Source organism: Kosakonia arachidis (genome assembly GCF_900116535.1).
Lineage (GTDB): Bacteria > Pseudomonadota > Gammaproteobacteria > Enterobacterales > Enterobacteriaceae > Kosakonia > Kosakonia arachidis.
The window spans coordinates 228,286-343,311 of the sequence record NZ_FPAU01000001.1 but is presented as its reverse complement, the minus strand read 5'-3'; the positions used below and the strand labels follow the sequence as shown (position 1 = coordinate 343,311).

Genomic DNA, 115,026 nt, shown 5'->3' with positions numbered 1-115,026 from the left:
CTCACCGGCTCGCGCCGCCTCCACCGCCGCATTGAGCGCCAGGATATTGGTCTGGAAAGTGATACCGTCGATAACGGTAATGATCTCGCCGATTTTGCGCGCGCTCTGGCTGATCTCGTCCATAGTGCGCACAATGTTGTCGATCGCTTCTCCGCCTTTGGCGGCAATGTCGCTGGCGGCGGTGGCCTGCTGGTTAGTGACGCGAACCGTGTCAGCATTCTGGCGAATGGTCTGGCCGATTTGCTCCATTGACGCTGCGGTCTGTTGCAGGCTCGCCGCCTGCTGCTCCGTGCGCTGGCTGAGATCCATACTACCCGCAGCCACGCCGCTGGCACCTGCAGAGATCGATTCGCTACTCTCACGCACCTGCGCCACAATGCGGTTGAGACTTTGACGCATCGCCTCCATCCCGGCCAACAAGCTGTGACGATCGCCTGCCGCCAGCGTCACCGGTATTGCCAGATTGCCCTCGGCGATATCGTGTACCACACGCAGTGCATAGGCCGGTTCCCCCCCCAGTTGCCGCTTAATAAACCGCGTGGCAAACCAGGCGATCAACACACCAAGCAGCATTGCCGCTGCAGCCAGCATCAGCAGCAGATCGCCGGATGTGCGCGCACTGCCGGTGGTCTCCGCCGCTGCCGTGGTCGTGCTTGCCTGCTGGCGCTGGATCATCAAGGTGATTTCATTAAAGAGTTGTGCCTGAACCGGTTGCAGTTTATCCACCGCCATCGACTGGGAGTCGAGCATCTGACCATTTTTCGCCATGCTCACCGTCTGGCGCACAACCGCGACGTATTGCGCCTGCGTCTGTTTAAAGCGCTCCAGCATCTGCTGGATATCGCTGCCCTGAATATTCTGCTGTAACTGTTTAACCAGCGTGTCGATACGCTGGATTGCTGCTTCGGTGGCCCTCTCTTCGGCCTCCTGTTTATCGGCGTCATCCTGAAACACCATAATAAAGGTCGCTTTAGTGGCGTTATTTAACGTGTCCTTTAGCTCCTGCATCACCAGCAGGTTAGTCAGATGATATTTCTCGTAATATTCAATGTGTTTGCTGGTGCTGAGTAATTCTGTCCGCCCAAAAATCGCTACCAGGAAGCTGATCACAATAATGGTGGCAAATCCGGTGCCTAAAAGCGCACCAAGAGAGAAGGGTTTGATGACTCGCATAGTATCCCTCGTAGTGTTTCAACGAATTCCGCAATCTGTGCAATGCGTACAATTGCACTATACGAAGGCAATAACCTTACGGAAAATATGAAATTACGATGGGATCGCCGGATGGCGGTAGCCCCTCATCATGCCTGCAGGCGAGGTTTATTGCCGGTTTAATCGCAGGGCTTATAAGCGCCAGCATGACGTGCTGGCAATAAAAGGCAGAAATCGCTATACACCCAGTAATAAAGAAGAAGCCGGATGCATCGCCGCTGCCCACACGCGATTCGAGCATTTGTTGCTGAAATGCCGGATTACTTATTATGGGTTCACATCCCCCGAGGGATTCGCTGCGTTGCCAGGCTGTAAGCCCGGAGCAATCAAAGATAATTTTGCAAGTAAAAGCCTTCTACTGACGGCCTTATCATGCGGAATAACGCAGTGCAATCGGCCGCCATGGAACATTATCAGCATAAAGGTCTGCTTTTCATGGGTACCAGACAGACAGGCCAAACTAAAGCACTGGGCGATGTTATCCGTTATGCCCGGAAGCAGGGAGTCATCCTGGCTCCCTTTTTTTCAGGCAACAACATAGGGTCTTAATTCACCTCACTTCGACGGCGTGGTGGTGGTAGTGGTGGTGGTCGACGTGTTACTACCGTTATCTCCGCCCCCCATGGCCAGCAATGCCAGCCCGGTGACGGCAGCAACGCCAGCAACACCAACCCAGGTCGAATTTCCAATAGCGCTGTCTGAAGCATTACTGCCAGCGGCAGCACCTTCGGCAACAGGGGCTGCGTGTGCCAATCCAGAAATAATAAAACTAACGACCAAAATAATGCGATGTAAATGCGTCATGATCCAACCCTCATATTTTATTGGGAGCTTTCGCACTTTAAATCGCCATCACAAAATAAGATCGCAAATTAAGACATTCCTCGACAATATGGAAACAATTGGGAGATTCCTCAGCTCAAATTAATTATCTAAGCGAAGCGGCAATGTCTTGCATAAAACAAAAATAAGAATATCCTCAGTTAACAACTTTTTGACAGTATGATACAGATCAAACTAGAAACAAAAGATAAGAAGGATCAAAAGCAGCAACCATTTTTTACTCGTCAATTTTTACACACAGTTTCATACGATCCGGGAGGATTTTAATATGGGAAGAAATATCGACATCGTATTATTCAAAATTAATTGCTCTTATACCAAAAAAGGTATAATTCAATTGGTAAAAGAAATTAGAAATTGCAGTGAAATACAGATTGCCATTAACTTTAGCGCGCCTTTTTCCAACCGTGGGATGTTGGTTGTAACTAAAGGCCATTTTTCTCCCTTTACCCTGGTACATACACCTATAATTGTGATACCCGATAAAATACAAGTACATATCTTATTGGATATTTTAACTGAATTTATAAACGGGCGTGTCAGTAGCCATGTAAAAACCATTCGACTAGGCCGTCGAGAAATCGCAATACTGAAGGGTATGATCTTCGAAAAGAGCGACGATGAGATATCTAACCTATTGAGCATTAACAAAAAAACAGTTTCATCCCACAAAGACAACATCAAGAAAAAAATCTCAGCAAACTCCAGGATTGATATTTTTTACGCTTTCAGTATTTTTCCATTCAAAGATTTTGGACTGGCAGAAAATGAAGAGGAAATAATACCTTTCCCCCAGCCAAAAACACCAAATCGTAGAGTGGTGGCCTACAGCTGATTACAATCTATGAGATGAAATTAAAATTTAATACTCACAACGCAACCCATAATAATTCCGTATAAAAAAAATACTCTACACCTGTTTGCGTTCGAGATACACAGCAGAAGGAAATAATAAAATTGAGGCTATCGTCGGTGGTATTTTTTGATATTACCGACGTTCCTGGACTGGACCGCTTTAAAATGCTTATAGAATGAAAATGCGATTATAACCAGCAGCACAGCAATCATAGTTAGTTCAAGAATGATCATTTTGTGCACTCTCCAGAGGGAGGAGGCTTTATTAACTACTGAACAGCGTAGCGCGTCAACAGCTGATACAGAAAATAAGAATGACCTCACTGCAACATTATTTTTAAAACACTTGTTCATTTAAAAAATGAGAAAATAACCATGCCTACTAACATTTGTAGTATGACAGTTCGGCGCAACCATTATCTGCGTATTTTACGCCGCTATTCCTCGCTCAATGCAGTTGAAGAAATTTATGAGGTTAGACGCCAAAAGCTAACCGGAATAGAACTGGAAGCGCTGATCAGCGCCAGCGATCATCGCCGCGCAGAACTCATTCACCACTGCCGCTGGCTGAAAGTTCCGGCCAGCGCATGGCGCAATGTGTAGGTTACTGAGCGTCATTTATTCACCTTAGTTATGCAAAAAAATCTTATATCAGTGGTAAATCTTTTTAGTCGCCTGCCGATAGCTTAAGAGTCTTTTGTGACATTGACGTTGACAGGACAAAAAAATGAAAAGACATCCCCTCTCTTGCAGGGCGCTAAAGGCGGCAGGTTATGACCCAAACTCCTGCGTGTTGGAGCTTGAGCACAGTAATGGACGCCTTGAACAGTATCTCGGCGTACCACCGAAGATCTGGCAGGGTTTTTTGATGAGCCAGCAGCAAGAGACATACTTCCGCGAAAATATTGCCAGCAGCTACTTAAAAATCACCGTTGAACCAGCGAATCGCAGCCGCTTTTAGACTGTAACACGGTCATTTTTATTGTTTTTGTGTTAACGTTGTCTTCCCACGCAGAGGACGCGGTTTCCTGTAAACTAAGAGCCTATCCCTGTAGGCGTATAGTGTTACAGCCAGTTTGGACACGGACAGCGCGCAACAACCGGAGCGTACATGCAGTACGTGAGGATGACTCGCTTCGCTCGCCCTAAAGGGCCGCCGCAAGCGGCGTTCAAAATGCCGACACATTTTGTGTGAGTACTGCCCAGGACCAAAGTGGCAAAAAAATAGCCTAATGGGATAGGCTCTAAGGTTTTTGACAACATAAGAGGGTATATGAGAATTGGTATTGCCTTTCCGGTGCTGGTTTTTATTGTCGCGGTCGCTTTCCTTGCCTGGTTTATCCTCGGCGGCTACGCCAACCCAGGTTCCTGATGTCTTTCCCCGTACTCCGTTTTATGCAGATAACGCATTCGTTAATGCCGTATCCGCTTACAGAAAATAAGTAAAACCAATGGAATGAATGAGCCTGCCGTTCCGTGAGCGGGTGTAAACTACCGGACAAGTACGTTTACCGGAGTGGTTCATGAATATCATTGAAATCATCATGTCGGCGGGCAAGGTTTCCGTGGATGTTGCGCTGTATACCTTGCTTCCGATCATGGTGGTCATGCTCATCATAATGAAGTATCTGGAGGAAAAGGGGGTTCTGGATGGCATCGTTCGTCTTACCTCACCAGTATTAAAGCCTTTTGGTATCAGCGGAATGGGGATTTTCGCCCTGATTCAGCTTAACTTCGTCAGCTTTGCCGCCCCGCTCGCCGCGCTGGCTATTATGGAGCGCCGCGGAACCTCCGACCGCCATCTTGCAGCCACGCTCGCCATGTTGTTCGCCATGGGTCAAGCGAATGTGTTTTACCCTCTTACGCCATTCGGCCTGCACTGGGGCATGGCGATTATGATTTCGCTGATTGGCGGCCTTGCCGCTTCAACGCTGACCTGGTACGTCACGGGACGCAAACTCTCTGCCGCCAGCCTGCGCGACGAAGAGGGAGAACTGAATAAAGATAAGCCGCGTGCCGGATTGATTTCGGTGATTAACGGCGCTGGTGCAGATGCGATTCGCCTGTCGCTTGGCTCACTGCCGATGCTACTGTTATCGCTAACGGTGGTGGGCTTACTGAAAGCGGCAGGCGTGGTGGAAGCGCTGACGTCGCTGCTAACACCGATGCTGGAATTCTTTCATATTTCAACAGTCTATGTGCTGCTGGCGCTGACCAAATGCCTGGCGGGCGGTACGGCCTATTTTGGCGTGGCCTCAGAGATGGTGCAGCACGGTCAACTGACGGCGCAGCAGATCAACGCCTCGGCGGGCTTCCTGGTACAAACCCTCGATTTACCGGGGATCGGGATTTTTCTCGGTATCGCCAGTCGCTTTGTTCGTCTGTTCCGCTTTGTACTGCCTGGCGCGATTGTCGGCATTCTGATCCGTACACTGTTACATGTGATGGTGTTTTAACGCAGAAAAAGCATAAGGGCACGATTTGTGCCCTGTTTAATCTGTGCTATTTCCCCAGTGCGGCGGCCATTGCGGCGCTGCATTTCATTGGCTCGAATTCAATAACCTCGTAATCGGCCACACCTTCACGGTAAAAGGGATCTTCTTGCAACAGCGCATCCAGCGCCGGGCGGGCGAGTGCGTGGGCTAAAATCACGCCGCCGCTGCGCGGGTTTGTTGGCCCGGCCGCCAGAAAATGGCCCTCTTTAAAGCACGCATCGAGATACGTGCGATGCACCTCAACAAAGCGATCGACCTCGCTTAACGGTTTTTTATATTTCAGCGTTACGATAAACATACACAAACTCCTCTCTATGAACAGTGAGTTATCAACACGTTACGGTGCAGTATTCATGAGGGTTATATTGCGGTTAAATACCCGTCCAGGCTATTGCCATTTTTAACCCAGTTGAGACCGGATTTGTTGTGGACATCAAACTGCTGCGATCGTTTACCGTTGTTGCCCGGCTTGAACATATCGGCCAGGCAGCTGAAAAGCTGAATATCTCATCATCCCCGCTGAGCCGACAAATTCAGATACTGGAAGATGAATTGGGCGTCACGCTGTTTCATCGCGAGAAAAAACGCCTCCATCTGACCACCGAAGGGGAAAAATTTCTCGACGACGTGGTGCCTTTTCTCCAGCACTATGATCGGCTGAAAGATCACGCCAGACATCTGGGTCAGGCCAACGCCGGACGCATCGATATCGGCTATGTCGAAGCGGCCATTCACTCACGCCTCCTGCCCGATGCGCTGGCAAAATTAGCACTACCGCCAGAAATCGATATCAAACTGCATTCGATGCGTTCAAAACAGCAGCTTGAGCAGCTACAGACGCGGTTAATTGATGTGGCGTTCTTATACACGTTGCCGCCATCAAGCGACGCACAGTTTTGCCAGAAAATCGTCCTTACCGAGCCGGTTCTGCTGGCGATGCCGAAAGCGATGGCTCTCCCCGCGCCCACGTCCGCTCAGCTTGCGCATTATCCCTGGATCGCCGAGCAGGAAAACCTGAACCCGGCAGCACGCGTGCAGTTAGTTCGGGCCTGTCAGGAAAAAGGCTTCACCCCGCGCATCAGCCTGGAAGTTTCCGGCCCGTTGGCCGCGCTCTCGTGTGTCGAAGCGGGGCTGGGATTCACCTTTATTCAGCAAAGCCTGGCGCGCATTGCGTCGGAGAATGTGGCATTAGTGGCTCTGCCATGGCTACCGCTGGAGATCGCGCTACACCTGGTGTGGAGAAAAAATGAAACAAAGCCGCTCGTGCGACGTCTCCTTGCGGCTTTCGATTAGCGCACCTCACCGGGCCTGGTACGGATTCATTCCTCCAGGCCCGGTGAGCGCAGCGCCCCACCAAGCAATAGGTTATTTCTTCACCGTATCTTCGAGGAAGAAGCGACCGAGTGGGTTCTGGTAGAAACCATCAATATTTTTCCGACTCACATTGCGGTACGGGCTGTAGTAGAGGTCGATCCAGTTCACATCGGCTTTGGCCATTTTTTGCAGATCGATATACATCTGTTCGCGTTTTTTCGGATCCATTTCCACGCGAGCCGCGGCGACCAGCGCTTTCACCTTGTCATTCTTATAACGCGTCATGTAGTTCATGTTGGTGTCATGGCCCAGCACAAAGGTGGTTTTCTGATCCGGGTCGAGAATATCGTTGGTCCAGTACATCACTGAAATATCGTATTCGCCCGCCACCAGCATGTCCCAGCTCTGGCTGGGATCGACTTTTTGCAGGTTCACCTTCACACCTGCTTTCGCCAGTTGCTGTTGCAGCAGGATAGCAATCTGCTCATCCACTTCATCTCCGGCATTAACCACATAATTCAGCGTTAAATCGGAGGCGCCGGCGTCTTTCAGCATCTGTTTGGCTTTTTCCGGATCGTAGGCACGGCGCAGGTTATCGCTGTAGTGATACAGTGCACCAGCCGGGATATAGGAGTTCGCCACCTGGCCATAGCCAAAGGTCACGGTTTTCACGATCGCATCTTTATCGATGGCGAAGTCCAGCGCCTGGCGCACTTCCACTTTACCGAGTGCACCGTGCGAGTGGTTGATCAGCAGATGATCTTCACGGGTTGATGGATCCAGCTCTACCTTCAAATTGTTGTCTTTTTGCAGTGATGCAATACGCGAGAACGGCACGGTCAGCGCAGCATCCAGCTCGCCGGCCTGTACTTTCAGCATGCGGGTGTTGTCATCGGGGATGGTCAGCCAGTCCACTTCATCGAGACTGACATTCTTCGCCTGCCAGAAGTTCGGGTTCTTCACCAACACGATTTTCTCGCCGCGCACCCACTCTTTCACGCTAAACGCGCCGGAACCGACCGGTTTTTCGGCAAACGTCTCTGCCCCTTCTGCCTCCAGCGCTTTTTGCGAGATCACCGACGCATTCGGCAATGCCAGTTGTGACAGGAACGGCGCAGACGGCGATTTCAGCGTGACGACCAGCGTGCGCGCATCCGGCGCTTCGGCTTTGTCGATAATGCGGTACGAATCGCGCCACAATGAACCCGCATCGTCACGAATACGTAGCAGGCTGAACGCAGCATCGCTGGCACTCACCGGCGTACCATCGGAGAATTTAGTGTCGCGAATTTTAAAGGTATAGACCTTGCCGTCCGGCGAAATACTCCAGCTTTCTGCCACGCCCGGCTCCAGTTTGGTGCCCGTTTTATCCACCCGCACCAGCGGATCAAAGACGTTGGAAAACACCCAGTTGTCGGCATTTTGCGCCGATTTAATCGGATCGAACGTGGTGCTGTCTTCGCGACGTCCAATGGTTAATACACCTGCCGCCTGCGCCATTTCACTGACCACACTGAGCGCCAGAAAAACGCTGGCCGCCAACAACCTAACATGCCTGTGCTTCATCAAAAGATCTCCTGCTCAAAGGAAAAACCGTCTCATCGCCTGTGTGGGTCAACACACAGGAATATGCGTGATCGGCAATTTGCCGGGTTGGAGGTAACGCGCCGGTGCGACATTGCACCTGCGCATAGGGACAGCGCGGATGGAAAGCGCAACCCTGTGGAATCGATAACGGACTGGGCGGTTCGCCGCCGAGCGGCTCCGCAGGCAACGGTTTATCGGGATCGATTTCCGGGATCGCCGCCACCAGCGCTGCGGTATAGGGGTGGCGTGGCTGGGGGAATACCGCTTCGGACGGACCTTCTTCGACAATGCGCCCGAGGTACATGACCGCCACGCGATCGCACAGGCGGCGCACAATCGCCAGATCGTGAGCGATAAACAAAATCGCCAGCCCCATCTTTTCGCGCAGCTCCATCAGCAGGTTAACGATCTGCCCCTGAATGGAGACATCCAGCGCCGCCACACACTCATCTGCCACAATCAACCGTGGTTCGATCGCCAGCGCGCGCGCAATCCCGGCACGCTGGCACTGCCCGCCGCTAAGCTGGCCGGGTCGGGACTTCGCTTGCTCCGGGCGCAACCCAACTAACGTCAGCAGTTCGGCCACCCGCGCATTCACGCCGCTACGCGACACTTTCTTATGCACGCGCAGTACTTCCGCAATGCTGTCGCCTATGGTCTGGCGAGGATTAAGCGAGGCGAAAGGATCCTGGAAAATCATCGCCGTTTGCAGGCGCAACCGCGTCACGTCACTCTTCAGACCATGAGTAATGCGGTGTCCATCGAAGCGAACCTCGCCCGCCGTCACCCGCTCAAGCTGCAATAGTGCCCGCCCCAGCGTGCTTTTGCCGCTACCGGATTCGCCCACCAGACCGAGGGTTTCCCCGGCGTGAATTTTCAGTGTGACGCCGTTAACTGCGTGCACCACCCGCCCGGTGCCAGGCAGGCCAGCGGAAACCGGAAAGGTCACGCTGACGTTGTCCGCCTCTAACAGGGGCCAGTTTGCTGATGTCGTCATGCGCCCTCCCGCAGGATAAGGGGTTGTAATGCGTGATGGCAGGCCGCCGCATGGGCCAGCGTGTCACGCCCCTGGCGTAGCACGGGCTGTTGCTGACACGCCGCACTGGCATACTGGCAGCGGGGATGAAAGCGGCAACCGACCGGGAAGTTATCCGCCACCGGCGGCTGGCCGCTAATCGTCACCAGACGCCCCTGCCCGCCTTCGCTGGCTGGCTGGCAATCAATTAATCCACGGGTGTAGGGATGCAGGGGGTGCGCCAGGACCTCGCGCTTACCCCCCACTTCGCACAGCCGCCCGCCGTACATGACGGCAATGCGATCGCAGGTTTGCGCCACCACGCCGAGATCATGAGTGATCATGATCACTGCCAGCCCCAGTTGCTGCCGCAAATCGCTGAGTAGACGCAGGATCTGCATCTGCACGGTGACATCCAGCGCGGTGGTTGGCTCGTCAGCAATCAGCAACGACGGCTCAGGTGCCAGCGCTACGGCGATCATCGCGCGCTGGCGCATGCCGCCGGAGAATTCATGCGGATAGTTATGGATGCGGTTTTGTGGATCGGGAATACCGACCTGGCGCAGCAGTTCTTTGGCATCTTCCCGTGCCTGTGCACGGCTGGCACCGAAATGACGGCGGCGGCTTTCGGCAATTTGCTCGCCGATAGTCATCACCGGGTTGAGGTGGCTGGCCGGGTTCTGGAAAATCATCCCCATTTCGCGCCCGCGCACCGCCGACATTTGCGCTTCGCTTAACGACAGTAAGTCGCGGCCGCCCAGCCGCACTTCGCCGCCGGTAATGTTCAGCCCCTGGCCGGGCAACAGACGCATCAATGCCCGACAGGTCACGGTTTTCCCGGAGCCACTCTCACCGACCAGGCCGAGTATCTCTCCGGCATTCAACGTAAATGAGACCTTATCTACCAGCGCAATATCTGGCTCACGGGTAATGGTCAACTCTGAGACAGTCAGCAGTGTCATACACGCGCTCCCAGTTTATCGCCCAGGCCATCGGCCAGCAGGCTGAAGCCCATCGCCAGCAGTACAATCGCCAGCCCAGGGAAGGTGGTTATCCACCACGCAGTGGTGATAAAGCTCTGCCCCTCTGCCACCATCACGCCCCACTCCGCCGTGGGGGGCTGCACGCCCAGCCCAAGGTAGCTGACAGCCGCGCCGTTCAGCAGTACCAGCACGCAGTCAGACATAGAGAACACCAACGCACCGGTGATGGCGTTTGGCAACAGATGGCGGAAAAGAATGCGCGCATGACCATAGCCAAGGCTGCGCGCCGCAATAATGAAATCCCGCTGTTTTAACGTCAGCACCTGCGCTCGCACCAGCCGGGCGTAAGAGACCCAGCCGACCATCGCCATCGCAATATAGAAACTGCCCAGCCCCGGCCCAAGAATGGCGATGATCGCCAGCATCAGTACCAGAAAAGGAAACGCCAGCACGATGTCGATCAACCGCATAATGACCGCATCCACCACGCCGCCGAGATAACCGGACAGCGCACCGAGCGTAGTACCAAGCAGAAATGGGAAGATAACCCCCAGCAGGCAGATTTGCAGATCCACCCGTGCGCCCCATAGCACGCGCGAGAAGATATCGCGGCCAAAGTTATCGGTACCGAACAGGTGTGCGCCACCGGGGGTAAGCAGGCTTGATGTTGCATCCTGCGTGATGGGATCAAACGGCGCCAGCCACGGAGCAAACAGGGCGATAAACAACCACAGCCCGACAATCGCTATCCCGGCGCGCAGCGCGTGCTGGCGTGGGATAGCCCGGCGGCGTAACCCGGAAATCACGCTGAGAGCATTCATAATTTCACCCTCGGATCCAGCGCTACGGTCAGCACATCGGCCAACAGATTGACGGCCACGGTCGCCAGCGCAAATACCATCACCACGCCCTGCACCACCATGTAGTCGCGGCTAAAAATCGCTTTCACCAGCAACTGGCCCAGCCCCGGAATAGCGAACACGCTCTCAATCACTACCGTGCTGCCAATCAGCCAGCCAATATTCACCGCCAGCAGGTTGAGTGTCGGTACCAGTGAATTGGGTAACACATGACGCCAGAAGATACGGTTTTCGCGCTGGCCCCGTGCCCTGGCCGCCACCACATAATCACTGCTCATTTCCATCAGCAGGCTGGCGCGCAGGTTGCGGATCAATACTGCCGCCAGTGCCAGCGCTACCGTCAGGCACGGCAGCACCATATGGTGCAGTTGGTCGGCAAAATCGCTGCCGTAACCGGAGACCGGGAACCAGCCAAGCACCACGCTAAAAATGATGATCATCATGATGCCGAGCCAGAACGCCGGAAACCCTAACCCGGCGGTGGTGAACAGACGGATCAGTTGATCCGCCGCCCGTCCACGCTGTCGCGCCGCCAGCGAAGCCAGCGGAACCGTCAGGATCACCGCCAGCAGTACGCTGCCCAATACCAGCCACAATGTCGGTTCAAGCCGTGAGTTAATCAGCTTCAGGGTATCGACGCGGTAGACAATCGATTTGCCCAGTTCCCCCTGCAACAAATTGCGCAGAAAGTAGCCATACTGCACCCATAACGGTTCATCGAGACCAAACTGTGCACGGATACGCGCCAGCGCTTCCGGCGTACTACGTACGCCGAGCAGAATGCGCGCCGGATCACCGGGGATCGCCCGTACCATCGCGAATGTGATGATGCTTATTCCTAGCAGTACGGGCAGCAGTTGCAAGGGTCGAAATAACAGGAAACGGTAACGATGCATCAGTGAACTCCCATGGTGCATATGGTGGTGGAGGGTTAAAAAATCGCTCCGCCGTAGTGCAACCCTGTGTCATAAATTTGCGCCCGGTCAGCTTTTGCGGGCGTTTTCTTTACGCTAACGACATCGTTCAGGGCTGGGTAGTTAGCAAAAATACTAGTTTTACTTTTCCCTCAGGACGGCACCGGAATTGCATGTTTTGGCGAAGCCACGGGGAAAGTGCACAAACTGTGCCCGTGGCATGGCACCGTTTACCCTGAGGGAGTTCATTATGCGCATTGATATCGAAAGCCCTGGTGCAACCAACGCCACCAGGCTTGAAGAGGCTTTTGCCGGGCTGTTTGCCAGAACGCAGGCGTTGGGGTTTGATGCGGTGATTTACGACTACACGCCGGTGCCGCGTTCGCTGGAAGGCACGCTGATTACGCCATCGCTGCTGGAGATGCGCAATGTGCCGGATGATATGCGCAGGCTATGGTGCGAGCGTGGCTACTATCAGGTCGATCCGGTTCAGCACTTTGCGCTGGAGAGTTGCGCGCCGTTCGTCTGGTCTTATCAACGCCCGGATCGCAGTGCATTGCAGGGACGGCTGGATGAGAACGCGCAAGAAGTGACACACTACATGCGCGATAACAACATGCCCTGCGGCGCTACCGTGCCGCTGCATCTGCCGAATGGCGGTTTTGTCACGCTGACCGGAATTGTGACCGACCAGCGGGAAGAGCGTGATATCAGCGAAACACTGGCGCAACTGACCTTTCTGGCGCACCGCTTTCAGGAGTCGGCGTTTCCGTTATTTGACGCTTCAATGCTCACCTGCCGCCATGTCAAACTGAGCAACCGGGAGCGCGAATGTCTGGCGTGGTCCGCCGAAGGGCTGACAGCGAAAGAGATTGCCCGCAAGCTGCACCGCTCGGTCGCCACTGTCACGCTGCATCTCAACACGGCAGCGAAAAAGCTCGGCGCGACCAACCGCGTGCAGGCTGTTGTCCGGGCGTTGCATTACCGTTTGCTGGACAGTTAAGAACTAGCATTTTTGCTAGTGTTCAGCGCAAGCAGTGACGTTCTAACCTGAAAACTACTTCACTTAACAGGGTAAACGTCACTCATGTACACCATTCGAGAAGGCTATATTCCCTTCCGGGGATATCAGACCTGGTTTCGCATCTGCGGCGATCTGCACAACGGTCAGACGCCGTTGGTGGTCGCGCACGGTGGCCCCGGCTGCACTCACGATTATGTTGATGCGTTCAAAGATATCGCCGAAACCGGGCGCGCCGTGATCCACTATGATCAACTGGGTAACGGACGTTCCACCCATCTGCCGGAGAAAAGCCCCGATTTCTGGCAGCCCTCACTGTTTCTCGACGAACTGAATCATCTGCTGCAGGCGCTGGAGATTGCCGACAACTACGCGTTGCTGGGGCAATCCTGGGGCGGAATGCTGGCGGCAGAACATGCGGTCACCCAGCCGCAAGGGTTAAAAGCGATGATTATCGCCAACTCACCGGCATCCATGGCACTGTGGCTGGAAGGCGCGGCGAAACTGCGCGCACAGCTTCCGCCTGACGTGCAACAGACGCTGCTGGCGCACGAAGCAGCGGGCACACTGGACAGTGCTGAATACAAAGCGGCCAGTCAGGTGTTTTACCAGCGCCATGTCTGCCGTCTCTCCCCCTGGCCGCCAGAAGTGCAGCGCACATTTGATGCTATGGACGCCGATCCGACGGTATATCACGCGATGAATGGCCCGACGGAATTCCACGTTATCGGCAGCATGAAAGAATGGACAATTATCGACCGTTTGCCACAAGTACGCGTGCCGACATTACTGATTTCCGGGCGCTATGACGAAGCCACGCCAGAAGTGGTGCAGCCGTTTATGGACCATATTACCGGGGCGCAATGGGTGATTTTCGAATCCTCCAGCCATATGCCCCATGTTGAAGAGCGGTCACTGTGCATGCAGACCGTCAGTGATTTTTTGGCGAAAACCTGTTGATTCTCCGCCCACACCAGGTGGATTGTGTTTGTTGTTGTTAAGCGCCGGCAAGGCGCTTTTTTTGTGCCAGCATGCCGGTCAGCAACCCCGGGCATTAACGGCACATCGCGGGTTCGCCCCCAGTGCGCATTGCTGAATAGAGCGAACAGAGCGCCTGCAGGCTTTTGGTGCCGGTACGTTTCATCAGGCTGTTGCGCTGCACACTGACAGTGGTCGGGCTGACGCCGCGGATCCGCGCGATATCCTCCACCGAATGCCCGCGCAGCAACAAGCGCATAATTTGCTGCTCGGCGCTGGTGAACTTAAAGGTGCCGTGAATATAGCCGGGCTGCTGGTTCTGCTGACAAAGCAGGATCATCACTTCCAGCGCCTGGCGCAGCTCGTGCACATGAACATTTTCTGCGAGGCAGAGTTTCACCAGCCCAGGGAAAAGTAGCGTCAGTGAATCGAAATGGCGTTCAGAGGAGATGAAAATAGAGTAATGCGGCGGCGGCCTGGAGAAAAAAAGGGAATACATTTCCACAATATCCATTCCCGCGGTGACATATATTGCGGCACCATCGCCGCGAAAACGGTTGCCTTTTTCCCTGCCCAGTTGCCTGAGTATTTTCTCAATACCATAGATGAAAAGGCGATCCTTTCCATAGATTGTCATAGCGGCTCCAGAGGATAATTTTTATATTTCTCGCTCCGTTAACGGAGACATTTTTTCCTGAGTGTTAGGGATGGGCAGATCAAGTCTGGCTCACTGTCTTTTTTAGCTTTCATTGAATTTGTTGATGACATCCCGTCTGGCTCAGCATTTCGTTCTCTTCCTGTTGCACTCAGTGTATTGCATTTTTCGCCTAATGCTCGCAATTTATTCCAGGAATAAATTTATGCAGCTATTTAGTTACGACAGTGAATCAAGCCTATCACTCTTTCTTCCTTACCTCACTAATAAAACATATCTTGTTGTTTTAAAAGGATTTAATGTGACCAGGATTATCTTTAATTCTGCCATTTCAATAATTTTTCATCTCTATTTAAATGTTCGATCTTTGTCTCAAAACACTATTTCAAATTGTGTAAAAGTTCGTTCCAATTTGTTTTGATGGATGTAAAAGCAGCATGGTTAAGGTATCCAATTAACCCTGAAAATTGGGTTGATAACGTATTCTGTGTGGTGAATCCCCCTCAGCGGCGGGGTCATGCTGATATGAGGTTATCCTCAATTATGTTTCATTTTTATGGGCAAACTGGTGAGATCGGCCGTCAGTTCACCGGGAGGCACCCGGCGCCACACACCACATTACCGACATAGTGATTATATTCGTCATAATTATTATGCCTGCTAATTATACCAATTTTTATCAGAAGGGAGTGTCACATTCCCACTGAATTAAAACCATCTGCAATTTTTTGCGGAGAACCTTCTGTACCTTTGGAATAAAATAATAGGGGATATTATGTTGCGCACATTGTTATTAACTACCATACCGTTGTTCAGTATTGCGGCCCATGCGGTGACGTTTGATTATCGTCATGAAACAAATGACAGTGGAGGTAATAACCACAAAGATCGTTTATTAATGTCGCACCGCTTTGCAAATGGTTTTGGTTTATCGCTGGAAGGGAAATGGAAAGGCTCACAGAATAAAGACAAGGCATACCACGAAACCATCAGTAATGGTACGGAAGTGGTCGCCAGTTATGTTTATAAAATTAATCCGACCTTCCAGATTGAACCAGGTTTTTCACTGGACAGCAGTTCGACCTCGAACAACTATCGCCCGTATTTGCGTGGCAAGGTCAACTTCTCCAGCGATGTCGGAGCAACGCTGCGTTACCGCCCTTACTTCAAACGCAACTCTAACAACATCGGCACCAAAAAAGACACCAGTGAGAATGGCTACAACCTGACGGCTGTCATTTCGTGGAAACTGTTTAATGATTATCAGCTCGACTACGAACTGGATTATAAACACGCAACGTCTGCTGGCGTATTGATTGCCGATAATGAAAATTACGACTGGACGCATGATGTGAAATTAACCTACAAATTTGATAAAAACTGGTCACCGTATATTGCAATTGGTAATGTATCCGGCAGCAAATATACGGACGAACGTCAAACTCGTTATCGCGTCGGTGTGAAATATAATTTCTGATAATCCGAATATAAATAAGGATTTCGGCAGAAATCCTTATTGTTAAAGAGGCAAATAATGAAACTGTCGAAAATGACTCTGGCATTAACGATGTTGAGTACCTTCTCCTGCGCGGCCATTGCGCAGGAGAGCGCGCGCCTGAGCAGCGTCAAAACCTTTGCCGATACAGTGATGGCGAAAGCAAGCGCACAAAATCAACCCAACGTGTCCTTACTGGCCGATGGTGTTGATCCACGCACCGGCAAGCAGATGGAATGGATCTTCCCGGATGGGAAAACCGCAGTGTTGTCGAATTTTTCTGCGCAACAGAATCTGATGCGTGTGCTGGTTGGGTTAAGTAACCTGAGCGGCGAGGCAAAATACAAAAAGCTGGCCGAAGATAACATTCGCTACTATTTTCGCCATTACCAGGACAAGAGCGGGCTGCTACTGTGGGGCGGACACCGTTTTATCGATCTCAACACATTGCAACCGGAAGGACCAAGCGAGAAAGAGAAAGTCCACGAACTGAAGAATGCCTACCCCTACTATGATTTGATGTTTGCTGTCGATAAACCGGCGACCGAACGCTTTATCCGCGCTTTCTGGAATGCGCATGTTTACGACTGGAAGATCCTGGAAACTAGCCGTCACGGCGAATACGGCAAGGCAATGGGCAAACTGTGGAACAGCGAGTTTGAACAACAACCGCCGTTCTTTGCCACCAAAGGCCTGAGCTTCCTCAATGCCGGGAACGATCTGATCTACTCCGCCTCGCTGCTCTATCAACACGATGGTGACAAAGGCGCACTCATCTGGGCAAAACGGTTGGCGGAACAGTATGTCCTGCCGCGCGATAAAAAGACCGGGTTGGGCGTTTATCAGTTTACCCAGGCGTTAAAACGCGCAGAAACCAACGACGACAGTGATACCAACTCAAAATATGGCGATCGCGCGCAGCGCCAATTTGGCCCGGAGTTTGGCGCGGATGCGCTGGAAGGCAATATGATGCTGAAAGGCCGCACCAGCACGCTCTATTCAGAAAACGCGCTGATGCAACTGGCGCTGGCAAAATCCCTCGGACGCGACGGGGATGACATCAAAAAATGGACGCTGGATGGCCTGAAAGCTTTCGCTAAATATGCCTATGATGTGAACAACAACACCTTCCGTCCAATGCTGGCAAACGGCAGCGATTTGTCGGGTTATACACTGAAACGTGACGGCTACTACGGCAAAAAAGGCACCGTGCTGGAGCCCTATCCGGCAGGCAATGAATTCCTGCTCTCTTACGCCCGCGCCTGGACACTGGAACCGGATACAGAGATATGGAAAGTGGCGCGCGGGATTGCCCGTAGCCAGGGGCTGGGTGATATCGGCGAACCCGGCGGCAAAAACCACAAACTGGATCTCAACACACAAAACAGCGAGCCGTACGCCATCTTTGCGCTAATCGATCTGGCGCAAGCAACTGGCGATAAAAGCTACCTCACGCTGGCGGATAAAGTCGCGGACAATGTTATTGCCTACAAACGTCTCAATGGCTTTTTCGTCGATGATCAGCGGTATATCTACGCCAATATCGACAATATTGCTCCTTATGCCCTGCTGGCGCTGGAAGCAGCGATGCGCGGTCAACCGGACGCGCTGGCACCCTTCCTCAATGGCGCAGGCTTTACCGAAGGTGCATACCGGCTGGATGATGGTACGGTGCGCTACTCCACCCGCGACGACGAGTTGTTCAGGCTCAAGCCGGGCGAACAGTTAAAACCTAACGGTAAGAAGTGATTGTTCGGCCTCTCTCTGCCAGCCAGTGAGAGGCCATCTCGTTGATTTCCCCCTGAACAGCGCGGTAATCACCTGCACAATCCTGCCACAATTATTTGTAAAACTTAACAAATAGCTGTCCTATCCCGCTGATCGCATGGCACTTTGGGAAAATGACGAAAATACCCCCCTGTGCTAGATTTTTCCTGTACCAACAATCAGGAGGAGTGGAGCATGAAATTCAATGATGAGCACACGGGACTCATTGGATTAGCCATTGGCGCAGCAGTAATTGGGCTGGTTTCAGAAAGGAAAGCAATTAACCGCGACAGCATTGTGCAGGAGATCGAACGGCAAGGCAGAAGCCGGGGTGATGGGGTTGAAGATGAGGTTTTTTTGAAAGCAGCGGAGCTGGTACGCAAAGGTATTTAGCTCCGCTTAGTGCTTTCAGGCAGGCGAGCCAGCTGGGGTCAGGCTCGCCTGAATTGACTATTTTACCGTGCCCTTTACACCGTGCGGCTCCGCACGACGATACTGCGGCGCAATATGCACCGCGCCATGCAAGGCTGCGGCAGCATGCCACGGCCAGCGTGGATCATAGAGCGCACCGCGCGCCAGCGCAATCAGGTCCGCCTCCCCCTGTTGCAGAATATCTTCCGCATGCTGAGGTTCCGTAATCAGCCCAACGGCGATCACCGGCATACTGGTCTGTTGACGCAGCGCTTTGGCGAACGGCACCTGATACCCGGCGCTTACTTTAATGCTCTGCAACGGCGACAGCCCGCCGCTGGAGACGTGAACATAATCGCCGCCCGCCGCTTCGATTCTCTTCGTCAGTTCGACAGACTGCTCCAGATCCCAGCCCCCTTCTACCCAGTCGGTGGCGGAAATACGAATGCCAACTGCCACGGATGACGGTACGGCTTCACGCACCGCGCTGAAGACTTCCAGTGTGAAACGCAGACGGTTTTCGAGGCTACCGCCGTACTCGTCGGTACGCTGGTTGGAAAGCGGCGACAGGAACTGATGCAGCAGATAACCGTGAGCGGCATGAATTTCGATCACATCAATACCCAGCGCCACGGCGCGACGCGCGCTGTCGACAAAGCTCTGTTTGACGCGTTGCAGATCCTGCTGGCTCATTTCGCGCGGCGGGTGTTCACCCGGATCGTACGGCACGGGGGAAGCGGAGATCGTTTGCCAGCCACCCTCTTCCGGGCTGAGCTGTTTGCCGCCCAGCCACGGTGCGCTGACGGAGGCTTTACGTCCCGCATGGCCCAACTGGATGCCCACTTTTATCGGTGAATACTGGCGAATATCATCCAGTACCGCGCGCAGCGCCTGTTGTGTCTCATCATTCCACAAGCCCAGATCCTGCGGCGAGATACGCCCTTGTGCCTCTACGGCTGTGGCTTCAATAATCAGTAACCCGGCACCGGAAAGCGCCAGGTTACCTAAGTGTATGCGGTGCCAGGCGGTCGCTTTCCCCGCCTCGGCGGAATACTGACACATCGGAGCGATAACAATGCGGTTATCCAGCGCAACACTGCCCACATATGCTTGCGTAAATAATTGGCTCATTTCTTCTCCTTAAGTCCGGCTAAGACTCATGACTTTCTGCCTGCCGTGCGCGATTGTCTTTGGCGGAACGTGCCGTTTGTGGCTTTTGGTTTTCACAACATGATGAAATATTTCAATATTTATAAATCAACCACGCCGGACGCTGCCGCCTCATCCCGCCACTCCAGCAGTAAAGCGTAATCCTCGCGTGTGACAGCAGCAAAACCGCCAATTAATGCCGCCGCACAAACCTGCTGGTACTGCGCATCGCTGACCAGTTGCTGTAATGATTCCCGCAGCAGCGCAAGATGGGTGGCGGAAGTTGAGGCGGAGGTGATGAGCGGTAGCCCGGGCGTCAACGGGCTTTGCCCGATAATCGTCAGCCCTTCAAGTAAATCCGGCTGGTGGCGCTGCAGCAGCGCCCAGGTGACACAGTCGATGGCGGCGATATCTGCCCGATCTTGCCGCAGCGCCACCAGAGATTGTCGGTGGCTACCGCTAAACTCCACCGCGGCAAAAAAACGTCCCCCACCGGAGAGCGCAGCGACCATTTTCCGCAGGGCGTTATAGCCAGATTGTGATTCGATAGCATTGCAGACCGCGCGCTGACCGCGAAAATCCCCCAGCGTTTTCCCGCTCTCTTCTTCACGCGTCACCAGGAAGCTGCGGTAGCCTATGCCTTCGCAACCCGGTGCCTGATAGTGAAAACAGCCCACGGTTTGTACTTTATCAAGCTGCGTGACCAGCGGATAACCGCAGGTCTGGCTTAACAGCAGCGCATCTTCCTGCCAATGCATCAACAGATCCGGCGGCGGCCAGACATGCGTTGCGATTATGCCACGGGCGGAGAACAGCGCTTTAAGCACACTGCCCAGCGCCACGGTATCTGCGCGGTGCAGATCGTACATGGGCAAAGAGAACAGGTTAGTCGTTGTGTTGCTTGCAGCCAGGGTGTGCATTCACGTCCACCGATGTAAACAAAAAGCGTCGTAACCATTCACTATAGCCCCGAACAAGAAATCCGCGATTACGTTGGCGGTAAGCCTGCCGGTCACGCAGGTAGAGCGTGCGCAATCCATACCAGGGCACGCCGGGCAGATCGTGGTGGATAGCATGATAGTTGAGGTTCAGAAACAGAATGCGCCACGGCAGCGCCGCTTCATTGATCACCGATCGCGCTTGCGGATCGTCCGCCGCCTGGTGTTCGAGAAAAGAGCGTATTTTGGTCACCGCCAGCGCCGGATAACTGACCACCAGCACAAACCACAGCGGTGAAAAATCGCAATGCGCCATCCACGCAAACAGCAACGCGAGTAATACACCGTGCACCAGCCATACGGCGATAGTTTTCGTCTTCCACTGATAAAATGCGGCGATCATGCCTGCCAGCAGTTGCCCGATATCGAGCAGCGGCGCCAGCAGCAACCGTCCGGGAAATGTGTTGCGCAGACGAATGATCTTACGCTGCAGGTGCGAGAAACGCTGCCAGTGCTGAGGTGCAAAATAATAAGATTCAGGATCGGCATGCGGCAGCGTCAGCTCCGGCGTGCTGTGGTGAGCGAGATGAGAATCACGGTAAAGGCCGTATGGATACCAGACCGCCAGCGGCAGCAGGCCCAGCAGTTGATTAAACCACGGCCAGCGTGTTGGATGACCGTGGATTAATTCATGCTGCACAGAGAGATACCAACAGGTAAAGACAATCAGCAGTAACGTTGCTGGCCACAAGCCTAAGGTTTGCCAGTTCTCCAGCGTGGCGAACCAGCCGCCATACACGGCAATAATCACCGTCCAGGTAGGAAGCTCATAACGCCACACCCAGCTTCGGGCACGCCGTTGTATAAAATCACGTTGCTCTTCATGTAAATAAACCGCACGACGTTTTGCCATTCACTTATACACTCTCTGCGCTTATTCGCGTCACGATGTGAGGGAATGGCAGAAATCACAACCAACTTAAATGGTGTAACTATTGCTGAAAATGGCAAAGCGCCGGGCGGCGCGGCTCAGGCCACTTTACCACGCGGATCGTCGAAATGTTGCTGCGCCACGTCGTAACGCACGCCTTCGCGATGAAGGATGCGTACCTTTTTCACTACCGTCGCCAGCGCCCGGAGGAAAGTGGCAGCGTTTTCGTGGTTCTCATACGCGGCTTCATCGGCCCAACCCTCCACCAGATGAAAGGCGTTGGCATCAGCCAAATCCTGAGCAAAGGCGTAGTAAATACAGCCGGGCAGTTTACGCGCGGCGGCCATTTCCGGCACCACCGCATCAATAAAGGTCTGCCGATCGTCGAGATGCACGCGATAGTAAGCGCTAACCACAATGTCAGTAGCAGGAGATTTTTCGTGATCGGCACTCGAAATCGTACAGTTCATATTTCTCGCTCCAGTAGAGGATTAACGGCTCGGCTTCCACAGTTTGACAGAGGCATGTTTTTCATATGCCTTGCCATTCGGGTAACTGACCAGTTCCATGTCCGCGCCCCATGGCGAGCGGAAATGCACCCAGGTTTCGCCTGCCGTGTCGCCGCTGGTCATCGTCATCGGCTCACCACTAATGGCAATGCCTTTCGACTTGAGCCAGGCCACGCCGCCCTGAATATCATCGGTGTAAAACGCAATGTGTGAAGCGCCGATATCCTGCATCGCTGGCATCTGCGAGCTACCATTGGCATCCTGATAAGCGAACAATTCAATGTTCGCGCCGTTGCCGCAGCGGATCATGGCAATTGTCACGCTGCCGCTCAGCGGTTTGCCATCTGGTGAGGGCAGTTTTTCTAGCGCGAACGGGCCGATTTGCGTAGCGGGCACGCAGCCGAAAGTGTCATGGAAAAAAGTTTCCGCCTGCTTCAGGTCCGGCACGTTAATGCCGACGTGATCGATTCCGGCTGTTTTGATCCCGGCGGCCTGCGTCAGACCGCTCAATCCCAGCAGCATGCTGAGCAGTAATAAAGGGCGTTTCATGATGCTTTTCCGCTTAGGGTTGGTTGATAAACACATGGGCGCTGGCGATACGGCCATTGCGGACGGTAAAAATGTCTTCCCCCTGTACCAGGCCTGGGTTGTCCTGTGGGCCATAGCTCCAGGTCACGCGGCCCAACCCATGATTCCAGGTCAACGGGGCCGGATGGAAGACAAAGCCCGGATGCTCACGCTGGACGCGAGCAATCAACGCCACAACCTGCTGATAGCCGGTGGCGATGTCGGCGTAATCGGCGACATAAATGTCCTCGGTATAAACCTCGCCAAAGCTGCTGATACGCGGTTGCGGATCGTTCCAGATGGCAAAGTGTTTATCGATCAGTTGCTGGGCGATTTGCAGTTCAGGTGATTTCATCTCTTTATGCTCCGTTGTCTGTGCGTGGGCCAGCGGCAGCGCCATCAACGCTGCCAGCGCCAGCCCTCGAAAAGTGAGGGCGTTGACCATCAGATTTGCGCCATGCCGCCATCGACAAACAGCTCTGCGCCATTGATAAAGCTGGAGGCATCTGACGCCAGGAAAGCCACCACTTTGCCGACTTCTTCCGGTTCGCCAAGACGGCCCAGCGGTACTTGTGCAGCCAGTGCGTCAAATAGCCCCTGGCGGTGTTCATCGGGGACTAAATCGCCAAGGCCCGGTGTGCGGATGGGGCCTGGACTTACCACGTTGACGCGGATACCGCGGCCTTGCAGATCCAGCGACCACGAGCGGGCAAAATTACGCACTGCGGCTTTACTGGCGCTGTAGACGCTGAAGTTAGCCGTCCCTTTGATCGACACGGTGGAGCCGGTCAACACAATCGATGCGCCATTCACCAGTAGCGGCAGCGCTTTCTGTACGGTAAACAGTACGCCGCGTACGTTGGTGGCAAAAATACGGTCGAAATGCTCTTCGGTAATCGACCCCAGCGGCAACATATCGCCGCCCCCGGCGTTGGCGTGGAGGATGTCCAGCCGCCCGGCGTTTTTGGCGATTTTCGCATACACCGCGTCGAGATCCGCCGGAACTGATGCATCCGCACGGATGCCGGTTGCATTAGCGCCAACTTCAGCGATTGCAGCATCCAGCTCTTTCTGCCGACGACCGGTAATAAAGACACGTGCACCCTGGACCACCAGTTCTTTCGCTGTAGCCAGACCAATACCGGTGGTACCGCCAGTGATAAGGGCAATTTTTCCGCTCAGTTGTTTCGTCATTTTTCTGTTCCTCAATTTGGGTTTTAAGGTTTACCGGTGGTCAGTCAGGCTGACGTCTTCGGTATGGCTGTACTGTAGCGCTGTCGTTTTTATTGAAAAATACCGAAAAATGAAAATGACTATTCACTGTGGTGTATAATTGATTCTCATCCGTAAAGGGGGGACGTATGGATCAGTTGCAGGCAATACAGGCTTTTGCCCGCGTGGTGGAGGCCGGGAATTTTACCCGGGCAGCAGATTCACTGGAGATGCCGAACGCCACGCTGAGCAAACTGGTGCAGGAGCTGGAAGCACACCTCGGTGTGCGGTTGTTGCAGCGTACCACCCGCCGGGTGACGGTGACGCAGGAAGGACGCGACTATTACGACAAGACCGCACGCATTCTGCGCGATCTGGAAGATATTGATACCTCTTTTAACAGCGTGCGCAGCCACCCGCGGGGTCAGTTACGGATTGACGTGGGAGGTTCCACCGCGAGCGATGTGCTGATCCCTGCGCTGCCGGAGTTTCTGGCGCGCTACCCGGATATCCGTATCGATCTCGGCGTTTCTGACCGTACGGTGGATCTGATCAGCGACAATGTGGACTGCGTGATCCGCGGTGGCCCGCTGGATAACTCCTCGCTGATCGCCCGCCAGATTGGTGCCGCAACGCTGCTGACCTGCGCCACACCTGCGTATCTGAAAGCGTTTGGCACACCCGCCTACCCGGATGAACTGAAAAATGGCCACCGGCTGGTGAGCTATCTCTCACCACAAACCGGCAGATCCTTCCCCTTACGTTTTGAGCGTGACGGTGAAAAGTGTGAAATCAAGGTGGATCACCGCATCGGCGTAAACGAGAGTAACGCTCATCTGGCCGCCGCTCTGGCCGGGCTGGGGATTATTCAGACCTTCAGTTATGCGCTGGAAAGCGCGCTGAAGAGCGGCGAGCTGGTGGAAATTTTGCGCCCCTGGCGTCCCGCGCCCTACCCTTTCCATGTGGTCTATCCGCAAAACCGCCATGTCACGCATCGCCTGCGGGTTTTTATTGACTGGCTACTGGAGAGTTTCCCGAAAAATGTGGGTCGCTAGTGCAACATATTATTTTCGTGCCTCAAGGAATAACAACGTTAATAACGAAAAAATGTGAAAGCATCATAAATTAAGTACGGCAAGGATGGTTATGCCTGGCCACAGGTCAATACTGAGCCAAGAGTGACGACAAAAACCGTAGCGCCCATTACGGATTAATGTCAATACCGGACGTCATTACTCGGTACGCCAGATCCATTTTTCCGGCCAGGATACCTCGCCCGATTCAGTACTGCAGCGGGAAATACACCCGCGGGAAGGCACATGGCTGAACGCTGGAAAAGTGCGACAGGGAAAAACGCACTGACTATTTCGAAATCGCGGAGCGCCATATCACACACATCGGTTTCCGGCCAACCGGATCCGGTAGATAGCGAATATAAAGTGAAAGTGCGTATACCGGCTCTTGTGCTGAACAGCAAATTTATCGCCCCGAGGCCATTTGTCGGCGATAAATATGCCGCCCGTTTACGCACCGCATTATTCGTCAATGCAGGAACGGTGTAGAATATCTCCGGGCATAACACCGCACAAACGCTGGCTGCGGGCCGACCTGATTACAGTGATCCTTGTGCGCAGGTATCGCCTTACACTGGACGCCACTACCGGGCCGCGGCTCTGCTCTTATGCCCAGCCCTTCAAAGAATATGCAAACGGTAAAGATGAACAGTTCCAGTTCAATATTGGCAGGACAGGGTAACGCCGCTTACGCTATTACCCGGCAGAATAAAAAAGGATGAGATGAAGAAAAAACCCCATATGATCGTCAACAAAGTGGATTTCTTTGATTTCCGTTATGAGCAGGGGTGCCCCATACTGGAGACGGTTCGAGATTATTCTCAACAATGTCTGACGCGAGCGATATTCTTTAGCGACTTATTGTGTCTGAATCTGAAGCATCAATATGTGGTAATGTTTAACGAAACGTTCAGCAGTGCTGAAATCGCAGTTGGCAAAACGAGCAACAAGAAAGAGAAAACGTGTCTCCTCAGAGACAATCTTTATCGAATGAAACAGGCGCTAAACATGGAGTGAGGGGATTTTGGGAGCAATCTTACCTTTGTATGGATGAAAAAAAGGGTGAGTTGCGCATTATTTCCTCAACAAGCCTGGCGGCATTTACTACGGCTCAACATTAAAATAACCCTTAAAGGATATGGCCTTTTCTCGTATATCGCTGGCTACATTTCGCTTTATGCGCATGTAGCAGGTAGAGAATGTTTACAAAAGTGAATTTATATTTGCTAAAAAATATAATTCAGTATTGATTTTTATCTCATGATCACTAAAAATTAATTCCGATAGAATTTACATTTCTCTGCACACGGAGTGACGCTATGTCAGAAGCATTAAAATCATTAAATAACATTCGCACCCTGAGAGTTCAGGCTCGCGAAGTTACGCTCGAAGCACTGGAAGAGATGCTTGAGAAACTGTCTGTTGTCGTTGAAGAACGCCGCGAGGAAGAATCTTCAATTCGCAAAGAACAAGAAGAGAAAGAAGCCAAGTTGGCGGCATTCCGTCAAAAACTGTTGGATGAAGGGATCGATCCAACTGAGCTTTTATCCTCCCTGAAAGGGCAAACCACGAAGTCTAAATCTATTCGCGCGCCTCGCCCTGCTAAATATAAGTATATTGACGAAGACGGCAGCGAAAAGACCTGGACCGGCCAGGGCCGTACACCGAAAGCGATTGCAAAAGCCATTGAAGGCGGCAAAAAGCTGGAAGACTTCGAGCTCTAAAATGTATCAGGGGCAGCACAGCTGCCCTTTTTTATTTCTGCCTTTTCTCTCAGCTTTCTTTATCTGACCTTTCCCTATTACCACTTCCGTTTATCTTTTGAGTAACCTCTTCTGGTGTTTCTCTGAGCATGTCTCATCTCTGCTGACGACAAAGTTCATTATCCGGCACACACTTAAATACCCATCATCCGGCGATGAAAAGGTTAACAAACCAGGCTACATAATGTAGCACCATGAAAATTAAAGAAATAATGCAACTTATTTATCCGATGTGTCGCTCTGCATATGAGGAATACTTAACTGACAGCAACGATGTTTGCAGTCGTTTTTTTCCCGTATTTGTGTGGCTAATTCTGTTGGTGCCGGCAAATATTGCTGAAAAACAGAGTCTGTGCAATGCAATGTCCCGCATTCATCAAAACCACGCAACGTCATACATCCTTCACGATGCGACAGGCAGGTTTCGATCAAATCCCAGCACTGGACAAGATTAAGCAGCGGCATCGACTGGCCATCAATCAGGCAGTCGTTACAGTAATCGCGCCAGGCCTCGATAACCTGCTGATATTCACTCGTGCGGGTATGTGTTTTCAACAACTGCATTTTGTTGAAAAAATGTCGCACATGCAGCCGGGTATGCGGATCCTCTACATCGATCTCCTGGGCGGGTTTATTAACTGCTGAACTATTAACAGGTTGGTTATCATCATCGATAAATAATCTCGCTGCTGAACCCTTCGTCGCTAAAAATAGTGCTAAAGATAATTTTTGCAGCTCGAAATAAATGTTTTTATCTACCATGATGCAACTATAAGACTCATTTTAATGATGATCCGATCATTTATTTTAAATGAAAAATCATCACAGGAAATTTAGTTACCAATGAACCGATTATGTTACCCATCTCACCATAAAAATCATCAATAAAATAAAAATTAATTCTTTCTTAATGTTTCAAAGAAATTAAATACAGAGATGAATCTCATTCTCATTTTAATGAGAAACGATACTAACAATGTACATTAAAGAATAAAACCGCCGCAGCTTCTTTTAATACTGTAACAGTGGCCGAAGAGGTAATCAGGCAAACGCAACAGATGCAGTACGGCGTTTCTCCCGGCTCTGACGGATTCCAGCCGTTTCCACAGATCACAATCTGTAGCCCCCGTAAGTCGTGATATCAAAGGCCATCGTCCCCTTTACCCGGCAATAAGATCACAGCGATAAAAGGCGTTCGGTTCTCTTGCCGTTGAAAAACCAATCGTCCAGAATTGAGCGGTATACCTGTTGCGCGGTCGCGCGTAAAAAGCGGCAGTGATCGGGCAATATCCCGTTCGTCGAGATCCTCGTGGGTATATAAAGGTTCAACGGCGATCCCTCCTGGCGTCGGTTTTATCAGCGAATCAATCGTCTTCCCTTTCCGACTGAGCTCTTTATTCACTATTTTTTGCCATTCCAGTTTATTTGACATAGACCGTTCCATAATTCCATGTCAATAAATTAACTGGCGGAAATAATAGTGTTTCTCATTGTGGTAGTTACCAGCTCCTGATTAGGTGATGAGGTAACCATTAAGAGAGCATTTTTCTTTATTTACTACACCAGAGATCGGGTGCATAGAAAAACCACAATATAACTAAGCTTTTATTATCTCCTGCCGCCAGTTTGCTTTTATCTCCAGGCAACTGTCTTAACAAAAGTGCTACGACAACCTGCTGACCGGCTATAACGCCGGCGGTAGGGTACCACAGCTCCGGTGCCGATCTGCACTTTGGCACCGGCAAGCTCACCGTGGATGATGAATTCCAGATGGGCACGCACAGCGATCAGGGCGCCGCGCTGAAAGTTGATTCCAGCCATACACCGTCGGTGCGCAGTTCACTGGGCGCGAAACTGGAGCATAGCTGGAACACATGAATCGGCGATGCGCTGGGTGAAACGCGTTTCACCCGCTTGGGTGCCACTCCGGTGTCCGATACCGCAGATATCGGTGCCGAAGTGGCGCTGGTACAGAATGACGACCTGAGTCTCAGCGCGCGTTATGACCCTTCTACTGCGCCACACTTCGACGCCCAGACAGTCAGCCTGCGTCTGCGTAAATCGTTCTAAGGTGAGGTAAACCCGGCGGGAGAACAATGATCTCCCAACGAAAAAGGTCTGTCGGGGATCGGCATGACACGGAATAAAGCATTCCTCTTCAGACTTCTTTTCTGTCATCCCACTTGCAAACGCTTACCCAAAATACCCCTCAGGGGGTATTTACACTATCCAGCGCAAGAAAATGCTTACTATTAATAAAAAACATATTGATTTTACATGTAATAAATACATCAGCACAAAAATAAGAATATAAAATATATTTAAAACCAGCGTTTCATATTATTGCCACCGGCACCAAAAAAGTGTCAATCTTCATAAAAAACACATTTTTAACATTTTAGACCACTAACTTAAGGAAAAATTAATACTTATGTGCACACAAAAATCAAAAACAGAATGAAGTTTGATAAATATCACAAAAAACTATAAACAGCGATATTTGCATTAAATAAAACGCAACACAGGCCGTTAATGTAAAAAAGAGCCGCGTATTTTATTCATCACAAGAAAAAGGTGAAGCATGCATGTTCTCGATGATAAAAACCTGCCTTCACTGGCAGGCAATACGCATGGGATACTCAAGCAGACAGCGACATTGATGCTGGCGCTGATGATATTCATCTTTTTTACCATCCTTTTCACTCTCATCCAGACAAAAAGCGACCTTCAGAAAACTGAACATCAGCAAAAAATGCATTTACTGACTAAAGCGCTTGAAAACAGTCAGGAAAACTTACGCTTACACCTTGCTGATTACGCCAACTGGGATGAAGCTTTTCAAAATCTGACACGCACTGTCAATGTGCACTGGGCATGGGACAAGCAGAACCTGGGAAAATCGCTTTTTAATAATTATCAATATGAAGGCGTTTTTGTCCTGTCGCAGGATGGCGTAACCCGCTATAGCGTACTGGAGGGACAGCCCGGGCAGGTTTCCTTTGAAACCTGGTTAGGCGTAAATCTGACTAACACGTTAATGACAACATTAGCCACTCACCAGGGAGCCGCGTTCACCCGGCTGATCACTATCCATAACCAGCCCATACTCATCGCCGCATCATGGATCACACCGGAGGATTACACGGCCATCGGAATAACACCTTCAGAGCATGCGGTGATGATCTTTGTCGATAAGTTGACGCCACAAAAGTTTCAGCAACTTGGCAACGAGTACGAAATCCAAGGGTTACGCACTTTGCCGCCTGAAGTGGCATCAAGGCGCAAAGATGCGATGTTTCTCACAGCCGGAAATGATCGCATTTATGTCGACTGGCAGAGCAAAAATCCCGTCGAAACACTGTTAAGCAAAGTGCTGCCTTTACTGGTGCTGTTGATGGTGGTTTCCGTTCTGTTCGCCATAAGTTTGATGCGCAAAGCATTAGCGAAAGCGCGCATGAATGATGAAAAAACCTTTCTACTGGAACAAAGTCGCGCAGCGTTATCCGCCAGCGAACAGCGTTTCAGGGATATTGTTGAAACCACGACGGACTGGATCTGGGAAGCTAATGAAGCCTTTGAGCTTACCTGGATTTCTGCCCGTTTTCCGGCGATCACAGGTCATCGAATTGAACAGTGGCTGGGGCGCCGCTTTACCGATTTTTTAGTCGACAACCAGCAAACCATCAGCCACTGGTTAACGTTGCCGCATCCGGGCGATTATTTAACGTTGTCGCATTGTCGTTATGTTTCCGCACTCGGCAGCCAGCGTTACTGCAATATCACATTAAAAAGAATCACCCTGCCGGATAACGCGATCGGCTTTCGTGGTTCGGCTTCGGACGTGACGCTGGAGGTGGAGTCCAATGAACGTATTCGCTTCCTCTCCTATCACGATGAGTTAACGGGCCTGCCGAACCGCCTCATGATGCAAGAGTTCCTCGACGGAAAACTGCACTCACGCAGCGAAGCAAATAGCGCGCTGGTGATGCTCAGTCTCGATCTGACCGATTTTAAACTGGTCAATGATATCTACGGCCATGGCGCTGGCGATAAGGTGCTGTGCGAGGTGGCACAGAGATTGCACAACTGCTTACGCGCAACCGATCTGGTCGCACGCCAGGGCGGTGATGAATTTATTATTATCTCTCCCGCGATTCATAAAAAAGAGGACATACGCACACTCTGTCAGCTTATTATTGCTGTCATCAGCGAGCCGTTTATCGTGTCCGGCAATGAAGTCTCTCTCGGCGTCAATATCGGTGCGGCGCAATCACCACAAGATGCCCTGACGGCCAGCGATTTATTACGCTACTCAGATATTGCTCTGTATGAAGCCAGAAATCTCGGCAATAACAGTTTTGTTTTATATCAGGCTGACATGGCGAAACAGATCGTACAACGACGCGAACTGGAAAATGAGTTACGTGAAGCGATTAAAGAAGATCAATTATTTCTCGTATACCAGCCTCGCTTCGACATTCATGCAGGCCGCATTAACTCAGTTGAAGCACTGGTGCGCTGGCTACACCCGCGTCACGGTTTACTGATGCCGGATCAGTTTATTCCGCTGGCTGAGGAGTCAGGAATTATTACCGACCTGACGGATTGGGTGCTGGTCAATGCTTGTCGGGATATCGGCAGGGAATTTACCCATATGTCTGTATCAATCAATATTTCCCCGATGGAATTCAAAGACAGCGATGTTATCACCCGTATTAAAAACGTACTGGCGACAACCCATTTTCCAGCAACACGTCTTGAACTTGAAGTTACTGAAAATGTGACATTATGTAGCCCCGAAAACGCCAAGGCCATAATGCAGGAATTAAAAACCTTAGGTATCCGGCTGCTGATTGATGATTTCGGTACTGGCTATGCATCGCTTTATTACCTGCACAGCTTTCCTTTTCATGGCATTAAAATTGACAAGTCATTTATCTTCGCGATGAACGATTCACAATCGGCAAAGAGTATTGTGGAAAAGATCATTGGGCTCGGCAAAGATTACAACCTTGAGGTAACCGCTGAAGGCGTTGAAACACACGAGCAATTGCAGCAATTAATAAAATACAAATGTGACATTGCACAAGGATATTACATAGGTCGCCCAGTCTCATTAGAGGCTGTCAAGGATAACCTGCACATTATTGAATGTAATATCGAAGCGAGGTGTGATGCGGCCCTATAACAACCAACAATAATTGCAGTTTGAGACGTGAACTCTTTTTCTTGCAGCATACCACAGTGGTGCAGAAAAGCTTACCCAATACGCAGTAGGGAAAATACGATGAAAATACTTCGTGATATAACAATCAGAAAAATGGTTTTACTCATCCTGGTGCTGTTCAGTTGCATCTGGGGCATCGCCACGGCGATGACATTATTTAACTTCGCCAATATCGAAAATTTATTAACGCAGAACGCCACGCAAAAAAACGCATACTCTTATTTGGTTAAAGGCAACGACCAATATTTCCGTACTATGACACGCATGCTGCGCGCCATGGATTATCGCCTGACCGGTGATGATGCCAATGCAGATAAGACGTTGATTTCCGCAGGCAAAGCACTGGAGATCAGCCAGGATATGCTGGCGAAGTTCCGCCAGAGCAGCCATCCTGGCGTCAGCGATGAGGTTGTTCAGAGCATGACTCAGGACTGGGAAAAACTGCTGAACAACGGCATTATTCCTATGTATAAAGCCGCACAGGATAAGCAGGCCGATCAGTTCCGCGAACTGTTTCGCAAAACCTATCCGCCGCTGAGTGTGCAATTTGGCGTGACCGCCGAAAAATATACCCAAGCGATTCAAAATGATGACTTTTTAAACCAGACCACAGCGAAAGTGAATTTTAACGAACTAGTACTGATCAGCGCGTTAATCGCCGGCATTGTGACACTGTTCTTAACCGATCGTTATCTGGTCAATTATCTGGTTAAACCACTTGATACCATTGCGCGGCACCTTGAAACCATTGCCAGCGGTAAGCTTCACACCAGGCTTGAAGAGTTTGGGCGTAACTGCGCCGGTCGTTTGATCCCTTTTATTCAGGGGATGCAGGAAAATCTTTATAGAACGGTGCAGGCGATTCAGGGTAGCTCAACCACCATCTTTACCAGCACCAACCAAATCCGCTCAGGGAACGAAGAGCTTTCTGGTCGTACCGATCAACAGGCCGCGGCACTTCAGCAAACTGCAGCCAGTATGGAAGAGTTGACATCGACTGTCAGAAACAACGCGCAAAACGTACGCGAAGCACAAAAACTTGCCGGAAACGCCCGGCAAGTGGCGAAACAAGGCGGTGATATTACGTCAACGGTTGTCGCCACGATGCACGGTATTTCGGAAAGCTCGCAGAAAATTGCAGATATCACCAGCGTAATAAACAGCATCTCTTTTCAGACCAACCTGCTGGCGCTAAATGCGGCAGTGGAAGCGGCACGCGCGGGTGAACAGGGACGAGGCTTTGCCGTCGTTGCCAGCGAAGTACGCTTACTTGCACAGCGTAGCGCCCAGGCGGCTAAAGAGATCGAAGCGCTGATTAGTGAATCCGTTAACAGAGTGCAAACGGGCGCAGAGCAGGTACAAGAGGCCGGCGAGGCAATGTCGACAATTATCAATACCGTGGGTCAGGTCAATGCATTGATGGGTGAAATCACCATTGCTTCCGACGAGCAGAGCAAGGGCATCGATCAGATTGGCCAGGCGATGACAGAAATGGATCGTGCGACGCAGCAGAACGCAGCGCTGGTTCAGGAGGCCAAAGCAAATGCCATCGCACTTGAAGAAGAAGCCGGGCGATTAAACGACGCCATTGCGCTCTTTGATTTAGGAGATAACCCCGTGACCGGCCGTCCAGGACAGGCAGCCAAAACCGCCACGAAGGCAAATCCTCCTTCGCGCAAAGTAACCCGTAACGCGACGGCCAACGAAAACTGGCAATCATTTTAACCTGACGTGCTGCGGCGTTGATTGTATGACGCCGCTAGCCTGTCTGACGCTTTAGCTTGGGGGAACAACATGAATTTCCAGATCCGATATGCAAGTAGTGAATTGACTGACCCCGTGCTGGCGGTTGCTGAATTTGCCAGGCAGATGCTTCCCGCTGAGCCAGAAACGATCCTTTTCTTCTGTTCCCCAGACTATGACCTGAATATTCTGGGCCGCGAGATGCAAAAAACATTTCGCTGCCCCTGTATTGGATGTACCTCATCCGGGCAGATCGGCACCCATGGCTTTCAGCACTCCGGGCTGTTAGGGCTTGGTCTGAGTGCCAATTTTCGCACCCGCTCTTTTGTGATTCACCCCCTGACCGATTACTCCGCAACCATTGCAGAAATTGCCGAGGAGATCCGTCGCGGCAGCGCGGCTAGTCCTAATTTGCAACGATTTGGTTTGTTACTGATTGATGGCTTGTCGATGGCGGAGGAACGGCTTATCGCTAACCTCTATCAGCAGACGGGAAACATTCCTGTGATCGGCGGTTCTGCGGGTGACGATCTGCGATTCGAAAAGAGCTACGTCTATAATGGTGAAGGTGAGTTTCTTTCCGATGCGGCGGTGTTCGCGGTCATAGAAACCTCCTCGCCGGTGGAGATTTTTAAAGTTCAGCACTTCGAACCCGGCGAAGTGGAATTAATCATTACCGAGGCCGATCCCGAAAAACGGCTGATCCGGGAAATCAACGGCGAACCTGCCGGGCAAGTGTATGCCGAATCGCTGGGCATCACTGTGGCAGAATTAACGCCAACCGTTTTTTCCCGCAATCCGCTGGTGCTTTCTTTGGGCGACGAACCTTATGTTCGCTCGATACAGAAATTGAACGACGATCTCTCGCTGACCTGCTACTGCGCGATTGAGGAAGGGTTAATTGTCTCGATTGGCATTGCGGAAGATCCGCTCGAAACCTTTAACCAGGCGCTGGCAAAAGTTCATGAAACCATACCGGAGCCGGCTGTGATTATTGGCTGTGATTGTATCCTGCGGCGTTTGCAGTTTGAGCAGGAGGAACTTGACCAGCAGATCGGCAATTTTATGGTGCAAAACCGAATCGTGGGTTTCTCAACCTACGGCGAGCAGTACAACGGGCTGCACGTCAACCAGACATTCACGGGCGTGGCAATAGGAGGTAAATGATGTCTCCGTCATCTGAAGCAACAGTTGCAACACTCTCCCTTACCGATTATCAGCGCAAACTTGTCGCGCGGGATAAAACCATCGAGGTGTTAAAGCGACGCATCGCGCAAGAGAGCCGACACAGCCACATGACCCCGTTCGCTATTCTTGAGCAGAATGTGGGTCTGGAGAAAGTAGTCGCCCGTAAAACCATAGAACTGGAAAACGAGCGCCATGAGTTAGAAAAGGCGCTTGCTGAGCTGCGTCTCACGCAGGCACAGCTTCTTCAGGCGCAAAAGCTGGAGTCTATCGGCCAGCTTGCCGCCGGGATCGCCCATGAAATTAATACGCCCACGCAGTATGTTTCTGACAATGTCGGGTTCGTGAAGACGGCCAACCGTTCGCTGCTCAGCCTGCTCGATGCGGCGATCGCTATGGCCGCCGTGATGCGGGAAAAAATGGCCGATGAGCCAACACTTGCTGCATTCGATACCCTGCTCAAGAGCAGCAAAATTGAGTTTCTGCGCCGTCAGATCCCCCAGTCTTTAGATGAATCACTCGACGGGCTTGGACATATCTCCCGGATTGTCGCCGCCATGAAAGAATTCTCCCATCCCTCGCAAAATAAAAAGGAGTATGTGGATATACGCGACATCATCAATACCACCGTGACCGTCGCCCGCAACGAATGGAAATACGTGGCAGAACTGGAAACCCGTTTCGCCAATGATTTGCCGCTTCTACCCTGTCTGCGCGATATGGTTGGCCAGGCGATGCTTAACCTGATCGTCAATGCGGCACACGCTATTGCTGACAGCCTTCAGGCCCGCGGGCTGGAAAAAGGGCACATCCTCGTCTCTGCGGAGCAGGTCGGCGATATGATGGAGATCCGCGTCGTCGACGATGGTACTGGCATCCCTGAGGCGGTTCGCGATCGTATTTTCGATCCCTTCTTCACTACCAAAGCGGTGGGTAAAGGCACCGGCCAGGGGCTGGCAATTGCCTACTCGACCGTCGTGGACAAGCATGGTGGACAGATTCGCTGCGAGTCGAAACCCGGTTCGGGTGCAACGTTCATCATGAGGTTCCCCCTCCACGTTCAACAGGAGGCGTAGGTATGCAGGCGATATTCGTCGATGACGAAGCACGCATCCTCTCGGGGATTGAACGCGCCCTAATGATGCAGGATAGCGGGTGGGAATGCCGCTTCGCGACCAGCGGTCACGAAGCTCTGAGCCTGCTGGAAGACACCCCGGCCGACGTTGTAGTGTCAGATATGCGCATGCCGCTGATGGATGGCGCGGAGTTCCTGGCGCAGGTTCGTAACCGCTGGCCCGGAACGATTCGGATCATTTTGTCCGGTTACTCCGAACCCGAGGCTACGGTTCGTATGCTGGGCGTTGCGCACCGGTTCGTCTCCAAACCCTGCGACAGTACGCAATTACTGGAGATGGTGGCAAACGCGCTGGCGCTGCGGAGGCTTTTCAAAGACCCTGTCGTCGTCACACTGGTCGGGAAAATTAACCAACTTCCTCCCGCCCCGAAAGTATTTGCGGAAATTAACCGCCTTCTTGCCAACTCTGGGGCGAATCCCCTGGAGATTGCCGGGCTGCTGGCGAGCGACCCGGCACTGAGTGCCCGGATTATGCAACTGGCGAATTCCGACTGGTTCAACCGGGGAGAACCTATTCATGACATTGCTAATGCAATCATTCATTTGGGGCAGGAACAAGTGAAACTACTGGTACTGGCGTCCCAGGTTTATGCCGATGCCAGTACCGATCCCTATGTGGATAAGCTACAGCAGACCGCCCTTCGCGCCTCAACGCTTGCGGCGCGTATCTCCAGGCGCCGGGAACGGGAAGCCACTGCGGCACTGCTGGCCAATATTGCGCTGCTCATTCCTGAATTAAGAACGACGTGTGACGAAGCGACGATCGAGCAGGATGATATCCCACTGCGCGCCGCCATCAGCGCCTATTTACTGGCGCTGTGGGGGTTGCCGATGGACATCGTTGAAGCCGTCGCAGGCCATGAACAACCTTCACGCTCCGCGGAAAAAACCTTTGGCATGCTCGGTGTCGTACATGTTGCGGTCACCCTTGCCAATCATGGCGTTCCCGATAAACGTTATCTCGAACAAACCGGCATGCTGGACCAACTGCCTGCATGGCAGGAGATGCTCAATGACTGAAACTTCCTTACCTCGCGTGTTATGTGTCGACGATGAACCCAATGTGCTCGCGGCCATCGCGCGAAATCTGTTTGAAGTATTTGATGTGGTGACAGCACCCAGCGGTGATGCCGGTCTGGATGCGATTCGCAGCGGAGAACCTTTTGCAGTGATCCTCTCCGACATGCGCATGCCGGGAATGGATGGCGCGACTTTTTTATCCAGAGCACGGGAAGCTTCGCCAGACAGCGTGCGGATCCTGCTTACCGGACAGGCCGATGTGGAGTCCTCGATCGCAGCAATCAATAAAGGCGCTATTTTCCGCTATCTCTGTAAACCATGCCCAAAAGAAGATCTAATATCGACGTTGAATGACGCGGTTCGTCAGTACCGGCTCGTTTGCGCAGAAAAAGAGCTGCTGGCGACCACCCTTTCGGCTTCGGTAAAAACGCTCACAGAAATACTGGCAATGGTCGCCCCCTGGGCTTTTCAGCGAGCGGCTTTCGCGCAGTCCTGCGTTCGCCACGCATTGCCGAAACTGGGATGGCACGATGAGTGGCTCTACACCCTCGCCGCGTCATTGAGTCAGATCGGCTGTGTTGGCATTCCTGCTGACATCGTTCAGGCTGATGCCGCGCAGCGTAAATTGACGGCGGCGGAGGAAAAACTGCTGCATGAACATCCGGAGGTTGCTGGCCGACTGGTGGCGCAAATCCCGCGTCTTGAACTGGTTGCGGCGATCATTCGTCACCAGGCAAAAGAGGCGCCTGCTGACGCGCCGTTAGAAGTGGTACGCGGCGCTCAGCTACTGCGCGCTGCACTGGAGCTGGAACGGCACGCCGCGCGAGGCTGGAGCCTGGAGCGCCCGTGGGACATCCTGCGTGCGGCACGTCCGGCGTTGCCTGAATATCTCATCAAAGCGCTGTCAGATTTTCGCTCGAATGTGGAGGGGGTTCGCTCCGCACGTATCCGTGAATTGATGCCGGGTTGGGTCGTCGATGAAGATATTCGCACCACAAATGGATTAATGGTGCTGACCAAGGGACATGAACTGACCGATACCGCGATCTCCGCCCTTCAGCGGTTGCTTGCCGCGAACGCCGTCGAAGAGCCCATCCGGGTGCGTGGCCTGCCGGGTAAAAGCACGTCCTGAAGATGTTTCCCGCCGGGGAGAGCACTTTCTAACCGGCGGCTATTCGCCCAAATCCCATGTTCAACGGCCGTTAGACGTGACTCGACGGCCCGGCCGCTGTCGGATTACCGCTGGGCAAGGCCTGACAGCATAAAAATCCCGCACGGGACGATAAGCGGGCTTGAAGTCGCGGTACGCATTAGTACCCCGATCATTAAATTTCTGAATCAGAACACGGAAATTTGCGATTAGTAAATTATATGAAGGTGAGTTATAACATGCATAAGGGATATGACTTCTGACAAGCACTAACTTCTTTCACTGGCAGAAACGATGTCGCGTCTGCCAGTTTTTATTTTCCACTTCGTTTGTTACAGCCAAATGAAACGGAAAATAAAAAAGGCCCGCCTGAGCGGGCCCTGAAAAATTATGCACAACGTCAATTATCAAGCCTGATGTTCAATGGCTTTTTGTGTATTTTCAATTGCAATTTTACGTGGTTTCTCGTTCTCAGGGATTTCCTGATAAATGGAAACCTGCAAAATCCCGCTTTCCAGTTTTGCATTACTGACTTTGGTGTGCTCCGGCAAAGTAAAACTCAAACGAAAATCAGCACGGCGGATGCCTTTATATATCCAGCCCTGCTCATCCTGAGATTCATTTTCAGAGCGTTTACCAGAAACATTCAGCGTTCCGCCGACCGTCTCGATTTCGAGTTCGTCTTCCTTCCAGCCGGGGACGCTTACATTTAACAGATAATTGCTTGCATCGATTTTTTTCAGGTCATAAGCGGGTAATGAAGTGACCGGAGCGTCGCCCGTTAACTGACTGAACAGCCTGTCGATACGATTAAAACGGTCAGCAAAAATAGAATCAGAAAAGCCCGGAAGAGCTGACAAGGTTCTGAGTGCCATAATTAACCTCCTGAATCATCAATTCAAAAGTTCAAGGTAAAGGCAAGCTTTGCTTGTCCGATCCAATAAATAATTCCTTCCGTCCGATTTTCAAGGCCACAAAATAAATTTTTTTTTGTGTATACGTTCCGGGCAACCGCGCTGGCAGATACAAACCCGCAGGGATGTAAATCGGACGAAAACAACGTGCCGATCAGATCTTAGCAATCCACCAGCGCAATATTTACCTGGTTAGTGCTTGCCTGCAAACCAGGGTAAGAGACCGGCACCATTTTGCTGACTGTGCACGCTACGCCTCCGAACTTCTTGGATCTCTTCCTGATTACCCCTTCAGTTTCGATAGCCCCCACCCAGTTTGGTGATGGCTTCCGCTGGTTTTATTTGTCTAACTGAACGATATTAAATATGTACATAGTAGAGGTACTCACGACAGAACGTTTCTTGTCTGCCGATGAGCGCCATAGAATTTCTTAAGGAGAGATTATGAAGCCAGTAGAAGAAGTGATTAATGATTTGCAGAGTCGTGCTTTAGCGTATGAAATCATTTTTCAGTCCATTTGTTCAGAACTGCCTCAAATGTTCATCGATAAAGCCAAAGCGAACATTGAGCTTAACTTCAAAGCATTTGAATCTGGCACACATTCTGAAGCCGGGAAAGCAAAGCTTGAAGCGGCGAAAGCCGTTGCCTCCAGAATTATAGGCTCGAAGATTTAACTCTCCTCCTACACTGATCCTGGGGTGGAGAGGAATCAACAATAATGTCTTCTCCGCTTTGTTCCTTCGCTGATGCGAAGTGTAACTGCCCATGCGCTCCGGGCGGCAGTAACTTGACCTGCTTGCTCCCCGTTGCTTAAGAAGTCGAGTTGAGGACGGACCATGGCTCGTGTCCACGGAATACGAGACGGAATGCCGGCTGGGTGAACACCGCCCACAGCCACATGCGGTTCGCCCTGACCTGCAGACGCTCCGGCCGGAGCGTCACATTGCATGCCCATATCAGCACGAACAGCGGAAATTTTTTCGGAATGTAGTTTAAGAACTTTAATCCGCAGTGATAATTTCAAACCACATTACTTGCCATTAAAATATATGTATCTGATTACATATAAAAACGGATTTAAAAAGCTGCCGGGTTTAAAAGACAAAAAACTGAATATAAGACCTGCGGTTGAGCACTTTTTTATCAGACAATTGTCCTGATTTGGAACTGCTTTTTTTGTCTTAAAAACACAGTTGTGAAAATGAATTTTTACGACAAGGGGAATACGAAGCGGACATTAACGGAAAGGGTAAATGGCGGACACCAGATATAAAGAAAGCCGACTCCACAGAGTCGGCTATTTTGTGTGTCAGAGCTTGAAACTACCCACGACGTTTTCAAGTTGTACGGTTTGTTCTTCCATGGACTGCGCGGCGGCCGCGACCTCTTCGACCAGCGCCGCATTCTGCTGCGTTGCGCTATCGAGCTGGTTGATGGCGATGTTGATCTGGGCAATCCCGCGACTTTGTTCATCGCTGGAAGAGCTGATTTCTGAAATCAGCACACCTACGCCTTCGACTTTTTCCATCAGACCGTCCATGGTCGTACCCGCCTGACGAACCAGCCCGCTACCCTGCTCAATGTTGCTCACCGACTCTTCAATCAGTTTCTTGATCTCCTGAGCCGAGCGGGCACTGCGCTGCGCCAGTGAACGGACTTCACCGGCCACCACGGCGAAACCACGCCCGTGTTCACCCGCCCTCGCCGCCTCCACTGCTGCGTTAAGCGCCAGTATGTTGGTCTGGAAGGCAATGCCGTCAATCACACTGATGATTTCTACCACCTTAGAGGAGGACTCATTGATGTTATTCATCGTGGAGACGACTTTTTTAACCACATTGGCCCCTTGTTTCGCCGCTGCCGAAACCTCTTCCGCCAGCTTGTTCGCCTGCAAGGCGTTCTCCGCGTTAAGGCGGACGGTGCTGGTCAGTTCTTCCATGGAAGCAGCCGTTTCCACGATCGAGGCCGATTGATCTTCGGTGCGTGAGGAGAGGTTCAGGTTACCGCTGGCAATCTGGCGCGAAGCCGAAGATATCGCCATCGAGCTATTTCCTACCTGTTGCATCAGCTCATTAAGGAACGAAATAAACTTATTGAAGTTATTGATAATGGCATTAAATTCCGGGCTCTTACTTTGCGCAAGACGCTGCGTTAAATCCGCACCGCCGCTGGACAGCGCTTCAATATTACGATTGAGCAGCGTCACATTATGGAAAATATTGCGCACAATAATCATCATGATAAAGACGATAAGTATTCCGATAATCGCCTGTACGATGGTGAGCTTGGTCATAATTGCGTCAGACATACTCACCAGGTGGCTGCTCGGAATATCAACCGCCATGAACCACGGGCTGCCGCTAATGGGCAGAACGAACAGGGAATGCGCGCCATCGTCACCTTCATAGCTTCCACGCACTTCCGTTGTTTTACCCTGGCCTAACAGGCTAACTAACGGTGCCGCCGCTGGAATACCCAGATCGCGGACGTTTGAGAGTGCTGGTTTATCCTGTACGGAAGATCCGTTACCGACGATTTTTCCATCTGCCTCGACAATCAGTACGCTGCCGTTTACCGCTTTGCCCATATCGACAGCCAACTGGTTAAAGAAACCCAGCGTCACATCGATGGTCGCCACGCCCCAGGCTTTGCCGTCTTTCCAGATCGCCATTGCACAGTTAGTTCGCGGCTGCGGGCTGGCCGCATCCTGATAGGCTTTCGCCCACGCACACTCGCCTTTCGGGGCGTTCATGCCGTCTTTATACCAGGGTTGTTCCCAGTATTTTGCCGATTCCGGCTGGTTCCATACGGTGTTGACCTGCAGATTACCGCCTCCGTCACGGGCAAAGAAGGTACTGAATTTGTCCCGAGCCGGATCACGCTGACCAGGCAGAGGCCAAATCCCACCGCCGAATACGTTTAAATCGCCATATTGGTTAACCAGACGCGGTAATAATTCATCGATTTGCTCACTTTGCAACCCGGCAACCAGTTCTGTGATTGATCGTTGCTGAGCCTTAACACGGTTCATCTGCTCTTTAATCGCGTTACTTTGTAATTGAACCGTTGCCTGAATATTTTTCGTCTCAGTTTCAATAATCTGTGGAGAAACGAATTGCTTGATAACAATATAGGTGACTATCAATAAGATAACGAAAAAGCTTATAAGCAATAGGCCTATTCGGCCCTGGGTATTTTTCCATGTCATAATGGCAGCACTCGTTCTGGTTGACGTAGATGTAATAACGACATTTATTTGAAATTCTTTAATTTAAATCATGCTGCAGTTTCATATAAAAGCGCATTCCATAAGACAAAATGACGTTTTAAAAAAATGCCCTATCGCTCCGATCGAAAAAAGTGAATGTTCATACCGATCGCGGCGGGCAGTCCTGCTCAGCGGATTATCAGGCATTGTTGAAGCGGGCATAACCTGCATGGCAGCATGAGCGCAAAAGGTTGTTGCTACGATAATGTATGTGTGGAAAGCGTTTCCACTCACTGAAAGTGAAATGTATCCACGGGAGTGTTTTACCGGCAGTGAAATAATGAGGGGGACGGTATTGAATTATATCGGGTGTGATAACAATCGGTAGCGGCGTCACAGTGCCTGGGGCGCTCTCAGTCCGGACAATTTGAAAACGAAAACCTCGCTTAGGCTGTGTTTACATTACGCGGGTAGGATCAGTGCTCTTCTGCGACCACGACGGGTATTTTATAATCCCTATCTCGCAGATAATTAATATGTATTTTTAATAAATAAACCCGAAATAAATCGGGTTTTGATTATTTCACGATTAACAGGTTACTGTGTCCAGGAAAATATTTATATCACCCTGAACTTTTATCATTCTCAATATTTATTTATGATTATCGACCCATTTATTCATCTGGTCGATTTCGCCTTTCTGCGCTTTTATGATGTTCTGCGCAAGTTTTCTCATTTCGGGGTCTTTTCCATATTTAAGCTCGGTTTCTGCCATTTTTATCGCACCTTCATGATGCGCAATCATACCTTTAGCAAACGCCTTATCAGGATCTGGTTCTTTAACAGCAGCCATCATTTTTTCATGCATATCTGTCATGCCAGCCATATATTCCTGAGACGATGCCGATGATGTCATATCATCCATTTTCATCCCTGAGTGTTCGGCGGATAGCGCTGGCAGGGATAGTATTAATATAACGAAAAGAGAGTTTTTGATTTTCATAAAATAAATCCTTTGTTAGTTGCGTACCCGGTAATTGTAGCTGAGAGAGATAAAAAGCCCCCAGGCGGGGGCAAAATATAGCCACATATTCGATCAAGGAAACATCTATCAAGGAAAGGGTAACAACATGCACATTACAGTTGAATTCAGCTGGCTTTGATCATACGACGGTGAGCCTCGGCCATAGCCTGATGCGCTCCGGACTGACCGTTATTCATGGTTTCATGGGCAACAGCAGCCCTTTCATGTTCATCCATAGCAGAGAAAGGGACTGACGGGCGGGTAACGTTAATGGAGTGAACTCCCATCATCTTCTGGTGATTTTCCATCATTTTCTGGTGTGTATCAGCCGAGCCATTATTCATGGTCTCATGAGCAATAATGGCCTGTTCATGCGGATTCATACCGTCTATCTGTGGCGTTGAGCCCTGGATCGCGGAAGGAACCGAAGCCGACTGCATCTGGTGAGCCGGAGCCTGCGCATTATTGACACTCTCATGAATATTAACGGTGTCAGTGGCCCACGCCGTTGAAATTACGCCAAGACCTAAAACAGATACTAATACGATATTTTTCATGATAACTCTCCATTACTGAATTAATAATGCCCGGTAATTGTGTTCAAGGCTTTCACTTTCAAACTCTAATGATACTGCCCAGACCTTATTTTTCCGGACGACAGACTGTATATTCATCTCATAGAGCACTGTTAATGACCTGTATTGATGAAGTAATGCAGCCTTGCTGATAAGTTGTATGAATTATATCGGATGGTCTCTGTTTACCGCGTGACAACCTAATGACATGTTTGTCATTTTTATTGCTGGAAATCAGTGCTGACTTGCTTTATTTACAATATCCTGTCTTGGTACTGATAATATGAAACGTGTCGAATGAGCATCGGATTCTACATGGACTTTTCCATGATGTGCGGCCACGATTGATTTCACAATAGCAAGGCCTATACCACTGCCCTCTCCTTTTCTTTGCCTGGAGGGATCCACCCGATAAAAGCGGTCAAACAGTCTTGGCAAATGTTCTTCAGGGATCGGTTTTCCCGGATTTTCGACTATGAGATCAAAATAGTTTTCCTGTTCTCTCATCGAAACGGTCACCGTTTGTCCTTCCGGTGTATAGCGTAATGCATTAGATAACAGGTTATTGATTGCTCTTCTGAACATCTGTGGATCCCCTTCGATCAGGCAGGGTATACCGTTGAACTTCAATATGATGTTGCGTTCTTCCGCCCAGGCTTCGAAGAAATCAAAGACTTTAATAACCTCTGTACTCAAATCAAACATTACCCGATCAGAGATCAACTGATTATTGTCAGCCTGTGCAAGGAAAAGCATATCGCTGACCATCTTTGTCATCCGGTTGTACTCTTCAAGGCTGGAGTACAGAACATCCTCGAGCTCCTTCTGTGTCCGGTCCTGACTCAGCGCAATTTCAGTTTGCGTCACCAGATTAGTGATCGGGGTTCTGATTTCGTGCGCGATATCTGCAGAGAAATTGGCCTGGCGGGTAAATACATCCTCAATTTTTTCAATCATATGATTGAAAGAGATGACCAGCTGTTCCAGCTCAATGGGAACGCGTGACGGTTCAAGCCTGGCATCAAGATTCTCTGAGGTGATATTTTTAATGGCATTGCTGACGTTGCGCAGGGGGAGATGCCCCTGACGAACGGCAATCCGAATAATAAGAATAATGAGCAGGCTGATGACAGTGGCAATTGCAACCAAGTTCTTTTTCAGCGCATCAAGATAGTGAAGATGAAAATTAATGGAGAGCCCGATTAGCATGACGTAGTTCTGGTTTTTCCCTTGAAATGCCGTTACCCCTGATGAGGCAATTATCCTGTACGTTTCCATTTTCATATCATGGGAGGAGAGCATCGCCCGGGCAGGAGCCGCCACAGTCCAGAGAAAAACATCGCGCGCGCGGCTGTGCTCGCGAAAGTCTGCCGTATTCACGGCCGGGTGTAATGCTGCCCCTTGTGCCGAACTGAACAATACCTCTCCCTGGGCATCAAGAAGCAGAACGGCAACGTTGCGGTAACTGGCTATCGATTCCTTGATTTTACTTATTTTTTTCTCATCGGGATCTGCCGGAGATTGCAATAAACGCTGCATCGTGGTGCTAATTTGTTGCAGATCGCTGACATCCTGCTCGGCAAAATGATTTTCAACGGAATGCAGCATAAACCAGGTAAACGCGATAAAAGCCATTATTGTGGACAGGCTGATAAAGAATGTAAGCCTCAGCGCAAGGGAGAACGGACGTCTGGTGAGCTGGTTAGGCATCCGGAATCTCCAGCATGTAACCCACACCGCGGACCGTCTGGATCAGTTTCGGTTCATAATCATTGTCTATTTTAGCCCGAAGCCGCTTTACCGCGACGTCAATCGCGTTAGTGTCGCTATCAAAATTCATGTCCCAGACCTGAGATGCTATCAGAGAGCGGGGCAACACTTCTCCCTGATGGCGAATAAAAAATTCCAGCAAACTGAACTCTTTACTGGTCAACAGAATACGGTTTCCGGCCCTGTTAACCTTTCTCGATACAAGATCAAGCGTCAGATCGGCAACCTTAAACTGGCTTTCAGATATCACTGTATTGCCACGACGCAGGAGGGTTCTGACACGAGCCAGAAGTTCGGCGAATGCAAAGGGTTTAACCAGATAATCATCTGCACCAAGCTCAAGCCCCTTGACTCGATGCTCGATAGTTCCCAGGGCAGACAGTAATAACACCGGCATCCCCTTACCCGCAGTACGAAGCATACGTATAATATCCCAGCCATTCACATCCGGGAGCATGATATCCAGAATCAGCAAATCATATTCTGCCGTCATGGCGAGATGATATCCGGTCAGACCATTATCGGCGTGATCAACCACGAACCCGGCCTCGGTAAGCCCCTTGCTGAGATACTCACCTGTTTTGATTTCATCTTCAACGATCAGTATTTTCATCTTATCCCCTGTAAGCCCTCCCCTGCCATTCTAGTGGGCGCAAGTCCGTTATCAACGGCTTAAATTAAAAATGACAACATTGTCATTATCTTGTCACCGACCAAACAGAGTGCCGTCGTTAAAGTAGCCTTATCATTTTCACGGATATCATTTGAACCCTTTATCAGGGCTGCCTGGACGAGAAACGACATGTTCAAAGTAAAACTACTCAGCATCAGCATGATATTCATTCTGGCAGGTTGCGTCTCACTGGCGCCAGAGTATCAGCGTCCGGCAGCACCGGTACCACAGCAGTTTTCCCTTTCCCACAACAGCATGACACCCGCGGTAAATGGCTATCAGGACTCCGGATGGCGTAACTTTTTTGTCGACCCCCAGGTTACCCGCTTGATCGCTGAAGCACTGAATAATAACCGTGATTTGAGAATGGCTGCCCTGAAAGTGGAAGAGGCCCGGGCTCAGTTCAACGTGACGAATGCGGATCGTTATCCGCAACTGAATGCACCGTCAGATATCACTTACAGCGGCGGTCTGAAAAGTGACAAGCCGACAACTCGACAGTACGAAGCTGGATTAGCGCTCAGCTATGACCTTGATTTTTTCGGCAAACTCAGAAATATGAGCGAGTCTGACAGACAGAACTATTTTGCCAGCGAAGAAGCCCGTCGTGCCGTACACATCCTGCTTGTATCTAACGTTTCACAGAGCTATTTCAGTCAGCAGCTTGCTTATGAGCAACTTCGTATCGCGCGGGAAACGCTGAAAAATTATGAACAGTCCCTGGCTTTCGTCGAGCAACAACTGGTAACCGGGAGTACGAATGTTCTGGCGCTTGAACAGGCTCGGGGGCAAATTGAAAGCACCCGCGCCGAGATTGCCAAAAGAGAAGGTGATCTGGCACAGGCAAATAATGCACTGCAGCTTGTTCTGGGAACGTATCGTGCGCTTCCGTCAGAAAAAGGGATGAATGACAATGATATTAAGCCAGTAACACTGCCACCCAATCTTTCGTCACAAATTCTGCTTCAGCGCCCCGATATTATGGAGGCGGAATATCAACTGAGAGCGGCCGATGCCAATATTGGCGCTGCGCGTGCAGCCTTTTTCCCGTCCATTACTCTGACAAGTGCTCTTTCAGCAAGCAGTACGGAGTTGTCCAGCCTCTTCAGCTCTGCTGGCGGGATGTGGAATTTTATTCCTAATATTGAAATTCCTATATTTAATGCCGGCAGGAACAAAGCCAATCTGAAACTGGCTGAAATTCGCCAGCAACAATCGGTTGTCAATTACGAGCAAAAAATTCAGTCAGCATTTAAAGCAGTTGCCGACACGCTCGCGCTGCGAGATAGCATCAGTCAACAACTTGCCGCTCAACAGCGTTATCTCGGCTCGCTACAGATAACCCTCCAGCGTGCCAGAGGATTATATTCCAGTGGTGCCGTTAGTTATATTGAAGTGCTTGATGCGGAACGCTCACTGTTCGCAACACAGCAAGCCATTCTCGACCTTATCTATTCCAGACAGGTCAATGAAATTAATCTATTCACTGCATTGGGTGGTGGTTGGGTAGAGTAAATTTATTTAATTAATGAGGAAATTTTAAAATGCGTAATTCACTTAAAGCGATTTTATTCGGTGCTCTCTCCATGATCTTTTCTTCTGGTCTTTATGCAGAAGAACATCAGCACGGTGAAATGAATATGGCCGGTGACGCCTCGTCGCAGCAAGTTATCAACGGAACGGGCATTGTAAAAGATATTGATTTTAATAGTAAAAAAATCACCATTTCGCATGAAGCCATCCCGGCAATCGGCTGGCCTGCAATGACCATGCGTTTCACCTTTATTAATGCTGACGAAACTATTACTTCCCTGAAAACGGGCAGCCATGTTGATTTTTCTTTTATTCAGCAAGGAAATATCTCTTTGCTCAAAAGCATTAAAGATACGCAATCCTGATTACAGTCTGGAGCAAGTACATCCTGTGTGTCTGAATATTCATAAAGTCATCTCTGTGAGTTAATAATCGGGTACATATGCCAGAGGTTTTGATTTTTTAGCGGGAAATTGTATGGCTTCTTTAAAGATAAAATATGCTGCAATGATTATCAGCAGCCTCATAGCAGGAGGGTTGATATCAGTTACTGCTTATCATTATGTAAACTCTTCTGAAAAAGCAGTGAACACCGAAAAAACAGAAAAGACGGCATCGGAGCGCAAGGTTCTTTTCTGGTATGACCCAATGAAACCAGATACCAAATTTGATAAACCCGGTAAATCTCCCTTTATGGATATGGATCTGATTCCAAAATATGCTGATGAAAACGGCGAGAAAAGCAGTGACGGTATTCGTATTGATCCGACACAGGTCCAGAACCTTGGATTAAAGACGCAAAAAGTGACTCGCGGGACGCTGAATTATTCCCAGACGATCCCAGCTAACGTGAGTTATAACGAATATCAGTTTGTCATTGTGCAGGCGCGTTCTGACGGCTTCGTTGAAAAAGTCTATCCCCTGACGATTGGGGATCATGTGAAAAAAGGTACTCCGCTTATCGATATCACCATTCCGGATTGGGTGGAGGCACAAAGTGAGTTTCTCCTGTTATCGGGTACCGGAGGGACGTCCACGCAAATTAAAGGGGTACTGGAACGACTTCGTCTTGCAGGCATGCCGGAAGAGGATATCCAGAGGCTGCGTTCAACCCGGAGTATCCAGACCCGCTTTACCATCAAAGCTCCTATAGATGGCGTCATTACTGGGTTTGACCTGCGTACCGGAATGAATATTTCGAAGGATAAAGTGGTGGCGCAGATACAGGGGATGGATCCGGTCTGGATAAGCGCAGCAGTCCCTGAATCCATCGCGTATCTGCTAAAAGACACGTCGCAGTTTGAAATTTCGGTACCGGCTTATCCGGATAAAACGTTCCATGTCGAAAAATGGAACATTCTGCCCAGCATGGACCAGACAACCCGTACGCTGCAGGTACGTCTGCAGGTCACTAACAAGGACGAACTTCTTAAGCCGGGTATGAATGCCTGGTTGAAACTGAATACCCAGAGTCAGGAAATGCTGCTGATACCGAGCCAGGCCGTGATAGATACCGGTAAAGAACAGCGCGTGATTACTGTCGATGATGCAGGTCGGTTTGTGCCCAAAAGGATCCAGGTTCTGCACGAATCAGAGCAACAGTCGGGTATCGGTACTGGGCTGAATGAAGGGGATACCGTGGTGGTCAGTGGTCTGTTCCTGATTGACTCCGAAGCCAATATTACCGGTGCGCTGGAGCGTATGCGCCATCCTGAAACGATGCCGAATATGTCTACCCAGCCTGCAAACGCACATTCCGGTCATTGAGGAGACGACAATGATTGAATGGATTATCCGGCGGTCAGTCGCCAACCGTTTCCTGGTCATGATGGGAGCCCTGTTTCTGAGTATCTGGGGAACCTGGACTATCATCAATACCCCCGTGGATGCGTTACCCGATCTGTCTGATGTGCAGGTGATTATTAAAACAAGCTATCCGGGTCAGGCCCCGCAAATTGTTGAAAACCAGGTCACGTATCCGCTTACCACCACCATGCTCTCGGTACCGGGCGCAAAGACCGTGCGCGGTTTTTCCCAGTTTGGTGATTCCTATGTGTATGTCATTTTTGAAGACGGGACTGATCTTTACTGGGCACGCTCCCGCGTACTGGAATACCTTAATCAGGTACAGGGGAAATTGCCTGCTGGCGTGAGCTCTGAAATTGGCCCGGATGCCACGGGGGTGGGTTGGATATTTGAATATGCCCTGGTCGATCACAGCGGAAAACACGACCTTGCGGAACTGCGCTCCCTGCAGGACTGGTTCTTGAAATTTGAGCTGAAAACCATTCCGAACGTCGCAGAAGTTGCGTCGGTTGGCGGCGTGGTGAAGCAGTATCAGATCCAGGTGAATCCGCTGAAACTGGCCCAGTATGGTATCAGTCTGCCTGAAGTCAAACAGGCACTTGAATCTTCCAACCAGGAAGCCGGTGGCTCATCCGTTGAAATCGCGGAAGCCGAGTACATGGTTCGTGCCAGCGGTTATCTCCAGACCATTGATGATTTCAATAATATCGTTCTGAAAACCGGAGAAAACGGAGTACCCATTTATCTGCGCGATGTTGCCCGCGTACAGATAGGGCCGGAAATGCGACGCGGTATCGCAGAGCTTAACGGGCAAGGTGAAGTTGCCGGTGGAGTTGTGATCCTGAGATCGGGCAAAAATGCGCGGGAAGTTATCACGGCCGTAAAAGATAAACTGGAGACGCTGAAGGCCAGCTTGCCTGAAGGTGTAGAGATTGTGACCACCTATGATCGCAGCCAGTTGATCGATCGCGCCATTGATAATCTGAGCCATAAGCTCCTTGAAGAATTTATTGTGGTTGCCATCGTCTGTGCACTGTTCCTCTGGCATGTGCGTTCAGCGTTGGTGGCGATTATTTCTCTGCCACTAGGCCTTTGTATCGCCTTTATCGTCATGCACTTCCAGGGCCTGAACGCCAATATTATGTCGCTGGGAGGGATAGCCATTGCTGTGGGGGCGATGGTGGATGCGGCCATTGTCATGATTGAAAATGCGCATAAACGGCTGGAAGAGTGGGATCATCAGCATCCGGGTGAGCAGATTGACAACGCCAGCCGCTGGAAGGTCATTACCGACGCCTCTGTAGAAGTTGGCCCCGCGCTGTTCATCAGTCTGCTGATCATCACCCTGTCGTTCATTCCTATCTTTACCCTGGAAGGGCAGGAAGGGCGTCTGTTTGGTCCACTGGCGTTCACGAAAACGTATTCCATGGCAGGTGCAGCCGCGCTGGCAATCATCGTCATTCCGATCCTGATGGGATTCTGGATCCGGGGAAAAATTCCTGCGGAGACCAGCAACCCCCTGAATCGGCTACTGATTAAAGCCTATCATCCGTTGCTGCTGCGGGTACTCCACTGGCCAAAAACAACCCTGCTGGTTGCGGCTTTATCCATCCTCACGGTTATCTGGCCACTGAGTAAGGTGGGTGGTGAGTTTCTGCCGAAAATCAATGAAGGTGATCTGCTTTACATGCCGTCAACGTTGCCAGGCGTCTCTCCAGCAGAGGCCGCAACGCTCCTGCAGACCACGGATAAATTAATCAAAACTGTTCCTGAAGTGGCCTCTGTTTTTGGCAAGACCGGTAAAGCGGAGACAGCAACAGATTCCGCACCGCTCGAAATGGTGGAAACCACGATTCAGCTTAAACCTGAAGATCAGTGGCGACCAGGTATGACGATTGACAAAATTATTGACGAACTCGACAGGACAGTCCGTTTACCCGGTCTGGCAAATCTCTGGGTACCGCCAATTCGTAACCGTATCGATATGCTCTCTACGGGGATCAAAAGCCCGATAGGTATCAAGGTGTCAGGGACCGTTCTGTCGGATATTGATGTGACAGCTCAGAGTATCGAAGCGGTAGCCAAAACCGTGCCCGGTGTGGTTTCTGTTTTGGCTGAACGTCTGGAGGGAGGGCGCTACATTGATGTGGATATCAACCGTGAAAAAGCGTCCCGGTATGGTATGACAGTGGGCGATGTCCAGCTATTCGTCTCCTCAGCCATCGGTGGTGCGACGATAGGTGAAACGGTTGAAGGTGTGGCCCGGTACCCGATCAATATCCGCTATCCACAGGATTACCGAAACAGCCCAAATGCGTTGAAACAGATGCCCATCCTGACGCCGCTGAAGCAACAAATCACGCTGGGTGATGTTGCTGACGTTAACGTTGTTTCCGGGCCAACCATGCTGAAAACTGAAAATGCCCGGCCAGCCAGCTGGATTTACATTGATGCCCGCGGCAGGGACATGGTGTCGGTGGTAAACGACATTAAGATGGCTATCAGCCAGAAAGTAAAACTGAGACCGGGAACGAGTGTGTCATTCTCCGGACAGTTTGAATTACTGGAGCACGCCAACAAGAAACTGAAACTGATGGTACCGATGACAGTGATGATCATTTTCATTCTGTTGTACCTTGCGTTCCGTCGTGTTGATGAGGCCTTACTTATTCTGATGAGTTTGCCGTTCGCACTGGTTGGTGGGATATGGTTTCTGTACTGGCAGGGCTTCCATATGTCTGTGGCGACCGGAACCGGATTTATCGCCCTGGCTGGGGTGGCGGCAGAGTTTGGCGTGGTTATGCTGATGTATCTGCGTCATGCCGTTGAAGCGCATCCGGAGTTGTCCCGCAAGGAGGCGTTCACCCCGGAAGGCCTTGATGAAGCCCTGTATCATGGTGCCGTGTTGCGTGTCCGGCCAAAAGCCATGACCGTGGCGGTAATTATTGCCGGTCTGCTGCCCATACTCTGGGGAACCGGTGCAGGCTCAGAAGTCATGAGTCGTATTGCGGCACCGATGATTGGTGGAATGATCACGGCTCCACTCCTCTCGCTGTTCATTATCCCCGCTGCCTACAAATTAATCTGGCTGCGCAGACATAAAAAAAGCGCGTCATAACACGGTAAGGACACCCCCGGGGGTGTCCTTACGCATACATTCGCCCGAACATCAGGGGTTGTATCGAAATATACAGAAGTAACGATAAAAAAAGCGATTTTAATGGTCCTCGCTTTCGGCCTTTCACTGCCAGCAATGGCGAGTGAAAAGGTGATTGAAATGTACAACTTTGAAAAAGGAAGCCATGGGCGTTGAGCATTATCTACAGGCTCGTCCCATGGCTTATATCGAAATATCACTGATAATCTGTGTCATTTTTGACGACAGAATGTGCTATCCGTGCAAGTTTTGTGGCAACAGAGACAATAGCCTTACACCGCTGATTAAGTGTATCGCCATATACTCCTTACAAAAGTACATCAAGCTGTAACATGTTCCCCGTCTGCTCCTCCCCAGGTCGTCATTTTATAACACCCCAAGTTGTTTCATCAGGGTCAGGTTATCTTCAAGGTGCCAGTTGGCGATGATTTTATTGTTCCTGACCTGATAGATATCCGTCGCGATAAAATCAACCTGCTGGCCCTTTCCTTTCAGCTTGCCGAAAGTTCCCGTGAAATGTCCGTAGAAATGAAGGTGCGATACCACTCGATCGCCTGCAACGATCATCTGCTCAACCTCGCAACTCAGATCCGGGACGGCGGTACGGAAGGCACGGGAAGCCAAAAGCGCGCCTTCCGGTCCCTGTTTGCGGCCTTCCGGCGGTGTCTTATCAACAAAATTATCGGCCAGCGCTTCACGGGCCAGAGCTTCATCGCCCGTATTCCAGAATGTTGCGTAACGTCTCGCGACAGTTTCAAGCGCGGCCACGCGGGCTGAAGATAAGTGGCTTTCCGTAATCAATTCATGGGGTTTCACCAGCTCAGTCGGTGCAGAAAATACAGTACTGGCCACGGGAAGCAGCATTAGCGCCGCCAGCCGGGGAGGATAAAGCGTTAACTTTTTCATCGAAGGGTCCTTTGTGTTGCCTCAGAGAAACAGGTGACCCGGGCGCATTTCAGACGCCCGCGGATAAAACGTGAGGATTAGTTAATCAGTGCGCCGCCTTCGATATCCAGCAAGGTTCCGGTGACAAAGGGATTGTCCATCACGAACAGATAGCCTTTTGCTATGTCCTCTGCCCGCCCGAAGGCTTTTGCTGGCAGATTTTCAGCGGCAGAGGTAAGCATTTTTTCGCGAGCAGCCGGGTCCATGCCTGCGTAAGCCTCGGTATCTGTCAGCCCCGGACTCACCGCGTTGACCCGCAGCGGAGAAAGCTCCTTCGCCAGTACCTTAACGGCTGACTCCAGGGCCGCGTTCATGGTGGTCTTGACGATAGCACCCGCGACAGTGCGGCGAGAAACAAAGCCGCTGGTCAGCGTCAGAGTGCCCCGGGCATGAATATTTTTACTCAGATGCCTGGCGACATGGATGCTGCCCCAGAATTTGGTATCGAAAGCTAGCCGGGCCTCGTTCAGATTCAGGGAAGCGAGCGCCCCGCCTGGTGCATGCGATCCCGCCGTCACGATAATGTTATCTACCTCTCCGAGTGTCTGGCTAAGCTGGATCACCTCCTCCTCTTTGCTGATATCAAGGACGACAGTGTCTACAGATGCGCTTTTCTGGCTCAGAAACTGTCTGGCCCGCGCCAGCTTTTCACTGTCCCGTCCGGCAAGGATCAGGCTCTCTCCCTGTTCAGCCAGCGCACGGGCCACGGCAAAACCAATGCCGGAAGCCCCGCCGATGATTAATGTTTTTTTCGCCATAACTTTACGCCTCGTCGGTTTTGTAGAACGGATAATCGGTATAGCCTGCGCTGCTTCCGCCAAAGAGCGTGGTGGGATTGCTTACGGTCGCTAATGGAAGGTTATTCCTGAGCCGATACGGCAGGTCGGGGTTGGCAATGAACGAGCGGCCAAAGGCAAACAGGTCGGCCAGCCCCGCCTTAAGGAGTTTGTCCACTTTGTCCTGGGTATAATTTCCGGCGACAATAAGGGTGCCACTGAAGGTGGCGCGTAATGTTTCACGAAAATCAGCAGGTACCTGCGGGGCATCGTCCCAGTCAGCCTCTGCCAGGTGGATATAGGCGATACCTTTCTTTTCACACCATGCAGCCAGTGCAAGGATTGCTTCAGTCACCTGCGGGTCGTTCATTCCGCGCTGGGTGATGAACGGGGAAAGGCGTATACCTGTGCGCGTATTACCGATGGCGTCGCTGATGGCTTCCAGTACCTCCTGCGCAAAACGGATCCGGTTAGCCACGCTGCCGCCATACTCATCGGTACGTTTATTTGATGTCCGACGAAGGAACTGATCGATCAGATAACCATTACCGCCATGCACCTCAATACCATCAAAACCGGCATGAATGGCGTTTAATGCGGCCTGCCGGTAATCCGCAATAATCTGCTGAATATCGGCATGCTCAAGTGCCCGCGGCTCCGGACAGTCGACCATATGTCCTTCCCCCCGCTCATCAACAACCCATACCTGGGCATCAGGCGCGAGCGCAGACGGCGCGACAGGTTTGCCATCTTTATGGAAACCCGCATATGACATGCGGCCAACGTGCCAGAGTTGGGAAAAGATAATCCCTCCTGCACGGTGAACGGCTTCTGTGGTCAGCCGCCATCCTTCAACCTGTTCAGCGGAGTGCAGTCCGGGTGTCCAGGAGTACCCCTGCCCCTGAGGCGAAATCTGCGTAGCTTCTGTAATGATCAAACCCGCGCTGGCGCGCTGTTGGTAGTATGCCGCCATGAGTGCGGAAGGAACGTTTCCCGGCTGTAATGCCCGCGCCCGGGTCATTGGTGCCATCACGATCCGGTTTTTCAGGCTGAGAGCCTTCAGGTGGTAACTATCAAAAAGTGTACGATTTCCCATTTTCTGTCCCCGTAATGAATCGTTGAAAGTACTTTACGTGGCGTAAGATATTTTGATAATGGCAGTGAAATATGATTCTCTTTTCAGGATTACTGAATAATGGGAAAGCTTGAAGATATGGCACTGCTGGTTGCCGTGGTGGAGGCCGGGGGGCTTTCAGCTGCTGGTCGCCGTATGGGGCTCTCGCCGGCCACCATGACTGCCAGGCTGAAGGCGATTGAAGAGCGTTATCAGACCCGGCTATTCCACCGTTCCACCCGCGCCATTACCCTGACGCGTGCCGGTGAAGAGTTCTATCATGCTGCGCTACGCGTACTGGATGAAATGAACCACGCTGAGTCGCTGCTTGCGCAAAAAGAAGGGGTGCTCAGCGGTAATATCCGCATTTCGGCCCCCTCCGATTTTGGCCGACAGTATCTCAGCCCGGCTTTGCTCGATTTTTCCCGGCAGTATCCGGCAGTGAAAAGCTCGGTTTACCTGGGCGAAAATGTCGAAGATCTGGTAGCCAATCGTCTGGACATGAGCATTCGCTTCGGCAACTTGCCAGACAGCAGCCTGGTCGTCAGAAATATCCGCCCGAATCATCGGGTTCTGGTCGCTTCAGCCAATTATCTCCGCGCGGCAGGCACACCAGATACCATTGAGGATTTGCACAACCACCGATGCCTGGCGCTGGAATTGCGCGGAATGGTCATGAATGAATGGCGTTTTGAGCACAACGGTAAACAGAGCGCACTACGCTTTACCCCAGCCATGGTGTGCGACGATGGCGCACTACTCCGCCAATGGGTACTGGCTGATGCGGGTATTGCCAGTAAGTCATGGTGGGATGTAAAGCGTGATGTTGAACAAGGGAGGTTGCACATGTTATTTGCTGAAAGTTTTATTGGGTTTAGCCGCTTTGATAAAAAAAATGTCGGGCTACAATTTGTCTATCCGCAGCGACGGCTGCAGCCGCTGGCGGTTACCGCCTTCACCCAGTTCTTCATTGACTGGCTGGAAAATGAATAGAAGTCTATGACCTGCTCCCCGCCTAATAACACAGAGTAACGTTAGCAATGTCCCTTCCCGGCACAAGGCCGACAGATCTGTCTCGCTGAAAGTCTGCTCTGCGCTGTGAGTTCAACGGGTTGATGCAACGCTATCCTTAATCAAAGGAGACATTGCCATGAAACGAAGAACGGACGTTCACATATCTGCCCGAAGAAAAATGGCGTCGCCCAACAGCGTCAGGACATAAACATAAATACAGTTTAACTTTACAGTTTAGCTGTATACATTTAAGATAATTTCATGACCATCAAAAAATACACCGACAGCAATGCTGTCAATTCAGCCATTGCCGCTGAGCTGCGGCAGTTTTTCAGCATGCTAAAGCGACGCTTGCGTGAAGAAGGGCATACCAGTGATCTGACCCCAGGTCAGTCATCAGCCCTGCTGAGGCTGGAAAAAGAAGGTCCAATGACGATCTCCTCTCTGGCACGGTCGGAGGGTGTCCGTCATCAATCGATGAGAACGCTTGTTGCAGCCCTGCAGTCAAAGGGGCTTGTTAGGGGAACGGCGGATCCAGAGGATGGCCGCCAGATCATTATATCGTTAACGGATAAATGCCTCTCCATGCTTCTGGAAGGACGATCTGCACGCCAGGACTGGCTAAGCCGTGCAGTTGCTCAGCATCTGACGGAAGAAGAGCAGCGGCAGGTTCTGGCTGCTATCAGCTTGCTGCAAAAGCTGGTGGAGAAATAACGGTTTAATACTACGAATTTTCCGGAGCAGATATGGCCCTGACTGAACTCGATCCTATCCCGGCATTAATTGTTATTGATTTACAGAAAGGCATTATTGGCACGCCTTATAACGCCTCAGTCTCCGCCGTTGTTGAACACTGCGCAGCTCTGATAAAGGCATTTCGTCAGCGCCATTTACCTGTTGTGCTGGTCAGTGTCGCGGGGATGCCTCCGGGAAGACGGGATGATCGCCGCACTCTTCCCGATACGTTGCCGGAGGCGTTCACCGACTTCATTAAAGAAATTGATCCACAACCTTCAGATATTGTCGTGACCAAATACAGTTGGGGAGCCTTCTCCACAACCGCGCTGGAGTCCCGTCTGAAATCGCTCGGAGTGACCCAGGTTATCATCACTGGTGTGGCAACCGGTACAGGGGTGGAAGCCACTGCGCGGCAGGCCTGGGATTGCGGTTTCAATGTGGTATTGCCCGTTGATGCGATGGCCGACAACCGACCGGAAGCGCATAACTGGAGTGTACAGAATATCTTTCCCCGGCTTGGCGAAACTGCCCTGTCAGCCGATATCCTCAGCGAACTGGAAAGCAGGAAGAATAAATGAACCTGTTACATTATCTGTCCCTGCTGGCTGGGGGGATGTTTCTTATGAACGCCGTGCCCCATGTTATCAGTGGCGTTCAGGGCAGAGCGTTTCAGTCACCCTTTGCCACACCAGCAGGAAAAGGGCTTTCATCATCGATGGTCAATGTCCTGTGGGGATTGACCAACCTGTTACTGGCCTGGTTGCTGCTTATCCATTTAGGTCGAGTTGATATCGCCCGCTGGCCGGACGCGATAGCTCTTTTTGTTGGTATAGCGGCTATTGCCCTTTTTTCTGCCCATCATTTCGGTCAGTTTCATGGTGGAAATCATCCCCGCAAAAAATGAAACCTCTCAACCCTGTTGTTTTCCGATCGTTGCGTAATTTTAACTACCGGCTTTGGGCTGCCGGGGCGTTTGTGTCTAATATCGGAACCTGGATGCAGCGTACCGCACAGGACTGGCTGGTTTTTGTCGTTCTGACGCCGCATAACGGCTCAGTGCTGGGAACGGTGATGGCGCTGCAGTTCGCTCCGCATTTTCTTTTCCTTCCATGGACTGGCATTGCTGCTGACCGGTTTAACCAGCGGAAATTACTGATGTTCACGCAGGGATCAATGGGCGTGCTGGGGATCATGCTTGGCCTGATGACAGTGGGAGGGATTATTCAACTGTGGCATCTGTATGTGTTCGCCTTTCTTTTCGGCAGTATTACGGCGGTTGATGCTCCGGTTCGCCAGACATTTGTGTCAGAACTTGTCGGCGAAAGCGATCTCTCCAATGCCGTTGCGCTGAACTCGATGTCCTTTAATGCGGGGCGTTTTATCGGTCCTGCGGTTTCAGGCCTTCTTATCGCGTCTGCGGGAACCGGATGGTGCTTTCTGATCAATGGTTTCTCATTTCTGGGTATCCTGGCTTCACTTTTGTTCCTGAGAAAAAACGAGCTGAATCTTTCCGGCAGGGCGTCGCGGCGCAGAGGCGCATTTACCGAAGGCCTCCGTTATGTCCGTGGGCGTCCGGATCTGGTGGCGATCCTGTTGATGCTTTTTTTTATCGGAACATTTGGTCTGAATTTTCCAATATTCCTGTCTTCTATGGGGATAAGGGTCTTCCATGCTGATGCTACCAGATATGGTTTTCTGTCATCCGTTATTGCCACAGGAACCATCGTGGGAGCATTAGTGAATGCGGGCTATGACCGCATTCAATTCCGTCATCTGGTTGTCAGCGCCGGAGTGTTCGCATGTGGTTGTGCCGCCGCTGCATTATCTCCTGATTACGTTTTTTTTGCGGCGTCACTTGTCGTCACCGGGGCTGCAGCCATGTTTTTCACCAATGCCACGAACAGCCTGATGCAGCTTTCAACCACGCCGGTAATGCGAGGGAGGGTGATGGCGTTGAGGGTTGCTGTTGCCATGGGAACCACGCCGATCGGCGCCCCCATCACGGGCTGGGTGGCGGATAATATCGGTCCTCGATGGGCCATGGGTATTGCCGCGTTATCCGGACTGGCAGCGGCCGTGGCAGGATTAATGGCGTCGTCCTTTAACAGAAAACAGGGTAAGTATCAGGACGATACCTGAACTCAGGAAAACCGCCTTAACAAACTCTTGCCATGCTTCCTATGGAAAAACGTAGCATGAGATGAATGTCCCCTTCTTTAAGGACTACGTGCCGGTGAGCCAGAGGGCTTCCGGCAAATGTTTACCGTAGCGCGATGTCAGCTTGTGGAGCGTTAAGCGCAGCGCTAAAAAGTGGTTTACCCGGGCCTGTAAGCCATTGTTTCAGTTTCATCATCTCACCAAACGCCTTCTCCAGTGCCGGTATGTCAGCCACGCCAGCGACAATGCCATTATCAACCAGTTCCGTAAGCCGACGGAGGAAGCTGTTTTGTTCTAGCAGTGCGTCAGGAAAGCGTTGATAGTGTATGGGAAAACCTGCGGCGTTCGAGAAAGCCTGCTCCAGATCCTCCCCGGTCAGCGCCTGGCCGGAGATTTCCAGCACTTTTCCTGCGAAATGTTGAGGGTTACACAGAATGTGGGCATTAATACGCCCGAGATCTTCCAGCGCGATCATTTGCATCTGCTGATCACGTTGCATAAAGAAGAAAAAATTCCCGGTGTTCAGGCCCATTCCGGGTAACATCATCATCTCCATGAAGCTTGCCGGGCGCGTGATCGTCGAGGAAATAGGTAAAGCGCGGACATAATTTTCTATCTCCGACTTGCTGTCGAAATGCCCCATACCGGTAGGCCCTTTTCCGGCCGCTCCGGACGAAGAGTAAACAAGATGGCTGACACCGGCGGCAAGGGCACTGTCAGCGATATCTTTTCCCTGCTTTATCTCCTGCTCATCGCTTATCTCTCCTTGCGGAGAGCTGGCCTGAACGCTGAAAACACCCCGGATACCCTCCATTGCCCGATCAATGGAAGCCCGGTCAAAAAGGTTACCGACGGCAAGCGTGATACCTACCGCCATCAGAGCCTGAGCCTTTTTGCTATAGGGATCCCGCACAAAGGCCCTGACTTCACGACCATCTGCCCGTAGAGCGCGAGCCACCGCTCCTCCCTGTTGTCCGGTAGCACCGAAAACAAGAAATTCTGCTGTTTTGTTCATTGAGGTTCTCCATAGTAACTATTGAAGGTCACAGTATGGAACTATTATTATTTCCTCCACAAGACGGCACATTTTTGGTTGCTGGTTACATACAGATAACTAACAGCAGCCTTCAGCGGAGAAAAAGTATGGCGCGTGAAATTAATGGCAGACCGATTATTGAAACACCGGACGGACCGAAACTGACACCTTGTGCTCCAGGGAGTGTGCTGGAAAGGCTGGGTGATAAATGGACCATACTGGTTATCTCACTGCTGTCGCTTTCGCCTGATATCCCCATGCGCTTTAGCGCCATTCGCCGCGGAATTCCCGATATCTCACAGCGTATGTTGACGTTGACGCTACGCAACCTGGAACGAGATGGTCTCGTTAATCGTTATTATTATCCGGAGCTTCCTCCACGAGTGGAGTATCAGCTAACTGAGCGTGGCCATTCGATGCTGAAACCCCTCGCCGGATTCACCGACTGGATCAGGGATACATGGCAGGATATTGAGACTTCTCGCAAAGCCTTTGATGAGGCAGCAGAAAAAAAGACGACATTGTCCCGTTAAACCGACAGCGAAAAACGAACCGTGTTTTTATGAATCACGGAAACCGGCGGGCGTGAGTGTAGTGGCACACTAAATTTGGCCACCTGAACAGAGGTGACCTACTCCTCGTTGATTAACACACAACAATGTTATTAATGCCCCTTAGGCAAGTAATAAATCTCCTCACTCATGGCAGACTTCGCGACGCTCCAGGCGGTCCGCTTCGTGCCAGGAGCGGACATTGCCAACATCAATCGGCCTCAATCTATGGGGAGCAGATCACCCCTCAAAGGCCCCCAGATACCACTTGATTTGGGTATAACTGAGTTGACTTCGATAGAACTCGTAACAGAAAAATCCAGTAATTTCAGGGAGTATAAAGGAGGAAAAAAGAATTCAGTAGAGGTGTGTTGACTTGAACCCTACAGGATTCGAACCTGTGACCTACGGCTTAGAAGAACGTAGAGCGTTATTTATGGCATTGTAATATCACTGTTTTCACCCTGCTCGCGCCCGGAATGTGTCATTACGTGTCATATCGATACTTCTACATCCTTCAGGTTACGACAGAGCATGACACAATTACGACACAGAGAATGCAAAGCCTTGCAAACCGATGCAAAGCTTTGTGCCACTTTTCGCATTGCGTCTCCTGTTAACCTCACACGCTACATACTGAAACGATAAGCACTCCAGCGGTCCTATCCCGCTTTCTCGATCAATGTCGTATTTAATGCTATTATCTGAGACCCATTATCGAATGAAAAATAGACGCAATATGGATTCAAAAATCAATTCTTCCTTTAAGATAAATACGTTTGCAGGGAGAGATAAAAGTTTAGATGTCGCCAAAGGTATAATGATGGCTTCTGTTGTGGCTGGTCATATATCATCATTTCCTTTTGGAGAGATTTTTTATTATTACCATGTAGCTGGCTTCTTTTTACTTTCTGGTTTTTTCTTTAATTACGTTAAGTATTCTAATAGTTTTATTTCATTTTTATTAAGCAGGAAAAAAATAATACTTCAATATTGCGGATATTCTTTATTTTTCATTCTCATGCATAATGTTTTCATTTCTTATGGAATCCAGCCAGAATACGCAATCAATTATTCATATCAAAATTACATCATCAGCATAATTAATTCCATAACAGTACCATCAGAGACTATGCTTGGTGCCATGTGGTTTATACCAGTATTAATAATTATGCAGATTATTTTTTATTCCATAAATAAAATTACAAATATAATTACAAAAAATAGAACTATTCTTCCATCAATAATTGTAACGCTATTCTTTTTTGGTTGGTGGATTTTAAAAAATAAATATATAGTTAATGACAAATTATTACAGAATAACGTGCCAAACGTACAGTATTTCACTTACTTACCATTCTTTTATGTAGGGTATTTGCTAAAAGATTATGGGCTATCTTTTCTAAAGAATACAAGAATAATGATTACAAGTCTTGTTGTAATAGTGTTAACATATATAACCATGAGGCCACCAATTTACATTTATGGCGATGTGGATCCATTTCTTTTCATTACGCTCACTTTTATAAGTATTGCTTTTGTGATTGGGTTTTCTCACCATGTAAAAGTTAAGCTTTTAGTAAACTTATTTAAGTATATAGGTGAGAATACTATTCATATACTTGCCTTGCATTTTCTTTTTTTCAAATTAGCAACATTTATTCTTTTGAAGATTAACGTTGTGCCAGAAGGATCGATGCATGTGATAGGAACGATGCCAGATAATGGATTTCTTGCCACCTTGCTATATCTGACATGCGGTATATTTGGGCCGTTACTTCTAGTTGAATTGTATACAATTATTAAGTACAGGATCAGCGCATTTAGATTGCATAAGGTGTGAATATAAATGCCGCTACATTTCAATAAGCGGCATTATCTTTTAATGAATTAATTCATAAAATAATCGATATTAAATTCAATACATTATACGACCTCATGTCTCGGTGCGCACTGTCAAATGGGCTCGTCAAAATCACACTCTGGACAAATCCAGCAAAGAAATCCGTATCGCATCCCTTGATACATCTGCGCTCCGCAGATCGGACAAAATTTTACTTTTTGCTGCGACTGCGAATTGCTTTCTTCAGTTGTAGTGGATGTTGTAGATGTGGTTGTGTTATCTGCCATAATTAGATCCTTATTTATATAGGGTATTGAGCGATAATTTCGTCGCGATCTGACGCATACTGAGCTTTCCTTGCAGAAATCTGTGCAATAACAGCATTTTTCTTTGTTCCTTCACTTGTTCCATCATTTACTGCGGCGGCAAGCCATGCGCGGTTAAGCGACTCCATATCCCCCTGATATTCTGCACTCAAAGAAATTAGTGCTGCTTTAAGCAACTCTGAGTTGGGAGTGGCAGGAATATCGATCCATGCGGGCATTCCGGAACTGTCAGTCCCTCGTTGTTTCCCTTCTGGCTGATTAGAGATAAATTCATGAAATACATCTTCATTAACTTCAACGTAAGAAGTTGGCCATGTTCCTGCTGACTCATAATCCGCTTGCATGGAAAGTGGATAAAAAACACCGTTAGAATATGCGTACATATTAATATCCTATTGCATACCAACTAATATAAGAATCAACTCGAGTGGCAGATGTGTTCCATGCCTGAACGGTAAAACCGACATTATTACACCAGAAAAATTTATTACTACAGGAGATACGGCATTATTTCTTTCATTGCCACATATTGCTGTACAAGACGTCGTAAGCGCGATTGGGAACGTGACATTAGAGCCGCTAGTTGTTGTGTTTCCTGACCCCCATTACAAAATGACACCACCAGGCAGAACCTGGTAACCGGTAAGCGATTTTGATGAAGTAAAATATCCCATATCAGGTATCTGCCCTGATGATGATCCCACATCTCTTTGTGATGCGCTCCCCAGCGCTAACACAGTGCGCATATCCGCAGTAGTGGATTTTGATAAGAGGGTAAGAGACAAAGCAGATAACGTACCGCCCTGCAAAACTCCACTACCATTGCGAAACGGAAACGTGAAGTTAGGTAAAGATAAAGCTGAGAACTCAGTTAGTTGTGTGCTCTTTGGCTGGTATCCATTAAAAACAAATGCTGTCGTAGCGATCGAGGTGTCATTGTCGCCCGCTGCCGGTGTCGGTGCTTTTGGATCACCTGTGAATGTCGGATTATCGATAGGCGCAGCCGTTAATAAGGCCAGCATATCCGCGACTGTAGACTTTGACAGAAAATTTAGAGACAGAGTTGACAAGGCGCCGGCCTGTAATGCCGCACTTCCATTTCTAAAAGGAAATGTAAGATTTGGCAGACTTACATTGGCAAACTCTGTTAATTGTGTGCTCTTTTGCTGATATCCATTAAAAACAAACGCTGTCGTAGCTAATTGGTTAGTATTGGTTCCTGCGGGAGCTGTTGGCGCGGTTGGTGTACCTGTTAATGCAGGGTTATTAACCGGCGCGGCTGTAAGCGAATTTAGCATATCCACCGCAGTGGATTTTGACAGCAACTCCAGCGACAGGTTTGTCACCGTGCCGAGGGTTATGCTTTTTTGGCCCGTTGAATACCGGAAACTGCAGGTTAACCGTGTTGAGGCTGGCAAGTGCCGTCAGCATCGCATCCAGTGGCTGAAAATCCGCTCCAAAAGCAGAATGCATCTTGGCTACAAATCCAGAGATATCACCATCATCAAGCACATTCTGCCCGCTTTTATCTGCGGTATATTGAGCCAGAGCCGCCGCAATAAAAGTTGCCTGGCGCAGTGCTTTATTTACCTGTGCTGAACTGGCTTTTCCTGACTGGAATCCCGTAAGCAAAGCTGCCAGCGCTTCCCAGTCTGCCTGCGACGTGACATTTGCACCTGTTCCGGTTGCAAACGGTTTAAAATTATTGGTAGCCATTACAGTAATTTCTCCCACGATCCGGCATCAAATCCGGTGATATATTCGTTATCCATGTCAAACCCGAAAAACCTATTTCCTTCTGAGGGTGTTTCCACCGCCGGTATTTCAATACTTCCTCCCCAGACGCCAGCCGCTTTCACAGTTAAATAACCCTGCTTAATCGCGGCAATTAACTCCAGCGAAACCAGTGAAATATCAACTTCCGGGAATACCCAAATACCAATAGTCATGTCCTGGTTGTCGACGATCTGCATGCGTAGGCCAGAACCGGCAAGAGCGGAGTCAAGGATAGGTGGCAGTGTGTCGTTGGTACCGTCCCAGTTGTTGATTGCGATTTTGGCTTTCAGGATCACCCGGTAAGTTTCATCACTCAGCCTCGTATAACCGGAATCCGGGTCGTATGGCCCTTGCCATACCCCCGGGTCATATCCCAGTCCGTCCGTATCCCACGAAAAATAAATGCCGCTGATGGGCACACTGACGATGCGTGATCGGCCTATCCACTCGCCAAGTATGTCGAGTTGCACACCGACAGCGGTATCGATATCAAATGCGGTGATCAGACTATTAAGCGACGTGGAAATGTCAGTGAGTGGCCTGGTGGATAAATCCACATGCTGGATCCCGGCGTGGTAGTTGGTGATCAGGTCGGTGTATTTACTCATGGTGCCACCGTGATCGAGATATTTTCCGTCGAGCAGCTTGCAGCCTCGTCGTAAGCAATGTTGATATTTGCCGCTGCTACGCTTCCCACAGATTTACCGATCAGCAGATCTGTGATGTCGTAAAAACGCGCGTTGCCACCGCTCACGACGCCAAGATTTGCCGGGGAGTAAATGCGGCTCAACAGCACGCTATCACCGATCAATAAGCTGTTGATGTAATCGGCCACTGCTTGCTTGATATCCTCCCCGATCTGTGAGGTGTATCCAATAAACACCTGTACTGTTATGGCGACATACACAGGGACATCGACAGGGCGAGAAAAGCTGATGTTATGCGGGTTACCGTAGATATCCGGAACCTGAATCGTTGTCTTGCTATAAGTCGCTACGCCCTGGCCTTTTTTACCCCGGATAGTCTGGGCGATCGTCGTGGCGTCTTCGCCGTCGACAATGGCGGAAATAGAGTGTGCCGGCAGGCCATTCACATCTACCGAACCCGTATTGTTCTCATACAGCTTGTGCCGCGTCACGCCAGAGATGTTCGCCAGCGCGCCGTCTACGGCATCGAACGGCGTAAGCGATGGCAGCGCAACGCTTTGGCTTTGCCGTATGCGCAACTCAGCGTCCGTTTCTGCGGCGGTGCCAACAGTGGCAGCCTGTGGGTTATTCACTGATGTCCACCCGCGCGTCGGCGTATTTATGCCGGTCACCGTTCCAGCCAGCGCAGCAACAGCGCCTGTCGTGTTACACGTTGCCGTAACCGGGTTTCCGTCGATTATCGTTGTGGATGGCAGATTCCAGATGATGCCATTTGCATCTTTCACCGAGCCATTTGTGATAGTCGTGCCGGTTGTGCCGGAAAGGATAAGATCCACGGTCGAGCGAGTTTCACCCTTACGCGCAATTCCGTTAATTTTGACATTGCGTGACAACGCATCACTAAGTGCGGTTGAGGGCGAATAGCTGTTATAGACGGCGATCGCCGTGTTGTTCGCATCGTGGATCGCCAGCGACATCAGCGATACCATCTGGCCGTCTTTACTGTCAGGTCAAGATAAGAATCCGTGCCATAAATCTGCTGAAAAAAACCGGTGACAGTATCGAGTATTGTCTGGTAATCAGGCGCGGTGATCCCCTGGGCGGTTACCGGCCTGCGCCGATCCAACATACTTGATATGGAGTGGCAGCAGGTCGATATGCAGAGAAAGGTTGCATGGGTAAATCCGGAGAACGCGAAGGCGGGCAAGGCTATCGGCGTCGCTCTGAATGATACCGCATGCAGGGTGCGAGGGATCAGATTGGTAAAAGCTCACGCTGGGTGTTCGTGCACACGAAGGCAAAACATCGCCCCGACGGCACATTAACTCCGGCTGTCAGGAAAATGCGGGTGGATGACAATAACGCCTGGAATGCCGGGTTAAAGAAAGCAGGCATTGAAGATTTTCGCTTCCATGATTTGCGGCACACCTGGGCAAGCTGGCTTGTGCAGTCCGGCGTCCCGCTTTCTGTTTTGCAGGAAATGGGCGGATGGGAGAGCATTGAGATGGTGCAGCGGTATGCTCACCTGGCCCCGAATCATCTTACCGAGCATGCACGGAAAATTGACGCCATTTTTGGCAACCATGACACAAATACGACACAAGGAGCAAATCAGGCTGGATTAAAATTAGCGTAACCTGCTAATTTTAAATGGTACGCCCTACAGGGTTCGAACCTGTGACCTACGGCTTAGAAGGCCGTTGCTCTATCCAGCTGAGCTAAGGGCGCATTGCGCGGATGCTCCACCTTTGCGGTGGAAACGGCTGGAATTATACGGTCAGTGCCTGATGAGTCAATGTATTTTCCGCTGGCTGCTTGCTTAGTGAACGGCTGCGAGCAATTTCGCGCCATCCTTCCTGTTTTCAGGCCGATGTCTCACGGCTAATTACCACTTTCAGTGCCTTTCGATGAGAATGCTCTTTACGGCGGCGAACTCCGCCAACGCCCGTCATGGCCCCACATTTGCTGAGAGGATGAATTGTTGAAATTTCGTTAAAAACGGGACTTCACGGGACATTTTCCGCTCTCCGCCCTCCCCTTTGCAGGTGAAATACACAAACGATAACTGACAGCACGCCGCGCTTCTGACAAAATAGTCACATCCCCCTTAGTTGAAACGACAGATGGAATCCTCTCTCTGATGGCAGCAAAGATTATTGATGGTAAAACGATTGCGCAGCAGGTGCGCTCTGAGGTTGCGGAAAAAGTACGGGCGCGCGTTGCGGCCGGGAAACGCGCCCCAGGCCTGGCAGTCGTACTGGTTGGCAGCAACCCGGCATCGCAAATTTATGTCGGCAGCAAGCGCAAAGCCTGTGAGGAAGTGGGTTTCATCTCCCGCTCTTACGATCTTCCTGAAACCACCAGCGAAGCCGAGCTGCTGGAACTTATCGACAAGCTGAACGCCGATGTCACCATCGACGGTATTCTGGTGCAGTTGCCGCTGCCCGCCGGTATCGACAACGTGAAGGTGCTGGAACGTATCGCGCCGGATAAAGACGTTGATGGTTTCCATCCGTATAACGTGGGTCGCCTGTGCCAGCGCGCACCGCGTCTGCGTCCCTGCACACCGCGCGGGATCGTGACGCTGCTGGAGCGCTACAACATTGATACCTTTGGCCTCAACGCCGTTGTGATCGGCGCGTCCAATATCGTCGGTCGCCCGATGAGCATGGAGCTGCTGCTGGCGGGATGTACCACCACAGTGACGCACCGTTTCACCAAAAACCTGCGTCATCACGTTGAGAACGCCGATCTGCTGATCGTCGCAGTCGGTAAACCGGGCTTTATTCCGGGCGAGTGGATCAAAGAGGGCGCCATTGTTATCGATGTCGGCATTAACCGCCTGGAAAACGGCAAAGTGGTCGGCGATGTAATTTATGAAGAAGCTGCGGCCCGCGCGGCGTATATTACCCCGGTTCCCGGCGGTGTCGGCCCGATGACCGTCGCCACCCTGATCCAGAACACGCTGCAAGCGTGTGAAGAATATAATGATGTAGAAGGCGCATAAGATGGCAACATTTTCCCTGGGAAAACACCCGCACGTAGAGTTGTGCGATCTGCTGAAACTGGAAGGCTGGAGCGAGAGCGGTGCGCAAGCGAAAATCGTCATTGCTGAAGGTCGTGTGAATGTGGATGGCGCAGTGGAAACGCGCAAACGATGCAAAATCGTTGCCGGTCAGACTGTGAGCTTTGACGGCCAGAGCGTAACCGTTACCGCCTGAGCACCTGCCAAAATACCGGTTGGCGCTGCACTTATGCGCGCCTGCAAATTGTGCGTTTCCAGGCCGGATAAGGCGATAACCGCCATCCGGCCGTTCTTATTTAATCACCTTTAATCCCCCTCAATCATCACGGTTTATTACCGATCAACCTCAAATAATCATTAATTGATCTAGCTGAATGTGAAAATTTAGTTGCAGCATTTCAACCCTTATCTCACGATAAGTAGAACGTTCTACTAAAACGTTCTACTGACAATAATAACGCGCAAAATGCGCAATTTCGGGGAAAATCAGCATGAGTCTGATATCAGGGTTTGTTAAATCGCTGTCTAAGTTATCGATGATTGGTCGTGCACTGATGCTGCCGATCTCTCTGTTACCGGCTGCGGGCTTATTACTGGCCTTCGGCGACAAATTCCATCTGCCGTTGATGATGAACGCAGGCGGCGTCATTTTTGATAACCTGCCTATGCTTTTCGCCATCGGTTCAGCTGTCGGGCTGGCCTCCGAATCCGGGATCGCGGCACTGTCGGCAGCGGTATCGGTGTTTATCACCAACATCACCATCGGCACCATGTTAGGCATTACGCCGGAGATGGCCTCTCAGGGCGGGAAATACGCCATGGTTGTCGGGATCCCGACGCTGCAAATGGGCGTTTTCGGTGGCCTAATCTGCGGTATTCTCGCCGCCTGGTGCTATAACCGTTTCCACACGATGCAGTTGCCGGAGTTTCTCGGCTTCTTCTCCGGCAAGCGTTTTGTCGCCATTGCTACGGCGTTCCTGTCATTTGTGCTAGGCCTGCTGCTGCCGTATGTCTGGCAACACATCCAGGCGGGTATTGATGCGTTGTCGGTGATAGTCAACGGCGATAACCAGGCGGCCTCGACCTTTATTTTCGGGCTGGTAGAACGCGCGTTGATCCCGCTCGGCCTGCACCACATCTGGTATCCCTCATTCTGGTATTCGTTTGGCGATTACACCACGCAGGCAGGCCAGGTGATCCACGGTGACCAGACTATCTGGTTCAAAATGCTGGAAGAAGGGGTGAAATCATTCAGCAGTGACACCTATCAGAACGCCGGGAAATTTATGCAGGGTGAGTTCCCGCTGATGCTGTTCGCACTCCCTGCTGCTTGCCTTGCGATGTACCACGAAGCGCAGACCCGCAACAAAAAAATTGCTTCCGGTATCCTCTTCTCGGCAGCGCTGACCTGCTTCCTGACCGGGATCACCGAGCCGGTTGAATTTACCTTTATTTTTGTCGCGCCAATCCTCTATGTCTTTAACGCCATCATGGCGGGTCTGGCCTATATGACGATGTACCTGCTGCATGCACACATCGCCAAATCGTTCTCTGCCGGGTTTATTGATTACCTGTCGTTCGGCATTCTGCCTTCGTTTAACGGCTATCAGACCAACTTCCTGAATGCCATTATCGTCGGTATTCCGATGGCGCTGATTTATTACTTCACCTTCCGTTTTGTGATCCGCCGTTTTGATGTCAAAACGCCAGGTCGTACCGACGTGACCGCCGTGGCGGACGATAAAACCGATGCCGAACTGGCCACTGAAATTATCGGCCTGCTGGGCGGCACGAAAAATATTGACTCCGTGGGTTCCTGCATCACCCGTTTGCGCCTCGAAGTGGCGAAGAGCGAAATGGTGGATAAAGATGGCCTTAACGGGCTGGGCGCACGCGGTGTGGTGTTCGTGGGTGACACCGGTATTCAGGTGATTTTTGGCGCGAGGGCACAATTTATCGCGCAAACCATGTCCACGATGATCGGCAAATAATAATATGCCGGACTGGCGCCTCTGCGGTAGGCTACCCGAGGCGCTAACCCGGCGGATAAGCAGGAAATTCAGGGAGCAGAGTTGAAGAAAGTCAGCATTATTGATGTCGCAAAGCAGGCGGGCGTTTCCGTCTCCACCGTCTCGCTGGTGCTGCGTCAGAAAGGGAAAATCTCAGAAGCGACGATCGAGAAAGTTCATGCGGCGATCGCGGCACTCGGTTATGTGCAAAACGTCGCGGCGGCTAACCTGCGCGCCAATACCTCAAACCTGATTGGGCTTATTCTGCGCGATTTCAGCGACAGCTTTTCCATCAAAGTAATGGCCAGTATCGTTCAGGAGTTGGAAAAGCAGGGATATATGGTGTTCCTCGGCCAACCGCTTAATGATGGCGAACATCTGGAACGCTGCTTGCTCTCCTTCCAGCAGCAGGGCGTGGCAGGCGTGATTTATCTGGCCTCGGATACGCGCAGCGCATCGCTGCCTGAACAGATCCGCAAATGTCAGTTACCGCTGGTCGTCGTTTCACAGTCACTGCTCAACGAAAACTGCGATTTGGTGATGCGTGATAACCGGCAGGCGGCAAGCCTGGCGACGCGCTATCTGATTGAACGCGGACACCGCAGCATTGCTTATATTGGCGGTGTTGAAGGCGATTTACTTCGCCAGCAGCGGTTGCTGGGTTTTCGCAGTGCGATGAGCCAGTATGGGTTAGTGCTGCGTGAAGGCTCTACGCCGGATTGCAGCGACGACACCCAGGCAGCAGGCTACGCCACCCGGCAATTGCTGGAAAATAACAACACCATCACCGCCTTGCTCTGTCACTCTCCAGCTGCAATGATTGGCTCGATATCCGGCATTCACCAGACCGGGCGTACCATCGGCAAGGATGTCTTTCTTTCTCAACAAGTTGCACTGATAGGGTTTGAGGATATGCTGCATGTCAACCTCACCTCACCCTCGTTCACCTATGTCTCTTCTGCCAGTGAAGAGACCGGACGCCAGGGCGCCGGGCTGATGCTGCGTAAACTGAAAGAACCAGAGTTGCAAACCCAGCGTATTACGCTCTCCGGGCAGCTTATCGCCCGCGAGTCAGCGTAATTAACTGCATCCAATAAACGGCATCTCATTGGCCATAATGATTATTTCCAGCATATTGGTGGGCACCAGGTGATCATTTCGGAGTTGCTATGGGTATGGCTACCGGGCGCAATAGTGATGGGGTTTTTGTGGTGGCGCAGGCGTTACAATCCTCACGTACTGCGTGTACGCTCCGGTTGTTGCGCGCTGTCCGTGTCCAAACTGTCTGCAACAATATACGCCTACTGGGATACGCTCTAAGCGGTGAATTACGGTTTTCGCGTTAGCCTGCGTATGCCGGTGCGTTACTCAATGGCAGATAAAATACGCCAGAGATAAAAAAGCGGCCGAAGCCGCTTTTTTGTTACTTACGGCGCCAGGTGGTGCCTTGCGGGCCATCTTCCAACACGATCCCCATCTCATTGAGACGATCACGCGCCGCATCGGCTGCCGCCCAGTTCTTCGCTTTACGCGCATCCAGACGCTGCTGGATCAACTGTTCGATTTCTGTCACTTCGCCCTCGTCCGCCTGCGCTCCGCTTTGCAGGAAAACATCCGGCTCCTGCTCCAGCAGACCGAGCACGCCTGCCAGCTTGCGCATATGTGACGCCAGCGCATTAGCCGCATGCGCATCTTCCGTTTTCAGACGGTTCACTTCACGCGCCATGTCGAACAGCACCGAGTAGGCTTCCGGCGTGTTGAAATCATCATCCATTGCTTCAACGAAACGTGCTTCAAACGCCTCGCCGCCTTCCGCCGGCACAGCGCTATCCGTACCGCGCAGTGCGGTGTACAGACGTTCCAGCGCAGAGCGCGCCTGTTTCAGGTTCTCTTCGCTGTAGTTCAACTGGCTGCGGTAGTGGCCCGACATCAGAAAGTAGCGGATGGTTTCCGCGTCGTAATACTTCAGCACGTCGCGCACGGTAAAGAAGTTGCCCAGCGATTTTGACATCTTCTCGCGATCAACCATCACCATGCCGGAGTGCATCCAGTAATTCACGTATTCACCATCGTGCGCACAGGTCGACTGGGCGATTTCGTTTTCATGGTGCGGGAACATCAGATCAGAACCACCGCCGTGAATGTCGAAATGCGAACCCAGTTGTTTGCAGTTCATCGCAGAGCACTCAATATGCCAGCCTGGACGCCCTTCGCCCCACGGCGACTGCCAGCTCGGCTCGCCCGGCTTGGACATTTTCCACAATACGAAATCCATCGGATTACGTTTTACTTCTGCGACCTCAACGCGTGCCCCAGCCTGCAACTGATCCAGATCCTGGCGCGAAAGCTGGCCGTAAGTCGGATCCGTCAGCACTGAGAACATCACATCGCCGTTGTCAGCCACATAAGCGTGACCACGTTCCAGCAGGCGTTCGGTGATTTCAATAATTTCATGGATATGGTGCGTCGCGCGCGGCTCGCTGTCCGGGCGCAGAATATTGAGGGCATCAAAATCTTTGTGCATCTCGACGATCATACGATCGACCAGTACAACAAAGCTTTCGCCATTTTCATTCGCGCGCTTAATGATTTTGTCGTCAATATCGGTGATGTTACGCACATACTTTAGCTTATAGCCGAGAAAACGCAGGTAGCGCGCAACCACGTCGAAGGCAACAAAAGTGCGGCCGTGGCCGATATGACACAGATCGTAAACAGTGATACCACACACGTACATGCCGACTTCCCCGGCATGAATAGGTTTGAATTCCTCTTTTTGGCGCGTCAGTGTATTAAAGATTTTTAACATCGAAGATTCCATTTGGACGTGTGTGGAACGAAAAGCGCATATATTACCTGTAATTCAACCCCGAAGCAGCACACTTTGCAAGGTGATCCCACCTCGCGGTTATGCTATAACAGGCGACTATCTCTGACCCACTGCCGGGTCTGCGCACTACACTATCAGAACAGGATGCAATAATGGTTACTTTCCACACTAATCACGGCGACATCGTAATCAAAACGTTTGACGATAAAGCGCCTGAAACAGTTAAAAACTTCCTGGACTACTGCCGTGAAGGTTTCTATAACAACACGATTTTCCACCGTGTTATCAACGGCTTCATGATTCAGGGCGGCGGCTTCGAACCAGGCATGAATCAGAAAGTCACTAAAGATCCGATCAAAAATGAAGCCAACAACGGTCTGAAAAACAACCGTGGTACGCTGGCAATGGCGCGTACTCAGGCACCGCACTCCGCAACTGCGCAGTTCTTCATTAACGTCGCAGATAACGACTTCCTGAACTTCAGCGGCGAAAACCTGCAAGGCTGGGGCTACTGTGTCTTCGCCGAAGTGGTTGAAGGCATGGACGTAGTTGATAAGATTAAAGGCGTTTCCACCGGTCGTAGCGGTATGCATCAGGACGTTCCAAAAGAAGACGTTGTGATTGAAAACGTGACCGTCAGCGAGTAAGCGTGGCGACACTCTTTATTGCAGATTTGCACCTGCAAACAGAAGAACCGGCGATCACCGCCGGTTTTCTGCGTTTTTTAGCCGGTGAGGCTCGCCAGGCGGACGCGCTCTATATTCTCGGCGATCTGTTTGAAGCCTGGATCGGCGATGACGATCCCAACCCGTTGCACCAGCAAATCGCCAGCGCCATCAAATCGCTGGTTGAAAGCGGTGTACCGTGCTACTTCATTCACGGCAACCGTGATTTTCTGCTCGGTAAACGCTTTGCCCGCCAAAGCGGCATGCAACTGCTGCCGGAAGCGCAAGTACTCGATCTGTATGGCCGCAAAGTACTGATCATGCACGGCGATACACTGTGTACCGACGATGCCGGTTACCAGGCGTTTCGCAAAAAAGTCCACACGCCGTGGATACAAACCCTGTTTCTCGCTCTGCCGCTGTTTATCCGCCGCCGTGTCGCTGCGAAAATGCGCGCCGGAAGTAAAGCCGCTAACAGCAGTAAATCACTTGAGATCATGGACGTGAACCCACAAGCCGTCATCGACGTGATGGAAATGCATCGCGTTCAGTGGCTGATCCACGGCCATACCCACCGCCCGGCAGTGCATGAATTGACGACCAATAACGCTCCGGCTTACCGCGCCGTTCTCGGTGCCTGGCACAGCGAAGGTTCAATGGTGCGCGTCAGCGAAACCGGTGTTGAACTGCTCTTTTTTCCCTTCTGATTAGCAACGCCAGCATCGCGACAAACGCGCAAAACATCGCCACGCAACCGTTTTCCTTCATTCTTTTACGTGCTATTCTCTTTGCCCTCTTTTGTCGTCTGAAGTACACCCACAGGAGTTTTGAGACGCATGTCTTCAAGCAACCAACCGGCGCGCATCGCCATTGTTATGGGATCGAAAAGCGACTGGGCAACCATGCAGTTCGCCGCAGAAATCCTGGATACCCTGAACGTCCCGCACCATGTTGAAATCGTCTCCGCACACCGCACTCCGGATAAACTGTTTAGCTTCGCCGAAAGCGCAGAGCAGAACGGTTTTCAGGTGATCATCGCCGGTGCTGGCGGCGCAGCGCATTTGCCTGGGATGATTGCGGCCAAAACGCTGGTGCCGGTGCTGGGTGTACCAGTACAAAGTGCAGCCCTGAGCGGCGTCGATAGCCTCTACTCTATCGTCCAGATGCCGCGCGGCATTCCTGTTGGAACGCTGGCGATCGGCAAAGCTGGTGCAGCAAACGCAGCGCTGCTGGCCGCGCAAATTCTCGCCCAGCATGATGCTGCGTTGCATCAGCGTCTGGTGCAGTGGCGCAAAACCCAGACCGACGAAGTGCTGGATAATCCCGATCCCCGGGGTGCAGCATGAAACAGGTTTGCGTATTAGGTAACGGCCAGCTTGGCCGGATGCTGCGCCAGGCCGGTGAGCCGCTGAGTATTGCAGTGTGGCCGGTCGGGCTGGACGCTGCACCTGAAGCGGTACCGTTTCAGCAGAGCGTGATCACTGCAGAAATTGAACGCTGGCCGGAAACGTCGCTCACCCGCGAACTGGCGCGTCACCCTGCGTTTGTAAACCGCGACGTATTCCCGGTGATTGCGGATCGTCTGACGCAAAAACAACTCTTTGACAAGTTGCAGCTCGCCACCGCGCCATGGCAACTGCTGGCGGAGAAAAGCGAATGGCCGGGCGTGTTTTCGCGGCTGGGCGAGCTGGCTATCGTCAAACGTCGGGTTGGCGGTTATGACGGTCGCGGCCAATGGCGTCTGCGGGCTGCCGATATCGATCAACTGCCGGAAGAGTGCTACGGCGAGTGCATCGTCGAGCAGGGTATTAACTTTTCAGGTGAAGTGTCACTGGTTGGCGCGCGCGGCCATGATGGCAGCACCGTGTTTTATCCGCTGACGCATAACCTGCATCAGGACGGCATTTTGCGTACCAGCGTGGTTTTCCCGCAGGCCAATGCCGAACAGCAGCAGCAAGCCGAAGAGATGCTTTCGGCGGTTATGCATGAACTGAACTACGTCGGCGTGATGGCGATGGAGTGCTTTGTCACCCCGTCCGGGCTGCTGATTAACGAACTGGCGCCGCGAGTTCATAACAGCGGCCACTGGACACAAAACGGCGCCTCAATCAGCCAGTTTGAACTGCATCTGCGCGCGGTAGTGGATTTACCGTTGCCGCCGCCAGTGGTCAACAGCCCGTCGGTGATGATCAACCTGATTGGTAGCGATCTCAATTACGACTGGCTGAAGTTGCCGCTGGTGCATCTGCACTGGTACGACAAAGAGGTGCGTCCGGGACGTAAAGTGGGTCACCTGAACCTCAACGACAGCGATACCGCGCGACTGAGCGCCACGCTGGAAGCGCTGGTTCCACTGTTGCCGCCGGAATATGCCAGCGGCATCGCCTGGGCACAGTCAAAACTGTAATAATCCGTCTTCTGTACGCTGGCGACCATCGCCAGCGTTTTACAAAAGATAAATATGGCGCTGTGCCGGAATAGCGTGCAGGCATCCTGACACACATTCAAAAAGCAATTAGTTCCCGCCATTGATCTCTGTGGCTTCGGGCGTAAAATCTGCACACGGCGATGACCGCCCGCGTTTTGCAGAAGGACGCCACATGAACGACACAACGGATTACCTGGCTATCCTGCGTAATACGACTCCCCTTATTGATGTCCGCGCACCGGTTGAGTTTCAACAGGGTACCCTGCCAGGCGCCATTAACCTGCCTCTGATGAATGACAGCGAGCGTGCCGCCGTCGGTACCTGCTACAAAAAATCGGGGCCGGAGGCAGCGTTGCGTCTGGGCCATCAGTTGGTTCAGGGCGAATTACGGGAACAACGAATGCAGGCATGGCTACAGGCCTGCGCGAAAAATCCACGCGGCTATCTCTGTTGCGCGCGTGGCGGCCAGCGTTCACACATCGTACAGCAGTGGTTACGCGAGCGAGGGGTTGACTATCCGCTGGTCACCGGCGGCTACAAAGCACTACGCCAGACAGCGATAGAAGTGACACAACAGCGTTTGCAGCGCCCGCTGTTGCTGATTGGCGGCTGTACCGGCAGCGGCAAAACGTTACTGGTGGCATCATGGCGAAATGGGATCGATCTTGAAGGGCTTGCCCGCCATCGCGGTTCATCGTTTGGCCGCACACTGCAAGCGCAGCATTCGCAGGCCAGTTTTGAAAACCAACTGGCTGCAGCACTGCTGAAAACGTCCCCCGCCTTCTGGCTGCTGGAGGATGAGGGGCATGCCATTGGCGCGAACCATCTACCAGCGATACTGCGGGAACGAATGGCGCAATCACCGCTGGCGGTGGTGGAAGAGCCGTTTGAGCAACGGCTTGAGCGCCTGCGTAACGACTATTTTTTGCAGATGTCGCAAGCCTTTATCCAGCGCGATGGTGAAGAAGCAGGCTGGTTGGCTTATGCCGAGTATCTGCGCCACGGTCTGTTTGCGATTCGTCGCCGTCTTGGGTTACAGCGTTTTGCGCAGCTTAGCGCCCGCCAGGAGGAAGCGCTAGTTCTACAACAGCGCACCGGTAACACAAGTGCGCACTTTGCCTGGCTCGTGCCGCTGCTTGAAGAATATTACGACCCGATGTACCGCTATCAGTTAGAAAAGCGCACTAAAGATATTATCTTCCGGGGCAATTTCAACGAAACGACCACCTGGCTGGCGACACAAAATAACCTGCAGTAATGTCGGTGAGCGAGCCGTCCACATGAGCCCGCTCGTAGGATATCAATGGCGATCGCGCTTATCGGCACGTCTTGCCAGCCAGTCGCCCAGCATCTGCACCACCTGCACCAGCACAATCAGTGCCACCACGGTGACAACCATTACCTGCGTTTCATAACGATAGTAGCCGTAACGAATCGCCAGATCGCCTACACCGCCGCCGCCGACAATCCCCGCCATGGCCGAGTAGCCAATCAGGCTCACCAGGGTGATAGTCAGACCACGCAGTAATCCGGCGCTGGCCTCCGGCAGTAGCACCGTACAAATAATGCGTAGCGGGCTGGCGCCGAAGGCCTCGGCAGCTTCGAGGATCCCTTTATCTACTTCACGCAGGGCGCTATCTACCAGTCGGGCATAAAAAGCGATAGCCGCAACGGACAACGGCACAGAAGCGGCAATTGGCCCAATGGTATTGCCGAGCAGCCATTGGGTTAACGGCAGCAGCAACACCAGCAGGATAACAAACGGCACCGAACGGATAATATTAACCAGTACAGAGCTGATTAAATAAACTGCGCGATTCTGCCAGAAAAGGTGGCGATCGGTTACGAAAATCAAAAAGCCTAACGGTAAACCACCAACAATCGCCAGCACCGTCGAGATACTTAACATCTGGAAGGTTTCGCCAAAGGCCAGGCTTAAATCAGCCAGTAAATCATCCACGGATCACCTCCACCTGTGCGGTTCGGTTACGAATGTAATCAACGGCTTCCGCCACACGATGCGAGTTTTCGGCAGATGACAATTGCACCACCAATATCCCCAACGCACGCTCGCCGATATACTCAATTTTGCCGTGCAAAATATTCACCGCCACGCCAAATTTCACCGCCGCATCGGAAAGCACTGGCTGTTCGGCGGAGTCGCCAATAAACAGGATCTTCAGCAATTGTCCCGGTAAATGTTGTTGTAAGCGCTCAGGTAGCGTCAGGTTCAACGTGTGCGATACCAGTTGTTGGGTGAATGCATGCTGCGGATGGGCAAAAATATCAAATACTTCCCCCTCTTCCACCACTTTGCCGCCGGACATTACCGCCACACGGTCGCAGATCGATTTGATCACATTCATTTCATGGGTAATCAGCACAATCGTGATCCCCAGTTGTTCGTTGATCTGTTTTAACAGCGCCAGAATGGTGGCGGAAGTTTCCAGATCCAACGCGGAAGTGGGCTCGTCGCACAGCAACACATCAGGATGGTTGGCAATCGCGCGCGCGATACCCACGCGCTGTTTTTGCCCGCCGCTCAGTTGTACCGGATAACGATGCGCTTTATCGCTCAACCCAACCAGTTGCAGGATTTCCGCCACGCGCGGGCCAATTTTACTGCGTTCCCAACCCGCAGCTTTCAGGCTAAAGGCCACGTTTTGCGCCACCGTGCGGGTATGCATAAGGTTAAAGTGCTGAAAAATCATCCCAATGCGCTGACGCGCCTGGCGCAGCGCTGCGCCCCCCAGCGCGGAGATTTCCACGCCATTAATATTTACACGGCCCTGGCTGGGGCGCGTGAGTGCATTTAATGTGCGCAGTAATGTGCTCTTGCCCGCACCACTGGTACCAACAATGCCAAAAATTTCACCTGCGGCGATGCGCAGCGAAACCATATCAACAGCACGCGTAGCGCTTGCGCTCCCATGGCCTGCGGGAAAATCGACGCAAACTTTATCTATCTCAATCATGCAAACCTCAAACGACAAAAGGCAGGCCGCAGCCTGCCAGTCAAATCAACCGGAAACTTATTTCTTGCCCGCTTGCGTCATCCAGTCGGGTTTCTGGAAAGCACCATAAACGTTATTGGGATCGTCAATGACCGCGCGATAAGCCGGTGATTTCACCACCTCAACAATATCCTTCGCGAAGGGTTTATCGGCATCTTCCGTACGTACCGCAATGATATTTTTAAGATTTTCATCCAGATGTTCCTGCTTAAGCGCAGAAGAGAGCTTCAGACCTGCGGCGATAGCAAAATTACCGTTGACCAGGGAAGCGGTCACGCCATCCAGCGTACGCGGCAGTTGTGCCGCTTCAAGCGGTTTGAACACCAGCCCTTTCGGGTTGCTGGCGATATCACGCTCAGAGGCTTTGGTTGGATCAATCGACTCTTTAATGGTGATCAGATCCAGCGATTGCAGGAAACGCAGACCGCGCGCCAGGTTGGTCGGATCGTTGGAAAGTGTGACAATATCGCCCTTTTTCAACTCATCCAGCCTTTTGATTTTACGGGAATAGAACCCCATTCCCGCCGTCGGCACGCTGATCAGTTTGCTTAACTTAAGCCCTTTATCCGCAGTGAATTTGTCAAAATAGAGGCTGTGCTGAAACAGGTTCGCATCGATACTGCCGTTCGCCAGCGCCATATTGGGTTGCACGTAGTCACTGAATTCACGTACCACCACTTTATAGCCCTTCTCTTTCAGCGACGGCGCAATCGCCTGTTTCACCATATCGCCGTAAGGGCCCGGCGCAACGCCAAAGACGATAGTGTGCGGATCGCTGCTGGCGTGAGCAAAAGGTAAACCGCATACCAGAAGCAGTGCGCCGAAGGTAGCGCGTAAGCTGAGACGACGTCCCATAAATTCTCCCTAACGAATTGAGATGCTGTGTGGCGCGACGTGCAATGCGCCGCGTTCTATTTTCACCCTGTGAATAAGGCTGAAGGATAAGATGGCACAAACGCAGCCCAGCAGTAATTGAAAAAAATTCACTATGCTGTGAAGTATGTCACTGAATGATGGAGAGATATTTTCAGGATAAGATGATGAAGCATAACGAAAAGTCCTACTTTTCGCAGGTGGTACGCCATTTCGTTATGCTTATTATTGATAAGCATTGCCGGATTTAAACTAAATGCTAAACCCGGCAGCGTCTGACTTATCAGAAGTCGTAACGCAGACGAACGATGTTCATATCAGCCAGAGACTTGTCGGTACTGCTGGTGAACACGTGTTCGTAATCGACGCGGAAGCCGTAATCCAGCTGGAAGGTTACACCGACGCCGTTGTCGATACGCTGATAGTAACGGCCAGTCGTGTATTTCAGACGGTCGCCCATCACATACGGCTGTACATATTTAAGCGCGTACTGGCCTACCGGGATTTTGTAACCGGCAAAATATTCAATACCCCAGGCGTCGCCAGCGAAGTAGTCGTGAACATTTTTCTGACCAGTGGTCAGGAAGTTTTCGTACCAGCCGCCGCCGAAGGAGAAGGTCCAGTTATCCGGTGTCCAGCTCAGCGCCGTACCATAGATATTCTGGCTGTAGGAATCAGTGTCACCCGTGCTGCTGTTATGCACATTGGCTTTGGTGTAGTTCCACGCCGTACCCCAGGTCAGGTCTTTGGCCAGATGGTAATCAACACCCAGTGAACCGCCGCCATTACGTTTGTAACGGATGCTGCTGTTTTTCAGCAACAGGTCACTATCGGAGAACAGGTAGGCGGCATAGAGATCAACATCACCAAAGGTGTTTTTGTATTTCAGCATTTTACGTGAACGGTAAGAACCGTCGTAGTCACCTTTGATACCGTTACCCGGTGCCTGGGCTTTCATGTCGTAATCCCAGACATCGGTTTTCGCACCCACTACATCGTAGTAAACGCTGTTCTGCTGACCAAAGGTCATCGTACCCCAGGTTTTACTTTTCAGACCGGTGTACAGCATACGGCGGGAGGTATTGTTGGAACCTGCCGCGTAGTGACTATCCCAGTCGAACAACGCAGGAATATTCACACCCAGTTCGTAGTAGCTTATCCAGCTAATATCATCAAACAGGTAGTAGTCCGACGCGAAACGGAAGCGGGTGCCGCCATCATAACCGTTACGTTTGTAAGACGATTTATCAACGTCTCCCATCGCGTTATCGAACTGCGGACGGATAGAACCGCCAACGGTGAAGTTCAGACGGCTCAGCGGATCGCCGGCCTTCGGATCTTGTTTAAGAAGGGTGATTTCCGCCTGAGTAGCGAAAGATGTTAAGGCCACTGCTGCGCCAATGGCTGTCGCCAGGGCGGTTGTTTTTATTTTCATTATTTTTCCTTGATGTATAGACGCCACTAGTAAGTACTAGCGGGCAAATACTAACGTCTAAAAGTTCGAGCCTGGTGAGGATTTTTTGATTTTTTGTGCTATTAAATACTTTGAAACTAAGTATTTACACTTTGAAATAAAAACGCACCATTAGAATTAATGGTGTGTTTTTCGTTAAGAAGTTATTGGAAAATGATTAACTGCTGAACTGACGGAATAGGGCTTTGCCCTTTAGCAGACGCACACCAAGCCAACCGCCACAGACGGAGAGCAGCAGCGCGCCGCATAGTGGCAGGGTGATCCACAGCCTCCAGTCCGGCTGCCAGGCGAAATCAAAGACCCGGGTTTGCAGTACCGCCAGCGCCGTTTCTGCGCCAATGGCCGCCACCAGCCCGGCGACTGCACCCAGTAAGGCAAATTCGCACCATAATGTGGCACGCAACAACCGTTTTCCCGCGCCCAGCGTGCGATAAACCACCAGTTCCTGGTGACGCTGACGCATGCCTACCTGAAGCTGCGCCAACAGCAGCAACAGACCGCAGGCAGTCACCAGCACCACCATCACTTCCAGCGCCCGACTTACCTGCGCCAGCACCTGGCCGATCTGTTTTAAAATTGCGCCAATATCCAGCAGGCTGACGGTGGGGAATTCCCGGTTAAGTTGAGCCAACATACCGTTGCCATTTTCCCAGCGGAAGCTGGTCAACCAGCTTTGCGGCTGGCCATCCAGTGCGCCTTGCGGGAAAATAAAGAAGAAGTTAGGACGCATGCTTTCCCAGTCAACTTTACGCAAACTGCTAATTATGGCGCTGAACACCTGCGTATCGCCCATAAAAGTTACGCTGTCGCCCAGCTTAAGGCCAAGTCGTTCTGCCAGCCCCTCTTCGACAGAAACCTCACCCGATTTTGGCGGCCAGCTTCCTGCGGTGATCGGATTATGCTCCGGTCGTTGCTGCTGCCAGGTAAGATTCAGTTCACGGTTCAGCGCTTCATCCTGATTTCCCTCGGTGGATTGACCGTTAATCTGCGTCATCCTGACCCGCACAATCGGATAAAACGATTCCGGGCGCACATGATGTTCAGCCAGGAACGCTTTCATCGGCGCCACTTGTTCCGGCGCGATATTGATCAGGAAATAGTTTGGGCTTTCCGGCGGCAACTGCTGCTGCCAGCGATCCAACAGATCGCCGCGCAGTACCAGCAACATTGCCAGTAACATAAAAGAGAGGGAAAATGCCGACAGTTGGCTCAAGGTTGACCACGGTTGGCGCAGCAGGCGATTCACCGCCAGACGCAGCGGAAGCGCTTTCAGGGTCAGCCGTTTTAAAATATTGAGCAGCAGCCAGCCGACCACGCCGCATAATAATGCCAGCACCACGGCCCCTGCCAGCACCGACCACAGCAGCATACTGCCACCCATCAACCACGCCAGTAGCAGAATTGCCACAACGCAGATGACAGGAATATAGAATTTCAGTGGCCAGACGTTCGCTACCGCATCCTGGCGCAATACGCGCAACGGCTGTGTGGCTAACAGCAAGCGATAAGGACGCACCCCCACCAGCAGCGAAATCACGCCCACCGCGCCAACGGCCCACAGCCACGGCCACAGGCTGGCAGGCGGCAGCGCAGCAGGGAGTACCGGTCTGAGCAACACCATCAACAGGCTTTCAAAGGCCAGTCCCAGCACGCCCCCCGTCATCACTGCCAGCGCCAGCACCAACAACCACTGGCCAACAATCAGCTTGCGCAGTTGTGCGCGCCCGGCGCCAAGGGTTTTCAGCACCGCCACCAGATCGTAACGGCTGCGACAGTAGTGCCCCATTGCTACGGCCACCGCAGCAATCGCCAGCAGCAGGGTGAGCAGTGCCGAAAGCAACAGGAACTGCTGCGAACGCTGGAGTGATTTACCGAGCGCCCCTTCATCCTGCTCCATTCCGTACCAGCGATGCTCTGGTTTTAGCTGCGGCAGCAACCACTTTTCGTAGGCATCGAGCTGCGCGGGCGTACCGGCAAATTTTGCGCGCCAGCTTACCCGGCTGCCCGGCTGTACGGCACCGGTCTTCGCCACATCCATCGTATTCATCAACAGGCGAGGCGCCATCTGGAAAGGATTGAAACCGGAATCCGGTTCCTGAACCACTTCACCGGCGATATGTAACGTCGCATCACCAACATCGATCGTATCGCCGACTTTCAAATTGAGCAGCGCCATCAGCCGTGGCGCCAGCAATACGCTGCCTATCTGAGGCTTCAGCCCGGCTGGCCGGGTTTGCAACTGCCCATAAAGGGGGTAAAGATCGTCGACCGCTTTCACATCCGCCAGTTGCGGCGTATCCCCGGCGAAGGTCATGGTGTTAAAGCTGATTTGCTCGCTCACCCTCAGACCGCGTTTACGTGCCTCATCCAACCATGCTGAAGGGATTTCGTGGGAACTGCGCAGCGCCCGATCGCCAGCCATAAAGTCGCGGCTCTGCTGACCCAGCCCTTTTTCCATCCGATCGCTGATATTGCCAAGTGCCAGCACACAAGCGACAGCCAGGCTAAGCGCCATCCAGACAATCAGCAGCGAGGGTGAACGCCATTCACGCCAGAACCAGCGGGCAATCATGCATCCTCCCGCAATTCGCCATTGATCAGACGCAATCGCCGACCGCAGCGCGCCGCCAGTTGCGGGTCGTGCGTCACCAGGACTAACGTTGTGCCGTGCTGCTGATTCATGGAAAACAGCAGATCGGCAATTTTGTCACCGGTCTGGCGATCGAGATTGCCGGTGGGTTCATCGGCAAACAGCACGGTCGGGCGTCCGTTAAAGGCGCGCGCCAGCGCCACTCGCTGCTGCTCACCGCCAGAAAGTTGCGCAGGCAGGTGATCGAGGCGCCTGCCCAGCCCCAACTCTTCCAGCAGGGCTTTGGCACCGCCGCGACTTTGTCTGCCGTTTTCTCCGCGCAATAAGGCAGGCAGCTCCACGTTTTCCAGCGCGTTAAGCGTGGGGATCAGCATAAAAGACTGAAAAACAAAACCCACATTCTGCGCCCGCAGTGTCGCTCGCGCCTCTTCATCCATCGCATGCAGTGGCTTACCCAGCAGATGAACCTCGCCGCTGCTACCATCATCCAGCCCGGCGAGGATCGCCAGCAGCGTCGATTTACCGGATCCCGATTCACCGATCAGGGCAATGGTTTCAGCTGGTTTGACAACAAGCTCAACTCCGGTAAGGATGGAAAGCTCATGCTCCCCCTGACCGACGGACTTCTTAAGACGATGAACTTCAATAATGTTTTCCGCTGGCATTTGTCCTTCCTGTTGTTGCTTTTGTTAACCTTTCGCGCCGCAGCGGCGGACACGTTACTGATTCTGGGCGACAGCCTGAGCGCCGGTTATCGCATGGCGACGAACGTGGCATGGCCCGCGCTGCTCAATGACAAATGGCAGCAAAAGCCGATGGTGGTGAACGCCAGCATCAGCGGGGATACCTCGCAGCAAGGGCTATCGCGTCTTCCCGCGCTGCTTAAAGAACATCAGCCGCATTGGGTTCTGGTCGAGCTGGGCGGTAACGATGGCCTTCGCGGTTTTGCGCCACAGCAGACAGAACAGACGCTGCGTCAGGTGTTGCAGGCGATCAAAGCCGCCAATGCAAAACCGCTATTAATGCAAATTCGGCTGCCCGCCAACTATGGTCGCCGCTATAATGAGGCCTTCAGCGCCATTTATCCTAAGCTCGCCAAAGAGTTGGACGTCCCTCTGCTGCCATTTTTTATGGAAGAGGTCTATCTGAAACCACAATGGATGCAGGATGATGGTATTCATCCCAACCGCGATGCCCAGCCGTTTATTGCCGACTGGATGGCGACGCGACTGGCTCCTTTAGTTAAACACGACTCCTGAGCATTCAGGCACGCCCCCAGGTAAAGTTATGCAAAAAACGGTCTTAATAACAGGATGTTCCAGCGGTATCGGTCTGGAAAGCGCGCGCGAACTCAAACGCCAGGGGTTCCGCGTACTGGCTGCCTGCCGCAAAGCGGACGATGTTGCCCGCATGAACCAGGAAGGCTTTACCGGTATTTTGCTGGATCTTGACGATCCGGCGAGCGTCGATCGCGCTGCCGATGAAGTGATCGATCTGACCAACAACCGCCTGTACGGCCTCTTTAATAACGCGGGTTACGGCGTGTACGGCCCGCTGGAAGCTATCAGCCGCCAGCAGCTGGAACAGCAGTTCTCCAGTAACTTTTTCGGTACCCATCAACTGACGATGCGCCTGCTGCCCGCCATGACGCCACACGGCGAAGGCCGCATCGTGATGACCTCATCGGTGATGGGGCTTATCTCTACGCCCGGCCGCGGTGCCTACGCCGCCAGCAAGTATGCGCTTGAAGCCTGGTCCGACGCTTTGCGAATGGAGCTACGCCACAGTGGCGTCAACGTAAGTCTGATCGAGCCGGGCCCCATCCGTACCCGTTTTACCGACAACGTTAATCAGACTCAGCGCGACAAACCCGTGGAAAACCCCGGCATCGCAGCACGTTTTACCCTTGGTCCAGAGGCTGTAGTGGCAAAAGTGCGCCATGCTTTTGAAAGCACACATCCCAAAATGCGCTATCCGGTTACGCTGGTAACCTGGGCGGTTAGCCTGCTGAAACGCCTGCTGCCAGGGCGCATGATGGATAAAATTTTGCAGGGGTGAGTTGAAGGCGCAATATCCTCCCCCATGTAAGAACAATGAGTTAAAAAACAGAGAATTTCCTATGTCCGTACAGAATATTGTCAATATTACAGAAGTGAATCTGCAACAGGTGCTTGAGCAGTCGATGGCCACGCCGGTGCTGTTCTATTTCTGGTCCGAACGTAGCCAGCACTGCCAACAACTGACACCGGTGCTGGAAAGCCTGGCCGCGCAGTACAACGGACAGTTTATTCTGGCGAAAGTCGATTGCGACGCCGAGCAAATGGTGGCATCGCAGTTTGGTCTGCGCGCCATCCCTACCGTCTACTTGTTCCAGAACGGCCAGCCGGTTGATGGTTTCCAGGGACCCCAGCCGGAAGAAGCCATCCGCGCATTGCTGGATAAAGTCCTGCCGCGTGAAGAGGAACTAAAAGCGCAACAGGCGATGCAACTGATGCATGAAGGCAAGTACGCCGAAGCGTTGCCGCTGCTGAAAGAAGCCCGGCAGCTTTCACAACAAAACAGCGAAATCGGCCTGCTACTGGCGGAAACACTGATTGTATTGAACCGCGCGGATGAAGCCGAAAACGTGCTGAAAACCATCCCATTACAGGATCAGGATACCCGCTATCAGGGGCTGGTCGCGCAAATTGAACTGCTGAAAAAAGCCGCCGATACGCCGGAGATCCAGCAGTTACAAAAACAGGTAGCCGACAACCCGCAGGACGCGCTGCTGGCAACGCAACTCGCGCTGCAATTGCATCAGGTCGGGCGCAACGAAGAAGCGCTGGAGTTGCTGTTCAGCCACCTACGCAAAGATCTCAGTGCCGCCAACGGTGAAGCGCGTAAAATGCTGCAAGAAATTCTTGCCGCGTTGGGAACCGGCGATGCGCTGGCCTCGAAATACCGCCGCCAGCTTTACTCGCTGCTCTACTAATTCCCCCGCTAAATTTGGCGATCGTGCTGTTTTGATCGCCAAATAGGGCTAAGATGGCATCAAATTAAACAGGAGGTTTTTTTGATGCCAATCGTCATTCTGGTTCTTATCTTTGTCGCGCTGGTCGTGGTTATTTCCGGCGTCAAAATCGTACCGCAAGGTTTCCAGTGGACGGTAGAACGCTTTGGCCGCTTTACCCGAACCCTGCAGCCAGGCCTGAGTCTGGTAGTGCCGTTTATGGATCGTATTGGTCGTAAGATCAATATGATGGAACAGGTTCTCGATATCCCCTCGCAGGAAGTTATCTCGAAAGATAACGCCAACGTTACCATCGACGCGGTCTGTTTTATTCAGGTTATCGATGCGCCACGCGCCGCTTATGAAGTCAGCAATCTGGAACTGGCTATCATCAATCTGACGATGACCAACATTCGTACGGTGCTCGGCTCGATGGAGCTGGATGAGATGCTCTCGCAACGCGACAGCATCAACACGCGCCTGCTGCACATTGTCGATGAGGCCACCAATCCGTGGGGGGTGAAGGTAACGCGTATTGAGATCCGTGACGTTCGCCCACCGGCAGAACTGATTGCCTCGATGAACGCGCAGATGAAAGCCGAACGTACCAAACGCGCTTATATTCTTGAAGCGGAAGGGGTTCGCCAGGCGGAAATTCTCAAAGCCGAAGGAGAAAAACAGTCGCAGATTTTGAAAGCAGAAGGCGAGCGTCAATCTGCATTCCTGCAAGCAGAAGCGCGCGAACGTTCTGCAGAAGCGGAGGCTCGCGCAACGCAGATGGTTTCGGAAGCCATTGCCGCCGGGGATATTCAGGCGGTGAACTACTTTGTGGCGCAAAAATACACCGAAGCTTTGCAACAGATCGGCTCGGCGAATAACAGCAAAGTGGTGATGATGCCGCTGGATGCCAGCAGCCTGATGGGCTCGATCGCCGGGATCGCTGAGCTTATCAAAGACAGTTCCAGCGAGCGGACTAAACGATGATCGTGCTGCTGCTCGAACACACCCACTTCGCCTGGCTGGTGCTGGGTGGATTGCTGCTCGCAGCCGAAATGCTCGGCGGTAACGGCTACTTGTTGTGGAGCGGCGTGGCGGCAGTGATCACCGGTTTACTGGCGTGGATCATCCCGTTCAGTTGGGAATGGCAAGGCGTGCTATTTGCCCTGCTCACTCTGCTGGCGGCCTGGCTATGGTGGAAATGGCTAAGCAGCCGGCTGAAACAGCAGAAACCCGCCGATGCCTCGCTTAATCTGCGCGGGCAACAACTGATGGGACGCCGTTTTCAACTGGATAACGCACTGGTTAATGGGCGTGGTCATATGCGCGTCGGCGACAGCTCGTGGCCGGTCAGCGCCGACGACGATCTCGCAGCTGGCACACGCGTCGAAGTGATTGCAGTGGAAGGCATTACGCTACGGGTTAAAGCGGTGAGCGAATAGCGCTCAACCCTTCGCACGATGGCAACAGCCGGAAAGGTTATCAATAATCGGGCACTCTGCGCTGTCATCGCCAGGGCAGGAATCCGCCAGCGCCAGCAGTTGCGTGCGCATGACCTGTAATTCCTTAATATGACGCTCAATCTCCGCCACTTTTTGTAATGTCCGGGCTTTGACATCGGCGCTGTGGCGAGCCGGATCGTTGAACAACGTCACCAGCTCGCCACACTCTTCAAGGTTAAACCCAACCTGCCGCGCCTGGCGCAGCAGTGTCAGTTCATTCAGATGTTGCTGGCTGTAGCTGCGATAGCCGTTTTCGCTGCGTAGCGGCGGCGTCACCAGCCCTTTCTCTTCATAAAAACGAATCGCTTTACTGGTTAAACCGGTTTTTTTTGCCACATCGCTGATATTCATTTTTTCACCTTGTCAGAAGCTGCGCGTCAGAAAATACGTTAGCACAATGAATCTCTAAAAACCGCCTTGACCTTCCCCTTGATGGAAGGTTTAAGCTTTATTTTACTCCCTATTGAAGCATCACAACCAAGGAGATTGACTATGTCTCATACCATAGAACTAAACCTGGATGGCCTTTCCTGTGGCCATTGCGTTAAACGTGTCAAAGAGAGCCTGGAAAAACGCACTGATGTTGAACAGGCGGACGTGACCATTGAACGTGCAGAAGTCACCGGCAGCGCCAGCGCTGACGCGCTGATCGCGACCATTAAAGAAGCCGGATACGGCGCGAGCTTAAGCCACCCAAAGGCTAAACCGCTGGCAGAGTCATCACTCCCGTCGGAAGCACTGACAGCGGCCACACCTGAGCTTCCGGCAGCCAGCGACCTTGATGACAGCCAACAGCTGCTGATCAACGGCATGAGCTGCGCTAGTTGTGTTTCCCGTGTACAAAAAGCCTTGCAGGCTGTACCGGGCGTGACGCAGGCACGGGTCAACCTGGCGGAGCGCACCGCGTTAGTTATGGGTAGCGCGCCCGCCGCTGAATTAGTCAGTGCCGTAGAGCAAGCGGGCTACGGCGCTGAAGCTATAGAAGACGATATTAAGCGCCGCGAGCGCCAGCAGGAAACTGCGCTCGCCACCATGAAGCGCTTCCGTTGGCAGGCGATTGTCGCGCTGGTGGTTGGCGTGCCCATCATGGTCTGGGGCATGATGGGTGACAATATGATAGTCACCGACAGTAACCGTGCCCTGTGGCTGTTTATCGGGCTGATTACCCTGGCGGTGATGAGTATCGCCGGTGGGCATTTTTACTCCAGCGCGTGGAAAAGCCTGCGTAATGGCTCCGCCACCATGGATACGCTGGTGGCGCTGGGAACCGGTGCTGCCTGGCTCTATTCGATGAGCGTTAATATCTGGCCGCAGTGGTTCCCGATGGAGGCCCGCCATCTTTATTATGAAGCGAGCGCGATGATTATCGGCCTGATTAATCTTGGCCATATGCTGGAAGCCCGCGCCCGTCAGCGTTCATCGAAAGCGCTGGAACGCTTACTGGATTTAACACCGCCGACCGCACGGGTGGTCACCAATGACGGCGAGAAAAATCTGCCGCTGGCAGAAGTGCAGCAAGGAATGACACTGCGTCTTACCACCGGCGATCGCGTGCCGGTCGACGGCGAAATCAGCGAGGGCGAAGCCTGGTTTGATGAAGCGATGCTGACCGGCGAACCCGTGCCACAAGAAAAAAGTATCGGCGAAAGCATTCACGCCGGAACGGTAGTGCAGGATGGTAGCGTGCTGTTTACCGCCAGCGCGATCGGCAGTCACACCACACTTTCTCGCATCATCCGTATGGTACGTCAGGCACAAAGCAGCAAGCCGGAAATTGGTCAACTGGCCGACCGTATTTCGGCAGTATTTGTGCCGGTGGTGGTCGCTATAGCACTGCTCAGCGGCGCAATCTGGTACTTCGCTGGCCCTGCGCCACAAATCGTTTATACGCTGGTGATAGCCACTACCGTGCTGATTATTGCCTGTCCGTGCGCGCTGGGGCTGGCAACACCGATGTCGATTATCTCCGGCGTCGGTCGTGCCGCAGAATTTGGCGTGTTGGTGCGTGATGCGGATGCCCTGCAACGCGCCAGCACGCTGGATACGATAGTGTTTGATAAAACCGGCACCCTGACGCGCGGCAAACCGGAAGTAGTCAGCGTGAAAACGCTGGATGGCGACGATTCGGCGGCGCTGCGTCTGGCGGCGGCGCTGGAGCAAGGTTCCAGCCATCCGCTGGCGCGGGCGATCGTGGAGAAAGCGGGTAGCGATGCGTTGCCGACGGTGAATCAATTCCGCACGCTACGCGGGCTGGGCGTCAGCGGTATTGTCGATGGCCGTACTATATTGCTCGGCAACCAGACTCTGCTGGCAGAGCAGAATGTGGATACTCGCCTGCTTGACGATGAGATCGCCACTCAGGCCAGTCTCGGCGCTACGCCAGTGCTGCTGGCGGTTGATGGCGTCGCCACGTCGCTGTTCGCTATTCGCGATCCTCTGCGCGATGACAGTGTGGAAGCCCTGCAACACTTACACCGCTCTGGTTATCGTCTGGTGATGCTGACCGGTGATAATCCCATTACGGCCAACGCGATTGCCAAAGAGGCCGGTATTGATGAGGTAATTGCTGGTGTTCTGCCTGACGGCAAAGCCGAGGCGATCAAAAACCTGCAACAGCAGGGCCGCCAGGTGGCAATGGTGGGTGATGGCATTAACGACGCGCCAGCGCTGGCGCAGGCCGATGTCGGCATCGCTATGGGCGGCGGCAGCGATGTTGCCATTGAAACTGCCGCTATTACGCTGATGCGCCATAGCTTGCTGGGTGTGGCTGATGCGCTGGCGATTGCCAAAGCGACACTGCGCAATATGAAGCAAAATCTACTGGGGGCATTTGTCTACAACTCACTGGGTATTCCCATTGCCGCCGGAATTCTCTGGCCCCTGACCGGCACCTTGCTCAACCCGGTTGTGGCGGGTGCAGCAATGGCACTCTCCTCTATTACGGTGGTCAGCAATGCCAACCGTCTGCTGCGTTTTAAACCTCGCCAGTAGCCAGCCATGTTACCCCGCTGTGCAGGCAGCGGGGTTTGCACCTTGCAGCCTGTCGCGTTAGCATGGGATTTTTCTTCCGGAAAGCGCGCATGGCACTGTTTCAACGATTGAAAAACTTCTTTCTCGCGCTTCGTGTGCGCCACTATCGCTGGCCAGCAATGGATATCACGCTGCCCGGAGGCCAGCATCTGCACCTGGTCGGCAGTATTCATATGGGCACCTATGGCATGTCGCCGCTGCCGGAATTACTGCTGCACAAACTACGCCATGCCGACGCGCTGATCGTCGAAGCAGATATTGCCGGTTCTGATTCCCCTTTTGATAACCTTCCTACCGCTGCACCGCTCGAAGAGCGTCTGAATCCACAGCTTCTGAGCCAGCTTGATCAGACCCTGCAAACCCTTTCGCTGTCGCGCGAGGAGTTTGAACAGCGCCCGGCCTGGCATATCGCACTGGTGCTTCAGGCTACTCAGGCTCAACGGCTGGGGTTACGCCCGGAGTATGGCGTCGATTATCAGCTATTGCAGGAGGCCCAGCAGCAGCAGGTCAGCGTGCTGGAGCTGGAAGGCACAACCAACCAGTTGGATATCCTGCGCCAGTTACCCGATGACGGCATCGAACTGCTACAGGACACCCTGACATACTGGCATGAAAATGCGCGCCTGTTACAGGTGATGATGAGCTGGTGGCTGGAAACACCGCCTGCCACAGAACTCCTCAGTTTGCCGTCAACCTTCAGCCAGCCGCTGCATGATGTTCTGATGCATCAGCGTAATCAGGCGTGGTGCGATCGCCTGTTCACGCTACCGCCGGGGCGTTATGTGGTGGCAGCTGGCGCGCTTCATCTCTATGGCGATGGCAACCTTCCGGCGATGCTACAACAACGGATGACGCAATAGCGCAAGATGGTACTATTTTTGTTGACGCACACAGGCGTATGCTTATGGCGTGAAATGACTGTGGTAAGAAGGATTTGCTATGACTCCCGCCGTGAAATTACTCGAAAAAAACAACATCTCTTTTCAGGTGCACACTTACGATCACGATCCCAACGAAACCAATTTTGGCGATGAAGTGGTGCGCAAGCTGGGGCTGAATGCCGATCAGGTCTATAAAACGCTGCTGGTGGCCATCAACGGCGATATGAAACATCTGGCCGTAGCGGTTACGCCGGTCGCCGGTCAACTGGATTTAAAAAAGGTCGCCAAAGCGCTGGGGGCAAAAAAAGTGGATATGGCCGATCCGATGGCTGCACAGCGCAGCACCGGTTATCTGGTGGGCGGCATCAGCCCGTTGGGGCAAAAAAAACGCCTGCCGACGCTGATTGACGCCCCCGCACAGGAATTCGCCTCTATTTACGTTTCCGGCGGCAAACGTGGGCTGGATATTGAATTGGCGGCAAGCGATCTGGCAAAAATGCTGGACGCGAAATTTGCCGATATCGCCCGCCGCGATTAACGTTTACGAGCTGGTTACTGCCAGCTCACCTCCCCTTTCGGTTCGAAAGCAGCCGCATCCAGCGGCGAGTTTTTCTGAATAAACTCTTTCAGCACTTCTGCATCGATAAACCCCGTATTCACATAGCCAGATTTATCATCAAGACGCGGATAACCATCACCGCCGGTGGCGTTGAAACTCAGCGTCGCCAGGCGATACGTTTTCGCTGCATCAACCGGTTCACCTTTGATCTTAAGCTCATTGAGCTTGCCGCCTTTCGCGACAAAACTGACGTTGGCGAACTGCGGATAAGCGCCGGAATCTGGCTTCATCTGTGCCACAGCGGTGAGATAATCTGTCAGCTCTTTGCCGGTCAGCGTAGCGTAAACCAAGGTGTTACCGAACGGCTGCACTTTCAGCACATCTTTATAGGTGATGTCACCCGCCTCAATGGAGTCACGCACCCCACCGCCGCTCATCACCGCCAGATCAGCACCTGTGCGTGCCATTTGCGCAGCCAGAATCACTCGCGCCAGGTTGGTTTGCACAAAACGAACTTTGCTGCGATCCCCTTCCAGGTGACCAGTGGTGTTGCCGATTTTCACCTCCAGTTGCGATTTGCCTTTGTTCTGGAATGGCGTCAGCAGCGACAACATTTGCGGATTTTCAGCAATTTCTGGCGTGTAGAGTACGCGCTCACTTTTACCGTTATCGTAGGTGACTTTCTTTTTCAGATTGACCGGGATCAGCTGATAACGCACCAGTTTCATCTCGCCGTTGCGGAACTGGAAATCGGCACGGCCAACATATTTACCCCATTCATGGGCCTGCACAATCCAGATACCGTTCTGCTGATCGGGCGCACAAGGCGTTCCAGGCACGTAATCGACCTGCTTTTTGTTCTCGGAAGCCATACACACAGGATCTTGTGAGTGACCACCCACAATCATCGCCAGCGCCCCTTTCGGCAGGCTGCGCGCCATCTCCACATCGCCCGGCGCATTTGAGCCGTGCTCGCCGTTGTCATAATGGCCCATATGCGTGGTGGCGATGATTACGTCCGGTTTTTCGTTCTGCTGGAGCTCCTGAATCACCAGTTTTGCTTCCTCGGCAGGCTTACGGAATTCAATATCGGTGAAAAACTCCGGATTGCCGATTTTGGCGGTGTCATCAGTGGTTAAACCGATCACGGCAATCTTCAGTCCCTGGCGGTTAAAGATCATCCACGGTTTAAACAGGCGCTCACCGGTACTTTTTTGATAAATATTGGCGGAGAGGAACGGGAACTTCGCCCACTTCTCCTGCTGACGCAACACGCTGAGCGGATTATCGAATTCATGGTTGCCGACCGCCATGGCGTCATAACCAATCAGGTTCATGCCGCGAAAATCCGGTTCAGCATCCTGTAAATCGGATTCGGGTACACCAGTATTGATGTCGCCGCCGGAGAGCAGCAGTACACTGCCACCTTCGGCAGCCACCTCTTTACGAATACCGTCCACCAGTGTCTTTTGCGCCGATAACCCGTATTCGCCGTAATCACTGCGCCAGAAGTGGCCGTGGTGATCATTGGTATGCAGAATGGTGACATTATACGTTTTATCCTGTTCGTATGCCTGCACCTGCCAGCTTGCCATGCCCAACATTGCCAGCAGCGCCAACGTGGTGATCTTTGGTAGCCAATTCATGCTTCTCTCCCTGACCCATTAATAAAAAAACCGAAATTACAATGCTAAACAATAATAGACAAATAAGTTTTCAGCATTGCGACTTCCTTCAAAGCATCCACGCAGGTAATGTTAGTCGGATAACAATTACCGTTCTTCCTTTCTCTTCTGACAAAATATACGTGGTATTTATGGCAATCAGTGAAACGTCGCAGACTCCTCCAGTCGCGCGCACCTCGTTCGGTATTCTTGGCGCAATCAGCCTTTCGCACCTACTTAACGATATGATCCAGTCGCTGCTGCTGGCGATTTACCCGCTATTGCAGGCCGATTTTTCCCTGTCATTTGTGCAGATTGGGTTTATCACCCTCACCTTCCAGGTTGCCTCCTCGCTGCTGCAACCGGTGGTCGGTTACTGGACAGATAAACACCCGATGCCGTGGTCGCTGCCCATTGGGATGTGTTTTACCCTCAGCGGGCTGGTGCTGCTGGCGCTGGCGGGTAATTTTACAACGGTGCTGATTGCCGCGGCGCTGGTCGGTACCGGCTCTTCGGTTTTCCATCCAGAATCGTCGCGCGTGGCGCGGATGGCTTCCGGCGGTCGTCACGGGCTGGCGCAGTCCATTTTTCAGGTAGGTGGTAATTTTGGCGCTTCGCTCGGCCCGTTGCTGGCGGCGGTGATTGTTGCGCCCTACGGTAAAGGCAATGTCGCCTGGTTTGTGTTGGCTGCCCTGCTGGCGATCATCGTGCTGATGCAGGTGAGCCGCTGGTATGCAGCCCAGCACCGCGTGAACAAAGGGAAAAAGAGTGTTGCGCTGCATAATCCGCTGCCACGCAATAAAGTGATACTGGCGGTCTGCATCCTGCTGATTCTGATCTTCTCCAAATATTTTTATATGGCCAGTATCAGCAGTTATTTCACCTTTTACCTGATGTCCAGGTTCGATTTATCCGTGCAAAACGCGCAGATGCATCTGTTTATTTTTCTGTTTGCTGTTGCTGCTGGCACCGTTATTGGTGGCCCTGTGGGCGATAAGATCGGCAGAAAGTATGTCATTTGGGGCTCTATCCTCGGCGTTGCCCCTTTCACACTGCTTTTACCGTATGCATCTCTGTTCTGGACCGGAATTTTGACGGTGATAATTGGTTTCATTCTTGCATCAGCTTTCTCCGCCATTCTGGTCTATGCCCAGGAGTTGCTGCCAGGGCGTATTGGCATGGTTTCGGGGCTGTTTTTTGGTTTCGCCTTCGGTATGGGCGGGCTTGGCGCTGCGGTACTGGGACTGGTTGCCGATCACACCAGCATCGATTTGGTCTACAAAATATGTGCTTTCCTGCCATTACTCGGAATTCTGACGGTATTCCTGCCCGATAACCGCCCACAACATTGATTTCCTTGCGGCCAAAATCTCCCTTTGGCCGCTGTTTTCTATTGCTTTTCCTTACCTGTCGCATGATTTCTGTTAGAGATACACCTGTTGCCCCTTTTTTTTCTGCCAAATCGCCATTTTCTTAATAATTCAATAATTATTCATAAACACACCAGCAAAAATTGTCATAAACTGTAACTTAGCTAACGGTCATCAACCGTAGGTTTCACGCATCAACGAAAGGAGACGGAATGCATCACACCACACCGCTTATCACCACCATTGTCGGCGGACTTGTACTGGCCTTTATTCTCGGCATGCTTGCCAATAAACTGCGAATTTCTCCTCTGGTGGGTTACTTGTTAGCGGGTGTGCTGTCCGGGCCGTTTACGCCGGGCTTTGTCGCCGATACTCAACTGGCCCCCGAACTGGCGGAATTAGGCGTGATTCTGCTGATGTTCGGCGTTGGGTTGCACTTCTCTTTAAAGGATTTGATGGCGGTAAAGTCGATCGCCATTCCCGGAGCGATTGCGCAAATTGCCGTCGCGACGCTACTGGGTATGGCGCTTTCCGCACTGTCGGGCTGGTCTCTTATGACCGGTATTGTCTTTGGGTTATGCCTTTCTACCGCCAGTACGGTGGTGTTGTTGCGCGCGCTTGAGGAGCGACAGCTTATCGACAGCCAACGCGGGCAAATCGCCATAGGCTGGCTGATTGTTGAAGATCTGGTAATGGTGCTGACACTGGTCCTGCTGCCTGCCGTCGCCGGAATGATGGGAAAAGACAACGTTGGGCTGGCATCGCTGGCCCTGGATATGAGTATCACCATTGGTAAAGTGGTGGCTTTTATCGCCATAATGATGCTGGTTGGCCGCCGTCTGGTGCCGTGGATCATGGCGCGTAGCGCCGCAACCGGTTCACGCGAACTGTTTACTCTCTCCGTGCTGGCGCTGGCGCTCGGCATCGCCTTTGGCGCCGTCAAGCTGTTTGATGTCTCTTTCGCCCTTGGCGCATTCTTCGCCGGTATGGTACTGAACGAATCTGAGCTCAGCCATCGGGCAGCGCACGACACTCTACCGCTGCGCGACGCGTTTGCAGTGCTGTTCTTTGTCTCCGTGGGCATGTTGTTCGACCCGATGATCCTGCTCGAACAGCCGCTGGCGGTGCTTGGCACGCTGGCAATCATCATCTTCGGTAAATCGGTGGTCGCCTTCTTCCTGGTGCGCCTGTTTGGCCACTCGCCGCGCACCGCGCTGACCATTGCCGCCAGCCTGGCGCAGATTGGTGAGTTCGCTTTTATCCTGGCAGGCCTGGGGATGTCGCTGGGACTGTTGCCGCAGGCCGGGCAAAACCTGGTGCTGGCGGGCGCTATCCTGTCGATTATGCTTAACCCGGTGCTGTTTACACTGCTGGAAAAGTACCTCAACAAAACCGAGACGCTGGAAGAGCAAACGCTGGAAGAAGCCATCGAGGAAGAGAAGCAGATCCCGGTGGATATCTGCAACCATGCGCTGCTGGTTGGGTTTGGCCGCGTCGGTAGCCTGCTGGGCGAAAAACTGATGGCGCAGGGTACTCCGCTGGTGGTGATTGAAACCTCGCGCACCCGGGTGGATGAATTGCGGGCACGTGGGATCCGCGCCGTACTGGGCAATGCCACCAATGAAGAGATCATGAATCTGGCGCATCTCGATTGCGCCCGCTGGCTGCTGCTGACCATTCCGAATGGTTACGAAGCCGGGGAGATTGTCGCAACCGCGCGTGAGAGATGCCCGAACATTGAAATTATTGCCCGTGCGCATTACGACGATGAAGTGGATTACATTACCGAGCGCGGCGCCAACCAGGTGGTAATGGGTGAACGCGAAATCGCCAATACCATGATAACGCTGCTGGAGAAGCCGCCCGTTGAAGAAGCAGTGACGGGGTAAACAAACAACGTTGATGCCGGATAGCACTGCGCTTCTCCGGCGAAACAAGCAAAATCAACGTTCCCAGTACGCCTCTTCGAGGCTGTCTTCCCGCTCCGGCAGACCACGAGTTAAGCGCGGCGAATGCTGATTCAGCACCTGGTAGCTCACGCGGTTGGCGTATTTGCACACCTGCGCCAGCGACGAATAGGTCAGCCAGTTGAATTTATGTTTGCTGGAATTCGGCACATTAGTGCGGTGATAATTGTTCGCGGTAATGTCGTGCAGCAACGCCGCCAGAGCGCCATCACCCGCGCCGTTGGTGTTCATGATCTTCTCAGGCCCCCCCATGTAAGGGGCAATGTGCGAGTAGATACGCAGCGGGTTCTGGCAATCTTTATGGCGCATCGCCCGGCTGAACTCATACTGGTTGAACTCGGCAATCGCTCCCGGCAGCAGCGGATGCTGGGTTTTTCGCTTTGTATCGTCTTCGGTAAAACCGGCCATATACAGGCCAATCGGCCCGGCAGTACAGAGCACCAGATCCACCCAGTCCAGCGCTTTATCGGCGGCCAGCAGAGGATCGCTTTCACCGGTCAGCGCGTGACCTTCCTCTTCGTTCATCGCCAGAATCGAGACGTTTTCTTTGAGAAAATCACGCCACCACTGCGGATTATCGGCAATCACATATTTGGTGCCCAGCGTCAGCACCACCGGCACGTTATGCTTTTTGGCATACGCTACAGCTTGCAGAGTTGCATCCGGCATCGGTTCGCCGGGATTGCAACGCACCAGATATGAAGAGAGCACCAGCGCAGACGCGCCTGCAATGACCGATTCCGGAATGCTCTCCGGGCGAAGCTGGTTCATCTGTCCAGGGCTGATGGCAAATGTCCGCTCACCGCTATCGCTGATCAGCGTAAAGCAGCGACCAATCGCGCCATCCACGCCTTGCAGATAGTTCAGATCGGTACGACTGGAGGTATTGCACAGGTAACGGTAGGCGTAGCTGCCGATTTTCACGTTGTCGCACATCACGCCGAGTAACACCGAACGGTCATCGGCCAGCACCGAGTAGTTATGCATGGTGTTACCGATCGTACCGCCAGCAAACTGGTGAGCGATCAGATCATTACTCACCAGTTCCTGGTACAACGCTTCGGCCACCTCATCGGCGATCACCAGAGAATGCCCGGCGCTCAGGCCATAACGCGAGATAAACGCATCGTCCACTTTCGCCTCGATATCCACCAGCGTCTGATCGATACCGACCACCCAGCAGGAGCCAACTTCATTTTCTGGCTGGATTTGTTGCAATAACGGATCGCGGGCGTTGACGGGAAAATAGTGTTTGGATTTACGTTTACCGGGAAATTTCATGGTTGTAATAAGCGCTGAACATATGGGCTGTGAATGTTAACACATTCTCAGCCCGGCGCACGATCAGCGATATTTGGCCGTCAGGTTGACCATCATCTCGATATGCTCTGGCGAATCATTCAGCGCTGGTATGTATTCATATTTCTCGCCGCCCGCCTCAAGGAAAAACTCACGGTTTTGCACCGCGATCTCCTCCAGCGTCTCCAGACAGTCTGCGGCAAAGCCTGGCGACATCACCTGAATATGTTTCACACCTTTCTCGCCCAGCATTTTCAGCGTTTCATCGGTGTACGGCATCAGCCACGGTTCGCGACCAAAGCGTGACTGGAAAGTCATCATCACTTTTTCCGGCGGCAGATCAAGCGCCGAGACCAGTTCACGCGTTGTATCACGGCAGCGCTGTGGGTAGTCATCCCCTTCCGCCGCGTAACGCTGTGGAATACCGTGATAAGAGAGCAGCAGCAAATCCGGCTCACCGTGCTTCGCAAAAGAGGCGCGCACACTGTTCGCCAGCGCAGAGATGTAATCTGTATCGTCGGCATAATCGCGGATAAAGGAGATGCCGGGAATATGGCGTTTCTTCGCCAGAATTCGCGCCAGTTCGTCCCATACCGCCGCCACCGTTGAGCAGGAGTATTGCGGATAGAGTGCGAGCACCACAATATGGTCAACATCCTGTTCCAGCAGGGCCTCCACTGCGCTTTCCAGCGACGGTGAACCGTAGCTCATGCCGAGCACCACGGGAACATCCGGCAATCGCGCCGCCAACGCCTGCTGCTGCCTGCGGCTGTAAACCATCAGTGGCGAACCGTCTTCCATCCAGACAGACTGGTAGAGTTTTGCCACGCGGGGTGAACGAATCGGCAGGATCACACCGCGTAATAGCGGCCACCACAGCAAGCGCGATGTATCAACAACACGTCTGTCGCTTAAAAACTGCCGCAGATAACGTTTTACTGCTGCCGGAGTGGGTGCATCGGGGGTGCCTAGATTGGCAAGCAGGATGCCGGTTTTCGCCTGACTCATTCACGCCTCTTAACCTTTTGAATGGTTGGTAATTGTAGCGTAAAAGCGTTTAAACGGAACCAATTGCAGCGAAAGGTAAGATGAGAAATATTCTCACCCGGAGGGAGCCGGGTGAGAATACACGCTTAGCCGAGGATTTTCTCCAGCTCTGCGCGTACATCCGTAACAGCTTTAGTGCCGTCCACTTTAGCGTATTTGGTGTTACCGGCCTGCGCTTCTTTCTGGTAGTAGCCGATCAGTGGCGCGGTCAACTGATGGTATTCCACCAGACGTTTACGCACGGTCTCTTCCTGATCGTCTTTACGCGTGGTCAGATCTTCGCCGGTCACATCATCTTTGCCTTCTACTTTAGGCGGATTGAATTTGATGTGATAAACGCGACCGGAAGCAGCGTGTACGCGACGACCTACGATACGATCAACAATCAACTCGTCCGGAACATCGAATTCCAGTACGTAATCCACGGTGATGCCAGCTTCTTTCATGGCATCCGCTTGCGGAATGGTACGCGGGAAGCCGTCCAGCAGGAAACCGTTACGGCAATCTTCCTGGGTGATACGCTCTTTTACCAGCGCGATAACCAGCTCATCGGTCACCAGTTTGCCCGCGTCCATGATATCTTTCGCCTGTTTGCCCAGTTCGCTGCCAGATTTAACAGCCGCACGCAGCATGTCACCGGTAGAGATTTGCGGAATACCGTATTTCTCCATGATGAACTGAGCCTGAGTTCCTTTACCCGCGCCCGGAGCGCCAAGCAGAATAATACGCATTGCGAAAATCCCCTCAAAAGTTGGTTCAATTTTTCAAAAGCGTTAAAAGATACCACCAGAACGAGTATCGCTCAAGGAAGCCGGGCTGGCTGAAACGGTTAATGAGAGAGATTACTTCGGGGAGTACCCCTCTCGCGTGAAACGAGAGGGGTAAGGTCAGACTGAAAACAGAAACTTAGGCAATCAGCAACTGATTCATACGACGGATGAACTGGTTTGGATCTTCCAGCGTGCCGCGTTCGGCAAACAGCGCCTGATCCAGCAACAGTTCGACCCATTGGCTGAACTGGCTATCATCCTGGGTATCCGCAGCACGTTTCACCAGCGCGTGATCCGGATTAAGTTCAAAGATGTATTTTACTTCCGGCGCATTCTGACCAGCCGCCGCGAACAGTTTCGCCATCTGCGTGCTCATCTCGTCAGCATCGGTTACTACCACCGCTGGCGTTTCGGTCAGACGATGAGTAAGGCGCACTTCTTTCACGCGATCGCCAAGTAGAGTTTTCACGCGTTCAACAAATGGTTCGAGCGCTTTTTCCGCCTCTTTCGCGCTTTCGTCCACTTCGTCGGCCAGTTTTTCCAGCGACGCATCGGCTTTCGCTACTGACTGGAATGGTTTGCCGTCGAATTCGGTCAGATAGCTCATCATCCATTCGTCGATGCGGTCAGAAAGCAACAGCACTTCGATACCTTTCTTACGCAGCAATTCCAGATGTGGGCTGCTCTTTGCCGCAGCGTAGCTGTCAGCGGTAATGAAGTAGATCTTCTCCTGGCCTTCTTTCATACGCGATACGTACTCTTCCAGCGACACGGTTTGCGCAGAAGAGTCATTGTGCGTGGAGGCAAAGCGCAACAATTTGGCAATCGCCTCAAGGTTAGCGCTGTCTTCGCCAGCCCCTTCTTTCAGCACCAGGCCGAACTGCTGCCAGAACGTCTGGTACTTTTCTGCGTCATCTTTCGCCAGTTTATCCAGCATTTGCAGCACACGTTTGGTCAGCGCAGTACGCAGATTACGCGTGACGCTACTGTCCTGCAGAATTTCGCGCGAAACGTTGAGTGGCAGATCGTTGGAATCCACCAGGCCACGAACAAAGCGCAGGTAGTTCGGCATGAACTGTTCCGCTTCGTCCATGATAAACACGCGCTGCACGTAGAGTTTCAGGCCGTGTTTATGATCGCGGTTCCACATATCCCACGGTGCCTGCGACGGAATATAAAGCAGACTGGTGTACTCCTGCTTCCCTTCCACGCGGTTGTGGCTCCAGATCAGCGGATCGGTAAAGTCGTGGGAGATATGTTTGTAGAACTCGTTATATTCTTCGTCTTTGATTTCAGACTTGTTGCGCGTCCATAGCGCCTGCGCTTTGTTGATCTTCTCCCAGGAAACCACGGTTTCGCCGTCTTTCTCTTCCTGTTTTTCGATCTCGACCGGCAGAGCGATATGGTCGGAATATTTACTGATAATCGAACGCACACGCCAGTCATTGAGGAAATCATCTTCCCCTTCGCGCAGGTGCAGCGTGATTTCCGTCCCGCGATCGGCTTTGGTGATATCGGCGACTGTGTATTCGCCCGCGCCTTCAGATTCCCAGAACACACCGTTTTCTGCGCTCTCGCCCGCCGCGCGGGTACGTACTGTCACTTTATCCGCAACGATAAACGCCGAGTAGAAGCCTACGCCGAACTGCCCAATCAACTGGCTGTCCTTGGCCTGATCGGAGCCCATTGATTCGAGAAACGCTTTGGTACCAGACTTGGCGATGGTACCCAGATGATCAATAACTTCATCGCGGGTCATACCGATACCGTTATCGGCGATGATCAGCGTACGCTTTTCTTTATCGAAAGAGACGCGGACATGCAGTTCGCCGTCGCCTTCGTAGAGATCCGGGTTGGACAGCGCGCGGAAACGCAGTTTGTCCGCCGCATCCGAGGCGTTGGAGATCAGCTCACGCAGGAAGATTTCTTTGTTCGAATAGAGAGAATGAATCATCAAGTGCAGAAGCTGTTTAACTTCAGACTGAAAACCGCGAGTTTCTTGTCCTTTCATTGGGAAAACCTCAACAATGCCATTTACAAGGTAAAAAGTACGTTGAGGGTGAAGTGGGGACAGCGGCGAGAGTTTTCAAGCGGAGGCAAAAATTTCTGCCTCCGTTTGGTTAAAAACGAATCTTGTGACGACCGGCCAGCGAGTGTGACAGCGTGGTACCGTCAACCATCTCCAGCTCCCCCCCCACCGGCACACCGTGCGCGATGCGGCTGGCTTCCACACCATATTGCGCGCAAAGCTCCGCAATATAGTTTGCCGTTGCCTCACCTTCCACCGTCGGGTTGGTGGCGAGGATCACTTCCTGGATCTTTTCTGCGGCCAGGCGCTGATCAAGCCGATCAAGACCGATATCATCCGGCCCAATACCGTCCAGCGGCGACAAATGCCCCATCAGCACAAAATAGCGCCCCGAGAACTGCCCGGTTTGCTCGATGGCATAAATATCCGCCGGACTTTCCACCACACAGATTTGACCGTTTTCCTGGCGCCGCGGGTTGCTGCATATATTGCACACTTCCTGCTCGGTAAAAGTGCGGCAATCGGCACAGTGACCGATTTCCGACATTGCCCGGGTGAGCGCCTGCGCCAGCCGCATACCGCCGCTGCGATCGCGCTGCAACAGCGTAAACGCCATGCGCTGCGCCGACTTAGGGCCAACACCCGGCAGGCAGCGCAGCGCTTCCATAAGCTGCGTTAACAGCGGACTGGTCTGCATCAGAACGGCATCTTAAAGCCTGGCGGCAAAGACATGCCGGAGGAAACAGAAGCCATTTTCTCTTTCTGGGTTTCATCGATACGGCGTGCAGCATCGTTAAATGCAGCGGCGACCAGATCTTCCAGCATCTCTTTGTCGTCTTCGAGCAGGCTCGGATCGATCTCCACACGACGGCAGTTATGCGCGCCATTGATGGTCACTTTCACCAGACCCGCACCTGATTCGCCGGTCACTTCCAGCTGCGCGATCTCTTCCTGCATTTTCTGCATTTTTTCTTGCATCTGCTGGGCCTGTTTCATCAGGTTGCCCAGACCGCCTTTTCCAAACATAGGCTTCTCTCTTTAGCTGTGGTGACTGACCAGAGCGATAAGTCACATTCAGGGTTAAAAACGGAAAGCCGCAGCTTGCCGTCAAAGGGGACGAATACTCTCTTCATCCAGATCTGCATCGAAAAACCGTTGCAGCGTCTGAATGTTGTTATCCGCAATAATTGCTTCGCGCGCCTGCGCGAGCTTTTCCTCATAGATGGCCTGACGCCACTCCAGCGGCGTACGCACTGCCGGATTATCATCTTCAATGATAGTCAGTTCAACCGTCGAACCGTGCAATTCGCTAAGCGCGTCGCTAAGCGCCTTCTGTGCACCATGCGAATTAAGATGGCGCTGCGAGCTGCGCAGATGCAGACACCAACGATCGCCCTCTTGCTCTTTCCAGGCATTCAGTGCCACTTGCTCAACCAGTTTCGGCAATGTCAGTTGGCTGACTTCTTTCGCCCAGGCATCACACTCAATCGCCTCTTCCGCCAGCTTTTTCGCCAGCTCTGGCGTTTTCTCGTGTTCCAGTGCCTTTTTAAGTGCTTTGGGTGTGGCAACAACCTCTTTTGTCTCGGTAACAACAGTGGTTGCTTTCCAGCGGTAGGCCTCTTTTTTAGCCGGAGCCTGTTCAAGCGCCGACAGTGCCGGGCGCGACTGCACGCGCTCGGTGACCGAAGCCAGACGCTCCAGCGCGGCATTATTCACCGGCCGCGCGCGGGTTGCGGCTGCCGGTTCACTCTTTTTTGCTTTGTCTGCTCCCTGAGCGCGTTGCAACTGCCTGCGCGCCGCCAGCACCGAGCTGGTTGATTCAGGCAGCGGTACGTCATTCTGCACCGGTGCCGCCGGTTGAGCCTGCGGTGCGGTCGGAACCTGCTGCGGCGACATCACGGCGGTAGGCGCCACTGGCGCAAAGGATTGTTGCGGCACTTCTGGCACCGCTAGCGGCGCACGCGGGTGGAACGCCAGTGCTCGCAGCAGCGTCATTTCAACACCCATGCGGCGGTCCGGCGCGAAAGGCAGCTCTTTCCGGCCAATCAACAGGGTCTGGTAGTAGAGCTGCACATCGGTGGGCGGTACGGTGCGGGCCAGTTCACGCAGACGCTGCTCAATCGGAGCCATGTCGCTGCTGAGCGCTGCAGGTGTTAGTTGTACCATAGCGATACGGTGCAGCAGCGTTTGCATCTCCAGCAGCAAGGCTTCCCATTCAACGCCGCGCGATGCCGCCTCGTTCACCAGCCCCATGGCACGTTCGCCGTCAGCGGCAACCACCGCCTCAACTAATGAAAGCGCCTGATCATCATTCAGTGTGCCAAGCATGGAGCTGACCACCGCAGCGGAGAGCAGCCCGTTGCCGCTAGCAATCGCCTGATCGGTCAGGCTTAGCGCATCGCGCAGGCTACCGTCAGCCGCCCGAGCCAGCAATTGCAGCGCACGGGGTTCATATTCAATCTTTTCGTCAGTAAGAATGTGTTCAAGCTGGCTGCGGATCTGTTCGATATCCAGTGCTTTCAGGTGGAACTGAAGGCAGCGGGAAAGAATGGTCACCGGCAGCTTTTGCGGATCGGTGGTCGCTAGCAGGAATTTGACATGTTCAGGCGGCTCTTCAAGCGTTTTCAACAGCGCGTTAAAGCTGTGACGCGAGAGCATATGCACTTCGTCAATCAGATAGACTTTGAAACGCCCGCGCGCCGGGGCGTACTGCACGTTATCCAGCAGATCGCGGGTATCTTCAACTTTGGTACGCGACGCGGCGTCGATCTCAATTAAATCGACAAAGCGCCCCTGCTCAATTTCACGGCAGTTATCACACACGCCGCATGGCGTTGCGGTGATGCCAGTTTCACAGTTCAGCCCCTTCGCCAGCAAACGGGCGATAGAGGTTTTGCCGACGCCACGGGTGCCGGAAAACAGATACGCATGATGAATGCGTCCTGATGATAAGCCATTCGCCAGTGCTGTCAGCACATGCTCCTGGCCGACGACGTCAGCAAAAGTTTGCGGTCGCCATTTTCGGGCTAAGACCTGATAACTCATTGGCAGGCTCTGAAACGCTGGAAGGTGAATTTACGAAGGAATAATGCTAACACAGCACATGCTGTTAATACACTTCATCCCTCAGGCGCAGGCCAGAGGGATGAAGAAGCGGAGATGGCATTAATGTCCCGGGAACGGCACCAGGCTATAGCAGTTAATACCCAGTTTTTCGAGGCGTTTTTCACCGCCAAGATCGAACAGATTAATGATGAATGCCGCGTCGTTCACCTCACCGCCCAGACGGCGAATCAGTTTCACCGTGGCTTCGATGGTGCCGCCGGTTGCCAGCAGATCGTCGATCATCAGCACTTTGTCGCCCGGTTTGATCGCATCAACATGGATCTCTAACTGGTCAGTGCCGTACTCCAGTTCATAGCTCTCGGCAATGGTTTCTCGCGGCAATTTACGCGGCTTACGCACCGGCACAAAGCCAACACCCAGCCCCAGCGCAACCGGTGCGCCGAAAAGGAAGCCACGCGCTTCGGTTCCCACTACTTTGGTTATGCCCGCGTTTTTATAACGCTCAACCAGCAATTCAATGCTAAGAGCATAGGCTTGCGGATCTTCCAGCAAACTGGTGACATCACGGAACAGAATGCCCGGCTTCGGATAATCCTGAATGCTTTTGATGCTGTTTTTAAGAAATTCAAGCTGCTGCGCAGTCGCTGTCATGGATTTTTGCCTGATAGAAACGGTATTACTCACGGTACACGCGTTTACACTTTATGTAACTACTGATTAACATTTAATCAGCCGTACCCGTGCTCGAAAACGCCCGAATTTACTGACTGTGCGCCACAATTGCAACTGTCATTACTGCGGTTTATGGTTTTTGTTGTTTTGCATCAATCACCGGAATACGCCACATATACCCTAAATAATTCGAGTTGCAGGAAGGCGGCAACGCAGCGACAAATTCGTCGGGAACGAATTTGCCCAACCGAAGGTTGGCCTCCGGTGAGAGACAGGATGTCTCTCAGTAATCCCCAGGAGCTTACTTCAGTAAGTGACTGGGGTGAGCGACAAATCTGCCGGGAGCAGATTTGAACGCTGTAAGCAGCGGCCCCGAAGGGGTAAGGCTCAGGGATGAGCCGAATAAAAAAGCCAACGCACATGCAACTTGAAGTATGACGGGTATAAATAGCAGCAGACCAGACAGCATCACTAGCAGCAACACACGCACCCACCAAATCGTCACCAGATACAGAGAAACGGCGAAGGTCAACAAAGTGTCGGCAGAAGCGGCAGAACCACGCCAAGCGTACCAAGCACTACCGCCAACCAACCAATGATGAGTAAAATAGTCCGTTGCATAGCGCACTTCATCAGCATAATGAACGGTTAATATAACAGAGTGATATTTACCGGAGGAAGAGACGTGAAAAAGGCCGCGCTTTTGGACGCGCTGGAGCAGCAAATGGATAAATTACGCCAGTTGGCCGCGCCTCTGGCGCAGCATGCGACGATCAGCGCTCGTTTTGACCGTCAGCTTTTCCAGACCCGCAGCACGTTGATGCAGTCCTGTCTGGATGAGGCTGCGGCTAATCTGGCGGCGCTGCACCGCGCCGTAGAGGGCAACCATCTGGATCAGGTTACCTGGCTGGCGGAGCGCCTGACCGCGCAAATCGCCGCTCTCACGCGTGAAAGCGCTGTCTGGCCGCTGCGCGAGTGGGATCATGCATCGCCAGGCATTGCACGCTGGCAGCGCAGGCGTTTGCAACATCAGGAGTATGAGCGTCGTCTGCTGGCAATGAAACAGGTGCGCGAGCAACGCCTAAACGCCGTCAGCACACTGGTTGAGCAGCAGCAACTGCATAAAGAAGTGGAGGTACTGGCTGGCAGACTCGCCCGTTGCCGCCAGGCGCTGGACAATATTGAGCGCGTGCTGGCGCGCTTAACCCGCTAAACCGAGGAGAGAGAATGTCGCTGGAAAGTGCCCCGGAGGAGATCAAGCTGGCCGTGGATCTGATCATGTTACTGGAACAACATGAGATTGCACCAGACGTTGTGCTGAAAGCGCTGGAGATAGTCAAGCGTGATTTTGAGAAGAAACTTGAGGCGTGATCCCCTTCCCACTGGTTGTCTCTTGATCGGGTCATCTGATCAAAAGACAGCGCCTGTGGGGGAGAGGATCGACAGGATTTATCCCGCCTGAGAAGGCGTTGGATCGTCGCCTTTCAGTTCACGATTAACTTCAGTCAACTCATCGCCCTTGTCATTGTGCAGGTGAACTTCGAGCTGGTTAAAGGCGATATCAATATTGTTCTCGCGGCACAGCTTGTCAATGGCGCGGTTCAGTTCATCAACCGTGTAGCTTCGATCGCGCAATTCACGTACATACAGACGCAGTTCATGATCCAGCGTACTGGCACCGAAGGTAGTGAAGAACACCGACGGCTCTGGATCGTGCATCACTTTTGGGTGCTCCATCGCCGCTTTCAGCAGTACTTTTTTCACTTTATCCAGATCGGAACCGTACGCCACGCCGAGGCGGATCACCACACGGGTAATAGTATCAGAGAGCGACCAGTTGATCAGACGCTCGGTAACAAACGCCTTGTTCGGAATGATCACCTCTTTGCGGTCAAAGTCGGTAATGGTGGTCGCACGGATGCGGATCTTACTCACTGTTCCCGAGAAAGTGCCGATAGTCACGGTATCGCCGATACGCACCGGACGTTCGAACAGGATAATCAGACCGGAGACAAAGTTACCGAAAATTTCCTGTAAGCCGAAACCTAAACCAACCGATAGTGCCGCAGCCAGCCATTGCAGTTTATCCCACGAGACACCAAGCGAGCCGAACACCACCAACGCCCCGACGGCGATGATGACGTAGTTCAGGATCGTCGTCACAGCATACGAAGAGCCCTGCCGCATATTGAGCCTGGAGAGGATCAGCACCTCCAGCAAACCCGGCAAGTTGCGGATTAGTGCCCATGACACAACAAAAACAATCATCGCAAACAGCAGACTGCCAAGCGTTACGCTCTTCATTACCGCAGTGCCCGCTTCGTTACCGTTGTAGTGCCACAGTGTTATGCTGTCGAGGTAGGCAAATACCGTGATCAGATCTGACCAAATCGCCCAGAACATCACGCCAAACAGCGCTACCATCACCAGCATCGTAATACGCAGAGTTTGCTGGTTAACCTGTTCCAGCGCGATGGTCGGCTCTTCCTGGGGTTCAGCGCCTTCGACCCCCTCTTTTACCATATTCTGCCGACGCGCTAACGCACGGCGATAGGCAATACGTCGGGCGGCCACACTGAGACCACGCAGAACCGTCTGGTAAAGCAGGTTCCAGATAATCACCAGATAGACGGTTTCGATCCAGCGCCCGGAAAGACGAAGCGTAGTATAGAAATACCCCGTCGCGGTCAGCACCATAAGCGCTATCGGCACTATTGCCAGCACGGTAATGGTTGCCAGGCGAATGGCGTGAGACTCTTTGTCGCGCCAGCTTTCACGGGACATCGGCCAGACCAGGCAGGTGATTACCAGCAGATTAAACAGGATGATAAACTGCCCCAGCACGTCATCCATCAGATGCAGCGGAGAGAGTTCGGAAATGACCGACCAGAAGTGCAACGGCAATAACGCCAGGCTGATGCGCACAATTTGCCGCCGCCAGTGGCTGGTAAGCTGGGGGGACATATTAAAGTGGCTGACGGCGACACCATTTTTCTCCAGGACTTTCCAGCACAGGCCGAATACCAGCCAGAACAATGTTAGTTTTTTACTGAACGCCCACAGCAATTCACTAACGTTAAGCTGCATAGTCAGCAGGATCAGGCCGATGGCCAGAATAATCAGGCACACCGGCAGCGCACGGAGAAGATCGATTAGAATCGCTTTCGGCGTATGCAACTGGCTGTCGTTACGCAGTTGTCCAACCTGCGCCGCCAGCTTCGCTTGATAATCTTTCAGCCAGCGCAAACGCCAGCGGATAAGCCCGGCAATCAGCAGCAACGGTAGCCCTGCAAGGAACGCGATGGCGACTGCAGGCCAGGCTTTCTCCCAATTGCCGGTGATCTTCATGGCTTTGATTTGGTCATGCAGCGCCTGAGGGAAGGATTTGATCCAATCCCAGTCCATTGGCTTATTGCTGTTAACCCAGAAGATCTGCTGTGTCAGAATTTCCTGCAGACTTTTCGACACGCTCATTAACTGCTGCTGGTTAACTTGCAGGTTGATGGCCATCATCAACTGATTGCCCAACTGTTTATTCAGTTGATCGAGCAGTTCACGACGCATATCCACAACCTGCAACAGTGCGTCATGCACTTCATCGTTGACTTCACTGGAATGACCTTCCTCCAGCTTGGCAACAAAGGTATCGCTCTGGAATAACGCATCACGCTGCTGGTTGATTTCAAACTGTTCAAGACGCAGATCTGCAATGCGGTTGGTCATATCTTCCAACTCATCCGCCGAGGGCAATGTCTGCTGTTGCTGATACAAAATACGCGATAACAACAGGCTGCCTTTCAGCACCGAAATCTGTTCTTTAACGTTGCGCTCGGATTGCAGAGCGCGATCGAGCCAGTTTTTCACCTTAATATTCTGCTGCACCAACGAGTTGCCATTTTCCGTGGCGGCAATCAGCTTCTGGCTTAGCTGATGATTAATATCCAGTTCCTGTTTCACCAGCGGGTTGGCCTGAATGCGTGACGTTTCATCCGACGTTACCGCTTCCTGAGCCGTTTTTTCCGTCAGTGTCAGACGCTTGCTGTTCACCGCTTCCTGCAACAACTGCAACTGATGCTCAAGGCGGTTGCTGTTCGCCGTCACATAATCGCGTTGTTTTTGCAGCGTATCCTGTAATGTGGTGTTGCCTTCAAGGCTTTTGCGCAGTTGCTCAATCTGCGCATTCAACAAAGCCTGTTGCACCTGCAAAAGAGTTTGTTGGGTAGGACGCAGCGCACCTTCGCCAGCCGCTGTGCCGTTCAGACGGTTGCGGATCTGCTGCAACTGCTGGGAAGCGGAGTACATGGAGCTTTGTACGCGCTCGGGCTGCGTTTGCAGAGAAACCAATTGGCTGTTGTAGTTCGATAAATCATTCTGGGCAGACTGTAAATCTTCCAGCAATTGCGAGATTCGGGACTCCAGTTGACGCAGAGAGAGAGATGCCAGCGTTTTACGCGTTTCGTCGTCGTTATCTTTATCACTTAGCGCATTCAGAGCATCGGTTGCCTGGCGCAGTTTATCCGGTGCCTGGGTAATTTTTTGCTTCAGCAGCGCGGTTTCTTGCTTCACGCGGTCGATTTTATCGAGCGTGTCCAGCGTCTCGGTCAAATCCTGAATAACCAGTTTGTCCTGCGCGGTATGCGTTTTTTGTTTGTTTAGCGTATCAAGCTGGCTTTGAACGTCGCTGCGGGAAGGTAAATCGTTCGAGGTCTGCGCAAGGGCGACGTTACTCACCAGACTTGCGAAGAGAAGGAACAGAGCGGCGGCAAAAGCGGCGAGCGTGTTTCGCATGTGGTAGTTATGCAACATAATTTGAGCGATCGTTTTCTGTACGGGAAAGGCGGCCGGAGTGGCCGCGAACGCAAGAATATCACGCCGTTATGCAACAACCTAGAAAAGTGAATCGCCTCCAGGATAAATCCTGGCGGCTCTGGTCGTCAGGCGCTGACGGCCCCCTGGTCAGCCTGAAGCGTCGGGCAGAGTTGGCACATCTCCAACAGGATGGCCACGTAAGCACGCGCTTCACTTTTCAAATCGAAAGATTGCGGCGCAAACAGCCAGTTTTCCATAATGCCGGAAATATAGGCGCGCATTAATACCGCCACGCGGCGGGTGAGTAAATTGGCGGGCAGCAATTTTGCCTGAATACACTGGGCAAGCGTATGTTCGATTCGATCATAACTTTCGAGAGACAGGTTGCGCTGCGCTTCTTGTACAATGGTCATTTCCCCGACAAACTCACATTTGTGAAAAATGATCTCCATCATTAATCGCCGCCGCTCTTCAACAACTGTTGCTTCAAGGATATAAACCAATATTTCTCTTAATACTGAGAGTGGATCGCCAGGGAATTTTGCCTGATACTCAAGCTCAAGATCGCCAATACTGGACTCTGATAGTTTCCAAATTTCACTAAACAAATCTGACTTATTTTTGAAGTGCCAGTAAATCGCGCCGCGAGTCACGCCTGCCGCCTGCGCAATGTCAGCCAACGAAGTAGAGGAAACGCCCTGTTGGGAAAACAAGCGTATGGCGACATCGAGAATATGCTGTCGCGTCTCCAGCGCCTGTTGTTTGGTTTTTCGTGCCATATGTTGGTGAATTTACAGGAATCAGACTTACATACATTTGTGAATGTTTGTACCATAGCACGACCATAATATAAACGCAGCAATGGGTTTTTGGGCCATTGATCCATTGATCAATTTGAAATCGGACACTCGAGGTTTACTTATGAACAAAAACAGAGGGTTTACGCCTCTGGCGGTCGTTCTGATGCTTTCGGGCAGCTTAGCGCTTACAGGCTGTGATGATAAACCGGCTCAGCATGGTGCGGGGCAGATGCCAGAAGTAGGCGTCGTCACGGTCAAGACTGAACCTCTGCACATCACCACTGAGTTACCAGGCAGAACGACGGCTTTTCGCATTGCGGAAGTGCGTCCTCAGGTCAACGGCATTATTTTGAAACGCAACTTCACGGAAGGTAGTGACGTTGAAGCAGGTGCCTCGCTCTATCAGATTGATCCCGCGACTTATCAGGCAGCTTATGACAGCGCAAAAGGCGATCTGGCGAAAGCGCAAGCGGCTGCTAACATCGCTCAGATGACCGTCAACCGTTATCAGAAACTGTTGGGCACCAAGTACATCAGCCAACAGGATTACGATACTGCGCTGTCGGATGCTCAGCAGGCTAACGCTTCCGTTGTCGCGGCGAAAGCAGAAGTAGAAACCGCGCGCATCAACCTGGCATATACTAAAGTTATCTCCCCCATCAGCGGCCGTATCGGAACGTCCACCTTTACTGAAGGCGCGCTGGTACAGAACGGACAAGCCACTGCGCTGACGACCGTGCAGCAGCTTGATCCGATTTACGTTGACGTTACCCAGTCCAGCAATGATTTTCTGCGTCTGCAGCAGGAAATGGCGAACGGTACCCTGAAGCAAGAGAACGGCAAAGCGAAAGTTCAGCTTATTACCAACGACGGCGTCCAATACGCTCAGGAAGGTACGCTTGAGTTCTCTGGTGTGACGGTAGACCAGACCACCGGTTCCATCACTCTGCGCGCGGTGTTCCCGAACCCGAATCACTCCTTGCTGCCAGGCATGTTCGTACGTGCCAAACTGGAAGAAGGCGTCAACCCGAATGCCATGCTGGTTCCACAGCAGGGCGTTGCCCGTACGCCGCGTGGCGACGCAACGGCGATGGTGGTGGGTGAAGGCGATAAAGTTGAAGTCCGTAATATCGTCGCAAGCCAGGCCATTGGCGACAAATGGCTGGTGACTGACGGTCTGAAAAGCGGCGATCGTGTGATTATTGCTGGCTTACAAAAAGTCAAACCAGGCATGCAGGTTAAAGTTCAGGAAGTGACCTCTGACAACAAAGAGCAAGCTCAGGCTGGCGGTCAGTCAGAAAAACCGAAGTCTTAACTAAAACAGGAGCCGTTAAGACATGGCTAAGTTTTTTATCGATCGCCCCATCTTTGCGTGGGTTATCGCGATTATCATCATGCTGGCAGGGATTCTCTCGATCCTCAAATTGCCAATAGCGCAATATCCAACGATTGCGCCACCGGCAGTTCAGATCACGGCGACCTACCCGGGTGCTGATGCGAAAACGGTACAGGATACCGTGACGCAGGTTATCGAACAGAACATGAACGGTATCGATAACCTGCTTTATATGTCCTCCGCCAGTGATTCCTCTGGTACGGTACAAATTACAATTACCTTTGATTCCGGAACGGATGCGGATATCGCGCAGGTTCAGGTGCAGAACAAACTGCAACTTGCCATGCCGCTGTTACCGCAGGAAGTTCAGCAACAAGGCGTTAGCGTTAAGAAATCATCCAGCAGCTTCCTGATGGTTCTCGGGATGATCAGTACCGATGGTTCCATGACGCAGCAAGATATTGCGGATTACGTCGGCGCAACCATCAAAGATCCGGTCAGCCGAACTCCCGGCGTCGGTGACGTTCAGCTATTCGGTGCGCAGTATGCGATGCGTATCTGGATGGACCCGAACAAACTCAATAACTTCCAGCTTACGCCAGTTGACGTGATTGCGGCTATCCAGGCGCAGAACGCCCAGGTCGCTGCAGGTCAGTTAGGCGGTACTCCGCCGGTCAAAGGGCAGCAGTTGAACGCCTCAATCATCGCGCAAACCCGTCTGACCTCCACGGAAGAGT

The 115,026-nt window shown here is 52.1% G+C and carries 108 protein-coding genes, 1 tRNA gene, 8 pseudogenes and 1 other annotated feature (2 of these 118 cut by a window edge); of the genes and pseudogenes, 62 read left to right on the top strand and 55 right to left on the bottom strand.

Features of this window, described 5'->3' with window-relative positions; genetic code table 11:
* A protein-coding gene (locus BM427_RS01660) for a methyl-accepting chemotaxis protein (protein WP_090118616.1) crosses the window boundary here: on the bottom strand, positions 1–1,173 show its 5' portion. The gene continues 441 nt to the left of window position 1, outside the view; only the first 1,173 of its 1,614 coding nucleotides appear in the window; the start codon lies at positions 1,171–1,173; its stop codon lies beyond the left edge, outside the window.
* Between the two features lie 594 nt (positions 1,174–1,767).
* Entirely contained in the window at positions 1,768–2,016 is a 249-nt protein-coding gene (yjbE, locus tag BM427_RS01655) for an exopolysaccharide production protein YjbE (RefSeq protein ID WP_090118614.1), read from the bottom strand.
* A 307-nt stretch (positions 2,017–2,323) separates the two neighbouring features.
* On the opposite strand from yjbE, the gene BM427_RS01650 reads away from it, so the two are divergent.
* The 5 genes from BM427_RS01650 to BM427_RS01635 all read left to right on the top strand — a co-directional run bounded on the left by BM427_RS01650 (position 2,324) and on the right by BM427_RS01635 (position 5,366).
* Complete coding sequence (locus tag BM427_RS01650; RefSeq protein WP_090118612.1) at positions 2,324–2,890, top strand: LuxR C-terminal-related transcriptional regulator; 567 nt, start codon at positions 2,324–2,326, stop codon at positions 2,888–2,890.
* A 395-nt stretch (positions 2,891–3,285) separates the two neighbouring features.
* On the top strand, positions 3,286–3,513 hold the full coding sequence (locus BM427_RS01645) for an Hha/YmoA family nucleoid-associated regulatory protein (RefSeq protein ID WP_090118610.1): 228 nt from the start codon (positions 3,286–3,288) through the stop codon (positions 3,511–3,513).
* A gap of 124 nt (positions 3,514–3,637) precedes the next feature.
* A complete protein-coding gene (locus tag BM427_RS01640) occupies positions 3,638–3,871 on the top strand; it encodes a KTSC domain-containing protein (protein ID WP_090118608.1) in 234 nt (77 codons plus the stop codon).
* 312 nt (positions 3,872–4,183) lie between these two features.
* A complete protein-coding gene (locus BM427_RS25155; protein ID WP_035889721.1) occupies positions 4,184–4,282 on the top strand; it encodes a YoaK family small membrane protein in 99 nt (32 codons plus the stop codon).
* 151 nt (positions 4,283–4,433) lie between these two features.
* Positions 4,434–5,366: a nucleoside recognition domain-containing protein gene (locus tag BM427_RS01635; RefSeq protein WP_090118605.1), complete on the top strand. Its 933-nt coding sequence runs from the start codon at positions 4,434–4,436 to the stop codon at positions 5,364–5,366.
* Between the two features lie 46 nt (positions 5,367–5,412).
* On the opposite strand, the gene BM427_RS01630 is transcribed toward BM427_RS01635, so the two are convergent.
* The gene (locus BM427_RS01630) at positions 5,413–5,703 is read right to left on the bottom strand and encodes a YciI family protein (RefSeq protein WP_090118603.1); all 291 of its coding nucleotides are present in this window, start codon (positions 5,701–5,703) and stop codon (positions 5,413–5,415) included.
* A gap of 128 nt (positions 5,704–5,831) precedes the next feature.
* On the opposite strand from BM427_RS01630, the gene BM427_RS01625 reads away from it, so the two are divergent.
* On the top strand, positions 5,832–6,698 hold the full coding sequence (locus tag BM427_RS01625) for a LysR family transcriptional regulator (RefSeq protein WP_090118601.1): 867 nt from the start codon (positions 5,832–5,834) through the stop codon (positions 6,696–6,698).
* Positions 6,699–6,770: 72 nt separating this feature from the next.
* On the opposite strand, the gene BM427_RS01620 is transcribed toward BM427_RS01625, so the two are convergent.
* Genes BM427_RS01620 through BM427_RS01600 form a run of 5 tightly spaced genes read right to left on the bottom strand, consistent with a single transcriptional unit; the run spans position 6,771 to position 12,060 of the window.
* A complete protein-coding gene (locus tag BM427_RS01620; RefSeq protein ID WP_090118599.1) occupies positions 6,771–8,285 on the bottom strand; it encodes an ABC transporter substrate-binding protein in 1,515 nt (504 codons plus the stop codon).
* On the bottom strand, positions 8,266–9,303 hold the full coding sequence (locus BM427_RS01615) for an ABC transporter ATP-binding protein (protein ID WP_090118597.1): 1,038 nt from the start codon (positions 9,301–9,303) through the stop codon (positions 8,266–8,268). Before BM427_RS01615 ends, BM427_RS01620 begins: the two co-directional genes overlap by 20 nt.
* Positions 9,300–10,283 (bottom strand): ABC transporter ATP-binding protein, encoded by a 984-nt coding sequence (locus BM427_RS01610; protein WP_090118595.1) that lies wholly within the window; start codon positions 10,281–10,283, stop codon positions 9,300–9,302. Before BM427_RS01610 ends, BM427_RS01615 begins: the two co-directional genes overlap by 4 nt.
* Positions 10,280–11,125, bottom strand: coding sequence for an ABC transporter permease (locus BM427_RS01605; protein ID WP_090118593.1), 846 nt, complete (start codon positions 11,123–11,125; stop codon positions 10,280–10,282). Before BM427_RS01605 ends, BM427_RS01610 begins: the two co-directional genes overlap by 4 nt.
* Positions 11,122–12,060 (bottom strand): ABC transporter permease, encoded by a 939-nt coding sequence (locus BM427_RS01600; protein WP_090118591.1) that lies wholly within the window; start codon positions 12,058–12,060, stop codon positions 11,122–11,124. Before BM427_RS01600 ends, BM427_RS01605 begins: the two co-directional genes overlap by 4 nt.
* 268 nt (positions 12,061–12,328) lie before the next feature.
* Between BM427_RS01600 and BM427_RS01595 the strand changes: the two genes are divergently transcribed.
* Positions 12,329–13,081, top strand: coding sequence for a LuxR family transcriptional regulator (locus BM427_RS01595; protein ID WP_090118589.1), 753 nt, complete (start codon positions 12,329–12,331; stop codon positions 13,079–13,081).
* Positions 13,082–13,165: 84 nt separating this feature from the next.
* Positions 13,166–14,059, top strand: a complete 894-nt coding sequence (locus tag BM427_RS01590; protein ID WP_090118587.1) for a proline iminopeptidase-family hydrolase — start codon at positions 13,166–13,168, stop codon at positions 14,057–14,059.
* 94 nt (positions 14,060–14,153) lie between these two features.
* Here the strand turns inward: BM427_RS01590 and BM427_RS01585 are convergent, their stop codons facing one another.
* The gene (locus BM427_RS01585; protein WP_090118585.1) at positions 14,154–14,714 is read right to left on the bottom strand and encodes a helix-turn-helix transcriptional regulator; all 561 of its coding nucleotides are present in this window, start codon (positions 14,712–14,714) and stop codon (positions 14,154–14,156) included.
* A gap of 793 nt (positions 14,715–15,507) precedes the next feature.
* On the opposite strand from BM427_RS01585, the gene BM427_RS01580 reads away from it, so the two are divergent.
* The 3 genes from BM427_RS01580 to BM427_RS01570 all read left to right on the top strand — a co-directional run bounded on the left by BM427_RS01580 (position 15,508) and on the right by BM427_RS01570 (position 18,387).
* Positions 15,508–16,209: an oligogalacturonate-specific porin KdgM family protein gene (locus tag BM427_RS01580; RefSeq protein WP_090118583.1), complete on the top strand. Its 702-nt coding sequence runs from the start codon at positions 15,508–15,510 to the stop codon at positions 16,207–16,209.
* Positions 16,210–16,266: 57 nt separating this feature from the next.
* Positions 16,267–17,976, top strand: coding sequence for a pectate lyase (locus BM427_RS01575; protein ID WP_090118580.1), 1,710 nt, complete (start codon positions 16,267–16,269; stop codon positions 17,974–17,976).
* Between the two features lie 213 nt (positions 17,977–18,189).
* Positions 18,190–18,387, top strand: a complete 198-nt coding sequence (locus BM427_RS01570; protein WP_090118578.1) for a hypothetical protein — start codon at positions 18,190–18,192, stop codon at positions 18,385–18,387.
* A gap of 57 nt (positions 18,388–18,444) precedes the next feature.
* Here BM427_RS01570 and BM427_RS01565 read toward each other — a convergent pair whose 3' ends face one another.
* The 7 genes from BM427_RS01565 to BM427_RS01535 form a co-directional block, all read right to left on the bottom strand.
* The gene (locus tag BM427_RS01565) at positions 18,445–19,536 is read right to left on the bottom strand and encodes an NADH:flavin oxidoreductase/NADH oxidase (RefSeq protein WP_090118576.1); all 1,092 of its coding nucleotides are present in this window, start codon (positions 19,534–19,536) and stop codon (positions 18,445–18,447) included.
* Positions 19,537–19,655: 119 nt separating this feature from the next.
* Complete coding sequence (locus tag BM427_RS01560; RefSeq protein WP_090118573.1) at positions 19,656–20,474, bottom strand: phosphate/phosphite/phosphonate ABC transporter substrate-binding protein; 819 nt, start codon at positions 20,472–20,474, stop codon at positions 19,656–19,658.
* Positions 20,440–21,405, bottom strand: a complete 966-nt coding sequence (locus BM427_RS01555) for a fatty acid desaturase (protein ID WP_090118571.1) — start codon at positions 21,403–21,405, stop codon at positions 20,440–20,442. The genes BM427_RS01560 and BM427_RS01555 overlap by 35 nt, the downstream gene beginning before the upstream one ends.
* A 116-nt stretch (positions 21,406–21,521) precedes the next feature.
* Positions 21,522–21,893, bottom strand: coding sequence for a putative quinol monooxygenase (locus BM427_RS01550; protein WP_090118569.1), 372 nt, complete (start codon positions 21,891–21,893; stop codon positions 21,522–21,524).
* 21 nt (positions 21,894–21,914) lie between these two features.
* Positions 21,915–22,481, bottom strand: a complete 567-nt coding sequence (locus BM427_RS01545) for a VOC family protein (protein WP_090118567.1) — start codon at positions 22,479–22,481, stop codon at positions 21,915–21,917.
* Positions 22,482–22,494: 13 nt separating this feature from the next.
* Positions 22,495–22,944 (bottom strand): nuclear transport factor 2-like protein, encoded by a 450-nt coding sequence (locus BM427_RS01540; RefSeq protein WP_175539118.1) that lies wholly within the window; start codon positions 22,942–22,944, stop codon positions 22,495–22,497.
* Positions 22,944–23,693 carry an SDR family oxidoreductase gene (locus BM427_RS01535; RefSeq protein WP_090118565.1) on the bottom strand — a complete coding sequence of 250 codons (750 nt, stop codon included), beginning with the start codon at positions 23,691–23,693 and terminating at the stop codon, positions 22,944–22,946. Before BM427_RS01535 ends, BM427_RS01540 begins: the two co-directional genes overlap by 1 nt.
* A gap of 167 nt (positions 23,694–23,860) precedes the next feature.
* Here BM427_RS01535 and BM427_RS01530 point away from each other — a divergent pair, with 167 nt between their 5' ends.
* From BM427_RS01530 to BM427_RS01515, 5 genes and pseudogenes are all read left to right on the top strand, one after another.
* Positions 23,861–24,766 (top strand): LysR family transcriptional regulator, encoded by a 906-nt coding sequence (locus tag BM427_RS01530; protein ID WP_090118563.1) that lies wholly within the window; start codon positions 23,861–23,863, stop codon positions 24,764–24,766.
* 154 nt (positions 24,767–24,920) lie between these two features.
* Positions 24,921–25,073 (top strand): POTRA domain-containing protein, encoded by a 153-nt coding sequence (locus tag BM427_RS26275; protein WP_367888882.1) that lies wholly within the window; start codon positions 24,921–24,923, stop codon positions 25,071–25,073.
* Between the two features lie 101 nt (positions 25,074–25,174).
* Positions 25,175–25,466 (top strand): annotated as a pseudogene (locus BM427_RS25895) (BamA/TamA family outer membrane protein); the annotation flags it as partial.
* A gap of 41 nt (positions 25,467–25,507) precedes the next feature.
* A complete protein-coding gene (locus tag BM427_RS01520) occupies positions 25,508–25,801 on the top strand; it encodes a hypothetical protein (RefSeq protein ID WP_090118561.1) in 294 nt (97 codons plus the stop codon).
* A gap of 302 nt (positions 25,802–26,103) precedes the next feature.
* Positions 26,104–26,508 carry an H-NS family histone-like protein gene (locus BM427_RS01515; protein WP_090118560.1) on the top strand — a complete coding sequence of 135 codons (405 nt, stop codon included), beginning with the start codon at positions 26,104–26,106 and terminating at the stop codon, positions 26,506–26,508.
* 258 nt (positions 26,509–26,766) lie between these two features.
* Here BM427_RS01515 and BM427_RS01510 read toward each other — a convergent pair whose 3' ends face one another.
* Together BM427_RS01510 and BM427_RS01505 are read right to left on the bottom strand one after the other, a co-directional pair.
* Positions 26,767–27,309 carry a hypothetical protein gene (locus BM427_RS01510; protein ID WP_090118557.1) on the bottom strand — a complete coding sequence of 181 codons (543 nt, stop codon included), beginning with the start codon at positions 27,307–27,309 and terminating at the stop codon, positions 26,767–26,769.
* 379 nt (positions 27,310–27,688) lie between these two features.
* Positions 27,689–27,979, bottom strand: coding sequence for a hypothetical protein (locus tag BM427_RS01505; protein ID WP_139234370.1), 291 nt, complete (start codon positions 27,977–27,979; stop codon positions 27,689–27,691).
* Positions 27,980–28,299: 320 nt separating this feature from the next.
* Between BM427_RS01505 and BM427_RS26210 the strand changes: the two genes are divergently transcribed.
* The 8 genes from BM427_RS26210 (at position 28,300) to BM427_RS01475 (ending at position 37,989) form a co-directional block, all read left to right on the top strand.
* Entirely contained in the window at positions 28,300–28,425 is a 126-nt protein-coding gene (locus BM427_RS26210) for a hypothetical protein (protein ID WP_280116126.1), read from the top strand.
* A gap of 51 nt (positions 28,426–28,476) precedes the next feature.
* Complete coding sequence (locus BM427_RS25635; RefSeq protein ID WP_167518524.1) at positions 28,477–28,617, top strand: hypothetical protein; 141 nt, start codon at positions 28,477–28,479, stop codon at positions 28,615–28,617.
* Positions 28,618–29,128: 511 nt separating this feature from the next.
* Positions 29,129–31,735, top strand: a complete 2,607-nt coding sequence (locus tag BM427_RS01500; RefSeq protein ID WP_090118555.1) for a bifunctional diguanylate cyclase/phosphodiesterase — start codon at positions 29,129–29,131, stop codon at positions 31,733–31,735.
* A 99-nt stretch (positions 31,736–31,834) separates the two neighbouring features.
* On the top strand, positions 31,835–33,499 hold the full coding sequence (locus BM427_RS01495) for a methyl-accepting chemotaxis protein (protein ID WP_090118553.1): 1,665 nt from the start codon (positions 31,835–31,837) through the stop codon (positions 33,497–33,499).
* 69 nt (positions 33,500–33,568) lie between these two features.
* Complete coding sequence (locus BM427_RS01490; protein ID WP_090118552.1) at positions 33,569–34,684, top strand: FIST N-terminal domain-containing protein; 1,116 nt, start codon at positions 33,569–33,571, stop codon at positions 34,682–34,684.
* On the top strand, positions 34,684–35,778 hold the full coding sequence (locus BM427_RS01485) for a sensor histidine kinase (protein ID WP_090118549.1): 1,095 nt from the start codon (positions 34,684–34,686) through the stop codon (positions 35,776–35,778). Before BM427_RS01490 ends, BM427_RS01485 begins: the two co-directional genes overlap by 1 nt.
* A 2-nt stretch (positions 35,779–35,780) precedes the next feature.
* Positions 35,781–36,857 (top strand): HDOD domain-containing protein, encoded by a 1,077-nt coding sequence (locus tag BM427_RS01480; protein WP_090118547.1) that lies wholly within the window; start codon positions 35,781–35,783, stop codon positions 36,855–36,857.
* Entirely contained in the window at positions 36,850–37,989 is a 1,140-nt protein-coding gene (locus tag BM427_RS01475; RefSeq protein WP_090118545.1) for a response regulator, read from the top strand. Before BM427_RS01480 ends, BM427_RS01475 begins: the two co-directional genes overlap by 8 nt.
* A 425-nt stretch (positions 37,990–38,414) precedes the next feature.
* On the opposite strand, the gene BM427_RS01470 is transcribed toward BM427_RS01475, so the two are convergent.
* The gene (locus BM427_RS01470) at positions 38,415–38,882 is read right to left on the bottom strand and encodes an Hsp20 family protein (RefSeq protein WP_090118543.1); all 468 of its coding nucleotides are present in this window, start codon (positions 38,880–38,882) and stop codon (positions 38,415–38,417) included.
* Positions 38,883–39,365: 483 nt separating this feature from the next.
* On the opposite strand from BM427_RS01470, the gene BM427_RS01465 reads away from it, so the two are divergent.
* Positions 39,366–39,596 (top strand): hypothetical protein, encoded by a 231-nt coding sequence (locus tag BM427_RS01465; RefSeq protein ID WP_090118541.1) that lies wholly within the window; start codon positions 39,366–39,368, stop codon positions 39,594–39,596.
* Between the two features lie 148 nt (positions 39,597–39,744).
* Here BM427_RS01465 and BM427_RS25890 read toward each other — a convergent pair.
* Together BM427_RS25890 and BM427_RS01455 are read right to left on the bottom strand one after the other, a co-directional pair.
* Positions 39,745–39,897: pseudogene (locus BM427_RS25890) on the bottom strand (TraX family protein); the annotation flags it as partial.
* A 334-nt stretch (positions 39,898–40,231) separates the two neighbouring features.
* Positions 40,232–42,130: a methyl-accepting chemotaxis protein gene (locus BM427_RS01455; protein ID WP_090118539.1), complete on the bottom strand. Its 1,899-nt coding sequence runs from the start codon at positions 42,128–42,130 to the stop codon at positions 40,232–40,234.
* Positions 42,131–42,270: 140 nt separating this feature from the next.
* Between BM427_RS01455 and BM427_RS01450 the strand changes: the two are divergent.
* A pseudogene (locus BM427_RS01450) lies at positions 42,271–42,580 on the top strand (IS3 family transposase); the annotation flags it as partial.
* Between the two features lie 202 nt (positions 42,581–42,782).
* On the opposite strand, the gene copM reads toward BM427_RS01450, so the two are convergent.
* The 4 genes from copM to silR form a co-directional block, all read right to left on the bottom strand.
* The gene (gene copM, locus BM427_RS01445) at positions 42,783–43,133 is read right to left on the bottom strand and encodes a CopM family metallochaperone (protein ID WP_090118537.1); all 351 of its coding nucleotides are present in this window, start codon (positions 43,131–43,133) and stop codon (positions 42,783–42,785) included.
* Between the two features lie 146 nt (positions 43,134–43,279).
* The gene (gene silE / locus BM427_RS01440; protein ID WP_090118536.1) at positions 43,280–43,711 is read right to left on the bottom strand and encodes a silver-binding protein SilE; all 432 of its coding nucleotides are present in this window, start codon (positions 43,709–43,711) and stop codon (positions 43,280–43,282) included.
* 252 nt (positions 43,712–43,963) lie between these two features.
* Positions 43,964–45,439 (bottom strand): Cu(+)/Ag(+) sensor histidine kinase, encoded by a 1,476-nt coding sequence (locus BM427_RS01435; RefSeq protein ID WP_090118534.1) that lies wholly within the window; start codon positions 45,437–45,439, stop codon positions 43,964–43,966.
* A complete protein-coding gene (silR, locus tag BM427_RS01430; RefSeq protein ID WP_074779067.1) occupies positions 45,432–46,112 on the bottom strand; it encodes a copper/silver response regulator transcription factor SilR in 681 nt (226 codons plus the stop codon). The genes BM427_RS01435 and silR overlap by 8 nt, the downstream gene beginning before the upstream one ends.
* A gap of 189 nt (positions 46,113–46,301) precedes the next feature.
* Here silR and BM427_RS01425 point away from each other — a divergent pair, with 189 nt between their 5' ends.
* From BM427_RS01425 to BM427_RS26415, 5 genes and pseudogenes are all read left to right on the top strand, one after another.
* Positions 46,302–47,687, top strand: a complete 1,386-nt coding sequence (locus BM427_RS01425; protein ID WP_090118532.1) for an efflux transporter outer membrane subunit — start codon at positions 46,302–46,304, stop codon at positions 47,685–47,687.
* 29 nt (positions 47,688–47,716) lie between these two features.
* Complete coding sequence (gene cusF, locus BM427_RS01420) at positions 47,717–48,070, top strand: cation efflux system protein CusF (protein WP_090118530.1); 354 nt, start codon at positions 47,717–47,719, stop codon at positions 48,068–48,070.
* A gap of 112 nt (positions 48,071–48,182) precedes the next feature.
* Positions 48,183–49,472: an efflux RND transporter periplasmic adaptor subunit gene (locus BM427_RS01415; RefSeq protein WP_090118528.1), complete on the top strand. Its 1,290-nt coding sequence runs from the start codon at positions 48,183–48,185 to the stop codon at positions 49,470–49,472.
* Between the two features lie 10 nt (positions 49,473–49,482).
* On the top strand, positions 49,483–52,629 hold the full coding sequence (gene silA / locus BM427_RS01410; RefSeq protein WP_090118526.1) for a Cu(+)/Ag(+) efflux RND transporter permease subunit SilA: 3,147 nt from the start codon (positions 49,483–49,485) through the stop codon (positions 52,627–52,629).
* 84 nt (positions 52,630–52,713) lie between these two features.
* A pseudogene (locus BM427_RS26415) lies at positions 52,714–52,803 on the top strand (DUF411 domain-containing protein); the annotation flags it as partial.
* 231 nt (positions 52,804–53,034) lie between these two features.
* Here the strand turns inward: BM427_RS26415 and BM427_RS01400 are convergent.
* From BM427_RS01400 to BM427_RS01390, 3 genes are all read right to left on the bottom strand, one after another.
* Positions 53,035–53,574, bottom strand: a complete 540-nt coding sequence (locus BM427_RS01400; RefSeq protein WP_090118522.1) for an ester cyclase — start codon at positions 53,572–53,574, stop codon at positions 53,035–53,037.
* A 77-nt stretch (positions 53,575–53,651) separates the two neighbouring features.
* Positions 53,652–54,371: an SDR family oxidoreductase gene (locus BM427_RS01395; RefSeq protein WP_090118520.1), complete on the bottom strand. Its 720-nt coding sequence runs from the start codon at positions 54,369–54,371 to the stop codon at positions 53,652–53,654.
* Between the two features lie 4 nt (positions 54,372–54,375).
* Positions 54,376–55,485 (bottom strand): alkene reductase, encoded by a 1,110-nt coding sequence (locus BM427_RS01390; RefSeq protein WP_090118518.1) that lies wholly within the window; start codon positions 55,483–55,485, stop codon positions 54,376–54,378.
* Between the two features lie 99 nt (positions 55,486–55,584).
* Here BM427_RS01390 and BM427_RS01385 point away from each other — a divergent pair, with 99 nt between their 5' ends.
* The 5 genes from BM427_RS01385 (at position 55,585) to BM427_RS01365 (ending at position 59,394) form a co-directional block, all read left to right on the top strand.
* Complete coding sequence (locus BM427_RS01385) at positions 55,585–56,496, top strand: LysR family transcriptional regulator (RefSeq protein WP_090118516.1); 912 nt, start codon at positions 55,585–55,587, stop codon at positions 56,494–56,496.
* 282 nt (positions 56,497–56,778) lie between these two features.
* A complete protein-coding gene (locus tag BM427_RS01380; protein WP_090118514.1) occupies positions 56,779–57,231 on the top strand; it encodes a MarR family winged helix-turn-helix transcriptional regulator in 453 nt (150 codons plus the stop codon).
* A 32-nt stretch (positions 57,232–57,263) separates the two neighbouring features.
* The gene (locus BM427_RS01375; protein WP_090118512.1) at positions 57,264–57,833 is read left to right on the top strand and encodes an isochorismatase family protein; all 570 of its coding nucleotides are present in this window, start codon (positions 57,264–57,266) and stop codon (positions 57,831–57,833) included.
* Positions 57,830–58,159, top strand: a complete 330-nt coding sequence (locus BM427_RS01370) for a hypothetical protein (protein ID WP_090118510.1) — start codon at positions 57,830–57,832, stop codon at positions 58,157–58,159. Before BM427_RS01375 ends, BM427_RS01370 begins: the two co-directional genes overlap by 4 nt.
* Positions 58,156–59,394 (top strand): MFS transporter, encoded by a 1,239-nt coding sequence (locus BM427_RS01365; protein ID WP_090118508.1) that lies wholly within the window; start codon positions 58,156–58,158, stop codon positions 59,392–59,394. The genes BM427_RS01370 and BM427_RS01365 overlap by 4 nt, the downstream gene beginning before the upstream one ends.
* Positions 59,395–59,515: 121 nt before the next feature.
* On the opposite strand, the gene BM427_RS01360 is transcribed toward BM427_RS01365, so the two are convergent.
* Positions 59,516–60,427 (bottom strand): NmrA/HSCARG family protein, encoded by a 912-nt coding sequence (locus tag BM427_RS01360; RefSeq protein WP_090118507.1) that lies wholly within the window; start codon positions 60,425–60,427, stop codon positions 59,516–59,518.
* Positions 60,428–60,462: 35 nt separating this feature from the next.
* On the opposite strand from BM427_RS01360, the gene BM427_RS01355 reads away from it, so the two are divergent.
* Together BM427_RS01355 and BM427_RS01350 are read left to right on the top strand one after the other, a co-directional pair.
* On the top strand, positions 60,463–60,981 hold the full coding sequence (locus BM427_RS01355; protein ID WP_244316603.1) for a winged helix-turn-helix transcriptional regulator: 519 nt from the start codon (positions 60,463–60,465) through the stop codon (positions 60,979–60,981).
* Between the two features lie 757 nt (positions 60,982–61,738).
* On the top strand, positions 61,739–62,842 hold the full coding sequence (locus BM427_RS01350; RefSeq protein ID WP_090118502.1) for an acyltransferase family protein: 1,104 nt from the start codon (positions 61,739–61,741) through the stop codon (positions 62,840–62,842).
* Positions 62,843–63,143: 301 nt separating this feature from the next.
* Here the strand turns inward: BM427_RS01350 and BM427_RS01345 are convergent, their stop codons facing one another.
* From BM427_RS01345 to BM427_RS01330, 5 genes and pseudogenes are all read right to left on the bottom strand, one after another.
* The gene (locus BM427_RS01345) at positions 63,144–63,551 is read right to left on the bottom strand and encodes a tail fiber assembly protein (RefSeq protein ID WP_090118500.1); all 408 of its coding nucleotides are present in this window, start codon (positions 63,549–63,551) and stop codon (positions 63,144–63,146) included.
* 222 nt (positions 63,552–63,773) lie between these two features.
* Positions 63,774–64,466 (bottom strand): hypothetical protein, encoded by a 693-nt coding sequence (locus tag BM427_RS25150; protein WP_139234369.1) that lies wholly within the window; start codon positions 64,464–64,466, stop codon positions 63,774–63,776.
* Between the two features lie 102 nt (positions 64,467–64,568).
* Positions 64,569–64,884 (bottom strand): annotated as a pseudogene (locus BM427_RS01340) (hypothetical protein); the annotation flags it as partial.
* Positions 64,884–65,552 (bottom strand): baseplate wedge 1 family protein, encoded by a 669-nt coding sequence (locus BM427_RS01335; protein ID WP_090118498.1) that lies wholly within the window; start codon positions 65,550–65,552, stop codon positions 64,884–64,886. The pseudogene BM427_RS01340 and the gene BM427_RS01335, both read right to left, overlap by 1 nt.
* A pseudogene (locus BM427_RS01330) lies at positions 65,549–66,720 on the bottom strand (baseplate J/gp47 family protein). The gene BM427_RS01335 and the pseudogene BM427_RS01330 overlap by 4 nt, the downstream one beginning before the upstream one ends.
* Here BM427_RS01330 and BM427_RS01325 point away from each other — a divergent pair.
* A pseudogene (locus BM427_RS01325) lies at positions 66,698–67,227 on the top strand (site-specific integrase); the annotation flags it as partial. The pseudogenes BM427_RS01330 and BM427_RS01325 overlap by 23 nt on opposite strands.
* 15 nt (positions 67,228–67,242) lie before the next feature.
* Here BM427_RS01325 and BM427_RS01320 read toward each other — a convergent pair.
* Positions 67,243–67,319: transfer RNA gene (locus BM427_RS01320), tRNA-Arg, on the bottom strand.
* Between the two features lie 412 nt (positions 67,320–67,731).
* Between BM427_RS01320 and folD the strand changes: the two genes are divergently transcribed.
* From folD to malI, 4 genes are all read left to right on the top strand, one after another.
* Complete coding sequence (gene folD / locus BM427_RS01315; protein WP_090118496.1) at positions 67,732–68,598, top strand: bifunctional methylenetetrahydrofolate dehydrogenase/methenyltetrahydrofolate cyclohydrolase FolD; 867 nt, start codon at positions 67,732–67,734, stop codon at positions 68,596–68,598.
* Position 68,599: 1 nt separating this feature from the next.
* Positions 68,600–68,812: a ribosome-associated protein YbcJ gene (gene ybcJ, locus BM427_RS01310; RefSeq protein WP_090118495.1), complete on the top strand. Its 213-nt coding sequence runs from the start codon at positions 68,600–68,602 to the stop codon at positions 68,810–68,812.
* A gap of 295 nt (positions 68,813–69,107) precedes the next feature.
* Positions 69,108–70,607 carry a PTS transporter subunit EIIC gene (locus BM427_RS01305; protein ID WP_090118493.1) on the top strand — a complete coding sequence of 500 codons (1,500 nt, stop codon included), beginning with the start codon at positions 69,108–69,110 and terminating at the stop codon, positions 70,605–70,607.
* 81 nt (positions 70,608–70,688) lie between these two features.
* Positions 70,689–71,705 carry a Mal regulon transcriptional regulator MalI gene (malI, locus tag BM427_RS01300; protein ID WP_090118491.1) on the top strand — a complete coding sequence of 339 codons (1,017 nt, stop codon included), beginning with the start codon at positions 70,689–70,691 and terminating at the stop codon, positions 71,703–71,705.
* 343 nt (positions 71,706–72,048) lie between these two features.
* On the opposite strand, the gene cysS is transcribed toward malI, so the two are convergent.
* Positions 72,049–73,434 carry a cysteine--tRNA ligase gene (gene cysS, locus BM427_RS01295; protein ID WP_090118489.1) on the bottom strand — a complete coding sequence of 462 codons (1,386 nt, stop codon included), beginning with the start codon at positions 73,432–73,434 and terminating at the stop codon, positions 72,049–72,051.
* A 173-nt stretch (positions 73,435–73,607) separates the two neighbouring features.
* On the opposite strand from cysS, the gene ppiB reads away from it, so the two are divergent.
* The 5 genes from ppiB to mnmH all read left to right on the top strand — a co-directional run bounded on the left by ppiB (position 73,608) and on the right by mnmH (position 77,806).
* Entirely contained in the window at positions 73,608–74,102 is a 495-nt protein-coding gene (ppiB, locus tag BM427_RS01290) for a peptidylprolyl isomerase B (RefSeq protein ID WP_090118486.1), read from the top strand.
* Positions 74,103–74,104: 2 nt separating this feature from the next.
* Positions 74,105–74,827, top strand: coding sequence for a UDP-2,3-diacylglucosamine diphosphatase (gene lpxH, locus BM427_RS01285; protein ID WP_090118484.1), 723 nt, complete (start codon positions 74,105–74,107; stop codon positions 74,825–74,827).
* Between the two features lie 129 nt (positions 74,828–74,956).
* On the top strand, positions 74,957–75,466 hold the full coding sequence (gene purE / locus BM427_RS01280) for a 5-(carboxyamino)imidazole ribonucleotide mutase (RefSeq protein ID WP_090118482.1): 510 nt from the start codon (positions 74,957–74,959) through the stop codon (positions 75,464–75,466).
* Positions 75,463–76,527, top strand: coding sequence for a 5-(carboxyamino)imidazole ribonucleotide synthase (gene purK, locus BM427_RS01275; RefSeq protein WP_090118480.1), 1,065 nt, complete (start codon positions 75,463–75,465; stop codon positions 76,525–76,527). The genes purE and purK overlap by 4 nt, the downstream gene beginning before the upstream one ends.
* A gap of 193 nt (positions 76,528–76,720) precedes the next feature.
* Positions 76,721–77,806: a tRNA 2-selenouridine(34) synthase MnmH gene (gene mnmH / locus BM427_RS01270; protein WP_090118478.1), complete on the top strand. Its 1,086-nt coding sequence runs from the start codon at positions 76,721–76,723 to the stop codon at positions 77,804–77,806.
* Positions 77,807–77,848: 42 nt separating this feature from the next.
* On the opposite strand, the gene BM427_RS01265 is transcribed toward mnmH, so the two are convergent.
* From BM427_RS01265 to ybbA, 6 genes are all read right to left on the bottom strand, one after another.
* Complete coding sequence (locus BM427_RS01265) at positions 77,849–78,508, bottom strand: methionine ABC transporter permease (RefSeq protein ID WP_090118476.1); 660 nt, start codon at positions 78,506–78,508, stop codon at positions 77,849–77,851.
* Entirely contained in the window at positions 78,501–79,523 is a 1,023-nt protein-coding gene (sfbB, locus tag BM427_RS01260) for a virulence-associated ABC transporter ATP-binding protein SfbB (protein WP_090118474.1), read from the bottom strand. Before sfbB ends, BM427_RS01265 begins: the two co-directional genes overlap by 8 nt.
* Positions 79,524–79,580: 57 nt before the next feature.
* Complete coding sequence (locus tag BM427_RS01255) at positions 79,581–80,417, bottom strand: MetQ/NlpA family ABC transporter substrate-binding protein (protein WP_090118472.1); 837 nt, start codon at positions 80,415–80,417, stop codon at positions 79,581–79,583.
* Positions 80,418–80,718: 301 nt separating this feature from the next.
* Positions 80,719–81,870, bottom strand: a complete 1,152-nt coding sequence (locus BM427_RS01250) for a porin (RefSeq protein ID WP_090118470.1) — start codon at positions 81,868–81,870, stop codon at positions 80,719–80,721.
* A 196-nt stretch (positions 81,871–82,066) separates the two neighbouring features.
* A complete protein-coding gene (gene ybbP, locus BM427_RS01245) occupies positions 82,067–84,481 on the bottom strand; it encodes a putative ABC transporter permease subunit YbbP (RefSeq protein ID WP_090118468.1) in 2,415 nt (804 codons plus the stop codon).
* Entirely contained in the window at positions 84,478–85,164 is a 687-nt protein-coding gene (ybbA, locus tag BM427_RS01240; RefSeq protein ID WP_090120632.1) for a putative ABC transporter ATP-binding protein YbbA, read from the bottom strand. Before ybbA ends, ybbP begins: the two co-directional genes overlap by 4 nt.
* Between ybbA and tesA the strand changes: the two genes are divergently transcribed.
* From tesA to BM427_RS01215, 5 genes are all read left to right on the top strand, one after another.
* The gene (tesA, locus tag BM427_RS01235; protein ID WP_090120634.1) at positions 85,135–85,758 is read left to right on the top strand and encodes a multifunctional acyl-CoA thioesterase I/protease I/lysophospholipase L1; all 624 of its coding nucleotides are present in this window, start codon (positions 85,135–85,137) and stop codon (positions 85,756–85,758) included. The genes ybbA and tesA overlap by 30 nt on opposite strands.
* A 28-nt stretch (positions 85,759–85,786) precedes the next feature.
* Complete coding sequence (locus BM427_RS01230; protein WP_090118467.1) at positions 85,787–86,557, top strand: SDR family oxidoreductase; 771 nt, start codon at positions 85,787–85,789, stop codon at positions 86,555–86,557.
* Between the two features lie 61 nt (positions 86,558–86,618).
* Entirely contained in the window at positions 86,619–87,473 is an 855-nt protein-coding gene (locus BM427_RS01225; protein WP_090118464.1) for a co-chaperone YbbN, read from the top strand.
* Positions 87,474–87,557: 84 nt separating this feature from the next.
* Positions 87,558–88,475, top strand: coding sequence for an SPFH domain-containing protein (locus BM427_RS01220; RefSeq protein ID WP_090118462.1), 918 nt, complete (start codon positions 87,558–87,560; stop codon positions 88,473–88,475).
* A complete protein-coding gene (locus BM427_RS01215) occupies positions 88,472–88,930 on the top strand; it encodes an NfeD family protein (RefSeq protein ID WP_090118460.1) in 459 nt (152 codons plus the stop codon). Before BM427_RS01220 ends, BM427_RS01215 begins: the two co-directional genes overlap by 4 nt.
* 3 nt (positions 88,931–88,933) lie before the next feature.
* Here the strand turns inward: BM427_RS01215 and cueR are convergent, their stop codons facing one another.
* Entirely contained in the window at positions 88,934–89,341 is a 408-nt protein-coding gene (gene cueR, locus BM427_RS01210; RefSeq protein ID WP_090118458.1) for a Cu(I)-responsive transcriptional regulator, read from the bottom strand.
* A gap of 141 nt (positions 89,342–89,482) precedes the next feature.
* Here cueR and copA point away from each other — a divergent pair, with 141 nt between their 5' ends.
* The 3 genes from copA (at position 89,483) to ybaK (ending at position 93,439) form a co-directional block, all read left to right on the top strand.
* Positions 89,483–91,981 (top strand): copper-exporting P-type ATPase CopA, encoded by a 2,499-nt coding sequence (gene copA, locus BM427_RS01205; protein ID WP_090118456.1) that lies wholly within the window; start codon positions 89,483–89,485, stop codon positions 91,979–91,981.
* 89 nt (positions 91,982–92,070) lie between these two features.
* On the top strand, positions 92,071–92,880 hold the full coding sequence (locus BM427_RS01200; RefSeq protein ID WP_090118454.1) for a TraB/GumN family protein: 810 nt from the start codon (positions 92,071–92,073) through the stop codon (positions 92,878–92,880).
* 79 nt (positions 92,881–92,959) lie between these two features.
* Positions 92,960–93,439, top strand: coding sequence for a Cys-tRNA(Pro)/Cys-tRNA(Cys) deacylase YbaK (gene ybaK / locus BM427_RS01195; RefSeq protein ID WP_007373603.1), 480 nt, complete (start codon positions 92,960–92,962; stop codon positions 93,437–93,439).
* 14 nt (positions 93,440–93,453) lie between these two features.
* Here the strand turns inward: ybaK and ushA are convergent, their stop codons facing one another.
* Positions 93,454–95,106 carry a bifunctional UDP-sugar hydrolase/5'-nucleotidase UshA gene (gene ushA, locus BM427_RS01190; RefSeq protein WP_090118452.1) on the bottom strand — a complete coding sequence of 551 codons (1,653 nt, stop codon included), beginning with the start codon at positions 95,104–95,106 and terminating at the stop codon, positions 93,454–93,456.
* Positions 95,107–95,276: 170 nt separating this feature from the next.
* Between ushA and BM427_RS01185 the strand changes: the two genes are divergently transcribed.
* Together BM427_RS01185 and ybaL are read left to right on the top strand one after the other, a co-directional pair.
* Entirely contained in the window at positions 95,277–96,476 is a 1,200-nt protein-coding gene (locus BM427_RS01185) for an MFS transporter (RefSeq protein ID WP_090118450.1), read from the top strand.
* 230 nt (positions 96,477–96,706) lie between these two features.
* Positions 96,707–98,383 (top strand): YbaL family putative K(+) efflux transporter, encoded by a 1,677-nt coding sequence (gene ybaL / locus BM427_RS01180; RefSeq protein WP_090118448.1) that lies wholly within the window; start codon positions 96,707–96,709, stop codon positions 98,381–98,383.
* Positions 98,384–98,437: 54 nt separating this feature from the next.
* On the opposite strand, the gene BM427_RS01175 is transcribed toward ybaL, so the two are convergent.
* The 9 genes and pseudogenes from BM427_RS01175 to BM427_RS01130 all read right to left on the bottom strand — a co-directional run.
* The gene (locus BM427_RS01175) at positions 98,438–99,742 is read right to left on the bottom strand and encodes an inosine/guanosine kinase (protein ID WP_090118446.1); all 1,305 of its coding nucleotides are present in this window, start codon (positions 99,740–99,742) and stop codon (positions 98,438–98,440) included.
* A gap of 63 nt (positions 99,743–99,805) precedes the next feature.
* Positions 99,806–100,768: a ferrochelatase gene (gene hemH, locus BM427_RS01170; RefSeq protein WP_090118443.1), complete on the bottom strand. Its 963-nt coding sequence runs from the start codon at positions 100,766–100,768 to the stop codon at positions 99,806–99,808.
* A gap of 125 nt (positions 100,769–100,893) precedes the next feature.
* Positions 100,894–101,538: an adenylate kinase gene (gene adk, locus BM427_RS01165; protein WP_090118441.1), complete on the bottom strand. Its 645-nt coding sequence runs from the start codon at positions 101,536–101,538 to the stop codon at positions 100,894–100,896.
* 175 nt (positions 101,539–101,713) lie between these two features.
* The gene (gene htpG / locus BM427_RS01155; RefSeq protein WP_090118439.1) at positions 101,714–103,588 is read right to left on the bottom strand and encodes a molecular chaperone HtpG; all 1,875 of its coding nucleotides are present in this window, start codon (positions 103,586–103,588) and stop codon (positions 101,714–101,716) included.
* A gap of 109 nt (positions 103,589–103,697) precedes the next feature.
* Positions 103,698–104,303: a recombination mediator RecR gene (gene recR, locus BM427_RS01150; protein WP_090118437.1), complete on the bottom strand. Its 606-nt coding sequence runs from the start codon at positions 104,301–104,303 to the stop codon at positions 103,698–103,700.
* Positions 104,303–104,632, bottom strand: a complete 330-nt coding sequence (locus BM427_RS01145; protein ID WP_007373594.1) for a YbaB/EbfC family nucleoid-associated protein — start codon at positions 104,630–104,632, stop codon at positions 104,303–104,305. Before BM427_RS01145 ends, recR begins: the two co-directional genes overlap by 1 nt.
* Positions 104,633–104,713: 81 nt before the next feature.
* Positions 104,714–106,651 carry a DNA polymerase III subunit gamma/tau gene (gene dnaX / locus BM427_RS01140; protein WP_090118436.1) on the bottom strand — a complete coding sequence of 646 codons (1,938 nt, stop codon included), beginning with the start codon at positions 106,649–106,651 and terminating at the stop codon, positions 104,714–104,716.
* Positions 105,317–105,381, bottom strand: a sequence feature (DnaX frameshifting element). Its footprint overlaps the gene before it by 65 nt.
* A 120-nt stretch (positions 106,652–106,771) precedes the next feature.
* Positions 106,772–107,323, bottom strand: a complete 552-nt coding sequence (apt, locus tag BM427_RS01135; RefSeq protein WP_090118435.1) for an adenine phosphoribosyltransferase — start codon at positions 107,321–107,323, stop codon at positions 106,772–106,774.
* Between the two features lie 454 nt (positions 107,324–107,777).
* Positions 107,778–107,905 (bottom strand): annotated as a pseudogene (locus BM427_RS01130) (hypothetical protein); the annotation flags it as partial.
* Positions 107,906–108,029: 124 nt separating this feature from the next.
* Between BM427_RS01130 and priC the strand changes: the two are divergent.
* Entirely contained in the window at positions 108,030–108,557 is a 528-nt protein-coding gene (gene priC, locus BM427_RS01125; protein ID WP_090118434.1) for a primosomal replication protein N'', read from the top strand.
* 14 nt (positions 108,558–108,571) lie between these two features.
* Positions 108,572–108,715: a pleiotropic regulatory protein RsmS gene (gene rsmS / locus BM427_RS01120; protein ID WP_090118433.1), complete on the top strand. Its 144-nt coding sequence runs from the start codon at positions 108,572–108,574 to the stop codon at positions 108,713–108,715.
* 78 nt (positions 108,716–108,793) lie between these two features.
* Here the strand turns inward: rsmS and mscK are convergent, their stop codons facing one another.
* Positions 108,794–112,150 carry a mechanosensitive channel MscK gene (gene mscK, locus BM427_RS01115; RefSeq protein ID WP_090118432.1) on the bottom strand — a complete coding sequence of 1,119 codons (3,357 nt, stop codon included), beginning with the start codon at positions 112,148–112,150 and terminating at the stop codon, positions 108,794–108,796.
* Positions 112,151–112,278: 128 nt separating this feature from the next.
* Positions 112,279–112,932 carry a multidrug efflux transporter transcriptional repressor AcrR gene (acrR, locus tag BM427_RS01110; RefSeq protein ID WP_090118431.1) on the bottom strand — a complete coding sequence of 218 codons (654 nt, stop codon included), beginning with the start codon at positions 112,930–112,932 and terminating at the stop codon, positions 112,279–112,281.
* Between the two features lie 142 nt (positions 112,933–113,074).
* On the opposite strand from acrR, the gene acrA reads away from it, so the two are divergent.
* Together acrA and acrB are read left to right on the top strand one after the other, a co-directional pair.
* Complete coding sequence (gene acrA / locus BM427_RS01105) at positions 113,075–114,268, top strand: multidrug efflux RND transporter periplasmic adaptor subunit AcrA (protein ID WP_090118430.1); 1,194 nt, start codon at positions 113,075–113,077, stop codon at positions 114,266–114,268.
* Between the two features lie 22 nt (positions 114,269–114,290).
* Positions 114,291–115,026 carry the 5' portion of a multidrug efflux RND transporter permease subunit AcrB gene (acrB, locus tag BM427_RS01100; RefSeq protein WP_090118429.1) on the top strand. It continues 2,414 nt past the right edge of the window, so 736 of the gene's 3,150 nt are visible here — the first part of the coding sequence; the start codon lies at positions 114,291–114,293; its stop codon lies beyond the right edge, outside the window.

What these genes read in the sequence shown, in the direction of transcription:
- yjbE (WP_090118614.1), bottom strand. Translation starts at nt 2,016, where the DNA reads ATGACGCATTTACATCGCATTATTTTGGTCGTTAGTTTTATTATTTCT.
- BM427_RS01650 (WP_090118612.1), top strand. Translation starts at nt 2,324, where the DNA reads ATGGGAAGAAATATCGACATCGTATTATTCAAAATTAATTGCTCTTAT.
- BM427_RS01645 (WP_090118610.1), top strand. Translation starts at nt 3,286, where the DNA reads ATGCCTACTAACATTTGTAGTATGACAGTTCGGCGCAACCATTATCTG.
- BM427_RS01640 (WP_090118608.1), top strand. Translation starts at nt 3,638, where the DNA reads ATGAAAAGACATCCCCTCTCTTGCAGGGCGCTAAAGGCGGCAGGTTAT.
- BM427_RS25155 (WP_035889721.1), top strand. Translation starts at nt 4,184, where the DNA reads ATGAGAATTGGTATTGCCTTTCCGGTGCTGGTTTTTATTGTCGCGGTC.
- BM427_RS01635 (WP_090118605.1), top strand. Translation starts at nt 4,434, where the DNA reads ATGAATATCATTGAAATCATCATGTCGGCGGGCAAGGTTTCCGTGGAT.
- BM427_RS01630 (WP_090118603.1), bottom strand. Translation starts at nt 5,703, where the DNA reads ATGTTTATCGTAACGCTGAAATATAAAAAACCGTTAAGCGAGGTCGAT.
- BM427_RS01620 (WP_090118599.1), bottom strand. Translation starts at nt 8,285, where the DNA reads ATGAAGCACAGGCATGTTAGGTTGTTGGCGGCCAGCGTTTTTCTGGCG.
- BM427_RS01615 (WP_090118597.1), bottom strand. Translation starts at nt 9,303, where the DNA reads ATGACGACATCAGCAAACTGGCCCCTGTTAGAGGCGGACAACGTCAGC.
- BM427_RS01610 (WP_090118595.1), bottom strand. Translation starts at nt 10,283, where the DNA reads ATGACACTGCTGACTGTCTCAGAGTTGACCATTACCCGTGAGCCAGAT.
- BM427_RS01605 (WP_090118593.1), bottom strand. Translation starts at nt 11,125, where the DNA reads ATGAATGCTCTCAGCGTGATTTCCGGGTTACGCCGCCGGGCTATCCCA.
- BM427_RS01600 (WP_090118591.1), bottom strand. Translation starts at nt 12,060, where the DNA reads ATGCATCGTTACCGTTTCCTGTTATTTCGACCCTTGCAACTGCTGCCC.
- BM427_RS01595 (WP_090118589.1), top strand. Translation starts at nt 12,329, where the DNA reads ATGCGCATTGATATCGAAAGCCCTGGTGCAACCAACGCCACCAGGCTT.
- BM427_RS01590 (WP_090118587.1), top strand. Translation starts at nt 13,166, where the DNA reads ATGTACACCATTCGAGAAGGCTATATTCCCTTCCGGGGATATCAGACC.
- BM427_RS01585 (WP_090118585.1), bottom strand. Translation starts at nt 14,714, where the DNA reads ATGACAATCTATGGAAAGGATCGCCTTTTCATCTATGGTATTGAGAAA.
- BM427_RS01580 (WP_090118583.1), top strand. Translation starts at nt 15,508, where the DNA reads ATGTTGCGCACATTGTTATTAACTACCATACCGTTGTTCAGTATTGCG.
- BM427_RS01575 (WP_090118580.1), top strand. Translation starts at nt 16,267, where the DNA reads ATGAAACTGTCGAAAATGACTCTGGCATTAACGATGTTGAGTACCTTC.
- BM427_RS01570 (WP_090118578.1), top strand. Translation starts at nt 18,190, where the DNA reads ATGAAATTCAATGATGAGCACACGGGACTCATTGGATTAGCCATTGGC.
- BM427_RS01565 (WP_090118576.1), bottom strand. Translation starts at nt 19,536, where the DNA reads ATGAGCCAATTATTTACGCAAGCATATGTGGGCAGTGTTGCGCTGGAT.
- BM427_RS01560 (WP_090118573.1), bottom strand. Translation starts at nt 20,474, where the DNA reads ATGCACACCCTGGCTGCAAGCAACACAACGACTAACCTGTTCTCTTTG.
- BM427_RS01555 (WP_090118571.1), bottom strand. Translation starts at nt 21,405, where the DNA reads ATGGCAAAACGTCGTGCGGTTTATTTACATGAAGAGCAACGTGATTTT.
- BM427_RS01550 (WP_090118569.1), bottom strand. Translation starts at nt 21,893, where the DNA reads ATGAACTGTACGATTTCGAGTGCCGATCACGAAAAATCTCCTGCTACT.
- BM427_RS01545 (WP_090118567.1), bottom strand. Translation starts at nt 22,481, where the DNA reads ATGAAACGCCCTTTATTACTGCTCAGCATGCTGCTGGGATTGAGCGGT.
- BM427_RS01540 (WP_175539118.1), bottom strand. Translation starts at nt 22,944, where the DNA reads ATGGTCAACGCCCTCACTTTTCGAGGGCTGGCGCTGGCAGCGTTGATG.
- BM427_RS01535 (WP_090118565.1), bottom strand. Translation starts at nt 23,693, where the DNA reads ATGACGAAACAACTGAGCGGAAAAATTGCCCTTATCACTGGCGGTACC.
- BM427_RS01530 (WP_090118563.1), top strand. Translation starts at nt 23,861, where the DNA reads ATGGATCAGTTGCAGGCAATACAGGCTTTTGCCCGCGTGGTGGAGGCC.
- BM427_RS01520 (WP_090118561.1), top strand. Translation starts at nt 25,508, where the DNA reads ATGAAGAAAAAACCCCATATGATCGTCAACAAAGTGGATTTCTTTGAT.
- BM427_RS01515 (WP_090118560.1), top strand. Translation starts at nt 26,104, where the DNA reads ATGTCAGAAGCATTAAAATCATTAAATAACATTCGCACCCTGAGAGTT.
- BM427_RS01510 (WP_090118557.1), bottom strand. Translation starts at nt 27,309, where the DNA reads ATGGTAGATAAAAACATTTATTTCGAGCTGCAAAAATTATCTTTAGCA.
- BM427_RS01505 (WP_139234370.1), bottom strand. Translation starts at nt 27,979, where the DNA reads ATGTCAAATAAACTGGAATGGCAAAAAATAGTGAATAAAGAGCTCAGT.
- BM427_RS01500 (WP_090118555.1), top strand. Translation starts at nt 29,129, where the DNA reads ATGCATGTTCTCGATGATAAAAACCTGCCTTCACTGGCAGGCAATACG.
- BM427_RS01495 (WP_090118553.1), top strand. Translation starts at nt 31,835, where the DNA reads ATGAAAATACTTCGTGATATAACAATCAGAAAAATGGTTTTACTCATC.
- BM427_RS01490 (WP_090118552.1), top strand. Translation starts at nt 33,569, where the DNA reads ATGAATTTCCAGATCCGATATGCAAGTAGTGAATTGACTGACCCCGTG.
- BM427_RS01485 (WP_090118549.1), top strand. Translation starts at nt 34,684, where the DNA reads ATGTCTCCGTCATCTGAAGCAACAGTTGCAACACTCTCCCTTACCGAT.
- BM427_RS01480 (WP_090118547.1), top strand. Translation starts at nt 35,781, where the DNA reads ATGCAGGCGATATTCGTCGATGACGAAGCACGCATCCTCTCGGGGATT.
- BM427_RS01475 (WP_090118545.1), top strand. Translation starts at nt 36,850, where the DNA reads ATGACTGAAACTTCCTTACCTCGCGTGTTATGTGTCGACGATGAACCC.
- BM427_RS01470 (WP_090118543.1), bottom strand. Translation starts at nt 38,882, where the DNA reads ATGGCACTCAGAACCTTGTCAGCTCTTCCGGGCTTTTCTGATTCTATT.
- BM427_RS01465 (WP_090118541.1), top strand. Translation starts at nt 39,366, where the DNA reads ATGAAGCCAGTAGAAGAAGTGATTAATGATTTGCAGAGTCGTGCTTTA.
- BM427_RS01455 (WP_090118539.1), bottom strand. Translation starts at nt 42,130, where the DNA reads ATGACATGGAAAAATACCCAGGGCCGAATAGGCCTATTGCTTATAAGC.
- copM (WP_090118537.1), bottom strand. Translation starts at nt 43,133, where the DNA reads ATGAAAATCAAAAACTCTCTTTTCGTTATATTAATACTATCCCTGCCA.
- silE (WP_090118536.1), bottom strand. Translation starts at nt 43,711, where the DNA reads ATGAAAAATATCGTATTAGTATCTGTTTTAGGTCTTGGCGTAATTTCA.
- BM427_RS01435 (WP_090118534.1), bottom strand. Translation starts at nt 45,439, where the DNA reads ATGCCTAACCAGCTCACCAGACGTCCGTTCTCCCTTGCGCTGAGGCTT.
- silR (WP_074779067.1), bottom strand. Translation starts at nt 46,112, where the DNA reads ATGAAAATACTGATCGTTGAAGATGAAATCAAAACAGGTGAGTATCTC.
- BM427_RS01425 (WP_090118532.1), top strand. Translation starts at nt 46,302, where the DNA reads ATGTTCAAAGTAAAACTACTCAGCATCAGCATGATATTCATTCTGGCA.
- cusF (WP_090118530.1), top strand. Translation starts at nt 47,717, where the DNA reads ATGCGTAATTCACTTAAAGCGATTTTATTCGGTGCTCTCTCCATGATC.
- BM427_RS01415 (WP_090118528.1), top strand. Translation starts at nt 48,183, where the DNA reads ATGGCTTCTTTAAAGATAAAATATGCTGCAATGATTATCAGCAGCCTC.
- silA (WP_090118526.1), top strand. Translation starts at nt 49,483, where the DNA reads ATGATTGAATGGATTATCCGGCGGTCAGTCGCCAACCGTTTCCTGGTC.
- BM427_RS01400 (WP_090118522.1), bottom strand. Translation starts at nt 53,574, where the DNA reads ATGAAAAAGTTAACGCTTTATCCTCCCCGGCTGGCGGCGCTAATGCTG.
- BM427_RS01395 (WP_090118520.1), bottom strand. Translation starts at nt 54,371, where the DNA reads ATGGCGAAAAAAACATTAATCATCGGCGGGGCTTCCGGCATTGGTTTT.
- BM427_RS01390 (WP_090118518.1), bottom strand. Translation starts at nt 55,485, where the DNA reads ATGGGAAATCGTACACTTTTTGATAGTTACCACCTGAAGGCTCTCAGC.
- BM427_RS01385 (WP_090118516.1), top strand. Translation starts at nt 55,585, where the DNA reads ATGGGAAAGCTTGAAGATATGGCACTGCTGGTTGCCGTGGTGGAGGCC.
- BM427_RS01380 (WP_090118514.1), top strand. Translation starts at nt 56,779, where the DNA reads ATGACCATCAAAAAATACACCGACAGCAATGCTGTCAATTCAGCCATT.
- BM427_RS01375 (WP_090118512.1), top strand. Translation starts at nt 57,264, where the DNA reads ATGGCCCTGACTGAACTCGATCCTATCCCGGCATTAATTGTTATTGAT.
- BM427_RS01370 (WP_090118510.1), top strand. Translation starts at nt 57,830, where the DNA reads ATGAACCTGTTACATTATCTGTCCCTGCTGGCTGGGGGGATGTTTCTT.
- BM427_RS01365 (WP_090118508.1), top strand. Translation starts at nt 58,156, where the DNA reads ATGAAACCTCTCAACCCTGTTGTTTTCCGATCGTTGCGTAATTTTAAC.
- BM427_RS01360 (WP_090118507.1), bottom strand. Translation starts at nt 60,427, where the DNA reads ATGAACAAAACAGCAGAATTTCTTGTTTTCGGTGCTACCGGACAACAG.
- BM427_RS01355 (WP_244316603.1), top strand. Translation starts at nt 60,463, where the DNA reads ATGGAACTATTATTATTTCCTCCACAAGACGGCACATTTTTGGTTGCT.
- BM427_RS01350 (WP_090118502.1), top strand. Translation starts at nt 61,739, where the DNA reads ATGGATTCAAAAATCAATTCTTCCTTTAAGATAAATACGTTTGCAGGG.
- BM427_RS01345 (WP_090118500.1), bottom strand. Translation starts at nt 63,551, where the DNA reads ATGTACGCATATTCTAACGGTGTTTTTTATCCACTTTCCATGCAAGCG.
- BM427_RS25150 (WP_139234369.1), bottom strand. Translation starts at nt 64,466, where the DNA reads ATGCTAAATTCGCTTACAGCCGCGCCGGTTAATAACCCTGCATTAACA.
- BM427_RS01335 (WP_090118498.1), bottom strand. Translation starts at nt 65,552, where the DNA reads ATGAGTAAATACACCGACCTGATCACCAACTACCACGCCGGGATCCAG.
- folD (WP_090118496.1), top strand. Translation starts at nt 67,732, where the DNA reads ATGGCAGCAAAGATTATTGATGGTAAAACGATTGCGCAGCAGGTGCGC.
- ybcJ (WP_090118495.1), top strand. Translation starts at nt 68,600, where the DNA reads ATGGCAACATTTTCCCTGGGAAAACACCCGCACGTAGAGTTGTGCGAT.
- BM427_RS01305 (WP_090118493.1), top strand. Translation starts at nt 69,108, where the DNA reads ATGAGTCTGATATCAGGGTTTGTTAAATCGCTGTCTAAGTTATCGATG.
- cysS (WP_090118489.1), bottom strand. Translation starts at nt 73,434, where the DNA reads ATGTTAAAAATCTTTAATACACTGACGCGCCAAAAAGAGGAATTCAAA.
- ppiB (WP_090118486.1), top strand. Translation starts at nt 73,608, where the DNA reads ATGGTTACTTTCCACACTAATCACGGCGACATCGTAATCAAAACGTTT.
- purE (WP_090118482.1), top strand. Translation starts at nt 74,957, where the DNA reads ATGTCTTCAAGCAACCAACCGGCGCGCATCGCCATTGTTATGGGATCG.
- purK (WP_090118480.1), top strand. Translation starts at nt 75,463, where the DNA reads ATGAAACAGGTTTGCGTATTAGGTAACGGCCAGCTTGGCCGGATGCTG.
- mnmH (WP_090118478.1), top strand. Translation starts at nt 76,721, where the DNA reads ATGAACGACACAACGGATTACCTGGCTATCCTGCGTAATACGACTCCC.
- sfbB (WP_090118474.1), bottom strand. Translation starts at nt 79,523, where the DNA reads ATGATTGAGATAGATAAAGTTTGCGTCGATTTTCCCGCAGGCCATGGG.
- BM427_RS01255 (WP_090118472.1), bottom strand. Translation starts at nt 80,417, where the DNA reads ATGGGACGTCGTCTCAGCTTACGCGCTACCTTCGGCGCACTGCTTCTG.
- BM427_RS01250 (WP_090118470.1), bottom strand. Translation starts at nt 81,870, where the DNA reads ATGAAAATAAAAACAACCGCCCTGGCGACAGCCATTGGCGCAGCAGTG.
- ybbP (WP_090118468.1), bottom strand. Translation starts at nt 84,481, where the DNA reads ATGATTGCCCGCTGGTTCTGGCGTGAATGGCGTTCACCCTCGCTGCTG.
- tesA (WP_090120634.1), top strand. Translation starts at nt 85,135, where the DNA reads ATGAACTTCAATAATGTTTTCCGCTGGCATTTGTCCTTCCTGTTGTTG.
- ybbA (WP_090120632.1), bottom strand. Translation starts at nt 85,164, where the DNA reads ATGCCAGCGGAAAACATTATTGAAGTTCATCGTCTTAAGAAGTCCGTC.
- BM427_RS01230 (WP_090118467.1), top strand. Translation starts at nt 85,787, where the DNA reads ATGCAAAAAACGGTCTTAATAACAGGATGTTCCAGCGGTATCGGTCTG.
- BM427_RS01225 (WP_090118464.1), top strand. Translation starts at nt 86,619, where the DNA reads ATGTCCGTACAGAATATTGTCAATATTACAGAAGTGAATCTGCAACAG.
- BM427_RS01220 (WP_090118462.1), top strand. Translation starts at nt 87,558, where the DNA reads ATGCCAATCGTCATTCTGGTTCTTATCTTTGTCGCGCTGGTCGTGGTT.
- BM427_RS01215 (WP_090118460.1), top strand. Translation starts at nt 88,472, where the DNA reads ATGATCGTGCTGCTGCTCGAACACACCCACTTCGCCTGGCTGGTGCTG.
- cueR (WP_090118458.1), bottom strand. Translation starts at nt 89,341, where the DNA reads ATGAATATCAGCGATGTGGCAAAAAAAACCGGTTTAACCAGTAAAGCG.
- copA (WP_090118456.1), top strand. Translation starts at nt 89,483, where the DNA reads ATGTCTCATACCATAGAACTAAACCTGGATGGCCTTTCCTGTGGCCAT.
- BM427_RS01200 (WP_090118454.1), top strand. Translation starts at nt 92,071, where the DNA reads ATGGCACTGTTTCAACGATTGAAAAACTTCTTTCTCGCGCTTCGTGTG.
- ybaK (WP_007373603.1), top strand. Translation starts at nt 92,960, where the DNA reads ATGACTCCCGCCGTGAAATTACTCGAAAAAAACAACATCTCTTTTCAG.
- ushA (WP_090118452.1), bottom strand. Translation starts at nt 95,106, where the DNA reads ATGAATTGGCTACCAAAGATCACCACGTTGGCGCTGCTGGCAATGTTG.
- BM427_RS01185 (WP_090118450.1), top strand. Translation starts at nt 95,277, where the DNA reads ATGGCAATCAGTGAAACGTCGCAGACTCCTCCAGTCGCGCGCACCTCG.
- ybaL (WP_090118448.1), top strand. Translation starts at nt 96,707, where the DNA reads ATGCATCACACCACACCGCTTATCACCACCATTGTCGGCGGACTTGTA.
- BM427_RS01175 (WP_090118446.1), bottom strand. Translation starts at nt 99,742, where the DNA reads ATGAAATTTCCCGGTAAACGTAAATCCAAACACTATTTTCCCGTCAAC.
- hemH (WP_090118443.1), bottom strand. Translation starts at nt 100,768, where the DNA reads ATGAGTCAGGCGAAAACCGGCATCCTGCTTGCCAATCTAGGCACCCCC.
- adk (WP_090118441.1), bottom strand. Translation starts at nt 101,538, where the DNA reads ATGCGTATTATTCTGCTTGGCGCTCCGGGCGCGGGTAAAGGAACTCAG.
- htpG (WP_090118439.1), bottom strand. Translation starts at nt 103,588, where the DNA reads ATGAAAGGACAAGAAACTCGCGGTTTTCAGTCTGAAGTTAAACAGCTT.
- recR (WP_090118437.1), bottom strand. Translation starts at nt 104,303, where the DNA reads ATGCAGACCAGTCCGCTGTTAACGCAGCTTATGGAAGCGCTGCGCTGC.
- BM427_RS01145 (WP_007373594.1), bottom strand. Translation starts at nt 104,632, where the DNA reads ATGTTTGGAAAAGGCGGTCTGGGCAACCTGATGAAACAGGCCCAGCAG.
- dnaX (WP_090118436.1), bottom strand. Translation starts at nt 106,651, where the DNA reads ATGAGTTATCAGGTCTTAGCCCGAAAATGGCGACCGCAAACTTTTGCT.
- apt (WP_090118435.1), bottom strand. Translation starts at nt 107,323, where the DNA reads ATGACAGCGACTGCGCAGCAGCTTGAATTTCTTAAAAACAGCATCAAA.
- rsmS (WP_090118433.1), top strand. Translation starts at nt 108,572, where the DNA reads ATGTCGCTGGAAAGTGCCCCGGAGGAGATCAAGCTGGCCGTGGATCTG.
- mscK (WP_090118432.1), bottom strand. Translation starts at nt 112,150, where the DNA reads ATGTTGCATAACTACCACATGCGAAACACGCTCGCCGCTTTTGCCGCC.
- acrR (WP_090118431.1), bottom strand. Translation starts at nt 112,932, where the DNA reads ATGGCACGAAAAACCAAACAACAGGCGCTGGAGACGCGACAGCATATT.
- acrA (WP_090118430.1), top strand. Translation starts at nt 113,075, where the DNA reads ATGAACAAAAACAGAGGGTTTACGCCTCTGGCGGTCGTTCTGATGCTT.